Below are 115,343 nucleotides of genomic sequence, written 5' to 3' on the forward strand. Positions count from 1 at the left end.
GGTCAGGACATCATCCCTAGATGATTCAGGAATAAAGAATATTTATTACTCAGCAGCATTAAACCGACTGACCTGAAGCGGGAAACTTGATTGATCGAAAACAACTCGATAGTTTATTTAAGCAGGTAAGTACAATTTTTCAGGCCTGATAACGTAATCCCCGCTAAACCTTTATTTTGATTGAATCCGTTAATCTTCCTGAGTCATCGCATTAACTGGATTCTGATCAATTTTGTGTTACCAGGGCTTGTTGATCTTTCATCATTTTTTTGGAGAACATAATGTTTGACTGGAATTTATTGAGTGATGGGAAGGCATGGATATTTCAACCAGCCGTATTGAATTTCTTCCTGGTGCTCGGAATTGCAGTTGTAAGCTACATGTTACTTCGCATGGTGATGCGTTTTTTTATTACCCGCAGCGTCGATCTGCTCTCACGATCCAAAGGACGTTGGGGACGATATGGCGCTGAGGTCTTCAGGCATACAAGTCGATTATTAATAGCCGCCATGGCCGTCCAAATTGGTCTGGCACTAGTTGATCTTGGTCCTGAATGGGATAATCGGGTCAGTCATATATGGTTTCTGGTGCTGGCCTTGCAACTGGGACTGTGGATTGATGCTGCCATCGTCATGTGGAAAACAGAAACCATCGAAACGCGGGTAGACCGTGAAAACCAATTAACCGTCACCATTGTTTCCTTACTGGTTCGTACCAGCATCTGGGCTGTCGTATTGCTATCTGTATTGGCAAATCTGGGCGTCAACATTACCGCTCTGGTTGCCAGCCTGGGTATTGGTGGCATTGCCATCGCTCTGGCACTTCAGACATTGCTGGGAGATTTGTTTGCCTCTGCATCCATCGGTTTTGACAAACCTTTTAGAACCGGAGACTTTATTGTTTTTAATGATGTTGCCGGTACCATTGAATATATTGGGCTGAAAACCACGCGTATTCGAAGCCTGAGTGGCGAACAGATCATTTGCGGTAATACCAACCTGTTGCAGCAAATCATTCACAATTACAAACGAATGAATGAACGTCGAGTGGTTTTCTTTCTGGCAATTTCATTTCGCACGCCAGTCGCCAAAGCCAGACAGATACCCGGCTTAATAAAGGAAATCATCGAATCCATCGACAAAACCCGATTTGATCGCGCGCATTTATTCAAATTTGATGATTATTCGATGAGATTTGAGGTGGTCTATTACGTGCTAAGCTCAGACTACAATATTTATATGGATATCCAGCAAAACGTTAATTTTACGTTGCTGGAGGAGCTGGACAAAAGAGAAATCAGATTTGCTATGCCTGTGCGTTCCATTGAGTTTCTTGATGATATACCGATTCCTGACAAACCTCATGCTTCGAGCAGTCACCTCAGCGACAAGACTATTCACAAAGCAGAATAAGTTTGTTTAGGGCTTGTTATTGATTTGGAATGGTGAAAATGCCGTCAGGGTACTGGTTGCACATAAACTCAACAAAGGCACGAACCTTCGGGCTTTGTAAACGACGTGACGTATGCAGAATCCAAAGCTCGGTTTCCCCGTCGGCCATTCCCCATGACACAAGTTCACCTTTTTCAAGCTGACTGCCAATAATGGAGTGCGGGAGCATTGCCGCTCCTGCCCCTGCAGCAATGGCATCGCGGACCATTAACAGCGAAGAAAGACGAAGAACAGGTTGCGGTTCAAAGATGTGCTGACCATCGTTGACAGTCCAAAAGTCTCCGTCACGATAGGTTTGCATAACCACTGCCGGAACCTTAATCGGCTTACCGCGTTGGCCCTTCGGCATTTGAAATGAAGGTGCGGCAGCAAGCACTCTTTTGTCTCTAGCAAAGCATCTGCCAACCAACAAACTGTCATTATCTGGATTAATACGGATGGCAACATCGAAATGTTCTTCAACGAGATTGACCAGACGATCTTCCGACACCACTTCAATCTGTACATCAGGATAATTTTCCAGGAACTGAGCAGTAAGCCGTCCCAAAGCGAGCTGAGAAAACAGGAGCGGTGCTGCGATACGCAGGCGACCACGCGGTGAATCAAGGCCATCCTTTGCCGACGCTACTGCATCGGTGATCTCATGCATTGGTCCCTGCGTTCTGGCCAGTAGCAGTTGTCCTGCTTCAGTCAATTCCATGCTACGCGAACCTCGCTCGATGAGCCGAATACCCAAAGCTTCTTCGAGATCGGCTATACGACGCGATAGGGTTGCCTTAGACCTGCCACTGGCACGGCTGGCTTTTCCAAAACCACCATGAGCTGCTACCAGTTGGAAGTCGTTAAGTGCATTCAAATCCATCACGTCTCACTTTTGATACAAACTGTCTTTATTTTAGTGCCTTTGTTTTAAATATGGAATCACTTATTGTTTGGTTGTACGCAATTCAAACCCAACCAAGGAGACATTATCATGACCATTCTCGTTATAGGTGCAACCGGCACTGTCGGAAGCCAAGTTATCGAACAACTCACAAAGCGCGGTGCCGATGTTAGGGCACTTGTTCGTGATACCACTAAAGCCAACTTCCCTGCTGGTGTCGACATTGTCCAAGGCGATCTGCTCGACGTTGATTCGCTGAGAAGTGCCTTCGCCGGCGTCTCGACATTATTTCTGCTCAACGCAGTGGTAGCCGACGAATATACCCAAGCTCTGATAGCGCTCAATATTGCTCAGGAGGTCGGCATTGAGCGGATTGTTTACCTTTCTGTCATTCACGCCGACCGTTATCTGAACGTGCCGCACTTCGCCGGAAAATATGGTGTTGAGCGTATGATCGAGCAGATGGGCCTTAACGCCACCATTCTGCGTCCTGCCTATTACATCAGTAACGACATCACGATTAAGGATGTAGTGACGGGATACGGTATTTATCCAATGCCCATTGGCGACAAGGGGCTGGCCATGGTGGATACGCAAGATATTGCCGAGGTCGCTGCCCTCGAACTTATCCGTCGTGAGGAGTCTTCAGTACCGCAGCCGCTTAATCGAATCAATCTCGTCGGCCCTGACACGCTGACCGGACAGGATGTCGCCGAAATCTGGACGCAGGTACTGGGTACTCCGATCACCTATCCGGGCGATGACACTGCAGGATTCGAGCAGAATCTCCGGCAGTTCATGCCGAATTGGATGGCTTATGATATGCGTCTAATGAGCGAACGTTTCCTCACCGAGGGCATGATCCCCGATGTTGGCGATGTAGAACGTCTGACTTCGCTACTTGGACGTCCGTTGCGGAGCTATCGTGACTTCGCTGACAAACTTGTTTCGGCATAGATCTTTCAGGAAACTCTCGTCGATCAGGTAGTGTGTGAGTAATTTTTAACGACACAAAATAGAAAGCCCAGTCATCTAATGATGACTGGGCTTTTGTCCGAACGGAGGATGGGGATCTACCAGGCCGCAATTAAGCTGATAACACCCAATGACTATTGCTATAACTACATAAAATGAAAGATCGGTGCCAGAGCTACACCAAGTTTAATTTTGGGGAAAATTAGAGAAGAAAGTGGTGGCTACACCTAGATTCGAACTAGGGACCCCATCATTATGAGTGATGTGCTCTAACCAACTGAGCTATGTAGCCACGAAGCCGAGCATTTTACGTTGCTGGGCAATAAATATCAACATTAAGAGACTGTTAATCTCTTACAACCTGAAAGGCTGGGGAGATGGTTATAACCAATCGCTGAACTGAATACCAAACCCTATGCTGTTGGTGCGGTGGTCATAATCAATTAGACTTTCACCATAGCCATTAAACCACTGCACATAACCTCTAAAGTTTTTATACAGCGGAAAGCTCCAGCCCAGTTGCGTTGCGCCTTTATTATCGCTACGCAGATTATTACGGATCATTAGATCAAAACTGTGATCACCGTATTTATAAACCGAAGTGAAATCAAAATTCCCCATATATTTTTCAATATCCGGGTTATCGTCCGAGCTATCTCTTTCAGGAACCCGATACCATGGGCGAACAGCAAAATAAAAGTCGCCTTTTTCTACGACGAACTCCGCAAATATGCGATTCCAGCTACGGGATAATTCACCACTCTGGCCATTTGATTGGTGATTAAAGCCGACATTAATCAGTGAGTTTTTAAACCCGAATAACTCGGTATCGTTTGCAAATGAAAGCCAGGCCTCTGGTTCGTGGTTGGAATCACGAAACACTTGTGAGTTATCGTTATTAAACATTTGCCAGAAAGATCGGTTGGTATAAGCAATAAAGGCATCCGCCCGATTATTAAACAAACCTCTGACCACGGGAAGTTTTAAGCTGATTTGAAATTTACTTTCCCACGGTTGAAAATCATAGTCATTGCCAGGATCAGAAGCTTCAAAAGGAGCTTCATTGTAAGAAGCTACATTGTTACTGAAAATGAAGTAATTGGGTCGATGCGGCAAGAATGCAAATGGATTATTTGACTGACTTTTTTCTAAAACCAAACGACGTGTTAAGGCAGAACCATCCGCCGTTTTAATACTGGTGGCATCATCGCCATCAAGGGAGATAGTCTGCTCCTCAGCACGCTTCACCGCAGGCAAAGTGACCGGATCAAAAGATTCCTGTTTTTGTGAGCTGATGTCAGCGCTGCATATTGCGCGAATATCCCCGACCGTAACCGTATCATCGGAAGTAGCCATCTTGGACAAAATGCACGCATTCATAGCCGGATCGGCCTGTGCCACGCCCATCAGTATCGGTGTTAATAACACGCCAACAAACCATCTTTTCATGATTATTCCTTTACTTCAGAGCGCCTTCCGAGATCCACTGATCAAAGGCAAATTTTCAATTAGACGTTAAATCTAAAATGCATTACGTCGCCATCTTTAATGACATATTCTTTGCCTTCCAGACGCCATTTTCCGGCATCTTTAGCACCCTGTTCACCATTAAACTTCACAAAATCATCATAGGCGATAACTTCTGCGCGAATAAAGCCTTTTTGGAAATCAGTATGAATAACACCGGCACCTTCAGGTGCGGTCGCGCCGACTTCAACAGTCCAGGCACGTACTTCTTTAACACCAGCGGTAAAGTAGGTATGTAATCCAAGCAATTGATAACCGCTACGAATGACTCGATTCAGACCCGGTTCTTCCTGACCAAGTTCCTCAAGAAATTCTGCTTTATCCTCATCTGCCAGATCGGCAATCTCAGATTCAATAGCGGCACATATTGCTACAACAATAGCATTTTCTTTATCAGCCAAGGCCATTACTGCATCCAAAGCAGGATTGTTTTCAAAACCATCTTCAGCAACATTGGCAATATACATTGTTGGTTTGATGGTTAATAAATGCAAACCCGTTAATAATGCCAACTGTTCATCATCAAGATTCATTGCCCGAACAGGTGCCCCCTGGTCCAGGTGTTCGCGGATCTGTGTCAATAAATCCAGGCGTGCTTTGGCGACTTTATCACCGCCTTTGGCGTCCTTGGTAGTTTTGGTGATCGCTTTTTCTACTGATTCCAGATCAGCCAGAGCCAGTTCGGTATTGATCACTTCAATATCATCAACCGGCGAGACTTTACCGGCCACATGCACCACATTTTCATCTTCAAAACAGCGAACAACATGGGCGATAGCATCAGTTTCACGGATATTGGCCAGGAATTTATTACCTAAGCCTTCACCCTTGGAAGCCCCGGCAACCAGACCGGCAATATCAACAAATTCCATGGTAGTGGGCAAAACCCGTTGCGGATTAACGATTGCAGCCAGTTTATCCATACGCGGATCCGGCACCGGTACGATGCCAACATTAGGTTCAATCGTGCAGAACGGATAGTTTTGTGCTTCGATGCCCGCCTGCGTCAACGCATTAAATAACGTGGACTTGCCTACGTTAGGTAAACCGACAATACCGCATTTAAATCCCATGAGAAATCCTTAGGGGTTATTTATAACAATGACAAAATTCTTACCTCGCACCTTACACAGGTGTTTTCTAAAGTTCACAACAAGAAAGTTAAAAAACGATTCTTACTGTGAGTGCAGCCAGTTCATGGCTTTTTCGAGGTTTCCTGAAAGTACATCAGGTAAAACACGCAGGCTGTTATCGATACCTGCCATCATATTTTCCCGATCTGTTGCAGAGGGTTTACTCAGCACATAATCGGCAACTTGCTTACTATTGCCCGGATGATCAATACCAATCCGGCAACGTAAAAAATCTTTGCTGCCCAGTTGACTGATGATGTCACGCAGACCATTGTGCCCACCATGACCGCCACCGCGTTTCAGGCGCACCGTACCGGCGGGTAAATCCAATTCATCGTGGATAACGAGAATATTTTCTGCAGGGATTTTATAAAAATTGGCCAGCGCCGCAACAGATTGACCGCTGCGATTCATAAAGGTAAGTGGTTTGATCAACCAGACTTTGTGTTCAGGATTTGTGTATTGAATCAGTTGACCATGAAATCGGGATTCTGTTTTAAAACTCAGCCCAAAATCACTAGCCAACTGATCCAACCACCAGAACCCGACGTTGTGTCGGGTCTGTTCATACTGAGAACCGGGATTGCCCAGACCGGCGATAATCCAGTTTGTCATAACGGTTCCCGTCGACTGAATTAATCTTCAGTCGCTTCTTCCTCATCATCAGCTTCTGTATCTTCTTCAAGATCCACTTTAGCAACACGTGGCTCATGAATACTGACAACGGCTTGATCGTAAGAAGAACGTTCACCTTCTTCCAACTGCTCATCCTGAGTATGCGTCAAGGCAGTCAGAGTGACACCTTTAGGCAGCTTCAATTCGCTCAGGTGAATTGCTTCATCCATAGCCAGTTTTGCAACATCTATTTCGATGTATTCTGGCAGATCTTTAGGCAAACAAGAGATTTCAACCTCTGTCATCAGATGCGAAACCAAACCACCGGCTTTAACACCAACCGCTTTTTCCTCATTGATAAAGTGCAATGGAATAGTCATTGTCATTGCATGTTTGGCATCAACGCGCAGGAAGTCTGCATGGATGATTTTGTTGTCGTTCGCAGGATGACGTTGCAGATCTTTCAATACGACCTGATTTTTCTTGCCATCAATAACCAATGTCAGAATGTGAGCGTAAAACGCTTCTTCTGCCAAATGGCGAATGAATTGGTTATGGTTTACTGAAATTGAAACAGGTTCTTTTTCAGCACCGTAGACTACTGCTGGTACTTTGCCCGCATGACGTAGGCGGCGGCTCGCACCTTTCCCCTGGTCAGTACGCGCTTCAGCTTGTACTTCAAATAAATTTTCCATCTTCTTCTCCAAGACTAAAAAACGGACACGAGGCCCGTTCATATGCCGTTTTCCGGCTTTTCGCCTCCCCCGCGACCAGGTTCAGCACATACAACCAAAATAAATTTTTTGGTTAATCCATATATAAAGAGCTAACTGACTCTTCATTACTAATTCGGTACATCGCTTCCGCGAGCATTTCAGCAATGCTCAAGACGCGAATTTTGTCACATGCGGCCGCATCAGGCTGCAATGGGATGGTATCTGTCACCACTAATTCGTTCAGCAACGAATTATTGATATTTTTAATGGCTGCTCCCGATAAAACCGGGTGAGTACAGTAAGCAACCACATTGGTGGCACCATGTTCTTTCAAAGCGGCTGCTGCGGCACACAACGTACCAGCAGTATCGACCATATCATCGACCATCACACAGGTACGGCCATCAATATCACCGATGATATTCATTACTTTGGCCACATTGGCACGAGGGCGGCGCTTATCAATAATCGCCAGTTCAACATCCAAATGTTTGGCTAATGCACGGGCACGAACCACACCCCCAACATCCGGCGAGACCACAACCAAGTCCTGGTATTTGTGTTTCCAGATGTCACCCAGTAACACGGGTGAGGCGTAGACATTATCAACAGGGCAATCAAAAAAGCCCTGGATCTGATCGGCATGTAAATCAACGGTTAAAACACGGTCTGCGCCAACACCTGTCAACATATTGGCAACTACCTTAGCGGTAATGGCAACACGAGCTGAACGAGGACGGCGATCCTGACGGGAATAACCAAAATAAGGGACAACCAGGGTAATGCGTTTGGCTGATGCACGACGGATAGCGTCGGTCATCACCATTAATTCCATCAGGTTATCGTTGGTAGGCATACAGGTTGGTTGGACGATAAACACGTCCTTGCCTCGGACATTGTCGAGAATTTCAACCATGATCTCGCCATCACTGAATTTCTCAACTGTGGCTTTACCCAAGCTGATATTCAGAAAATTGGCGATATTTTCTGACAGTTTACGATTAGCGTTTCCAGTGAAGACCATCATATTGTCGTCTGCAGAACGCTGTTGTAACTGGAGGAGTCGGTTTTGAGTCACTATAGAGATGCCGAGTTCATTCAATAAACAAAAAGAGTGGCTGGGGTACCAGGATTCGAACCTGGGAATGACGGGATCAAAACCCGTTGCCTTACCGCTTGGCGATACCCCAACTGTTTTTACTCAACTCTATCAAATTGCAGTTACATTAAGACTTCAATCGAAGTCTTGAGCACAAAAACTCAACGGTGATTTGTTGCAGCCTTTGGCAGTAAAAGCATGCCAATGTTCCGGCACATGTTCTAAAACATTTTCAGCCGCAGTGGCTGAGTCAAAGCGGGCAAATACACAAGACCCTGTTCCGGTCATACGTGGATTGGTGGCATATTGTGCCAACCATGCCAGTGCTTGTGCAACTGGTGGATGCATTTTTTTCACCACCGATTCGCAAATGTTACTGCCTTCCCCCGCAAGGAAGCCCGCTATTGTGATGGGTTCACAATCGCGTGTCAATTCAGTTGCGGAAAATATTTCAGCGGTGGAGACGGCGCATTGGGGAAAGATAACTAAATACCAAGGTTCTGGTGGATCAATTTTAGTAAAAATTTCTCCTACACCCTCGGCCCACGCCGCGTGACCTCGCACAAAAACCGGCACATCTGCGCCTAATTGCAACCCCAGACCCGCTAATTGATCTTCTGATAAATCACATTGCCAAAGCTTATTCAGCGCAACGAGGGTGGTGGCGGCATCGGAACTGCCTCCTCCCAGACCACCTCCCATCGGCAGATTTTTTTCCAGTTGGATAACAGCACCTGAATGACAATTGCAGGTTGATTGTAAAAGCCGGGCGGCTTTTACAATCAGATTATCCTGATCTGCAACGTCTGGCAGATCGCCTTGTAAGGTGATTTGCGAATCTTCGGTGACGGTAAATTTTAATCTGTCGCCATAGTCAAGAAACTGAAATGCCGTCTGTAACTCATGATATCCATCTGGCCGTCTGCCGGTGATATGTAAAAACAGATTCAGTTTTGCCGGTGCAGGCCACCATTCATTCATTTACCAGCTTTCCATCCATTCATTACCAGACGAATACTTAACTGCGGATGTTCGATAAAGATCTTCGCCGGCACATCATTGCCTTCCAACGGCGCATAATCAACAAACTCCACTTGCCACCCTGCCTGGGAAAGCGTAATTAAGCGGCCTTTTTCATCCAGGGTTTTCTCATCAATCTTGATAGGGGCATGCGGCAAGCCTCTGACCCAGTCACGCAAGGCACTGACCGGTAATAACCAGCCCAGCACTTCTGCAAGAAGCTCTTCCGGTGTAGCAGCAGAATAGGTTTCACCATCAGAAAAAGTCATGGTGACCAGTTTGTCATTACCGGCTAACTCCACTCCCCCTTGAGAAAAGGGACCAAACAAGCGGATATTGAATTCTTCCTTCTGCTGTTGCCAGGTCACGCCGACATTCCAGCCTTCTTTGTCCTGACGAATAACCGTGCGACCTCGAAATGACCAGTTATCCATTTGTTTTAACGCCGTCTGACGGGTTTCCCACAACTGTTCAGCTGGTTCTAATGGTTTTGTCTGCCAGAATGGGGTACAGGCCGTCATCAACAGCAAACTGGTTACTACAAGAAGCTGTTTCATTTGGTCAACCGCTGCAGGGTCTCCTGAAGGACTTTGTTATTCGGATCCAGTTTCTTCCCCTGCTCCCAATACTTTCTGGCTTCATTTTTTTTATTCTGCATCCACAGCACTTCACCCAGATGGGCAACAAACTCCACATCGGCCTGAATCTCCACTGCCTCACGCAGGTAATATTCAGCTTTTTCCAAATCACCCATCCGGTAATACACCCATCCCAGGCTATCGAGGTAATAAGGATCATTAGGCCGCAGTTCCAAAGCTTTATTGATTAACTGCAAAGCTTCTTCATGTCGATCAGTACGATCGGTCAGGGTATAACCCAAGGCATTCATCGCCTGAGCATTTTCCGGGTCAATTTTCAGAATAGTGCGCAGATCTTGTTCCAGCATCTCCAGCTTGCCAATCGATTCGGCCACCATGGCGCGACTGTATAACAGATCCTGATTGCCCGGATGATTGGTCAGGGCTTCCGTTAACAACTCAACAGACTCTTCCGGCATGTCGTGATCCCGCAAAAAAGCGGCTTCAAACAAATAAAAATCAATGGCCTGCTGAGGACGTTCCTGACGCAGCAATTGCAGATGCTGTCGTGCTTTATCAATATCACCTTGATCGGCCAATAAATTGATATAACGGGTTTGCGCCATTTCAAAACGCTGGCTGTCTGTTGGCACTGAGGCGAACCAGACCAAAGCAGAATCCACATTGCCATTCATTTCTTCGGCAAGCCCCATAAAATAGCTGGCCTGACCACCGGCATCACCCATTTGTAATAACTGACTGAAATACGACTTGGCGGTTTCTCCATCATCGCGTTCCAAAGCCAGTAATCCCAGCGCAAAAATCACATCCGGGTTTTCCGGACTCTCCAAATGCAATTCTTCAAAAATGCGCTTTGCCTTTTCCGATTCGCCACTTTCCCCTAACAGTTTTCCATAGGTGAAGCGTAAGGACTCACTTGCCCCATCGCGCTGAGCTGCTTTGGCAATTAACTTTAACGCTTCTTCTTTTTTATCAAAGGTTTGCAGTAAATCCGCTTTAAGGCTCAGATAAGCTTCGTTGTTTGGGTCTTCTTCCAACAATTCATCGACGGCGATTTCAGCTACATCAAAGCGCTGGAAATAAGCCGCTAATCGGGCATAGGTAAAGCGAGCAGCCGGATCATCATTTTTATACAGGTCCAATTCCAGAATCGTCTGCAAACCTCTTTCCGGATCTCCCTTCTCGCTTAAATTGGCGGCTAGGCTTTCCAGATATTTTTCTTTGTTCTCCGGCTCCAAAGCGAGCGCTTTGTTTATGTTCACAACGACTTCGGCATAATTATCTTCCATTAATAAAAATGGAACCCGCATCACATAGACCTCGGCCTCTTCCGGGGAGACTTCCTGCCATCGGGTCAATGCCCGGTCAATACGTTTGGGATCTCGTGAAAATGTCGAAATTCGTGCGGAACGTCCCGCCAGTTCGGGAGAATCGGTTAATTCTGCTGCCTGGTTATATAAATCGACCGCAATATCAAGTTGACCGCGCTGACCCGCAATTTCGGCGGTAAGCACGTAATAAATCAGTTCTGGAGTCAAAGGCAAATCCAATTCCGTCTGCGCAGTTTCCACTGTCTCTGCTTCGTTTACTTCCACTGGCTGCAGGGGAGTTTTTTCGTCTGATTGCTTAGCTGTAGCGGCGCATCCAAACAGTAAAATAGGTATCATCACCCAGGCCGCCGATGAGGCGAACTGTTTTGAATGACCGCGTAACTGTTGCAATAAATCCATAATTCAACGACCTGACTGATTGAGTTTGATAGAATGGCGAATTAGTCTTGTCCAGACCGAGATATAAGACAACTTAGCTCACGGCTGCAAAGTTTAACAGCATACAACACGACTCCTTAATTATGCATCTTGTCACTTACGGCATTAATCACACAACCGCACCGGTTGATGTGCGCGAGAAGCTTAGCTTTGATGCTGATAAATTACCTTTGGCTTTAGCGTCACTGATGCTGAATGAAAGCGTGATTGAAGCAGTCATTGTCTCAACCTGCAACCGTACCGAAATATACTGTCATCTAGACGAAGATTATGACAATAGTGTCCTGTTATGGTTGCATAACTTTCAACAACAGGATGCCAATGCCCTCAAGTCCTATCTCTATTGTTACGAAGGTGCTGATGCGGTAAGACATTTATTTCGGGTCGCCTGTGGTCTGGATTCGTTAGTTTTAGGCGAACCGCAGATTCTCGGTCAGTTAAAAACCGCCTACACCCAGGCCCTTAACGCAAAGGCGCTGGGGAAATCGCTGGGACGTTTGTTTCAACATGCTTTTGGCGTAGCCAAGCAGGTGCGTACCGATACCGCCATTGGCAACAGTCCGGTTTCAGTCGCCTTTGCTGCTGTCAGTCTGGCAAAACAAATCTTCAGTAATCTGGCCGAATCAACCGCCCTGCTAATCGGTGCCGGCGAAACCATCGAACTGGTCGCCCGTCATCTGTTTGATAATGGTATCAAGCGTCTGATTATTGCCAATCGCACCGTTGAGAAAGCCCATCTTCTGGCAACCTCGGTAAATGGATACGCGATTAGTCTGAGTGAAATTCCGGCCCACCTCGCCGAAGCAGATATTGTGATCAGCTCCACCGCCAGCCAGCTGCCCATACTTGGCAAAGGTACGGTCGAAAGTGCATTAAAGCTGCGCAAACGTAAACCGATTTTTATGGTGGATATTGCGGTTCCACGGGATATCGAAGCAGAAGTTGGACAGCTTGAAGACATTTATTTATATAGCGTTGATGATCTGCATGACATTATTGAAGAAAATCTGCAGTCACGGCGTGATGCTGCCAAGCAGGCAGAGGAAATCATAGACACGCAGGCCGATCACTTTGCCGGCTGGATGCGCAGTCAGGATACCGTACCGGTAATTCGGTCGATTCGTGAGCGCGGACAGATGCTCAGCACCCAGGCCGTTGATAAAGCCCTGCGTCAGCTGGAACAGGGTGCGAGTGCTGAAATGGTGATGACTGAACTGGCCCGAACCCTGACCAACAAACTGTTACATGAACCCAGTAGACAACTGCGGCAATCAGCATTTGAATCAGATGAAAATAATCCGATGATTGATGCTGCCCGCCGTTTATTTAACATTAAGGATTGATCTGTGAAAGATTCCATCAGGCATAAACTTGAAGCATTAGTTGATCGTCATGAAGAGATCAGTGGCCTGCTATCTGATCCGGAAACCATGGCCAATCAGAACAAATTTCGCACTTTATCGCAGGAATATGCACAGCTGGAGCCAGTTGTTAAACACTTTGGCTTATATCTGCAAACCTTGAGTGATTTGAAAGACGCTCAAGCAATGATGCAAGAAAGTGATCCGGAAATGCGTGAAATGGCCAAGGAAGAATTGGCCATTGCCGAAGAAAAGCAGGAACAGCTTGCCATTGATTTGCAGAAATTGTTGTTACCTAAAGATCCAAATGATCAACGTAATATCTTTCTGGAAGTCCGCGCCGGTACCGGTGGTGATGAAGCCGCCATTTTCTCCGGTGATTTATTTCGAATGTACACGCGTTATGCTGAGTCACGTCGCTGGCAGGTTGAAGTGCTCAATGCTCAGGAAGGCGAGCATGGTGGTTATAAAGAAATCATCGCCCGTATTGTTGGTGATGGTGCCTACTCACGGTTGAAATTTGAATCCGGCGCCCATCGGGTGCAACGGGTTCCGGAAACAGAATCGCAAGGACGGATTCATACCTCAGCCTGTACGGTAGCGATTTTGCCGGAAGCCGATGAAATCGATCAGATTGAAATCAACCCGGCTGATATCAAAATGGATACCTTCCGTTCATCCGGTGCCGGTGGCCAGCACGTTAATACTACTGATTCCGCCGTACGTATCACACACATTCCAACCGGGATTATCGTTGAGTGTCAGGAAGAACGTTCACAGCACAAAAACCGCGCCAAAGCGATGTCCGTTTTGCAATCACGCATCATGGCGGCGAAAGAGGAAAAACAAGCCTCTGAACAGGCCGAAACCCGCAGATTGTTAGTCGGTAGCGGAGATCGCAGCGAACGTATCCGTACCTATAACTATCCACAAGGCCGCATTACCGACCATCGAATCAATTTAACCTTATATAAATTGGATGAAGTCATGTCAGGTCAGCTGGATCAGGTCATTGATCCGTTAATCAGCGAATACCAAGCCGATCAGCTGGCGTTATTGTCGAAGGATTCCTAGGATCAAAAGACCTAGGCTTTCGCTAGCCAATCCTGAGGTTGAAGGTAGTAATCATATAACTTGGCTTCCGCCGAGCCCGGCTCGGGTTGCCAGTTATAGCGCCATTTGACCAATGGCGGTAACGACATCAGGATCGACTCGGTACGTCCACCCGACTGCAAACCAAACAAGGTGCCGCGGTCATAAACCAGATTAAATTCCACATAACGACCACGACGATACAGCTGAAAATCACGCTGTTCTTCGGTATAGCGCAACTCTTTGCGACGCTCGACAATTGGTAGATACGCTGTGGTGTAACTGTTGCCAACGCTTCGCAACAAACCAAAGCAATGTTCAAAATCCGGCTGATTCAAATCATCGAAAAACAGCCCGCCAACCCCCCGCGGTTCGTTGCGATGCTTGAGAAAGAAATACTCATCACACCACTTTTTGTAATCATCGTATACCGTGTCACCAAAAGGGTCGCAGGCATTTTTAGCTGTTTGATGCCAATGAATAACATCGTCATCAAAGGTGTAATAGGGCGTCAGATCATAACCACCACCAAACCACCAGATAGGTTCTTCACCGGCTTTTTCAGCAATAAAGAAACGTACATTGGCATGGGAGGTTGGTACATACGGGTTATGTGGATGAATCACCAGCGATACGCCCATCGCCTGAAAACTGCGCCCGGCAAGTTCAGGCCGACTGGCCGTTGCTGATGGCGGTAAGTTATCACCGCTGACTTCGGAGAAATTGACCCCTGCCTGTTCAAACACCGCCCCGTTATTTAAAACCCGGGTTCGTCCCCCACCACCGGCTGGGCGCTGCCAGTCATCTTCAGCAAATTTCTGTTTGCCATCTGAATTTTCAACCTCTTTACAGATAGCATCTTGTAGAGTGAGTAAATACTCACGTACGGCATTAATATCCGGCCCACTCATCGCAGTACCTCACCAGTGAATGCATCACGAATAGTGGATGGCTTGTTAGCTCCGCCCAATGCCCCGGGCAGCACATAATCCAGTTCAGGTAACTGCCAATGCACTTGATGAACATTTTTGGCAGGTCGCAACCCGGTAATATTGGCACTGCTGGAAACCAGCGGTCCGCCAAATCTGCGGCATAGTTCTGCCGCTAAGGGATGTGCTGTTACTCTGACCGCCAGTGTGTCTCGCCCACCGGTTAATAAGGGAGAAACCGAAGAACGAACCGGCAATAACCAGGTGTTTGGGCCGGGCCAGCTTTGAGTCACTTTGGCGAGAATGTCAGCAGATAACGGCTGGATAAAATCCTGCAATTGGTTGAAGTCTGATGCAATCAGAATCAGGCCTTTTTCCAAGGGGCGACGCTTCATCATCAATAATCTGATAATGGCGGTTTCGCTCGAGGGATCACAGCCAACGCCAAACACTGCTTCGGTAGGATAGGCAATTACCCCATCCTCCTGCAAAGCAAGGCAGGCCTGTCTTAATTGCCAGTTAGAAAAATTCATATTCGGTGCAGATCGCTACTTTTAAAAGATAAATTAACCACGTTGCCGTTTTTTCTGCATCATTTCTTCAACAAACGGCATCAAAATAATTTCAATGGCCAGACCCATTTTGGTTCCGGGCACGACCATATTATTGGGTCGTGACATAAATGAATCTTTCAGCATTGAAAGGTAATACGGAAAATCTGCCATCTTAGGATCTTTAAAACGGATAACACACAGACTTTCATCCGGGGTGGGAATTTCCCGCATAACAAACGGGTTGGAGGTATCAATTAATGGCACCCGCTGAAAATTGATATGGGTGCGGGAAAACTGAGGCGTAATGTGGTGAATGTAATCCGGCATACGCTTCAAAATAATATCGACAACAGCATCCTGAGAATATCCACGGTTGGAACAATCACGTTTGATCTTCTGGATCCACTCGATATTGATAACCGGCACCACACCAATTAACAGATCGGTATATTGGGCGATATTCACTTCATCGGTAACCATACCGCCGTGCAGCCCTTCGTAAAACAGAAGGTCACTGTCATTATCCAGCTCTTCCCACTCGGTAAATGTTCCGGGGGGTTGATTGAATTTAACAGCTTCGGTTTCGTCGTGAATGTAATAGCGTTTTTCGCCACGGCCGGTTTCTGAGTAGGTCTGAAACAATCTTTCCAGCCGATCGAGACAATTGGCTTCAGGACCGAAATGCGTCATCGCCCGACCTTCGGCTTCCGCCTGAGCCACAGCGGCAAGCATCTCTTCACGATTATATCGGTGAAAGCTGTCACCCTCGATAACAGCAGGCTTAACATTGGTACGACGAAAAATATCTTCAAATGCATGTTTTACATTCGAAGTGCCTGCGCCGGAAGAACCTGTAACTGCAATAATCGGATGGGATACAGACATTCCGCCTTCTCCTTAAAGTCGCAATTTATCAGCCTTTCTGTTGCTCACGGGCAACTGCACGATAGGCAATATCCGTTCGATAATAGGCATCCTGCCATTGAATCTTTGCGACTCCAGCATAAGCCTGTTGTTGAGCAGCAGCAACACCTTCACCCAGAGCGGTCACACATAAAACACGGCCACCAGCTGTGACAACTTTATCTTGATCAAATGCTGTACCGGCGTGGAATACACGGGTATCAGCTGAATCCACGACATCCAATCCGCTAATCACATCGCCTTTTTTATAGCTGTCCGGATAACCACCAGCAGCCATGACGACACCCACGGCAGCACGGGGATCCCACTCAGCGGTGACTTGATCCAGTCTTTTATCCAATGCTGCTTCACATAACTCGACTAAATCGGAAAGCAAACGCATTAAGATGGGTTGGGTTTCCGGGTCACCAAAACGGCAGTTATATTCCACCACTCGTGGCGCACCCGTTTCATCAATCATTAATCCGGCATATAAAAAGCCGGTGTATGGGCGACCATCAGCTGCCATACCTTTAACAGTAGGCTCGATAACTTCACGCATCACTCGATCAAAAACGCTATCGGTCACTACCGGAGCAGGCGAATAGGCGCCCATACCACCGGTATTGGGTCCTTTATCACCATTATCGCGAGCTTTGTGATCCTGTGAAGTTGCCAGCGGCAGGATATGTTCACCATCGACCATCACAATAAAGCTGGCTTCTTCGCCGGTCATAAATTCTTCGATAACCACACGATGACCGGCTTCCCCAAAGGCATTCCCGGACAACATGTCTTCAACTGCAGCAATCGCTTCTTCAACCGTCTGCGCGACGATAACGCCTTTACCGGCAGCCAGACCATCAGCTTTCACAACGATAGGCGCGCCACGCTCTAGAATGTATTCAATGGCATTGGAGATATTGGTAAAGACTTGATAGGCAGCAGTAGGAATTTGATGACGGGCCAGAAAATCTTTGGTGAACGATTTGGAAGCTTCCAGCTGAGCGGCGTCCTTGCTCGGACCGAAACAGCGTAACCCGGCTTTTTCAAAGGCATCGACGACACCCATAACTAATGGAATTTCAGGGCCAACAACGGTTAAACCGATATCATTTTGCTGTGCAAAGGCCACCAGCGCATCAATATCATCAACCGCGATGTCGACATTGCGAACACCTGCCTCATTTGCGGTTCCCGGATTGCCTGGAGCAACAAAAACTTCACTGCAACGCGGTGATTGTTTCAGTTTCCAAGCCAGCGCATGCTCACGACCGCCACTACCAATGACCAGAACTTTCATTATCTTGTTGCCACACCTGCTGAAATAAAGCGGCAATGATACCGTAGATGACTGTATAACCAAACATTAATACATGGTAATGACATACCCAAGTCAGCCTATATAAGGCATAGATTGTAACTGTGGCGGCTTTTCATTATTGTGATGTTCAGCCTTTGCCAAGTGAGAAAAATACAAGTGGAAGATTTAAAAACATCGGAAGCCTGGCGCGTCTTCCGCATTCAATCTGAACTGATTGACGGTATTGAAACCCTTAATGGGCTTGGTCCCGCCGTATCCATCTTCGGTAGTGCATGTTTAACAGAAGACTCGCCGTATTATCAGGCGGCCAAACAGGTTGCACTGTCACTTTCCCAGGCAAAGTTTTCGGTTATTACCGGTGGAGGTCCCGGCATTATGCATGCTGCCAATGCCGGTGCGTTCAAACAGGGGGCACATTCGGTCGGCCTCAATATTGAATTGCCGATGGAACAAAAACCCAATCCGAATCAGGATATCAGCCTGAGTTTTCGTTACTTTTTTGTGCGCAAACTTATGTTTGTTAAATCCTCAATGGGCTATGTCGTATTTCCCGGTGGTTTTGGTACTTTGGATGAATTCTTTGAAGCATTAACCCTTATCCAAAGCCGCAAGATCCGTCACTTTCCGGTTATTTTGTATGGCTCAGAATACTGGAAAGGACTGATTGACTGGCTTCGGGCTGAAGTGCTGCGGATGGACTGCATCAAGGAAGACGATCTGAATATTTTCCATCTGGTTGATAAGCCCGAAGAGGTCTTGCCGATTATTCAGAAACATTTTGCTGATTTAGGGGCTCATCCGGAAGACGATCAACGCTTCCCAGTCTGATCTGGATCAAGAAAGCGTGCATTAGCCATCCACGGTAAAAATTGGCTGTTTATAATCATCGCCCAACTGTTTTACAGGGCTTTGCTATGCAAAATCAGCTGATCGTGAACCGCCAACTTATCCAGAAATACGATACGGCCGGACCGAGATACACCTCGTATCCCACCGCATTGGAGTTTGATGAAACCTTTAAAACAAAGGAATTCATCGAACACGCCGAGTTATCCAACCAGCGCGGCGGGCCACTGTCTCTGTATTTCCATTTACCGTTTTGCGATACCGTGTGTTTTTATTGCGCCTGCAACAAAATCATCACCAAAAATCGCGATCATGCTGCGCCATATCTTGAAAACCTCTACAAAGAACTGGCCCTTAAGGCCGCATTAATTGATACCAGCCGTCCGGTGACGCAACTGCACTGGGGCGGTGGCACACCGACATTTATCAGCGAACAGCAAATGCAGGATCTGATGACTGAAACCCGTCGGCATTTTCATATTGCTGACGATGCCGATATCTCGATTGAAATTGATCCCCGTGAAGCTAATGCCGATACCATCGCGTTGTTAAAGAAAATAGGCTTTAACCGTATCAGTCTGGGCGTGCAGGATTTTGATGCGGCCGTGCAAAAAGCGGTTAATCGCATTCAATCCGAGGCCGAAACCATGGCGGTCATAGATGCAGCCCGCCAGCATCAGTTCCGTTCGATCAGCATCGATTTGATTTACGGTCTGCCGCTGCAAACGTTATCCGGCTTCAATACTACGCTCGATAAAATCATCGCTGCCGATCCTGATCGTATCTCATTATTTAATTACGCCCACATGCCAAAGTTGTTTAAAACTCATCGTCAGATTAAAAGTGAAGACTTACCTACTGCAGAGCAGAAATTGAGCATTTTGCAACTGTCGATCAATAAATTAACGCAGGCCGGTTATCAATATATTGGTATGGATCACTTTGCCAAACCGGATGATGAGCTCAGTCTGGCCCAGCAACAAAATCGGTTACATCGTAATTTTCAGGGGTATGCCACTCACGCCGAATGTGATCTGATCGGCTTTGGTATCACTTCGATTGGCAATATCGGTGACGCTTATGCACAGAACGTAAAAACCCTGCTCGAATACGACACTCTGCTCAAGCAAAATCAGTTACCGTTAATGCGTGGCATCAGCCTGTCAGAGGACGACAAACTGCGACGTCAAATCATTACCCGTTTAATCTGTGATTTTGAACTGAGCATTATAGAAATCGAACAGGAATACGGCATTCAATTTAAAGAATATTTTGCTGATGCCTACCCTCAGCTCGAACAATTTGCCGAAGATGGCCTGTTGCAGTATAACTGGAAAAACATTGTGGTCTTACCTGCTGGTCGCTTGTTAATCCGTAATATCTGCATGGCGTTTGATAAATACAGTCAACAAGCAAAACAGCGATTTTCCAAAGTTATATAGGGCTGATGCTGGAAAAAATCCGACAGTACTTCATATTTGGTCGATTAGGCGTAAAGCTCTATGTGCTTGCCGTTATCACCGGATTATTGGCCAGCCTTGCCATCATCCTGCTCAGACTCACCATTGAACATGGTCAAATGCTGCTATTGCCCTCCGGTGAAGTCGAAGGCTTTGCCAGCCTGCCCTGGTGGGGTCTTTTGGGCCTGCCTATTGTCGGCGGCCTGCTTATCGGCCTGCTGTTTCGTGGTTTAAATCAGGAACAACGCACCACCGGCATCCTCCATGTTATCGAACGACTCTCTGCCTATGAAGGCCGACTGCCCTGGCAAAATGCTGTTCGCCAATTTATCGGTACCAGTATTGCCATCATTACCGGTCATTCCGTTGGTCGTGAAGGTCCCGGCGTGCATCTGGGTGCTGCCAGCGGCAGCTTACTGGCAAATGGTCTGGAGTTACCCAACAACAGTGTTCGGATTTTGGTGGCATCGGGCACTGCAGCGGCCATAGCCGCCTCATTTAACACACCGATTGCCGGAGTGATTTTCGCCATGGAAGTCATCATGATGGAATATTACATCGCCAGTTTTATTCCGGTGATTCTTGCTTCCGTCACCGGCGCAGTGGTCTGCCGGCTGACCTTTGGTGACGATACGGTTTTTATCAACCTCAGCGCCGAGATGCAGTCACTATGGGAACTGCCCTACATCATATTCCTGGGTCTCGTTATCGGTGGTTTAGCCACCATTGCGTTAAAAACACTGACGCTGTTTACTAATCTATACACCAATCACCCGTCATGGTTACGGCCGGTTTATGCCGGAATTTTAATGGGCTTGTGCGGCATGATGGTGCCGGAAGTGATGGGTATGGGCTATGGCATTATCGGCAGTATTTCCGCCAATGATATTGCCATCGGCACGCTGGTCATCATCATGGTGATGAAACTGCTGTTATCTTCTGCCACCGTCGGTTTAGGCATCCCGGCCGGAGTCATTGGGCCGACCATGGTCGTCGGCGCCTGTGCCGGCGCAATATTAGGTTACTTTGGCCAGATCCTATTGCCTGAATATGCTTCATCAATGACCTTTTATGCCGTGTTAGGCATGTGTGCGATGATGTCTGCCACCCTGAAAGCCCCGCTTGCCGCATTAATGGCCATGCTGGAACTCACCGGCAACCCGGAAATCATTCTGCCGGGCATGCTCGCCATCGTCTTTTCCAGTCTGATTACGCACGATTATTTCAAGCAGGAGCCACTATTCGTCAATATGATGCGAGTAAAAGGTCTGGATTTTCGTAATGACCCTATCTCGCAAACGCTTCGTAAAATCAGTGTCGGCGCCGCGATGCAACGCAATATCGCTGTATTGAATCAGACAATCAATCGCGATTTGGCCCTGCATACACTTGAAAACAACCCGGAATGGATTTTAATCACCAAAGAACGCAATCCGATTGCCTTGATGCCCGCCAGCGACCTGGCCAGAGCGGTGAGCGTAAAAGAAGACGAAGATGAGTCAGAAATCGATTTGATGCAAATCCCGGCAACCAGACGCAATGTGCATAAAATCTCATTGCATACCAGCCTGCATGAAGCCTATCAGGCGCTTGATAAATATGAAGTAGAGGCGCTGTACGTCAGTCGACAGAGCACCCCAATGATCGACCGTATTTATGGGATTTTGACCCGGGAAATGATCGAAAGCCATTACCAATTACCCCCTTCCACCAGAAAATAAGCGAATTGGGTGTGAACAATTGTGAAATCTTGTTTATAATGTGCGGCTTGCTGCCCGGGTGGTGAAATTGGTAGACACAAGGGACTTAAAATCCCTCGACTTTGCGGTCGTGCCGGTTCGATTCCGGCCCCGGGCACCATTAAAAACAAGCACTTAGAGATAAGTGCTTTTTTTATGCCCGAAAGCCTGTGACGAATTTGTGCCATAACCCTAGGCAACCTCCGTTAATACGTTACTGGCATAAGCTGCTAGATGCTGTGGTGAAAGGTGCGCATATTTCTCCACCATTGCTAGCGTCTTCCAGCCCCCAAGCTCTTTAAGCACATACAAAGGCGTGCCGTTCTGAACATGCCAACTCGCCCATGTGTGCCTTAAGTCGTGCCATCGAAAGTCTGCAATACCCGCATTTTCTAAAGCTTTGCGCCAATCCTTGTTATTTGGATCTCCCAACCATCTTCCTGTTTTTGATACAAAGACCAGGGTTTCATGCTTACCCTTCATTGATTCTAAAACATTCAATGCATCATTGTTCAACGGCACGCCAATCGGCTTTTTACTTTTAGACTGGTCTGGATGAATCCAAGCAAGTTTAAGATCCAGGTTAACTTGGCTCCACTCCAAATTTTTAACATTCCCTTGCCTTAGCCCTGTTGCTACTGAGAACTTTACCAAAGGCTTTAAGTAATCTGGCAATGCTAATTCAAGCCGATTATATTCAGCCATAGTTAACCAACGAATCCGCTTTGCATTTTCCTTATACCTTTCGATATGAGGTACTCGAACAATCCATTCCCATTTGTGTGCTTGGTGTAGTACCACACTAATCACTGCTAGAAAACGGTTTGCTGTCGCCCCAGAGGTGTTCTCTTCCTTGATAAACCCAATCTCCTCAATAAGCCCCTGAGTAATACTATCTAAAGCCCGACCAGACAAATATGGATGCAACCATCTCAACATACTGAGATTTTTCTTGTAACTTACCGTATTTTCGGTGGTTTTAACCCACTTTAATGCGGCTTCATCCCAGGTTCGTCCTGATTGAATTCCTAAACGGTCACGTTCCCACGCGTCCTTTTTTAACTTATCGTGATATTCCTGCGCTTCACGTTTTACTGTAGTTTTAGCAGAGCACCTAACTCGGTTTCCGCTTGGCGTGGTGAAGTCAATCCACCACGTTTTACCTCGTTTATTGAGTGACATAAATTGTCTCCTGAGTTTGATTCACTCAACAACGTTCGCCGTGATTGAGAATACTGTGACCGTAACCAGTCGGCAAGATCGGCTTTAATAAAAACCCACTTTTTCCCTGGTTTTGCTGCTGGAATTTTTCCACTTTGAGCAAGCCTTCTCAGCGTTTCATGATTAAGATGAAGAAATTTGGCCGCTTCATGAATACTCATTGTTTCAACCACGGAGACCTCCCCAAGACCCACAGGGGATCTCCGTAATGATGCTTACACGGCATATTATGTTAGTTGGCGGCGGCCATATCAGTGAGGGGATGTCGTAATGTGCTGGAACTAGAATTCCAGGGTTTGCTTTCCGTTGAGCTTTAGCAATTTTTTCTAAACTCTGCTCCAGCCCAAAGCGATTAAGAAACAACATATATCTGTATGGTTCAAAAAATACATACATATAGAATGGCTCCTGTTTAAGAAGCCTCTATGATGCCAGCTAGAAAAAACAGCAATGTTATCCATATCACACTTTTAACATGTTGATATTTATTATGTTTTTATAATTTTATTTTGCATGCACTGTCAACAGAAAAAGTTTGTCTGAACAAGGTTTGTACGTTTTTAATACTGTATTACGAACATTCATTACAGATGTCCTTGAAACCGAAAATTCCGGCAATCGTGACGCATTTCGGATATTGCCGTAGAGGGATAAACTATTTACCGATTGATGCCCCATGGCCGCAGCAGTTTCTTGTCGACTCCATCCCGATGCTTTAAGGTTAGATCCAAATTGATGGCGATAGCTTTTAAGTGTGATCCGGTTTTTACGTCGAGGAAAAAGAGCTTTCGTTACTCTTGCCAGTTGATCTTGCAACAGTTTCATCGCTTTTGTACTGTCAGAACCGGATAGGAGCTTATGTTGTTTCCAAGCTTCATGTGCCGCCGTTAAGGTATTGAATTGTCCGGTATCAAAATAAAATGTCCGATCTAATCCTCGTAAACCATCTTCGGTTTTTTTGGCTGAGATAACATCTAAGCTATTGTTATCAGCATTGAATGTCATTTTGTCGATTTCACATGGTCTTACACCCGTTTCTCTGACGACTTCCAATACCGCTAATAGCGCCCAGTTTGGTTTGTTTCTTTTTAAGATGTAATGCACTATTTTGGAGTGCTCCGTCTCTAGTACTCTCTTGCAGTCACCACGTTTCTTTTTTTGAAGGTGCCTATTTTCAGGCAGGCTGACTGGATTTTTCATTTCATGAATTACCCTTGCATGATCGTACTGCCCGACATTTTCAAACATGAATGCAATCGCATTCCTTTGGATTCTCCATGCATCCTTTACCAAGTGAAAACTTAAGTTCGATAACGCATTCTGTGTCGAGACTAAATCTGCTTTGCCAGTTGGATGGTGAAGACGATAAAACCGCATCGCTATGAGCGCTTTATTTCTTTCAGATTGGGAAATATTTTTTGTTGGCATAGGCATACCCGGTATATTTATTGGATGCCTATTACCATATTAGATTGCTGAATTTTGACTGTGAGATAGATAACACTTTCGTTAATACTTTCACACCCTCTCTGGCTAGATATTAAAAAACATTTGCCTGCCAGCCCCTCACATACTTCCGCGTTATTTATTGAGCGTAAATATGTTTATTTCCCAATAAAAAAAGACAGGACTTGTGTAGAGGCATAAATGTAATTCACGGCTCACCCAAAATTTCTGCAAATGTAACCTTAAACATACTCAAAGAGTGCAATCCTATTCTATGTTAAACATGACATTTGGATAGTGATGGTATTTTGCTGGCCATAACGGCAATGGATTAAAATGATTCGTGATGTTTTTATTGCTCTTTAAGTTAACTTGATCACTTAGCCTTAATTGTGGGAAATCAGATTTACTCATCGTATCAATAGACGGTGTGGGTGAAGGTTTATCCTCGATAGCAAAGGCCATGTATGGTGCAGAAAGATCCGTATTGATAGTTGATGCATAAGCAAGATCATGGGAATCGGCAACGTTATTAGAGTAGAGCCAAAGGACTCTGCAGAACATAGCGTAATCACCACTAGCCGCTATATTGTTTAACTGTGCATTGAGACTAGCCAGCATAGGCAGATCGGAGCTATAGCGATCCTGAAAATGCTTTTTGAGATAAGAGCAGTTAACGAGATCAGCATTACCCTGACGGCAAGTATCCCAGAGTGCCAGAGGCGGGTAATTTCTCTTGGTGGAAATCACCGCAAATCGTCTTTTGCTAGTGAATTCAGACCAAGCCTGGATTTGTTCGGTATGCGTCACCGGCCGAGAGGCAGTTGGCTGTTTGATCACAATAACTTTGTCAGCCTTTACTTCCTCATATTCATCCAGCATCTGCATCGACCTGATTTCATCAGGAGTATCGATGGTTTGAATAGATGACATCTCTGATAAAAAGCTTTTCAGTATGTAGCTGATAACACCTTTCAGATCATAAACAGGCGTCATATGTATGCCTTGTTTGCAAGAAATTTTCTGGCGATCAACAAATGCCCATTCAATTATCTCCAGTACTAAATCAATATCCTTGGTAAAAATCAGAAAATGCAGATGTGGTGTGCCATCTGCCTGGGCTTCCAAAACCCTAATAGCATCAACATCAATATCGTGATAACGCAGTTTATCTGTTTGTTTACGCACTGCCTCAGCAATCAGTTTAGTTAGTTTATCCGGTGTTAAGCCATTAAATAATCTATTCGCTTTTTTAAATTCAGGTTTGAGTGTGACTGTCACGAAATAGGCTGCACGACCAGCCTCAATATTGAGTTCAGCTATTCCTGTCACTCTCGTTAAATAGGATGAATGCCTTGCGTGCTGTCGTCTGTCCTGTAGCTGAGATCTTGTCCGCATTCCCCATGGTGTCATATACATAGCTTGTGGAGCCAAATGGCGTCGATACATCACATATTTATGTGAAGCCATGCTTTTATCATTACCAACAAGGGATGAAAAAATGAAAGATGCTCTTCTAACTTGTTTACGAAGTTTTCTGTTCCAATAGGCCGTAGTTTCAGCCGATCTCAATAAGGGTCGTTGACCTTCCATGAGATTAAATGCCCTGTGTAATTCTGACCAGAAATCATCATCATAAGATAAACCACAACGTTCTATTTCCCTTAAAAACTTTGAGATCATCTGGGCCTTTTTATAGATGATCTTCCTATCAGAAAATGGCTTGATAAACGCTGGGAATAGCTCTTGTTTACGTTCTGCCAACCAGTGCTTAACCGCACCCGAAATAGCATACTCCTTTATAAGTTCATCAAACTGAATATCATAAATAGGCCTCAGCTCATCAATATGTCGTCGTTGAAGTTTCTCCAGTACTGACATATCAACTTGGATTTCATCATCTTTTACTCTAATTGCGTTATACAAAACATGACACCTTACTTTTAACTGTGTCGCCAGCATACAGACGCAATACATCGACAAACTTGATATAGGTCACAAACAAAACAGCTGATCAGATACGAAATGATGTTTAGATAAAACAGACAATTCAGTACTTGCTCCCCCAATAAAAGGGATTTATGGCAAGATTAGCGGCTTAGATACTTCTGTTCGAAAGAAAACCCAAGGATGCCCTCAGCCAATGGCCGAAAAGAAAACCACAACAAAAAACGTTAAAACCTTTGAACAAACGCTTTGGGATACTGCCGATAAACTGCGCGGCACGGTTGAGTCATCTGAATACAAACATGTCGTGTTGAGCCTGATATTTTTGAAATTTGTCAGTGACAAGTTTGAGGCAAGGCGACAGACACTGATTGATGACGGTCAGCAGGATTATCTCGACATGGTGGAGTTCTACACCATGAAAAACGTCTTTTACCTCCCCGAACATGCTCGCTGGAGCACGCTTCAAAAGCAGGCCAAGCAAGACGACATCGCTGTAAAGATCGACACTGCCCTGCATGCCGTTGAAAAAAGTAACCCATCGTTAAAAGGCGCCCTGCCTGATAACTACTTTTCACGGATGGCGTTGGATCCCAGTAAGTTGGCAGCCCTTATCGATTCGATAAACAATATCGATACCATCAGTGATAACGAAGCTGATCTGGTTGGCCGGGTATATGAATATTTTCTGGGAAAATTCGCTGCAACCGAGGGTAAAGGCGGCGGTGAGTTTTATACCCCAAAATGTGTGGTTAATCTGCTGGCAGAAATGATTGAGCCATATCAAGGCAAAATCTATGACCCCTGCTGTGGCTCCGGCGGCATGTTTGTGCAATCCATAAAATTTATCGACAGCCATCAAGGCAATCAAAAAGACGTTTCCATTTACGGTCAAGAATACACTGCCACGACTTATAAACTGGCAAAAATGAACCTGGCGATCCGCGGCATCTCCAGCAATCTGGGTGATGTACCGGCCGATACCTTTTTCAAAGATCAGCACCCAGATCTAAAAGCTGACTTTATATTGGCTAACCCGCCCTTTAACCTTAAAGCTTGGCGCGGCAATGATGAATTGATTAACGATCCACGCTGGGCAGGTTACGAAGTACCTCCCGTTGGTAATGCCAACTATGCCTGGATATTGCATATGATCTCCAAACTGTCAGAAAACGGCATCGCCGGTTTTGTGCTTGCCAACGGATCTATGTCTACTAATACCAGTGGTGAAGGTCAGATCCGACAAAAACTGGTTGAGAATGATCTGGTGGATTGCATGATCGCCCTACCCGGCCAATTGTTTTACACCACACAGATCCCAGTTTGCTTATGGTTTATCACCAAAAATAAACGCGCCCAGCAATTTTCGGATGACCGCAAACATTTTAGGGATCGCCGTGGTGAAACCCTGTTTATCGATGCCCGTAATATGGGTTCGATGATCAGCCGCGTACATAAAGAACTCACCACAGATGATATTGCCGAAATCACCCGCACCTATCATGCCTGGCGCGGTGAAGCGAAAGATGGCGACTACCGAGACGTACCTGGTTTTTGTAAATCCGCCACGCTTAATGACATTAAAACCAATGACTATGTGCTGACGCCCGGCCGCTATGTAGGTGGGGCAGATATTGAAGATGATGGTATTGCTTTTGAAACTAAGATGGCCGAACTCAGCCAGACCTTATTTAAGCAGATGGCAGAGGCTGAAAAGCTTGATTCAATGATTAAGAAAAACTTGCAGGGACTGGGTTATGGGGACTAAATGGTTAACGGCACCATTAAGTAATTTTTATTCTGTCCCTTCAAGAAATGGACTCACTAAACCAAAAAGCATCCGTGGTGAAGGATATAAATTCATAAACATGGGTGAAATTTTCGCACATGGCCGCATGCTCAACATCAAATGCGACAGAGTGCCCGCAAATGAAAAAGAATTAGAGAGCTCATTACTAAAATCCGGTGATTTATTATTTGCTCGTCAGTCATTAGTATTATCGGGTGCTGGAAAATGTTCCATATTTCTAGGCGATGATGAACCTACTTTATTTGAATCACATCTAATCCGTGTCAGACCAAACCAAGAAATAATTTCACCAGAATATCTTTATTATTATTTCAACAGTCCTATTGGTAGAGCTGAAATCTGGAGCATAACAGAGCAAGGTGCAGGCCAAGCAGGTATTCGTGGCTCTGATTTGGCAACCGTTAATGTTCACTACCCAAGCCTTCTCGAACAAAAGAAAATTGCTTCAATATTTTCATCACTTGACGATAAAATTGAGCTGAATCGTCGAATGAACTCTACACTGGAAGCGATGGCACAGGCTTTATTTAAAAGCTGGTTTGTTGATTTTGATCCAGTGATTGATAACGCGTTAGCTGCTGGCAATCCGGTCCCCGAACCACTGCTAGCCGGTGCTGAAAGCCGAAAAGCACTCGGCGATCAACGCAAATCACTTCCTGAAGATCTGCAACAACAGTTTCCTAATAGCTTTGTCCTAACCGATGAAATGGGTTGGGTTCCAGATGGTTGGAATGTTGGGCCTATTCAAAAAATTGCTGACTTAAATCCTGAGTCTTGGAGTAGTAAAAATTTTCCCCAATCAATCAAATATGTTGACTTGGCCAACACTAAAAATGGAAAAGTTGATTCGGTAACTATCTACTCTGATCAAGACGCTCCTAGCAGGGCAAAACGTATTCTTCGTAAATTTGACACGATTATTGGTACTGTACGTCCGGGCAATCGATCATTTGCATATGTAAATCAAGACGGCCTTACTGGGTTTGCTGTTATGCGACCCAAGGTAATGAGCAATCGGACTTTCGTTTACCTTTTTCTTACGCAGGATGACGTCATTGATACATTGGCGCATTTAGCTGATGGTGGTGCATATCCAGCAGTAAGACCGGAAGTCGTTGCAAACCAGATATGTACTTATCCAGCTATAAATTTACTTGAGGCATTCGATAAGTTAGTTTCACCCTTTTTCCAAAGTATCGCCGAGCAACAGTTTCAGTGCGATTCACTGTCAAATATACGCAACACGCTTATCCCCAAACTTCTTTCCGGTGAATTACGTGTGCCCGAAGTTGCATCAATTATTGACAAGCAGTTGGCTGAAGCATAATCGTTTTTTATTTACTGGCCGACCAAGCTGCTGAAGCTCTAAATCATAGAAAATCTGAATAATCTTTTAGTATCGAAACCGTCTGTGGCAGTTGCTGCTTTTGAAGTGTGTTGAGAAAGTCTTCAAGTTCGATCGGTGGATTTTTTAATGCCATACGCTGATTTTTGATCGCGCTACAACATACCGGTGGGGCCAGATCAATTTGATAGTAGATAAAGTCATCCGGGTGCAACACATCAATACCATAGGGCTTTAACGCTGATTCCGGAAAATCTTTGGCATTAAACGTGATAATTGCATCGGCATTACAGCGAATCGCTGCCGCCAAAACATGACGATCATCAGGATCCGGGAGCGCTAATGTGTCAATTAGGTTTTCATAGCCGGTCACTTTGGCATCCCGTACATGGGCATCCATCAAGTCTCTAACTTGCTCCAGTTTTTCTCGTGTAAATTTACCCTGTCTCAGTAATGCGTTGATCCATTCTTCATGGATCTGGTCGGTCCAGTAGGCTTTGAACAGATCTGTCAGTGCTAGCCGCATCAGTAAATCCCGCAATGGCGCAGGATAAAGCACACAGGCATCAAGCACGACGGTAAATTTGCTCACGTGGTTTAATAGCCCATGTTGTCTTCTTGAGAAAGTGCTGCCAGCGCATCCAAAGCTTGTGTTCTTTGCTTATCGATATTTGCCTTATATTCCATCAGATCTGTGAGCCGAACGCGACGGTGTGAACCGACCAGTCGAAAAGGCAGTTCGCCTTTTTCTAATAACTGCACCAGATAAGGCCGGCTGACATTCAGTAAATTAGCTGCTTCTTGGGTGCTGATTTCCTGATGATGAGGGATCAAACTAATGGCATTGCCTTTGGACATTTCAGACAGCACTTCAAGCATTATCTGTAACACATGACCAGGCAAGACCAACTCGTCAGCTTCACCATTACTGCCACGCAATGACATTTGCACGCGGTCGGCATCGGCATACTTAGAAAGCGTTCTGCTGGACGTCTTGGCAGCCTCAACTTCGGCGGCATTCGGTAGATGAATTATTTTTTCAGCACTCATGGTGTTTCTCGGTAGTTAGTTGTCTTTCTATCTAGTAGCTGCATAACTGCTATAAGGGCATCATATTCGAAATAAACGAAATACTCAAAATAATCGAAACACACCTTTGAGTCTGCGATGCTCGGGCAAGTTTCGTGCTTTTGAACAAAACAGGTAATATGCCTTTGAAATAACAGTGCCGGTAACAGGGACATGGAATGAGTAGGTTCACAGAAGAAAAACTTGAGCAGGCAATTATTACTTTGTTGGCGGAGCAAGGTTATCCACATTTTCAGGGTAATACGTTTATTCGTCAGCCTGGTGAAGTACTGATTAAAGCTGACCTTATTCATTACCTGAACCATCGTTATGCTTCAGATGGCATTACTGAAGCTGAGATAGACTCAATCGTTCGTCGTCTTGAGTTACTCTCTTCTGCTGATCTATATGAATCAAACAAAACCATTCATAAAATGGTGGCTGATGGTTTCTTACTGAAACGCGAAGATCGCAGCCAGAAAGATCTGTATATCCAATTGATAGATTACCAAGGTCTGTCGGAGATGCGTCTACCAAAGGAAGGTGAAGTCGATACGATAATTGCGGATGATAAGGGTAGCTATGGAAATCAGAACATTTTCAAACTGGTCAATCAGCTGGAAATTTTCGGCACTGAAAAACGTATCCCCGATGGCATTTTGTATATCAATGGTCTGCCTTTAGTTGTGTTTGAGTTTAAAAGTGCGATTCGTGAAGAAGCCACGTTGCATGATGCGTATGTTCAGCTCACGACTCGTTATACGCGTGACATACCGGAATTGATGAAATATAACGCTCTCTGCGTTATTAGTGATGGTGTGAACAGTAAGATGGGTTCTTTGTTTGCACCTTATGAGTTTTTCTATACCTGGCGCAAAGTTACTGGGAACGAAGAAATCGGTCAGGATGGCATCAACAGCTTGCACACGATGATCGAGGGACTGTTTAATCAGGATCGACTCCGACAAGTCATCCGTCATTTTATTTACTTCCCGGATACATCCAAGCATGAAATGAAAGTGGTTTGCCGCTATCCACAGTTTTACGCCACCAATAAGCTGTATCAAAATATTCTCGAACACCGAAAACCGCATGGTGATGGTAAAGGTGGTACCTACTTCGGGGCGACCGGCTGCGGTAAGAGCTTTACCATGCTTTTTCTAACTCGCCAGCTGATGAAAAGCCTGGCGTTTGAAAGCCCAACCATTGTTTTAATTACCGACCGGACGGATCTTGATGATCAGCTCTCAATTCAATTTACGGATGCGAAAAACTATATTGGCGATCAAACCGTCGTTAGTGTCGAGAGCCGATCCCAATTAAGAGAGTTACTTCAAGGGCGCAGCAGTGGCGGTGTGTTTTTAACGACCATCCATAAATTCACCGAAGACACACAGCTTTTAACGGATCGCAGCAATGTGATTTGTATTTCCGATGAGGCGCATCGAAGCCAGATAAATCTGGATCAAAAAATTCGTGTCACCGATAAAGGCGTTAAACGCACCTTTGGCTTTGCGAAGTACCTGCATGACTCGCTGCCCAATGCCACATATGTTGGCTTTACCGGTACGCCTATTGACGCCACGCTGGATGTGTTTGGCGAAGTAATTGATAGCTACACCATGACGGAATCGGTGAAGGATGAAATCACCGTGCGGATTGTTTACGAAGGTCGTGCAGCTAAAGTCATTCTCGATAATAAAAAACTGGAAGAAATCGAAGCCTACTATGCTGTGTGTGCCGAAGATGGTGCCAGCGATTACCAAATCGAAGAAAGCAAAAAAGCCAGTGCCAATATGACAGCGATATTGGGGGATCCAGATCGCTTAAGGGCTTTGGCCATTGATTTTGTGCACCACTATGAACGGCGATTAGAAGAAGGTGCGACTTTAAAAGGCAAAGCCATGTTTGTCTGTAGCAAACGGGATATAGCTTATGCATTTTTTCAGGAAGTGATCAAACTTCGGCCCCAATGGAATGAAGTACTTGCCAGTGAAGAAGGCGTTGAGCTCACCGAGCAAGAACAGAAAACCATCAAGCCGATAGAGCGCATAAAAATGATCATGACCCGTAGCAAGGATGATCCAAAAGCACTTTATGATTTGCTTGGTAATAAAGACGATCGGAAAGAACTGGATCGTCAATTCAAGAATGCCAAATCCAATTTTAAAATCGCTATCGTCGTGGATATGTGGTTAACCGGTTTTGATGTACCTTTTTTGGACACGATGTATATCGATAAGCCGATTCAGCGACATAACTTGATCCAGACTATTTCAAGAGTTAACCGCAAGTTTGAGGGTAAAGAGAAAGGTCTGGTCGTTGATTACATTGGCATTAAAAAACAGATGAACCTGGCTTTGGCTCATTACAACAAAGCTGATCAGCAAAATATTGAAGAAATAAACCAGTCTATTGTCGTGGTTAAAGATCATCTGGATTTGATCGGCAAAATGTTTCATTCCTTTGATAAATCACCCTACTTTGAGGGGAGTCCGGTTGAACAGTTGGGTTGCCTTAACCTGGCGGCTGAATTTGTTCAAATCACCGATAAATTTGAAAAACGGTTTATGCATTTGGTGAAGCGTCTTAAAGCTGCCTACGACATTTGCAGTGGTTCAGAAGGAGTCAGCCAGGCCGAACGGGATCAGATTCATTTATATATCGCAGTAAGATCCATCGTCTTTAAGCTCACCAGAGGGGATGCCCCCGATATTGCCCAGATGAATGCCAAGGTTCGCCAAATGATCACCGAAGCGTTGCAGAGTGATGGTGTCGAAGAAATTTTTAAAATGGGCGAGGATGGTGAAGGAAGCACTGATATTTTCGATGATGACTATCTCGCCAAAATCGAAAAGATAAAATTACCCAATACGAAAATAAAGCTACTCCAAAAACTGCTTGCTAAAGCCATCGAAGATTTCAAAAAGATTAATAAGACTAAGGGCGTAGATTTCTCCAAAAAACTGCAAGCCCTTGTTGAACACTACAATGAGCGTAAAGAAGATGATGTACTGGTTAGTAATGTACTCGAGGACTTTTCAGATGAAATTATTGATCTCATCCATGCTCTGAAAAAAGAGCGTGATTCATTTACCGATCTTGGGATCGATCTCGAAGAAAAAGCCTTTTATGACATCCTTAAAAGTTTGGCACTAAAATATGATTTCAACTATCCCGAAGACAAACTCATCACCTTAGCCAAAGCTGTTAAAGATGTTGTAAAGGATAAGGTTCGCTATACCGATTGGAATCAACGAGAGGACATCAAGGCAGAGCTGAAAGTGGGTTTGATATTGGTGCTGGCACAACACGGGTATCCACCAGTGGATCGGGATGAAGTATACAAAGAGATTTTCGAGCAGGCTGAAAATTTTAAAAAGTTTTTAAAGTGATACGCTCATTCTAAATTTAACTTTACATCCCAACTGCTCATATTGGAACAATTAGTAAAGGTTTGGGGATTTAACTGCCTAAATATGGGTAGTTGTGCTTTAATAAAAATTATCGTCATAACGCACTATCGTATATCGAACATGATCAAAAATAATGTCTATCGAGTAAACAATATGACGCCAAATGAAAATCCCACTGAATTAAAACAAAAGGCTTTTCACGTTGCTAATCAGCAATCACATATAGCTTTTGGGATGTCCTGGGCTCTTTAACTGTCCATTAAAGATTCAATCCATACTGGCTATGAAGACACTCTGAGAAGCACTTTGACTAGACCCATTACTTATATATGGTGTGTCTGTATTCAATGCATTGATTATCCTTGTGGGTATAATGAAACTCTGTCGTATATTTAAAGTAACTACTCTATGCCGATTGAACCTGACCAATTAAGGAAATTACGCAAAAGCCTTGGGCTTACTCAAGAAGATGCTGGTAAAACAGTATTGGTAAACCGAAGGACTTGGCAGAACTGGGAAATTGATAAAGGCAAAGAAAACCATCGGGCTATGACGGAAGGGTTGCTAGAGCTATTTTGTATTAAACATAAAATCAAATACAGATTACTTGACAACAAAGTACACATAGAGTACATTTAGCAACCATAAGACGAAAGCATTCGTCTTTATTTTTGCCTAGAGAGGTACTCAATGAGTATATTAATGACTTCACCGGTTAATTCAACAGACCATTCACGTGATGAATCAATTCAGAAGATGCTGGATTTGGCATGGGCTGCAGGATTCATTGATGGTGAAGGCTGGATAGGAATTGCTCGTCAGACTCGTAAAGGCTACGACACGATTACACATCGGGTGAAAGTTGCAATCACACAAAACAATCTGGAAGTACTTGAGCATTTTAAGAGAGTAATCGATGAGTCTGGGGCAATCACAAAAGGGGTTAGAACCGAAAAAATGAATCGACAAAGTTATGCGTTGGTATTCGATAGTCACCATGCGCTTAATGTCATTCGTAAAGTCCGTCCATTTTTGAAGCGAAAAAGTCATGAAGCAGATGCGGTATTTGCCATGTGGGAGGAAGGTCTCATGGGCAAGCGTCCAGGGGCTAAAGGATGGCCACCGGAAATTTACAAAATTCGCGAAAAATGGGCACAGAAGATCTCACGGCTGAAATGAGTTTTTCACATACCCCAGCCGGGTGGTTGGAGTATGCAAAAATTTTTACCGAGAATAATTATGGATAAGTCCACGTTACAAAAATTAATTGATAAAGCAGAAGCCAATAAGACTCAACCTCCCAAGTTTTTTGATGAAGAATCTTATGATGAGATGTTGGAACAAGAGGCCTTGTCAGCAAAAAACCATAAGGTTATTTATGACAAATCCCTAGTCAATCGTGTGTACGACAATGAAACCAGCGGCAAACGAAAAATGATTCTGCGGGCTCTACTAAAAGAGCCTAACCATAAGCCTTTAGCTACTCCCGAACCTGAGGTAATTCATAAGCTTGATGACCTTGCCAAACAGTTTGGTAATTTCAGTGACGTTATCAATATTTGTAAAAATGCATGTTTACTGGGAAGCTTAGTGACGCCCAACCTGTTTTCAATGCCTCCCCTGTTATTATCTGGCCCCCCCGGTGTAGGCAAAACACGATTTATTTCCGAGCTGGCATCAGTATTAGGTACAGACTTTTATTCGCTTGATTACTCTACAGTGTCATCAGGCTTTGTCGTTGCAGGCGGTGCCAGTTCATGGAGTGACAGCAAACCGGGTTTTATCAGCAACAGCATCCGATCTAGCCGTTTTGCCAATCCCATTATTATGTTGGATGAACTGGATAAAGCATCGGTTGATACGAGACACGATCCGATGGGGCCAATGTACAGTCTTTTAGAAAAGCACACCGCTAAAAGATTTATTGATGAGTACCTGGAAATTCCTTTTGATGTCAGCTCAATCATTTGGATAGCGTCTGCGAATTATCCCGAGAGAATCCCCGAACCGATTAGATCTCGGATGTTAGAGATAAAGATCTCTCTGCCAACCAATGAGCAATCAATAGCCATTATCCACTCCATTTACACTGAGCTGTTACTGGAACCCTGGGGAGAGCACTTTGCTGTTGAGCTCGATTTAAAAGTTATTAATAAGCTTGTAACTGTATCTCCTCGTATAGCAAGGATCCAGCTTGAAAATGCTATGGCGAATGCAGTACAGCGTTCAAAAGCTAAAGTTAAACCTATCGTGATTCTACCAAAAGATGTCTCACCCTCATTAACCAAGCCAAAAGTAAGGGGCATCGGGTTTTTGGCCGAAATCTGAGAGGAGATAATAAAAAACACCTGCTAGAGCAGACAACTATTACTCACAAGGAGAAAGTAATGCTGATTGGTTTGCCCCGTTCAGATATTCAATTGATTAACTGGAATATCATCTGTTTAAACTTGCCATCTGGAGAGTCAGGAGAATTTTTCATTGGCTATAGCTTGAATGATCGACTGGCTCGTTTCAGCACACTCATTGTAGAGTTGGACGAGGAGAAAAGATTTGGTAAAACCAAATCCGGTTCTATGTACTCTATGCTGGGTGAACCGGGACATCCTTGTGAAGATGGACTGCACGTTTTATATCAAATATTCGGTAAAGCCCGCATTCAAAAAGAACTTTTCTCTGATGAATCTAGAGGTATTGTCAGCTTTAAATATTCTATTTTCGAGTGAGCTAGATGACAACTGAACGATAGTTAATGTGAAGATATTTTATATGGTGACATATAGTTAACCACTACACAGTTTTACCGAGTAACCAAACTATTAAAATCGTAAACAGTGATTACATAGACTAGCTCTAATCATTAGTGTTTGTGCAATCCCCCCAATAAATAACTGAGTTCAAAATTAGAATTTTCTCTTAAACTAAAGTGCAGGAGATTCTGCTTAGGGCTATTTCATGCCGGATTTTCCAGATTCAAAAGGAGTTAATTACAAATTGCAGATGCTTGGTTTCCTAAGCTCAAATGGCACATCTAACGAGTTACTTCAGAATGTTAATAATCAAAACTTTGCTACTTCTTCGCTACTTGGTTTTTTTACCCCCATCAGAAGTGCCATTGCCAGCAGCAATATGGTTATTTGGATCTGGAATAGTAGGATTTATAGCGATGCGCCGGCGGACAAAACAAAAGGCATAATAATAATTCAACTTTAAACAACAGGGATGCTTACAGCATCCCATGTTGGTTACAGAAATCAGATCAAATAAAAGTCTGTTCAAAAGCCTCTATTGGTTCAGGCCTACCAAATAAATATCCTTGGAATGACTTACACCCCTTGTCTTTAAGTATTTTGAGCTGTTCTTCAGTTTCCACACCCTCTGCAATCACGTCCAAATCCATCATGTAAGCTAAATTGATAATGGTTTCGGCAATAGCCAAATCATTAGGATCAACCAGAATGTCCCTTACAAAGCTTTGGTCAATTTTGAGTTGATTTAAAGGCAGGCTTTTCAAGTATGTTAGAGACGAATAGCCTGTACCAAAATCATCAAGAGCTATAGAGATCCCCTTTTTACGCAATACCGTTAATTTGGTTATTACCATTTCAATATCAAAAGCCATAACGCTTTCAGTTACCTCAAGTTTCAATTTGGATGGGTTTGCCCCCGTAACTTGAAGTGTATTCAGTACACTATCTACCCAGTCATCTTGACTAAGCTCAACCACACTGATGTTTACCGCCAAAATCACATCAACGAGAACTGGGTTTTCTGCCCAACGAACTAAACTTTGACATGCTTGCTTTAAAACCCAGCGACCGATTGGAATGATTAATCCACTTTCCTCGGCAATTGGAATAAATTGCATTGGAGAAATCATGCCTTGTTCTGGATGCTTCCAACGTAATAACGCCTCAGCTCCGATACGTTTACCATTTTTATCAACTTGAGGCTGATAAAAAAGTTCAAAATCCTCATTTAACAAAGTTGTTCGAAGATCTTGTTCAAGCCTCATACGGATGTTAACTTTTTCTTGCATTTCGACAGAGAAAAACTTTATGGCATTTTTACCTGCAAGTTTAGCCTGGTACATTGCTAAATCTGCTTGCTTAAGTAGCTCGGAAGCTGTAATTGACTGTTCATCGGCAATCGCAATTCCAATCGAACATGATCCAGCATAGACAGTTCCATTAAGTTCATAAGGTTTATTAAGCTGCGCCTTAACCCCTTCAGCTACACTTTCAGCTTGAGAAAGAGCTATATCAAGTTGAGAGTCTAAATCCTCTAATATAAGTATAAATTCATCACCACCCAAACGGGCTACAGTGTCGCTTTCCCTAACTAATGTACTTAAGCGTATAGAAATTTGTTTGAGTAATAAATCGCCCACATCATGACCGAGGCTGTCGTTGATTTGTTTGAAGTTATCAAAATCGATGAAGATTATCGCCATGTGTGTTTCATGCCGAACACTTTTCAATAATGCTTGCTGTAGACGGTCAAACATTAACCGTCGGTTTGGAAGCCCTGAAAGTCCATCAAAATAAGCTAATTTGTGAATAGCCTCTTCAGCATTTTTACGTTCAGTTACATCCCTGAACATACCCACGAAAATTGTCTCACGGTTGTATTTGCTCTCAACAATTCCAATTTCCATCGGAAAAGCTTCACCATTTTTACGATTAGCCTCAGTGTATTGAAGCCGCCCATCGTGTGGGATCTCATCAAAATCGGGGAGTAATATTTTAATATTTTGATTGATCATTTCTTTATGAGAATAGCCAAAGATCAATTCTGAAGATGGGTTGAATAATTGAATTTTCCTATTAAAATCAACGATTACGACACCATCAATCATGTTCTCAAAAATCATTTGCATGTAATCGTACTGCTCTTTTAAATTGGCTTCCGCAATCATTTGAGCATTAATATCTAGGTGGGTGCCTAGTGTAAACTCTGCTTTACCATCTTCAGTTCTGGTGGTGATACTCCCCCTTGTTCTAATCCAAACCCACTCCCCTTTCTTGTGTTTCATTCTGATTGGGGATTCGTAATAGTTGATTAATCCTTTATCGTAGTCCTCAAACATTTTGAGGCATTTTTTTAAGTCATCAGGGTGAGTGAGGTTTTGCCAAGTATCCATGTTAACGGGCATTAATTCCTGGAGTGTATAACCAAGTAGTTTTGCCCAATTTTCATTGATTTCAAGCGTGCGCGTCTGTAAATTTAGGATCCAGATTCCGATTGAGTTGGCATCGATTACAGCGTTCAATAATGTTTGATTCCGCTGTATTTGTTGAATATTTTCGATTTCCTGATTTATATCCGATTGAATAGCAATATAACCTTTGAGCTCACCTGAGTTATCAAACCATGGATTACATACGATACGAACCCAATAAGGATTTCCATTTTTGTTGTAGTTAATAATGTCGACAGAATAACTTTCCTGATTCTTATATGCTTCCCGCATAGTTCTAATGGTTTCGGAATTGGTCTCTGATCCTTGAAGAACGGCTCCCGGCGACTTCCCTATAATTTCATCTAAAGAATATCCTGAAATTTTTTCAAAAGCGTCATTGACCCACAACACTTTTTTATCAATATCTGTAATGATTACAGCATTTGTTGTTTGCTGTGCGACCATAGATAGCCGTTCTAACTCAGCCATGCGTGCATGATCTTCAGTCGTGTTCCTTACGACTACCAAAGCTTCTGTCGCACTAATCCGCTTAGCTCTTGCCTCGAAATATTTTTGTACCTCAGCTATCTGCAAGATGTAATGAAATGCTACCAATTCATTTGTTTCAAATGCTTGGTTTATGGAGTTTTCAAATAACAAAGCAATATCATGAGGTAATATTTCACTTACCTTTCGTCCAATAAATTCAGCTTGAGAAAGATATAAATCTTGATGATTGTTGGAGGCTACATATCTAAAGTCATTTGTGATGATAAAAACAATATCTGGAAAAACGGCTAGCATACGCTGAGTTCGAACAGCAAACTCTTCTCGCTCTAGCTCTATTTGTCTGTGAGATAAATTATTTATTTCTCGCTCAATTACATCAGCAAAATCACGAAGTGCAGCAAGTTGTTTTGAATCCAAAGTGCGGGGTTTATCATCAATTAAACATAATGTACCAACTTTGTAGTCATCCTTAGTGGATAATGGTGCTCCAGCATAGAAAATTACATGCGGCTCACCAGTCACAAGTGGATTATTCTGAAAACGATGATCTTTACGGCTATCTGGGATCATCATAATTTCATTTTGCAAAATAGCATGCCCACAAAATGAAATATCCCTAGAAGTCTCACATGCATCCAAACCAACTTTTGACTTAAACCATTGCCTATCAATATCGACCAATGAAACCAAACATATTTTTACATTAAAATAACTTGCAGCTATACGAGTCAGTTGGTCAAACCGTTCTTCAGCCGCTGAATCCAAAAGCCCCAAGTCAATAAGCGCCTGTAGTCTATTTTTTTCATTATCAGGAACAGGTGGTTTAATCATTTTTATTCCCCAGTACCATTCGGAACTCTAATTATTATGAATCTAAGTTTTTTTATATCTATTGTGAGATAGAGCTCTCTTGTAACAATTTACATCATTTGGATCACTTTAATTCTTCGAATAAGGCTCAAAATGAAAAATATAAGTAAATAGTAGGAGTAGGAGTAGGAGTAGGAGTAGGAGTAGGAGTAGGAGTAGGAGTAGGAGTAGGATCATTTTTAGGGATTTTTTTGCGGTAATGGTAACCATTAAATTTTTGAGATTTTTTTTCAACTGAAAATTTATTCTCTATATAATCTATAGCTCTAGTGTTCTTAATAAACTCCCTTAAAATGTAATTTCTCATCGATGCAAAAGGCAATTTACACACTAATGATTGTAACTTTGTCTTATTGATTAACTTGATGTGATGACCACCCATAGCATCTATGCTTAGACCGATGCGGTCAACATGACTGATTATGTTTGTAGTTGGAATATAAAATATCAGTTTCACCCAAATCTAACGGCTTTAACGCAGTCGAGTATTTACATCCATTTGAAACAAACACCTAGCAGATATATCTAATAACCGATTTTACTTAACGTGTGCTCTAAGCCTTGAATAAAACTTATCTCAGTATCAACAGAAATGCGTTCAAAATTGCAGCCATATACGCATTCGTCTCTATACTCTGGATTCTGTTATCTGACAGACTTCTTAACAGTTTACCGTTTGACAAACAAACTCTTCATTGGCTAAGCATCATTAAAGGCTGGGGCTTTGTTATTTTAACGGCACTTCTTCTGTACGCACTCACCAGAAAGTTTTTTATCGATTCTAGTAATGCGATGAAAAAACAAATCGCCATTGAAGAAAGGTGGCGCTTTGCACTTGATAGAGCCGGTGATGGGTTATGGGATTGGCGACTCAATGAAAAGATCTACGATTATGCAGGTAATTGGTCGAACCTATTAGAACAATGTGGTGGCATCAATAACAAAGTTGAAACCTGGCTGAATATTGTCCATACCGATGATGTAACAGAACTTCAAAAAGCTATCAATGATCACATTGACGGATTAACAGATAAATTTGAATGTGAACATCGTGTTAAGTGCCCTGGACACAAAACTCAATGGCTTTTGGCTAAAGGACTAGCTACTGAGAGGGATTCTAAAGGTGTTGCTACTCGGTTTAGCGGTGTTGTAATAGATATTACCAAGCAAAAAGAAACTGAGCACGAACTGAGGATTGCAGCAACCGCTTTTGACTCAAATGAAGCGAAAATGATAACCGGCACTGATAAAAAAATAGTCAGAGTTAATCGCGCTTTCTCTTCTATCACGGGTTATTCTCAAAACGAGGTGATTGGTCAGGATCCATCTATTCTGAAATCAGGCCGTCAATCTGCCGACTTTTACCGAGAAATGTGGCGCAATATCCACGAAAAAGGCTACTGGCAAGGCGAAATATGGAATAAAAGAAAGAATGGTCAAGAGTTTCCAGAATGGCTGCGTATCAACTTAGTTAAAGATGAGAGAGGAAATGTCACAAATTACATTGCGTCATTCAATGATGTCAGTGATTTAAAACAAGCGCGTCGGCAAATCGATCATTTATCTCATTATGACTCATTGACTCACCTTCCTAACAAGTCATCAATGATGTCTATGCTTAAGGAGTTAATCGACTCTGCAAATCATTCGAGTAAATACGCAGCACTTATGTTTGTGGATTTAAAGAACTTTAAAACGCTTAACTCAGCAATGGGCCACAATATTGGTGATGTCATTCTCGAAGAATTTAGCTCTAGACTAGCGATGACATCTCAGCATATTTCTGTTGCCAGATATGGTGGTGACGTTTTTGCCATTCTAGCTAATAACATCGGCAGCGATACCGATGATGCGGCATACAACGCTCACCATCTGGCTGAATTGCTGGTAACAAGATCTGCTGAACCTATTTTAGTAAATGATTTTCAGTATAGGCCCGAGATTCGTGTTGGCATTACCGTTTTTCAGCCATGTGTAACAACATCGAATGAGATCTTGAAACAAGTTGAAATGGCTATTTACGAATCTAAAACTCTTGATACAGCTCAGATCGCTTTTTTCAATGAGAATATGCAATCAAGGGTAGAAAATCGATTCAAACTTGAAGCCAGGTTAAGAGAAGCTATTCCAGATCAACTTTTCCTGACTTATCAAATGCAAATTAATGAGAAAAATACACCAACTGGAGCAGAGGTACTAATCAGATGGCAAGATCCAGATGAAGGCATTATCTCCCCTGCCGATTTTATTCCCATTGCCGAAAAAACCGGACTGATTAACCAAATAGGAGACTGGGTAATAAAGATAGCCTGCCAAAGGTTAGCCATATGGTCATCTAAGCCAGAATTTGAGAATCTGACACTATCGGTGAATGTCAGCCTCAAACAATTTATGCAGCCTGATTTTATTGAAAAAATCCAATGCGAAATTACAGAATCGAGCATACAACCTAACCGTCTGAAGTTGGAATTGACTGAATCTATATTTGTGGAAGACTACAATATCATCATCGACAAAATGGCAAAGATTAAGGCACTAGGCATCATGATTTCTCTCGATGATTTTGGCACGGGGTTTTCATCATTGTCCTATCTAAAGAGACTGCCAATCGATGAATTAAAAATTGATCAGTCTTTTGTAAGCGATTTGATAACTAGTACCGAGAGTGAAGCAATAGTTGAAAGTATTATTCGTCTTGGCCAGAGTCTTAACATGAGCGTTATAGCTGAGGGAGTTGAAACCGAGGCACAAAAAGAAAAACTCATGAAAATGAACTGCAAGAAATTTCAAGGCTACCTCTTCACTAAACCCTTGCAAGCTGAGGATATTGAATCATTAATTACAAAGTGGAAATAATGAGGTGGTCTAGTTGAGCAATCTAACCGCCGATAAGCAAGGTATGTTTTTTGAAGCTGCAGTTGAACAGGCTTTCAATGCTGTTTTAATTACACAAGCTCAAAACGAACATAGAGATCATCCTATCATCTACGCAAACCGGGCATTTTGTAAGTTAACGGGCTATTCCCTAGAAGATTTGATAGGTAAAGATCCACGAATATTGCAAGGCCCCGAAACCAGTAAAGTCGTTATTGATGATTTGAGAGCCTGTCTGAAAACAGGTAGAAGTTTTCAGGGATCCACTATTAACTACCGAAAGGATGGTGAGCCTTATCATGTTGAATGGACGATTAGTCCAATATTAGGCAGTAGCGGAAAGGTCGAATACTACCTTTCCATACAACAAGATATTTCTAATCAGAAACTAGCTGATAAATATAATGAGTTACTGACCTCAGCATTCAACGTTACAGACGATGCTGTATTTATTACAAATAACAAAGCCAAGATTGAGTTTGTTAATGAGGCTTTTTTGCGTCTTACAGGTTATTCAAAACATGAGATGATCGGACAAAGACCATCTATACTTAAATCTGGTGAACATACCGAAGACTTCTACAAAAAGCTTTGGCAAACAATATTGTCGGGTAAAACCTTTCGAGCTACTTTCATCAACAAAAATAAAAGTGGTGAGCTTTATCACCAGGAGCAAACGATCACTCCAATTCTGGACAATAATGGTGATGTGAATAATTTTGTAAGCATCAGCAAAGATATGACCCAATGGATCGAGGAAGAAATGGCTTTTCGTGAGGAAACACGAAAAGACTCTCTTACCGGGGCACTCACTCGTAGACAAGGCGAAAGAGAGCTTGAACATCTTTTTGCTTCAAATGGCGATAATGGCCCGATTTCGTTAGCAATTATCGATATTGATTATTTCAAGAGAGTCAACGATACATGGGGCCACGACACTGGTGATGAAGTAATTCAACTAGTCGCTACAGCCATGATAAATTCCGTGCGCTCAACTGACTTTGTAGTGAGATGGGGTGGAGAGGAATTCGTAATTGTCATGACCCAATGCAGCCCAGCAAGCGCAAGCATAATGATAGAGCGATGCTGCAACGCTATTTCAAAAATTTCTCATCCTAAAGTTGGTGTAATTACTGTTTCTGTTGGCTTAGCACAGAAGGCTTCTGAAGAAATGCCTCATGAGCTTATTAAAAGAGCAGATATTGCTCTTTATCAAGCTAAAGCCGAGGGACGCAATAGAATTGTAAAGAGTTATTAGCTCATTAATTCTTAACAATTATGCTCAAAGGCATAGATATTGCTGATAATTTTATAACAAACAAAAAAGAATTCTGTTCATGAAGAAAAACTTGCCTGTTCATAATGAAGAAGTCATCTTTGATGAGGAATTGATTTCCACTACAGATCTTAAAGGCATTATAACCAGCTATAATAACGCTTTCCAAAACGTTAGTGGCTTTGAACCTGAAGAACTACTACATAAAAATCATAATGTTATTCGTCATCCAGATATGCCTTCGGCAGCATTTGCAGACATGTGGAGTAATCTCAAGTCTGGAAAACACTGGATGGGGATGGTCAAAAATCGTACTAAAAAAGGAGCTTATTATTGGGTTGATGCCTATGTGACTCCTATATTTGAAAACGATACTCTCATCGGCTATGAGTCTGTTAGAGCAAAACCCGACACCAAAACGATTCAAAGAGCTCAACAAGTTTACGATGCATTAAAGGCTGGTAAAAAGCCAAAACTTGGCAACTGGTTTCAGCGTTTGACGTTAAAAGGCCGAGTCACTTTTACTGCTTTATCCGCATTAATTATCACTGCAACAATAAGCTTTTTTGGTATGGCGTTGATTCCACCCGCTATCGCACTGGTGGCCGGTTTTCTTGCAGGTGCTTTATGTTTTTTTGCTTTGACACCATTTATTTTTATGCGTTTGGATGCCGCACTGGCCGAAGCAAAATCACAAATCGACGATCCATTAATGGCAATGATATACACCGGCAATGACGATGAAATTGGTCAATTGAGCCTTCATTCAAAGATACTTAACGCAAAATTACGAACTGTTTTATGCATGATGAGTGATACATCTCAAAAAGTTGAGAGTGAAGCATCACAAACCTTTGATGCTCAATCAGAGATCACTAAGTCAATGCTCTCCCAAGCAGATCAAACGGATCAGGTTGCAACTGCAATGACCGAGATGTCAGCCAGCATCTATGAAGTAGCGCAAAGTGCTAGCAATGCAGCAACAAAAGCCTCTGAAGTAGATGAGTTAGCAAAAAACACCTCAGCACTGTCATTTGCAGCCAAAGATGGCTTAAATGCTATGGATAATGCATTTGACGAAATCGTTGAAATGATCAATCAGTTAGACATTAGCACAAAGGCCATTACGCCGGTTATTGGTGTAATTTCTAATGTCGCTGAGCAGACGAATTTACTTGCGCTCAATGCGGCAATTGAAGCAGCAAGAGCGGGTGAGTATGGTCGCGGCTTTGCTGTTGTTGCCGCTGAAGTCAGAAGTCTTGCCAGTAGAACACAAGAATCTACAAATGAAATTGCCAGCCTAATAGAAAAGCTTAATAATGCAATGGTCAGCACCATTTCCAGCACTGACAGGCTTAAAGTAACAGCTAGTGAAAGCAGTCTAAGTGTTGAAAAATCTATTGACTCCGTGACAGAGATTACTGGGAAAATTCAAGAGTTGAACGATTTGGCAACCATGATTGCAACAGCAGTTGTAGAACAAAGTGCGGTCAGTGAAAACATGAATGAAAATATTGTCAAAATCAATTCTGATGCAGAAGCCGTGGCGAATAGCTCTGCAACATCCAGTAAAAACGCCGAAAATCTCGCTCAGGAATCTTATAATTTAAGCAATATGATCCGCCGATTTCGCTCATAGATAATTTCATCATCTCATTGTACGGGTAGCCCTGCCCTTCAGGGCGGGGTAGTTGGCTTAGTGTCAACAGCTATCGCGTAGGGTATTAAGTTTTTATCTCATACTACCCAAAAGAAATATTAATCATCACGTTCTAAAGATGTTTGCTGTTTCTCTGATAACAGATCCGATTTGTTTGATTTCTGAATTACGTTAAGCATTTTCTTGGCTGCAATTTCAATATCGTTATTTGAGTCCTGAATATGGTGAAGTCTCTGACTTATTTCAGCATAAACAGTGCTTTGTTCGTGCATCATTTGAGCAATTAGTTGATTCAATGCATTTATCTTGTCTGAGTACTTGGCAGAACCCTTTATCAATTAATTCGTCTGCTGTACTAAATCTATCGTCTTCTCTCCACCTTTGTTGCTTTCGAGAAGTTTTCCCATATAAACGCTTTGGTTTAAATCTATCTGTTATATTCACCTGCACGTTCCGGTTGATAAAGAATATTTTCAACCCTGACCTTGATGTTCTTTCCACTTGGATTAGGCCAATAGATCTCATCACCCTGTTTCATCCCCAAAAGAGCTGTTCCAATTGGTGAGAATATTGATAAGGTAGAACCATCGTCCCTGATGTCTTTGGGATACACCAGAGTGACATAAAAAGGAGTCTCAGAAGAGGATATAGATAGCTGGACCGTTGAGTTCATAGAAACTACGTTTTCAGGAAGATGCCTCGAATCTACAACCGTTGCCCTTTCTAACTCTTCTTCCAAGTTGAGCTTACGCAGAGAGTCAGGAGCTGATCTAGAGCTGAGCAGGACTTCTAGCCTCTCTAGGTCTAATGATGTAATGATAATATCAGGCTGAATTGTCATGCTAATAACCTCAACATACAAAAAAAACCAGAACGCAGTTCCACTGCATCCTGGCTAAAATAAATAAGGGATAAATAGGCCTGAACAGACCGTGATTTAATATAACTTATTGTCAGTTAATAAGTAAGTGGGAATATTTCAAATCATTCATATATTGCTAATTTTTACTATCCGGTTTCTAAGGACACTGACTGAATCGCCACCAATGATCTAGATACACAATAGCCGCTTCGAAAATCGATTTCAAAGTCTACCGGTTACTACTCATTATTAATAACCATACCGGCGTTTGGTGTTTTAAAACATCTGGATGTAATCAAACACACCCTGCCTGGTTTCAGCTCGGTCTGAATAGACTTTACGCTAATATCCGTTCTTAATTGAATAACTGGAAAAAGCTCTCTGTAATGGCATTATCATGACAATATCAACGCGAGCTGATGCTGTATTCCAAACCTAGAACTTTAAGAAATGCACTCCAGTCGTGATTGGTGTAATTAATTCATTTATCTGAAGGCATCATCACTGCTGATGATGGATTGAGACATCAAACCGTTATTAAAAACGCTTACAATAACAGTTCTTTGGTGCCCCCCCCCCCGATTGGATCGACCAACGACTTTTCGTAAAACAAATCCACCATGAGAATAGTTAATATGAGCCGTTAGTTACATATTGTTTTTCCAGCGTTTAAATTTCCGACCATTTTGGGCCAAAATGACAATTATTTTTATAATTTAGTCTGGTATTAAAATTGGCTTTCCTCAATTTCCTGGACTTTAGTGCTAGTTATATTGGCCACTAAAATACCTAATTCATACAATAACCAAATCGGTATTGCCAACATAAATTGAGAAAGAATATCTGGAGGAGTTAGAACGGCGCCAAGCACAAAGGCACCTACGATGACATAAGCTCTTGCACCTCGAAGCGCCTTAATACCAACAAATCCGGATCTCACTAATAAAACCACAACGATAGGCGTTTCGAACGCCAACCCAAATGCGATGAACAAACTAATAGCAAAGTCTAAATATCTGCTTATGTCTGTCATTATTGCCACACCTTCAGGCGCTGTACTTGCAAGAAATCCGAAGACCACTGGAAAAACCAAAAAATACGCAAAAGCCATTCCACACAACAGGAGTAACACGCTGGAGAAAACGAGAGGCCCTATTAAATTTCGTTCCTTGGTATACAAGCCTGGAGCGATAAAAGCCCAAAGTTGATAAAGCGAATGGGGCGATGACAACAAAAATGCAACCAGCAGAACCATTTTCATCGGCACTAGAAATGGCGTTGCGACTTCGGTTGCAATCATCTGACCTCCTTCAGGGAGGCTATTAAGTAAGGGGGTCGCAAGTAAATAATAAATATCATTTGCAAATGGAAATAATACTAAGCTTGTTAAAACAATACCAATAACTATTCGTAATAGACGATCACGTAACTCAACTAAATGCGAAAAAATTGTTTCTTTGGAATTCAACTAGATATACCGCTATTAAAAGGCTTTGGATCATTCTCAACGATATTATCTATCGGCGAATTTACTTGGTCGAAGCTCTTTTTTTGATCTATAGGGAGCTCATTGGTGGACTGATTTTGCTTAATAACTAATTCCACAGGCTGCATACCTTGACGTAGCTCTTCACTCAACCCTAAATCATGATCTCTTAATTCACTTTCTAATCGCTTCAGATCCGCTGTGTGCAGCTCTTTATCAATTTCAGACTTAATATTCATGGTGAATCGTTGCATACGCCCAAAAAGAATTCCTGCAGTCCGTGCGACCGCAGGCAGCTTATCTGGCCCGATGACAATAAGTGCTACAACACCAATAATAAGCAGTTCTGGGAAGGCAATATTAAACATAAGTTATCCAATACAACTCTGATTACTGAGTTTCATTTTGGTGAACTTTGGTTTCCACTGTGTGATTTGTATCATTGCTTTTCAATGTAACTGATGGGATTTCCTCATTTATCGCCTCCTTGAACCCCTTAACCGCACCGCCAAGATCACCTCCAAAATTACGGAGTTTTTTGGTGCCAAAAACTAAAGCGACAATCGCTAAAACAATAATCCAATGCCAAATACTAAAAGCCCCCATTTCCCTCTCCCGTTAATTATGTATTGGTAAAAACCATATCTACCAAGTTGGTATTTAAAAATTTACGCAACTAACTTCTAATTGAATCGTTTATTTATCTAACTCTTTTGAAAGTAAAAGTGTCTCACTAGGACTCTCCCCAAATAACTCTCTGTAATAACGCGAAAAAAGACTCATATGCCAGAACCCCCATTTCGCTGCTATATTTGCAATGGTTGTTTCATAGGGAGATGATTGCAGTTCAGAGCGAACACGATGAAGACGAAGATTCCGCATGTATTCTACAGGCGTGATCCCCAGAACTCGTGAAAATGCATGATTTAGAGTACGTCGACTAATACGTAGCTCGATACATATCTCACCTATGGTTAGACAATCACCATCAATCGATAAAGTTAAGTCACGTACACGACTGACAATATATCGATGAATACGTTGATCATAGTGTCTTTCTCTACAGTCGCCTGCATTCAGGAGCGCCTGTAGACATGTATCCAATAAATTATCTTCAAAATGGCGCAGTATGTGTTGGATATTTGGATTGCCACTACTTTTTGAAATATAATTAGTACTACTGTTCAAAGCTGAAAGTAATCTTTGTGCAACATCCGTAGGGATTATTTCAACAGGATTAACATTATTCATAAGCTTACGAAGATCAATGTCTTCAACTTGCCCGGCATACTCTTCCAAGTGGTCAGCAGAAATCACCGCTGCAGTGATTTCTGAAAAATGGGAAGTCTTGAATAGAAGCTCTCCGTTCTTGTCCAACGTTATCAATGAGTCAGATTTAACTTGTGCACCGCCCCAAGAAGCTTCACCTTCAATAATAGTAGGTATACCTATTACATATGTATCTTCTGGAGCGCTTGCTATCTGATCAACAGAACGGTTCATGCTCTCGCGAAAAATCTGCATATTACGCCCAGTGACACTCATAATAGATCCTGTAAAAGAACCTCTGTCTAACTGGGTGTAATCCTGTGACCAAAAAGGCAAAGCATCCGCTTGCTCCAAAACATCTCGTGAGGTCCGCTCAACAAAATGCATTTTTCTGTTGCCAACAGGACTCCTATTTTTTAAAAGCGCTTCTCTAAAATTCATCTTGTTCTTTCCTCTCTTGTTTTTTCGTGGACTTCAAGGTCCGGCACTTAAAAATATGCCTTATCGAAAAAAACCTCTCTCCATATTGTTTTTATATCATTAGGCTTCTGTGGGAGTTTTAGGCTATAGACACAACTTTAGGCAAATAGTAAGAGATACAGATAGCAATAAACGGCAACACCCTCAAACAAGATTTGATGAAGTTCTCATTTGGAAAGAGATCAATCTGAATAGAACATGTTTAGCTATACTTCAAATGTGCTTTCATATGTCTTAATGACTATTCTCTGAATCATACGGTTGGTATGACAGATAGATTGAGATTTAAGACAAATAAGCTGAGATTTTCTTTTTTTGCCCAACAGATTTACAACAGAGGTTCCGATAAATTAATTGTCTTTTATCATCATAAGATAAATATTTTGACCAGTTGACTTGCTCTTATCGTTCGGCCAATCATTTTAAAATGACCATGCCAGATCCGAAACGAGCACTTGTTGGTAGCTCACTTGATAACTCCAGTGAAAGAATAATTTCACTAAGCTTGCCAACCTCAGAAAAAAGAAAAAAAACGAGATTATTGGACAGTCAAATGAGATGTTGTGAGAATTAATCTTAATACTGTTTCAATTAGAACAGGTCTTTTGATAACATCAAACAAATTGAACTAACTCTTAAGGAACGAACCATGGATGGATGGGAACAAGCACTAGCCGGTCGCGATGATCTCGCTAAATATGAGGAAAATGATTTACTTCTGTTTGCCCTTGAAATTAATCAAAATATAGATGACATAGAACTAATAGCAAACGATGCATTGACCGATGGTCCAGATGACAAGAAATGTGACTTAATTTATGTCAATCGTGAATCTGGTAAAGTCATAATCGCTCAAGCATATAAAAAGACCGGTTCTACTGATTCCTCTCCACCATCGAATAAAGCGAGTGATCTAAACACTGCATCTACTTGGATACTCCAATCATCAACCTCCTCCATTCCAGATAGAATTAAAGCAGCAGCAGAACAAGTTCACTTGGCATTAAATGATGAACAAATAACTTCTGTAGAATTCTGGTACGTACACAACTGTCAGGAGTCTCAAAATGTAGATATTGAACTTCAACGTGTAGCTAGTACAGCCGATAGTCTTATCAAACGTTATTTCCCAAATGCTGAAGTTGATTCAGTTCTCTCAGCTCAAGTTGGTCGAAACACCTTAGATGCTTGGTATAAATCTACTCAAGTACCAATTTTAGTTACTGAAAGCTTTGATTTTGAGAGTCGTGGTGGCTTTTATTCTGAAGGAGATAAATGGTCGGCTTATTCCACTTCTGTGTCTGCTGACTGGCTTCATAAGATGTTTCAAGAACATGGTAAAAACCTATTTTCTGCTAATGTCAGAGATTATTTGGGTAGCCGTCGTTCAGATAAAAACATCAATAACAACATTAAAACAACGGCCTCTAATGAACCTGATATGTTCTGGGTTTATAACAATGGTATTACTGCATTAGTTAATGACTTTAACTTCACCTCTGAAGATGATTTTGGTCTCTTTACAATCTCAGGCATTGCCATTGTTAATGGTGCTCAAACTACAGGAGCTCTTGGTAGTTTAGATAATGTCGACCTTAAAAATGCCCATGTTCCTGCCAGATTTGTAAAGTGTTCCGACCAAGCTACTATCAGAAATATCATCAGATTCAATAACAGTCAAAATAAAATCGAAGCTGCTGATTTCAGAAGCAATGATCCAATCCAATCCCGACTTCGTTCTGAATTTACATCAATTCCAGATGTTGAGTACTTCGGTGGTCGTCGAGGCGGCGATGATGATGCCATGAGAAGATCAAGAAATACCATTTCTTCATACTCTGTTGGCCAAGCCTTGATGGCCTTTCATGGCGACCCGGCTACTGCATACAACCTGCGAAGCCAGATCTGGCAAAACGATACCCTCTACTCACAAATCTTTAACGATCATCTAACAGCCACGCATGCTATATGTGCATTTTCCCTGATGAAAGCTGTAGATGCTGTTAAATCTAATCTCAAATCACTTCCACAAGACACAAGAACTGCAGCACAATCTCGATACGCCGAAATGTTACGGCAACGTGGTGCCACTTTTCTACTTACTTCTGCAGTTTCTGCTGGTTTAGAGTCTATTCTCGATCGTCAAATTAACTCAGTCTTTTCGATTCGATTTAGAGACAATATTTCAGCACGCGATGCAATTGAAATTTGGAAACCAGTCGTCGATGTTTTATTGCCATGTATCCCACAACTGTCAGCTGCATTTACAGGTGGCAACATTACAAACAAAGATAACGTTAAATCAGCAATAAATGCTTTTGTTGATATGGTCGAAGCTACTAAAAATGCAAACATAGAGCTATTCAATACATTGTCTGAAAAAATTCAAAGCGACAATTCATAGGTCAATAAGTATTTGTTGAGAATCACTATATCTAACCCTTTGTTGGATTAAATGCGATAAAGAGATTCTTGGATTATGAGTAGACAGCTGCTGCATTATTCAATCTCTTTGTTTTAATATTATTCTCAGGTGTTTTTAGCTTAAAAATTTCAATCTCTTGGAATTGCACACTCTAGTGATGTTTACGGCATCAGTGTAAACAGTATCCATTTTAATTTGGGAGTTAATTATCTATTACTTGCCAGGTGTATTAATGTCTATGTGGTTGATATATTAACCTTATAACAGCCATTTATTAGTTAACTCTAACCCATGTAGTTTTTATTGAATTGCACACTTCATTTAAAACTCAGTTAATTGCCTAACTCATATAACTCATGAGGGAGCTCACTCCCATCAAATATTATTTTATTTCAGGAGTTTTTTCCTGAAGAAGCCACAAAACGATACAAGATCACCGCCACCCAATCAGTTCTACTAGACATTAAACTACTGTTTAACCATTAAATATGTATTTATTTTTAATGGTTAAGTGATTTTTAGAACGTCATAAAACCCTCCTTTGCAAACATCAAAACCTCTTTCAACAACCTGACTAGCAAAAATCGGCAAGACTCACCCAAATCGGGAAAAACCTCTCGGGATCATGCCGATTTTTACTACAGCCTAAAATTTTAACTCGCTATAGTTAGGCCGTTGCAATTTTACAACATCGGTGAGCCAGTCTTGGCCATAGGAGGAGAAATGAGAATGAATCTTGGTGCTGAAACTTATCATCAGCAACCACAAATGAATACATCCGTTCCAGATGCAATAGATTTTTCTAAGTCGAGTTCAACAAAAGCCCGATTTGCCACGATGGTTATTGCAGTCATGATGGGAATAGGAGCAGGCGGCCTATTAACTTCACAAGGTGCTAGTACAGGGGCATTGCAATGGATGTTCATTGTACTAGCTCTAATCGGTGGCTTTCTTTCCACATGGTCACCTTGCGGATACTCAAGCTTAAGTCTGCTTCGACCAGCCGGAAAGTATTCATTAAATTCGGTTATTCGCTGGACCCCGACTTTTATCACCCATGCACTGGGTTATGCTTTAGGAGCCTTGATGTTAGGCGGCATGTTGGGACTGATCAGCTGGACATTTTTTAGCGACTTACCGTTCACTTACATGGCCAGTGGTATAGCAATACTCGCTTTAGGTTACGGTGCACATCAGCTTGGTTTTATGAAAATGCCATACCCACAACGCCGGGCGCAAGTTCCTCACGATGCAAGATTTCGTTTTCGTTCATCCACTATCGGCCTATTGTATGGCTATGCACTGGGTATGAACTATCTAACCTATGTTCAAACCCCAATTCTTTACATCGTTACTGCCGCTGCATTGCTTAGCGGCAGCATTACAACGGCAATTGCCGTTATTGCCATATTCAACATCGGACGCTGTTTACCAGTTGCCGTTAACTTCCTGCCGATTAGTAACCAATCAGTACAAGCTTGGCTGGCTCGTTGGCAGGAACGTGCTGTTGAAATAGATGGGTTCCTTCTACTTTCAATTGGGTCAGCAGCCTTAATGCTTCTTATTCTTTGAAGCAGGATGAATCTTTTTTGAAAAATTAGTAACAAAAACATTAACAAAAATTAATGGTTGGAGGAGAGATATGACCATAAAAAATAGTGTAATTAGAGCTGGACAACCAAAACAATCCAAGCGTTTCGCTGTCAGTTTGGCTTTTGCTACGATACTGGCCGGTGGCACTCAAGCTGTTATAGCAGGGGGAGCTGTACCTCAACAATTGGGGTCAGAGGCGACCTTGGAGCTAATGGATACGCCAACCATTCTTGATGCACCACCAAGTGATCCCAAACGAGTCTATTTGCTCGACGCGGGCGCTTTTCATATGACGTCAACTTATTACACAATTGATGGCAATAACAACAAACTGCTCGGCATGACTGATGCAGGTAAGTTACCTCATATGATGTTAGGAGATAACGGTAACTTTATGGCTATTGCTAGCACCATGTATTCACGTGTTGCTCGGGGTACGCGAGATGACTATATCGAAATCATTGATTCCAAGACACACAGACCAATAGCTGATATTGATATTCCAGAGGGTCGTTTCCTGACAGGCGTAATGCAACGCATGGCCAGTTTGAGTGCTGATGATAAACATATCTTGTTCCAGCAGTTTTCACCTTCACCAGCAGTAGGTCTTGTCGATTTGGAAAAAGAGTCTTTCGTTAAGATGATGCCAATTCCAGACTGTTACCACTTGTTCCCTGTACCAGATCAAAAGTTCTTTATGCATTGTCGAGATGGCTCTCTTCTCGAAGTAAGCTATGACAGTGAAGGAAAAACACAACAGAAAAATACTAAGGTTTTTCACGGTGAAGAGGATTACCTCTTTAATAACCCTGCCTACTCAAACAAAACCGGACACCTTGTGTGGCCCAGTACAAGCGGTCGTATTTTCCAAGCCAAGCTAACTGCTTCGGGTGCTGAGTTTATGGAACCATTTGAGGCATTCACTAAAGAACAGAAAGCAGACATGTGGGCTCCAGGCGGCTGGCAACCAGTCAGTTATCACAATGATCGTAACGAAATATATCTGTTAGCTGATCAACGTGACAAATGGACACATAAGCTTACAAGTCGTTATGTATTCGTCATTGACGGTACCACCGGCAAACAATTACGTCGCATCGATATGGGTCATGAAATAAATGGTATAGGGGTTAGTCAAGATGCAGAACCTTATCTTTTTGCTTCTTCTCCAGGAGAACAAACTCTATACACCTTCGATGCAATCTCTGGGGAGGAACTAGGCAAAATTGATGAGCTTGGAAGAGCACCTGTATTAATTTACTTACCGGAATAAAGTGAGGAAATTATGAACTTGGTAATTAATGACGCTTCTGTCGCCGTTCTAGCCTCAATTTTTCTTGGGCTAGTATTGGCAGCCGCAGCAATTCCCAAGTTACGACACCCTGACGAATTTCAGGGTGTCGTAACAAACTACCGGTTGTTGCCATCGTTTCTGGTAACGCCTTTTGCCAGATTGCTTCCTCTAGTTGAACTGGTATGTGCAATAGCACTTCAAATAACGCAAGTTCGAGAAATGGCAGCATGGGTGGCATCCGGACTTTTTATCATGTTTGCAGTGGCTATCGCTATTAATGTTGGTCGTGGAAGAACGCATATTGATTGCGGTTGTGTCCGACGCCCAACCAGTGTGAGTCGTATAGGGATGTTTCATGTACTAAGAGCACTTAGTCTGGCTGGTGTCAGCCTTTATGCTGCTTTAGTCCCTGTAAATTTGGCCAGTCTTTCAATTGTTTCCTGGGTGATGGGATTGGCTGCAGCAGTGATGCTTACCCTTCTTTACTTGGCAGCAGATTTGATTGTCGGTCTTCCCGCCACTCGCACTAACAAACTCTAGACTTAAATTAAAGGAAATACTCTAATGAATGTTGAATTACTTATTGCTTCAAATGTTCTGCTTTGGGGAGCATTTTTAGCATTAGCTGCACTTATGCTTGGTGTCATTCGTCAGATAGGGCTGCTACATGAAAGATCAGCCCCATTAGGAGCAATGATGATCGATCATGGTCCTGATATTGGTGAACGCTCTCCAGTGTTTAATGTAACAACTATTGATGAGAAGCCACTTCTTGTTGGTCGGGCTATAACTCCAGGGCGACCGAGCTTATTAATGTTTACAGGCCCATCTTGTCCAGTCTGTGCGAAATTATTGCCAATTATTCGCTCAGTAGCTGCGGCTGAAGGTACAGATGTAATTTTGATAAGTGATGGTACTCAGGCCGAGCACCGAGAGTTTTTGAAGAATCATCCACTTCAGGGTGAGCGATATGTTGTTTCTGCAGAAATTGGCATGCGCTATCAAGTTTCAAAAGTACCTTACGGTGTTTTGTTGGACCAAGATGGTGTCATTCAATCTAAAGGTCTATGTAATACCCGTGAACATGTGGAAAGTCTGTTTGAAGCTATTCGCTTGGGTCACTCTTCATTACAGAGCTTCATGCAAGATGGAACAACAGCGCCTGCAGCAAGCTTAAGCAAAGAAACGCACGTACATTAATCTGTGGATAAACAGTTATAAAGAACTAACGGAGAGAATAGAAATGAAAAAAAATAAAGGTTTTGACTCAACTATGGAAAAGCTGGCCAGAGGCACTGCCAGTAAAACAGGTCGTCGTGGCTTTATTGGCAAACTTGGTGGGTTTATTGTGGGTGCAGGATTACTGCCCCTACTGCCAGTAGATCGCCGTGGACGGATGAAAGAAGCCAACGCAACCACTACTGGCACAATGGATAGGAGTGGTTTTCAACCACAGGATCAAGATACTCAAGCCTGTGATTATTGGCGTCATTGTTCTATCGACGGCAACCTTTGTGATTGCTGCGGTGGTACGTTAACTTCATGTCCACCAGGAACCGAGCTTTCACCTAGCTCTTGGGTAGCAAGTTGTTATAACCCCGGAGACCAGCAGACCTATCTGATTGCCTACCGCGACTGCTGTGGCAAGCAGACTTGTGGACGTTGTAATTGTCTTAACACTGAAGGCGAACTTCCGGTTTATCGCCCTGAGTTCTCAAACGACATCGTATGGTGTTTTGGTGCAAATAATGACGCTATGACCTATCACTGCACAATCTCACCAGTTGTCGGTAAGGCAAGCTAAGTTAGATAGGTATAACCTAGCATGAGAATCAGCAGCCTGTTTGTATTTTTATCAGTTGTCCTGACATTTCAGGCTGCTGACTCTTTTGCCTCTGAACTGGAAGCCTTCAAGCGTCCAGAGGGAATTCCGGCGCCATCTACCAACCCACTTACGGTGGAAAAGGCGGCGCTCGGAAAAACCCTGTTTTTTGACCCTCGCCTTTCTAGAAACCAGGAAATGTCATGTGCCACATGTCATGCTCCAGATAAACGTTGGAGTGATGGACGCAAGATCCCACTTGGCTCTGAAAGTCTTTTGAATCCGCGACGAACTCCCACTGTTTTAAACAGCGCATGGCTTACCTCACTAATGTGGGATGGACGTGCTGACACACTGGAGTCGCAAGCCGTTTTACCAATAACAACTCAGCATGAAATGAATTACGACATGTCAGAGCTGACCACTCGCCTGCAGGATGTCGAAGGATATTACCCATTATTTAAAGCCGCTTTTGGTGATGAAGTTATCAATCAGCAACGTATTAGTGAAGCGTTGGCTAGCTTCCAACGGACCCTAGTTTCTGCGCCATCCGCGTTTGATAGATGGGTAGAGGGTGACGAATATGCAGTTAATGAAAGTGTTAAACGAGGTTTCGCTCTATTTAACGAAAAAGCACAATGTGTAGCGTGTCACGCATCGTGGCGATTTACCGATGACAGTTTTCATGACATTGGTCTTAACAGTAACGATCTCGGTAAAGGTGCATTGGTCCCGCCTCAAATCATCATTATGCAACATGCATTCAAAACCCCTTCACTTCGTGATTTACCTGAAAATGGTCCATTCATGCATGATGCATCAATGAACACACTGGAAGAAGTAATAAAGCATTACGAAAAAGGCGGAATCCAACGAGAAAGCCTATCTCCAGAAATGAAGCCTTTTAAGCTGACTGAAACCGAGCGCGATGATCTTATCGCTTTCATCAACTCACTTACGGGCCCGGTACTCGGCATTAAATTTCCTGATATTCCTGAATGAATATCTCGACAACTTTAATTCAGCACATGAAAACAAAATGAAATTTTTCGCAATAGAACGTATCAACAAAATATTTTTCCATATGGTCAACAGATTAATCTTGATCATTCTTATTACAGCCAGTTTTATAACATGTGCTTACTCGATGCAGCTTCATACTGAAATCCAAAAAGAAGCCGATACCAAAGTTCATAAAATCTATTTACTACATCACGATTTTGAATTCGATGTCTACAAAGTATCTCCCGGCGACATCATAGAAATCATTAATCAATCAGATATTTCTCATAGTGTTTACATCGAAACACCTGATGAAACTATCATCAACATAGATGAAAAGCTTTATGTGCAAACACCTGGAGTTTCAGTAAGGTGGAAAGTGCCAGAATCCGGTGAGTTTACTCTGCGCTGCTGGATCCATCCAGTCATTCACGCCAAGTTGCTTATTTCGGAATCGATAGATTAAAAGGCGTGCATAAGCAATAGAGGTGGGAGATGAGAAATAAAACCGAACTTAATCCCGACAAAACTGAACCCGAGAGAAGAACAGCATTTAAACAGATATTCCGCCGTTTTGGCGTTGCTGTTGTCGGCACGTTGGCAGGACATGCCATGTTACGTTCCCGGCCAGCTATATCTGCTGAAATTATACGTCCACCTGGCGCATTACCTGAACCAGCTTTTGACTCAACCTGTATTCGCTGTGGTTTATGCGTGGAAGATTGTCCCTACGATATTCTTAAGTTAGCAAGTTGGACAGATGATGCTCCCGTTGGAACACCTTTTTTTGTGGCCAGAGAAGATCCCTGCAGAATGTGTGCAGACATTCCATGTGCTCGAGCATGCCCGACAGGCGCTCTTGACCCTTTATTAACAGATATTCGTAAAGCGGATATGGGCGTAGCAGTGCTTGTAGGGCATGAAACCTGCCTTAACTACAAAGGGATGTCTTGTAGTATCTGCTGGCGAGTATGCCCAATTCGTGATGAAGCAATAACGCTTGAAACTATTAAAAATGCCAAGGGGACGCTACAAATCCCGACAGTTCACTCAGATAGGTGCACAGGATGTGGTACCTGTGAAAAACACTGTGTGCTATCCGAAACAGCGATACGTGTTTTACCACGCAAGCTTGGTCTGGGACAACCGGGTAGAAACTCAGCTGGTCGCGACAAAGTATGATTAACTTTATCAAAATAATTTGTACTGGAATCTATAGTAAACGCTGGTTGCTTGCACGCCGGACCGTTCAACTTTTCATTCTGTTGGCTTTTTTGTACCAACTTCCATTAATTGGTGACATCGCCACAGGCAACTTATCTTCAAGTGAATGGTTTGGCACAATTCCTCTGACTGATCCCTTTATATTGCTGCAATCATTTTTAGCAGGTTCATCACTTGCCTACCCAGCATTGATAGGTGGATTAATCGTAGCAGCTTTTTATGCCATTTTTGGTGGTCGGATTTACTGTAGCTGGGTATGCCCCATAAACATGTTAACTGACGTTGCCTATTGGTTTCGTCAACGCTTTGGCATAAAAAGTAATTTATCGATTTCGAAAGGGCTCAGAAAAGCCATATTGTTGTTAGCTTTATTGCTTTCTTTTTCTGCGGGCACGCTCGCATGGGAAATAGTCAACCCAATTACTCTTTTTCAAAGAGAGTTGATGTGGGCATCAATATCAGGGTCATTATTTTTATTAGGTTTGTTTTTCTTCGATTTACTGGTTAGCCGTCGAGGATGGTGTGGGCATATTTGCCCTGTTGGAGCTTTTTATGGATTCCTCGGTCATTTCGGGCGTTTGCGTATTACTGCGGACAAACTTGAGTCCTGTGCCGGTTCGGCTTGCTCAGCATGTATAAAAGTATGTCCTGAACCACATGTGTTAGTACCGGTGGTGTCTCAAAAGGGCAACAAGGTCATCTCTGGTGATTGCACACGCTGTGGAGCCTGTCTTGATAAATGCTCAACAGGAGCGCTTTCTATGAAGATGGATTTAGGTCACAGAAGATCATTTAAAAACATCCCCATTGTGACAAAAAAATAATAACTCTTTAAAAAAAGAGGTTGACGGTGAATCGCCAACCTTTCCAAGACGAATTAATCTACCAAATTAACACTTCCACGCATCATTGCTGAATGTCCAGGGAATGAGCAGAAAAAAGTATAAGAACTATCAGCGTTTAGTGAGCCAGTTTCAAATGTAACAGAAGCATTTTCACCCCCACCAAGTATCGGAGTAGAGGCAATAACCCGAGCGTCATTTTCAGGTAGATAATCGTTCGCAAGACCCGCGGTGATCCCGGCGTTAACGATTTCAGGGACATCGGATGTTTGAGCCAATACCCAGTTATGCCCCATACCACCTTTTGGTAAACGACCAGTATGCTCAAAATTTACAGTGAACTCTCCACAGCTCAAAGGAATATTCATCGTTCGGGTACTAAAAGCCATACCATCCCCTGCACTGATAGACACTTCACAGTTATCTGCTGCAGCTACCGTCGGAAGTAAAGCAATTGCTAAAGGCAACAGTAAGTAAAATCGCATATAAATCTCCAAATTATTTAAATGTAGAGTATGTGATTTTAGTCTTGTCACTTATTAAGCATTAGCAATAATCGGCATGGCTTTGCCACTATCGCGTGTTAATTAATTTTGATTGTAACCTACTGGTCTTTTTTACGTGTATTACCACTAATTAACTGGCAACTTTAAGTAAATGATAAGAGTGCAAACACTTGGAATGAGAGCAGGACGCATATAATGTAAACGGCAATATGTATGCGGGTAGTCAGCTCTAGGTTCTTGATAGATTGTGAAGTAGATAACAGGTCAATATTACGCAACTAAAAAATCAGCAAAAAATCAAAAATCTCGTCAAATATGGGATATGTGATCAATTTTAGGGGGAGTTTTTTTAAAGAAATGGCAAATTGCTAATTTTTGCCTTCTTTCTGCCTAAGAATCCATATAGCTAATATATTTGTTTAAAGCTAAAACAATAATCAATCTCGTTTGTGTAAATTTTGTGACAAACTTGTGCCGTAGCAGTTGTCATAGTGATAGCGTAAGGCAGTTTTTAAACGTGGCGAACGTTATTAAGCTATTGATTTATAATGTAGATAATACTACCTATTACGACTTAAAATCCCTCGACTTTGCGGTCGTGCCGGTTCGATTCCGGCCCCGGGCACCATCAGAAATATCTAAGCCTCAATACTGAAAAGTGTTGGGGCTTTTTTGTTTTCAATACTTAGTGGTGCTTAAAGCCGTAAAGTCTTCGTCTGATAGTTCAAAATCACCAGCTTTTACGTTCTCTTCCAAATGATTCACCTTGCTGGTGCCTGGAATGGGAATAATTACTGGGCTGCGTTTTAACAGCCAAGCCAGCACAATTTGATTCGGAGTGGCATCGTATTTCGCGGCAATGGTTTTGAGTATTGACGCGGACTCTGCCAGTGCATTTTTTGCCAAGGGGTACCAGGGGATGAAGCCAATACCCTGTTCGGTACAGTAATCAACGACCTCTTCGTATTGCCGCATCTTCAGGTTATATTGATTCTGTACCGTACTGACCTTGAAATACTTCTGAGCTGCAATAATGTCGTCGACATCCACTTCACTTAAACCGACATGCTTAATCAGCCCCTCATTCTGAAATTCCTGCACAGCTGCGAATTGTTCGTCCCGAGGAACTTTGGGATCAATTCGATGTAACTGCCACAAACCGATCTGTTCTACATTGAGCCTTCGCATACTCATTAATACGCATTGCCTCAAATATTCTGGCCTTCCAAGTGGCGCCCAGATATTCTCACCATGCCGGGTTAAACCAGCTTTCGTTGCAACCAAAATGCCATCATATGGATACAATGCTTCACGAATTAAATCTTCACTGACATTAGGGCCATAACTATCTGCTGTATCAATAAAGTTGATGCCTAATTCTGGTGCCCTTTTTAACACTCGAAGGCATTGCTGACGATCTTCTGGTTCACCCCATATGCCAGGCCCGGTAACTCGCATAGTTCCCAAACCTATACGGTTAATTGAATACTGCCCGAGTTGGAATGAGGCTTGCTGTACAAGTGAATTGGTTTTAACCATGAGCGACTCCGACTAATTGCTTTTCTTGATGTTAACATGTCTGATTAGCCATCTATTTTTACGATGGATTTAGCCTTGCTCATAATGCACAGTTCGTATCTGCATCAGATTTACTCTCGTTAAGCTTGTTAAAGCATAGATTACATCAACTTGATAGCCTCAATTCAGTTGAGATCACAGGGGTATATAAGGCTGTTATGGATATTTGAACTAACTTACTCGACCTCTTGTGCCGGTTCGATTCCGGCCCCGGGCACCATCAGAAATATCTAAGCCTCAATACTGAAAAGTGTTGGGGCTTTTTTGTGGCTTATTTTGTTATGATTAAGACTTAATCTGACAGCAGTTAGCTTTTTATAAGCATAAAAACAACATCAAAACTGGCTCTCCTCCCTAATTAACACAAAGCTGATATTTGGATTTAGTGGGATATCGAACCTACTGCAGGTTTTTCACTGTTACACTATTGTTGAAATTTTTTGCCTTTAATTAAGGAACACAAGATGCTCAAAGCAATTACGACGTTTACACAGGCGAGAAACATTGCAATGGCACTGACCATGTCATTCTTGACCGCTACGCTGATCACTGGTTGTGGTAACGATGACAGCTCTGACACCACACCAAGCCCTGAAACTGAAATGAGCTCCGAAAATCAGAGCAACATGGACGCGACTGAAAACATCACACCAAGCGCACCAGAAACTGAAGTGGTCATTGAAGATGAACCTGTCGCTGAGAGTGATCAGACATCTGCGACGGATCAAACTGAAGCAACAGAGACAAATATTGAAGCTGAAGAGACTGATTCTGCATCAACCGCTGATAAAGCAACCACTACTCCAGCCGATGAGCCAGCTAGCGAAGGTCCCGAAACCCATACTGTTATGGCGCAAGGGCTTAAATACATTCCGCTGGTCATCACCATCAAGAATGGAGACACTGTTTCCTGGCGCAACATGCCCACTCACAACACAAAGTCACTCGATGGCTTGATTCCAGAAGATGCTGAGCACTGGGAATCACCCATAAATGAAAACTATGATCGGACATTTACTCAAGATGGTATCTATGTCTACAAATGTGTCCCTCACTTCGGAGCTGCCATGGGGGGCGTCGTTATTGTGGGCGAGCCAGTCAATCTGGAACAGATTAAAAACGCCGATGCCAACGGCGCTGCTGGCCGTTTGGTCAGAAAGGCTATTTCTAAAGCAGAAAGTATGTAGTTTTTTTGCCTGAGAAGTTGATACCAAAAAGCGGATTCAAAACGGAATCAGCATATGAGTGTTGGGGTGGAGAAACTAACGTAATGGCCTGTTCGATTACGGCCCCGGCACCATCAGAAATAGTAAAGCCCCTATACTGAAAAGTGTTGGGGCTTTTTTTGAGTGCAAGCCCACCACGATGACACGGACCAGTTAAAAACTGTCTAAAAAAGTATATATATTGATGGGGTTACTTTGCTTAAAGGTTTTAATTCTTCATTACCTGATTAGTACCGCGTTGAATGTATTCAGGAACGGCTACATAAATTTTAAGGTGCACTTTTTTGGTTCAGCCTGCCAACAAACCGTGCATCTTTAACGATATAACGCTCAGAAATTGCATCATTTTCTGTCCTATCACTTGATACGAAACACGCTGACCGCTTTCTCATTAAGGGCACAACTTCTGCATAAGTTATTACTAACTTAGTCATTAAGGTTGCGTAATGAAGTTCCAGGATTGGCTTGATGCCTTGCCCCAATGGTCAATGATGACGATCATTGTCTTGGGCGCTTTTATTACACTTACTCTTGTTAAGCGATTTATTCTGGCACGTATTTTAAAAGCCGCGGAGACCAGTCAAATCTCCCTAATCGGCATAATCATTAAATCGGTCAACTTCCCCCTCACACTTGTGTTACTGGCGTTCCTTTCCAAACTCTTTGAACAGTTGTTGGTACATTATTCAGTCAACATAAATTCCAGTATTTTTAATATTGTTGCCAAGCTTCTGCTCATCTTAGCGTTAGTGGTATTTGTTGATAGATTGGTGAACGGTTTAGTTGGCCGCTATGCCGATAGAAACGTTAGTTTCAGAACCAGCAAAGGCATCATGCAAGGTATCACGCATATCGTGATCCTCGGCCTTGGCTTGCTGATGATTCTCAGCACCATCGGTATTTCCTTGACTCCCATTATCGCCTCACTGGGTATCACCTCTTTGGCGCTGGCATTGGCGCTGCAACCGACACTGGAGAACTTCTTTTCCGGCATTCAGCTGGTCATCGATAAGCCTATCCGGATGGGGGACTTTATTGAGCTGGATTCAGGTGAACAAGGCTTTGTTGAGAAAATAGGCTGGCGATCAACCTGGATCCGAATGCTTCCCAACAATATCGTGATAATGCCCAATAGTGTTTTATCAAAGTCGAAGCTGATCAATTATTATTATCCGGAAAAACAGCTTTCCGTACCGGTTGAGGTCGGGGTGCACTACAACTCTGATCTGGAACACGTTGAGCGCGTAACGCTCGAAGTCGCCCGTGAAATTCTTAAATCACATAAATGGGGAGTGGAGGAATATGAGACATTTGTTGTTTTTCACACTTTTGACAATTCCAGTATTAATTTCACCGTTATGTTAAGAGCCCAGGAATATTTCAATCGCTTTTGGGTGAAATCAGCGTTTATCAAAGCCCTTCACAAACGCTATAGAGAAGAAGGCATCACCATTCCATATCCCATCAGAGCGATAAACTATGATCAGGAAAGCTCGGAGCAACGACCATCATGAGGAATTTACCCCCCTCGGCTTTGCGCCTGTGCAGTTTTGATTCCAGCCCTGGTCACTATCAATTTATAAGTGCTTTTTTTAAATTTGAGATTCGAGATTCCGAAACTTTTTAAAGTTTGGATGGAGTAACGCATCACCTAGCCACAAAAAAGCCCCCTTTCGGGGGCTTCTTGTTTTGCGTTGTTTCAAATCTTAACGGTTGCAGATATACATCGTTACTTCAAAACCGAAACGCATGTCTGAATATTCTGGTTTAGTCCACATGATAATCACCTCCAAGTTATTTCGTTAACTTACAATTCAAATGTTACGCTGACAGTTAAAAATGCCATAAGGTGATTTACTCATCCGGACTCAGGATTTTACTTTATGCATTTTCACAATAAACAACTGGAGTGAATATAATAATTTTGCGGTTTAGAGGCAAATCGAACGGACGGGGTTTGCCACTGTCATAATCTGGAACATGAATTTTTTATCAGGAGAGTACAAAATATGTTTAAAGCAACTTCGGCGTTTACACAGACAAGAAATATCGCCATTGCACTGACTATGTCGTTTGCGGCAGCCACGCTGTTTACAGCCTGTGGTAGCGATGACAGTTCTGACACGACACAAAACCAAGAAACGGGAATGAGCTCTGAAAATCAGAGCAATATGGACACGACTGAAAATATCACCCCGGTCCCATCAGAAACTGAAGTGGTCATCGAAGATGAACCTGCCGCTGAGCTTGATCAAACTGATAACTCCATGGCAACTGAAGAAACAGAAGTCAGTGGAACATCAGATGACGCAGCCGCTCAAGCCGATGAGCCAAAAAGTGAAGGAGCAGAAACGCATTTCGTAACTGCAGAGGGCCTGAAGTTTAATCCGCTGGTCGTCAAAATTAATTCCGGTGACTCTGTGTCTTGGCGCAACATGAGCACACATAACTCTGAATCAATAGATGGCTTGATTCCCGAAGGTGCTGAGAAATGGAACTCGCCAATGAGTGAAAATTATAAGCACACCTTCACAGAGGAAGGCATTTACGTCTATAAATGCACACCGCATATTGGCTCAGGTATGGGTGGAGTCATCATCGTAGGTGACCCAGTGAATCTCGAACAGATTAAAAATGCCGATGTCAGTGGCGGTGCTGGACGTCTGGTCAGAAAAGCAATATCTGAAGCAGAAAGTATGTAATTTCGGGCTCAGATAACTTCGCACCATAGCAAAAAGGCACTTATTTTAAGTGCCTTTTTTATTTCTGATGACCCGTCCTGAAATTAAGTCTACTGATCGGAAACGTATTTGGACAAGCTAAATCCAAGGCATAGGCATACCCAGAAAGATTGAGTGTTGGTCCTGGAATTGTCTGTTGTTGACCAAGTCAAAAAACTCTAGCTAGTCATAGACTTACTATATTTTGGATAAAGTTGAACTTTTTCAATAGCTCGTGCTCTGACGTTATTTACCTATATGGAATCGTTAAAATGCCCCTTAAAACCCGAAGACGTAGCGTATTAGAGCACGCCATAATTCATAGTCAGGATGAATTGGATAGACTGATCAAAGAATTAGATGCACAAGAGCAGCATGAGTTAGAAATGAGCCGTCGATTTGGAAGAAAACCAAGAAGAATGTCTGGAAAGTCAGCTCCTTTACTACTTGCAAAAGCTTTTCAGAATATTCAAAAGAAAAATTGAAACATAAAGTTAGCTTTAAACTTTATAGCAACATTCCCAACTGACTATGTACAGAAGCAATGATTGTCGTAAATTAATACAAAAAATACTTAACATCCAGTAAGTTTTTAGGGGTGGTAGTTGATACTGGTCCCGGTAATAAATAAAACAGGCACACATTCATGAGTGCTTTTTTTATGTCTGAAATTTGATATTTAAGAATAGGATTTCGTGATTTAATCCCGAACACTCGTCCACAAAAAAGCCCCTTTCGGGGGCTTCTTGTTTTGCGTTGTTTCAAATCTTAACGATTACAAATGTACATCGTTACTTCAAAACCGAAACGCATGTCTGAATATTCTGGTTTAGTCCACATGATAATCACCTCGTTGGTTGTTTTGTTTGTTTTACAGTTCATATATTACGCTGTCACAAAAAATAGCCATAAGGTGAATTGCTTGTTGGGACTCAGGATTTTGCTGGTCAGATCTCGATAGCCACCTTCAATACCCCATCGCGTTGATGAGAAAACAAATCATAGGCTTCGGTGATGTTTTCCAGTTTGAACCGGTGGGTCACCATGGGGCTTAAATCCAGTCTGCCGTGCGAAATAACATCCATCAAACGACGCATACGTTCCTTACCGCCGGGGCATAGTGAGGTAACGATTTTGTGGTCGCCCAATCCTGCGGCAAACGCATCGAGAGGAATGGTCAGATCGGATGAATACACGCCAAGACTTGATAATGTTCCGCCGGGTTTCAGGACACGCAACGCGGCTTCAAAAGTGCTTTGTTGTCCAAGGGCTTCAATGGCGACATCGACACCACGTCCACCGGTCAGTTTCAGTATTTCGGCAACCACATCATCTTTTCGATAATCCAGTGTCACATCTGCGCCCATTTGTTTGGAGATCGCCAGACGTTCATCCACCCCATCTACCGCAATGATAAAACTGGCACCCTTTAATCGCGCCCCGGCTGTGGCACACAAGCCAATCGGACCTTGAGCAAATACCGCCACAATGTCCCCAATTTTAATATTGCCTGATTCAGCACCGGCAAAACCGGTGGACATAATATCGGGACACATCAGGACCTGTTCGTCGGTTAAATTTTCTGGCACAGGGGATAAATTCGCCTGCGCATCCGGCACCAGAAGATATTCGGCCTGTGCCCCATCAATGGTGTTGCCAAACCGCCAGCCACCCATAGGTTTATATCCATGAGAGTGTGCTCCACCATCTTGTGCCGAACAGCCATCCTGACAGGCATAGGAGGTATAACTGGGACAGATTGCACCGGCTATCACCCGTTGCCCTTCATGGTAGCCCTGAACATTTTTGCCCAGCTTTTCAATCACCCCGACGGGTTCATGGCCAATCGTCAGGCCTTTTTCAACGGGATATTCACCTTTAAGAATATGCACATCCGTGCCACAGATGGTGGTTGTGGAAATTTTGATTAATGCATCATTATCGCCAATGTCGGGAATGGGTTTATCATCAATCTCGATGCGGCCTGGCTCAATAAAAATAGCTGCTTTCATCATAGTTGCCATAACGCGACTCCTCATAATTGTCTGAGATGTTCCCATAGCTGTAAAAGCGGGAGCGATAAAACCAGATTAGGTCTTTTGGGATTTTATGTCATTGACCCAGATCATTTAAGGCACAACTTGTTTTGCCGTAACTTAAGCACTGCAATAAATTTATGTGGCTAGATAAAAAAAGTCAGGCATAAGCCTGACAAAAACAACGAGAGAGACAACGTCAACTACCAGAAGGATCTTCTGTTGAGATTAGTTATCCGCCTAATTCGTTTCAGAAACCGTGAATCACATCTAATATTTAAAAAAACGATATCAGCCAGACGAAAAACCAAGGGTTTGATTGTAACGAATCACTGACTTATCAATGAAAGCAAAAAATAACTAACAGCTACTACAAAATGTAGCGCCAAATTGCCTTTTTCTCGCCATAATATTGCGCAATATTTATGCCCCATTTTGGTGCTGCCCGCACCTTCTTCGCTCGCAGTAAGACTCAATCCTGACCCTCTCTGCATCCTTAAAAAATCAGTGCCTCAGGCCTATTCTTGTTTTGCTGAATATTACGTTTTCTATGATAATTGGACTGCTTATTGCTTATGACTGTGATTGGATAAAAAGAACTTAATGGTCGTGTTCTGTTTCGCCGTTCTACTCATGATCAATTTTTACAGGGTTAAGCTTCTTACTACCATGTCGAATAACTACAACACGAATTAAACAAACATCGCAAAAAGGATAATTAAATGAGTGGAAACGAAACGCGCCTGACAGCCATTTCACAAATCACCAACCGCGAAAAAATCGCAGTCAAAACACCTGAATCCTTAGATAAGATTTGGGCAACGGATGTATTCAACCTGGAAACCATGGAACAGGCTTTGAATAAATCGGCATTCAAAGCGGTTAAACAAACAGTACAAACCGGCGCACCACTTGCACCGGCGGTGGCGGATGTTGTGGCAGCAGCGATGAAGAGCTGGGCGTTATCCAAAGGCGTTAAGTTCTTTTCACATCTTTTCTATCCAATGACTAATATTACCGCTGAAAAACATGACGGTTTTATTGTGACCAACTCTGAAGGTAATGCGATTACCGAATTCTCGGGCAGCTTGTTGATTAAAGGTGAGCCGGACGGTTCATCATTCCCTAACGGCAGCTTGCGTATGACCAATGCTGCACGTGGTTATACCGCCTGGGATCCAACCAGCCCTGCGTTCATCATGCATACCGAAAATGGTTCAACGCTGATGATTCCAAGCGTGTTTATGTCATGGACCGGTGAAGCGCTGGATAAAAAAATCCCGTTACTGCGCTCCAATGCAGCCATGGATAAAGCCGCTCGCAAAGTACTGTCATTAATGGGGGAAGAAGAAATTGCCCCACTGAGCTCAAGCTGTGGCGCTGAACAGGAATACTTCCTGATTGACATCAACTTTGCCAATGCCCGTCCAGACTTATTGTTAGCCGGTCGTACTCTATTTGGTGCCTCGCCTGCCAAAGGTCAGCAATTTGATGATCATTACTTCGGTGCGATTCCTGAGCGTGTGCAAATCTTTATGCAGGATTTTGAAGACCAGTTGTATCGTCTGGGCATTCCTGCCAAAACTCATCACAACGAAGTGGCTCCTGGCCAGTTCGAAATCGCACCGTATTATGAATCTGCCAACATCGCTGCCGACCATCAGCAGTTGATGATGACACTGATGAAAAGCACGGCAAAAAAACATGGTTTTATGTGCCTGTTACATGAAAAACCGTTCGCGGGTGTGAATGGTTCAGGCAAACACGTCAACTGGTCTGTCGGTAATGCCACACAAGGCAACTTGCTTGATCCAGGCAGTACTCCACACGATAACCTCAACTTCCTGTTGTTCTGTGGTGCGGTTATTCGTGGCGTCAATAAATACGGCCCGCTAATGCGTGCAGTTATCGCCTCAGCTTCCAATGACCACCGTTTGGGTGCCAATGAAGCCCCTCCGGCAATCCTGTCTGTGTATCTGGGTGACCAGTTGGAAAAAGTCTTCCAGGATATTAAAGACGGCAATATCGCCTCATCAAAACAAGGCGGCGAAATGGATCTGGGTCTGTCTCAAATCCTTAAATTCGAACGTGATCCGGGTGACCGTAACCGTACTTCTCCGTTTGCCTTCACCGGTAACCGTTTTGAATTCCGTGCTGTCGGTTCATCACAATCGGTATCCGGCCCATTAGTGGCGATGAACACTATTCTGGCTGATTCATTAGATTGGATTGCTGAAAAACTGGAAAGCGAACTGGCGAAAACGGAATCACGAACCACTGCCGTTTTAGCTGTATTGAAAACATTGATGGAAGAGAATGGCAATGTAGTGTTCGGTGGCGATGGCTATTCTGCTGAATGGCATAGAATGGCGGTTGAGGAACGTGGTTTGAAAAACCTGCCGACCTCAGCTGATGCGCTTCCATACCTGCGTGATGAGTCAATCCGCGAGCTGTTCAAGCGGACCAATGTGTTTTCACCGGTCGAGCTGGAAAGCCGCTTTGAAGTCTATGCCGAGCAGTACATTTTATCGATTGAAGTCGAAGCCAAACTGGTTATCGAAATGGCCAAAACCATGATTTACCCGGCAGCTACACAATATCTGGGCGAATTATCGATGACCTGTTCAGGTATGTCTGATCTGGGCATTGAAATGGACAACTCGATTGCCAGCTCAATCGCCAACGAAACCAATGCCATGATCGCTGCGGTAGCTGAACTGTCCAAAGCCATAACCAAACATGACTTTGACTCAATCGAAGCACATATGAACTACTGCGCGAATGATATCCATACCCTGATGGATAAAGTCCGTGCCCATGTTGATGCATTGGAAACGGAAGTAGCCGATGATTTATGGCCACTGCCGAAATACCGTGAGATGTTGTTTATCAAATAAACCGCAATCTAGGTTATAAGTAATAAAAAAGGGCCAGAGAATTTTCTCTGGCCCTTTTGTTTGTCATGATCCCTCGTTTAAATCGTTTTCCTTTCCACTGCAATCAATGTTAGCTGAAATGGCACAATTTCTGCTCCTTGAGAAGTCACAACGCTCGATATGGCGCGGGCTGGCGCTATTGTGTCAATAACTGCCAGGCTCTCGCACCGATAGAGTGCTGACTTTATCTTCGGAGACTGATAATGCCTGATATGAGTGCGCTGGATGCTTTGTGGATTTTAATTGCAGCGATGCTGGTTCTGATTATGCAGGGTGGATTCCTGTGTCTGGAATCTGGGCTTACCCGAAGTAAAAATGCGATTAACGTAGCGCTTAAAAACGCCTTTGATTTGATCGTTACCGCCATGCTCTTCTGGCTGTTTGGTTTTGGCATCATGTTTGGTGCCCATGAAGGCATGAAACTCGATACTCACTGGTTTCTTGCTGATTTTTCCAGAGATGAATTCTGGCACGCCAGTTTTTTCTTTTTCCAATTAACCTTTTGTGCCACAGCCGCCACGATTGTCTCTGGTGCTATCGCTGAACGCAGTCGCTTTGTGGTTTACATCATCATCACCGCATTAATCAGTCTACTGCTCTACCCGGTGTTTGGTCACTGGGTCTGGAGCAGCGCCGTTAATGAATCTCCTGGTTGGTTGGAAGCCATGGGGTTCACCGATTTTGCCGGCAGCACCGTAGTACACAGTGTGGGTGGCTGGGTAGCACTGGCCGCCGTGATTGTTATCGGCCCACGTACCGGACGTTTCATTCGAGGCAAAGTACAAAACATCCCAGGAAGCAACCTGCCGTTGGCGATTCTTGGCATGCTGTTCTTCATGATCGGTTGGATTGGCTTTAACGGTGGCAGTACACTGGCTTTTACCACGACTATTGCCGGCATCATCGTCAACACCATCATTGCAGCCGCTGCTGGAGGAATCACGGCGATCCTGCTTTCAAAAACACAACAGGATAATAGCCAGACCACCTCGCTCACCATTAATGGCACCCTGGCCGGACTAGTCGCTATTACCGCAGGTTGTCATGTAGTTTCAACACCACAAGCGGCGGTGATTGGAAGCCTTGGCGCGCTGGTGATGTTTCTGGCTGAAAAACAGATGCACCGACTGCAGCTTGATGATGCCATTTCGGCGGTGCCAGTACACTTAGTCGCCGGAATCTGGGGCACACTGGCCGTTGCACTTTTCGGTGATTTGCAACTGCTTGATACCGGCTTAAGCCGCTTTGACCAACTGCAGGTGCAATTACTTGGCATATTTGCCTGTGCCCTGTTTATTTTTCCGCTGACAATCACCTTCCTCTATCTGTTGAATCGTTTCATACCATTGCGCGTCAGCATCGAAGCCGAGCAGCAGGGGCTGAATGTGTCAGAACATGGCGCGAAAACCGAACTGACTGATTTGCTTTCAGCCATGCAAACGCAAGAACGTAGAGGTGATCTGAAGCAGCGGGTACCGGTTGAGCCTTTTACCGAAGTTGGCCAGATTGCATCCCAGTACAACCGGGTGATTGCTAACCTGAACCGTATGGTGACACGCACCCGCTTGATTGTGCGTGATATGCGTGACGGGGTGATTACCTTCTCCAGCCAGGGGATTGTGACCAGCGCCAATCCAGGCGTGGAAATTATGTTCGGCCTTCCTGCTCACCAGTTGGTGGGGCAGCCAACTGATGTTTTACTCCATGAACAAAACCAACAAACTTTTTCGGGCACAACCCCGGAGCATTTATTCGTCACCCTGGCCAGCAGTCAACAACCGGGGCCTTATGAAATCATTGCCCGACACAGTAAGGGCAGCCCTTTTACACTGGAAGTCACCACCACCGCCAGCCCAACCGAGGAGGGCGTGCAATACAGCGCCATGCTGAGGGATATCAGCGAAAGAAAAAAGATGGAGGCTCGTCTGCATCGGCACTCTGAGCTGGCACAAGTCACACTGGAAGCCATCACGGAAGCAGTTGTTACCTGTGATGCAGCGTATAACATCGTCTATCTTAATCCGATGGCCAGTGAACTACTGGGACAGACATCTGAAGAGGCATTCGGTAAACCGATTGACGAGATTATTCTGATTGAAGACAGTGAAGCCACTCAAATTAACATCACGACATTGTGTCAGGACTACTCCGTTAAATCGCCTAACACCCGCCAAAAACGTCTGTTTCTACTGAAAAACAAGCAAGGTGATGAGTTTGAAATCCAACTTAACTGTGCGCCCTTACTTGATACCAACCGTCAAAATATAGGTTGGGTGGTAGCACTTCAGGACATTACTCAAAACAGTCGTTTGCAAAAGATGCTGAGCTTTCAGGCGGTGCACGATACTCTGACTGGCCTCATCAATCGACGTGAATTTGAAAAGCGTTTGGAATCGCTGATCAATGAAGCCCATCAGGATAAAGCGGAGCACCTGCTCTGCTATCTGGATTTAGATCAGTTCAAATTGGTGAATGACACCTGTGGACATAGAGCCGGTGATGTTCTGTTGAAGCAACTCTCAAGTCTGCTTAAACCCATACTGCGTCAGAGCGATACCTTTGCACGGCTGGGGGGTGATGAATTCGGGGTGCTGCTCAGTCATTGTCCAATTGAAAAAGGTCAGGACATTGCAGAGACTCTGCGAAAAACCGTCACTACTTTTCGTTTTTCCTGGGAAGGTCAGGTGTTTTCCGTTGGGGTCAGTATCGGTTTGGTCAGTATTACCGAGGCCAGTGGCAGCCTGGATGAAGTATTGAGTCATGCCGATGCCGCTTGTTATGCAGCCAAAGATCGCGGGCGTAACCGGGTGCACCTGTTTCAACCGGATGATATACAAGCTCAAGAGCATCAAGGGCAAATTCAGTGGGCCAGTCGGTTACAGGAAGCGCTCGATCAAGATCTTTTCCGGCTCTATTATCAAACGATAGTTCCGCTGGAAAACAGCGAAAACACCATGCCGCATTATGAAATCTTGGCCCGTATGATTAGCCCACAAGGCGAAATCATTCCGCCAGGTGCCTTTATTCCAGCCGCCGAACGTTTTGGATTAATGCCCAAAATCGACCAATGGGTGATTCGCAACACACTGGCCTGGATGGGCGATCAACTCCGCCAGAACAACCAGCCGGTTTTTTGCTCGATTAACCTTTCCGGTGCCTCCATCGGTCGTGAAGACTGCTTGCAGTTAATTCAGGAACAACTGGCGAAACGCAAAGTACCGGCCAATAATATTTGCTTTGAAATCACCGAAACCGCTGCCATCGCTGATCCAGCCAATGCCGCTCGCTTCATTACCGAACTGAAACGCCTAGGCTGTCAGTTTGCTTTGGATGATTTTGGAAGTGGCCTCTCTTCATTCGGCTATCTCAAACAATTACCAGTCGACTACTTGAAAATTGACGGTATTTTCATTCAAGAGCTAGCCAATAACCGGATTGACCAGGCCATGGTGGCTTCGATTAACAACATCGGCCATATCATGGGGTTAAAGACCATTGCCGAGTTTGTTGAAGACGCCGCAACACTGAATATCCTGCGTCAAATTGGAGTGGATTATGTTCAGGGCTTTTATCTGTCACGACCAGAGCCATTGGAATCACTCATGAGCGTCCGGGTAATGCCGCGTTAGATGATGGATATTTGGGATCCGCGTCCGGATTAAAGGGTTAGCCAAATAATTTAGTTTTATACTTTATCAAGCTGATTGAAAGAAATAACTCTATTCCTCGCCGATATTTTCGTTCCAGATGTCGTATCAAAGGTATCAGAAACGATTGTATTTAGAGAACTTTCAATCGACCTTATCTCCAAGGTTTCAATCTCAAATATCTTCTAATCGATTAGCTGACTGTGACATCACCATAATTTCATGCTCTTCAAAAGATCTGAGATCTTCCATCAACTCTTTTGCCGAGGATATATCCGCACAATCATGCAGGTAACGATAAAGGTCAATGATTTGCTGATGTTGATGAATGATTACTTGCATAATGTCGGTGGTTGATAGTTCAGAAAATGGTGCATCACAATGATGATGTTGCACGATGGGATTTTTATCAAAGTACTCATAGCACCAGGTATTTAACGCATGTTCATTCCCTGTGACTTCGAATTGGTGCACAGCATGTCCGAGCTTTTCTTCATGCTCTGACAAATAGTTAAGAAGCATTTGTGCTCGCGTATTTTCAGTTTTATCGGCACCACGTTTCAAACATTCTGTGAGGTGTTGATGAAACTCGCTTGTCCAATGAAGAACATCTCTTAACGTTTCAACTTTCATAATAATTTCCAGTATTTTTGTTTGCCGCTGTTATTGGAATAGTTTGAGGGATCAATTGAAGATCAAAGACACAGCCCCTAATCTTCACCGATATCTTCATTCCAGATTTCTGGGTTTTGGGCAATGAAATCGCCGAGCATTTGGATGCATTCCTGCGAGTTAAGATCGATGACCTCTACGCCAGTTTCGCGAAGCCAATCTAGCCCGCCGTCGAAATTTACGGATTCGCCAACAACCACTGTGCCGAAGTTGAATTGCCGTGCCAGCCCGCTGCAATACCAACAGGGTGCAAGTGTTGTGACCATGATTTTGTCGCGATAGGACTTTTGTCTTCCGGCCTTACGAAAGGCATCGGTCTCGGCATGAACAGAAGGATCATTTTCCTGAATTCGGCGATTGTGGCCTGCACCGAGTAGCTTGCCATTTTTATTGAAAACTGCAGCACCGATAGGAATACCACCCTCGGCTAATCCTTGACGCGCTTCATTGATCGCCACTTCCAGCATTGCCTTATAGTCAATGGTTGTCATGCCTGTGTTCCTTCTTCAGGTTGTGTAGATCAAAAGGTTGTAGATCTAAGGAGTCGGCCACCTTGATTTGCAAGTTAGCCATTGAATAATCGAAAAACAACATTATTCATGAAGTTTGCTCCTTTCTCAGTATGAAGCCAAACCAACCCACCTAAATTCAACAGCACAGTTATCCAATAAACATTTATAAACGCTTTCTTACTCGATTTATGGCGTATTTTCTTTTGAGCAATATAGGCTCCTGGCCAACCACCGATTAGAGAAAGTAGGTGCAAGGTGCTTTCTTGCGTTCTCCATCGCCCATTTTGAGCTGCAGATTTATCAATTGCATAAGCGATAAACGCGATTAGGCTCATGATTAGATATACACCGACAATAACTAAAGGCAACTTTCCACTAAAGACTGAGACCAACAGTCCAATGAAAAAGACAATCGTAAAGATACCACCGAAGCCTCTTTGGCTTTTTACTTTATCTCGTTTTTTGGGCTTGGAAATGTCACGAGCAAATTGAATATTTTCAGCCTTATAACGATTATTATTATCGCGAGCTATTTCATAGATAATGACTTCACCATTCGCGGGTCTTCGGGATGGTGGGTTAAAGGCCTTGATATGGACAAAAGCACGTTCTCCACCACCATTTGGCTCGACAAAACCAAAGCCTCGATCATCATTCCAATTTGAAATTTTCCCTTGCAGCTTCATGCTTTCCCTCGCGTTTTATATCTACCAGTTTGTATGGTGCCTCTGGCATAACGTCGATATTGCTAGCTCAAAAATTATTTAGAGTGTTACCAGTTCAAATTTCAGCTTTAACCACCCATCTTCCAATCTGGTGGCCACCGTCTCACTGCGTTTTAATTGATCATTGCTCACATCAGCGTGTTGTTGAATGTAATCGATAATGGTTTGTTGACGTTGTTCAGCTAATTGTTGCAACTGCGTGGCGGATATCGACTCGGCTTCAATTAATCGCTGTTTCAGATCAGCATTGTAAGCCAGCACATCGAGTTCAGCTGTTTCCTGAGTTTCGGTCTTTACAGTGAATTCCTGTTGCAGTGTCCTCAATATTGGACTTAACCCCGCCTCACGATAAAGTGTTTCCAAAACTGTTTGTCGACGTTCTGCCAATTGTGTTTCTGGATCAGTTTGATCTAGACGCGATTCAATACGTTGCTCAACGGCAGCTTGTTTTAGCTGTTGACGATCGGCTTCCATCGCAAAGGTTGGGGGGATGTTTATCGCCAGTTGCGGACGTTCGGCTAATGCTCCTGCGAGCTTCTGTAATTTTTCCTGTTCCGGTGGAGCCAGGTCACTCTCACCAGGCCGGAAACGAATATTGTCTATCGGTTCCTCGTTATCACTGCCGAATAAACCTCCAAGAAATTTGAAAGGCGCTGTCACAATATTGGTGATCGCCTGGTTAATTGCTTGAGTAATTACCGCGCTCATATCAAATTCGGGATCATTGACACTTCCGCTTACTGGAATCGTCAGATCAATCACCCCTTCCTTATTTTTGAGTAACGATACTGCCAAATCAAGTGGCAAATCTAGCGCATCGGGCGCCTCAACCCGCTCCCCAAGCTTGATATCATGCAACACAATATTATTCGTTGCAGAAAGTTCACCCTCAACAACCTTATACGTCAGCTCTACGTCGCCACGTCCTTCGTCGATACGTCTACCTGCAAATTTGATTGTATAGGGGCTCATAGCAGGCAAATCTATATTACTGAACGACAGTTTTACCGTGGCAAATTCGCGAAGGGCTAACGGTTTTATTTCACCATCAATTTCCACCAGACCAAATTCATCAACCTTACCTTCCAATGTCAGCTCTACGGGTTGTTCAGAAAGCGTAGAAAAACCGCTTATTTCGCCATTGAGTGCCTGCATATGTGTATCAAAAACTATCGGCAAACTGGCATCGGTAAAACGCGAACTCGCGTTATTAATAATCGCTTGACCAATTGCCAACTCATAGCCATTGAAGAGACTGTCTTGATCTTTATTCTCTGTCTCAGCTTTGTCGTTTGGTTGCTCCTTGAGTAGTCCTCTTACATTGGTTTCGCCATCTTCGTTAATAAATATGCGGGCATATAGTTCATCAACGATCACTTCTGAGATAGCCAGGCGTTGTTTCGCTAATGAAAAATCAATTGTATTAATGTCTAGCTGGTCAAAGCTGAACAGTTTTTCATTGTTTTTCTGATTATCGAGCTGCACATCTTCAACCGTTAGATTAGCCTGGAGGCTAAACGGCTTTTGTTGATTAGAGGTAATCTGGGCGGTGGAGCTGACTTCACCTTTTACAATACCAACATGTGCATACTTGCTGAGATAAGGTTGCACCGGCTTTAAGGCTAAATTATCTATAGTAGCCTCTGCCTGAACGGCCAGTTCTGGAAACAATTGAATTTCACCCTCAATCCCAATATCACCTCCTGTTTGCAAACTGATATCGGTAGTAAAAGGAATCTGATTACCCTCTGCCAGAGTGAAATTCTGCATGCTGCCAGACAGCATCATTGTAAGAGTAAAGGGCGTTTTCAGTTGCTCATCCATTAACGTCAGCTTGGTATTATTGATGGCCAGATTGGCGATATCGAGCTGAAGTGGTGATGCTTGCGTATCGGGTTCATCAGTGGCTGGATCAGGCATTTTTTCCAATACTTGTAACCAGTCGATTTCACCCTGCTCGTTTAGGGTTGCAGCCAGATTGAAATCATCCAGTGAAACCGATTTTATAGTGAGCTGATTTTCTGGATAAACATAAAGCCCATTACTAATGGTCAGCTTACCGCCTTTTACTAACGCTTCACTCTCACCGGGCTGGTGAATATCTAACTCGGCTATTTCGATATCTATCTCACTGAGATCTATTTTTTTAGTATCACCGGCCAAATTGATGTCGTAAGACGTTTGCAGTTCAACTCGGCCGCTATTCAGTTCAACAGGCAGCTGACCGTTAAAATAACGATATGGCGTCTGCAAACTGAAATTGTTCAGTGTTACCTGGCCTGATAACTGTAACGGTGACATGCTTAACTTTCCGTCTGCGGACAATTTTGCGTCCTTTTCCAGTCCGATATCTAAATCTATATTGGCGGTTTGACTGGCCTCAGTGGAAAAATCTTGTAGCTGAATATTGACCGGACGTAATACCGTTTCAAAAGGCTCCTGCGGATTTTCATCACGATAATGAATCTCACCTTCGGTAAAACTTAACGCTCCAATTTCCAAGGTAAACGGTGACGTGTTTTGTTTATCGGTTTGTTCATCAGTATCTTCCACCACTGCCTCAGAATCTTTTCCGGGCAGGGCAGCTATTAACTGCAGCCAGTTGAGATCACCCTGCTGGTTTCGGGTCAAAGCCAGTTTAAAGTCAGTCAGCGAAACGTTATCCAATATGAGCTGATTTTCTGGAAAAGCATAACTGGCGTTTTTTATCTCCAGTTTCCCGTCTTGCAATAACGCTTTGGTCATGCCCGGCTGAAGAATACTAAAACCGGTCAAGCCTATATCAATCGCACTGAGATCAATATCTGCCGCTTCATCGGCAAAATCGATATCGTAGGATAATTGTAAATCCAGCCGCCCCTGGTTCAATTCAAATGGCAACTGTGCCTTAAAATAACGATAGGGCGACTGTAAACTGAAATTATCCAGCGTTATCTGACCCGATAACTGTAACGGAGACATGCTTAGCTTTCCGTCTGCGGACAATTTTGCGTCATTTTCCAGCCCGACCGCCAAATCTAAACTGGCGTTTTGACTGGCCTCCGTGGAAAAATCTTGCAGATGAATATTGATCGGACGCAATACCGTTTCAAAAGGCTCCTTGGGTACTTCATCCCGATAATGAATCTCGCCATTGGTATAGTTAACCTCAGCTATTTCCAAGCTAAATAAAGATTCGTCCTGTTCGCTGGATTGATTGGCTTCGTCTTCAGCCGCTTCCTCTTTAGCTGAAACTGCCCAGTTGTCTGCCAGTCTTGTCAGCGTATTAGCCGTTGTCGAATAACGACGGAAATGCAGTGTTGTATCGGCCAGATTGATTTCTTCCAGTCGTAAAGTCAGTCTCGCCAGTTGCAAAGGTTGCAGATTGAGGTAAAGCTTTTCTGATGCTGCCAGCGGCTCATCCTGCTCCGTGGTTAATTGCAGATTGTCGACTGTCGCTTCAAATGTATAGGGATTGAAATATATGTTTTCGACACTGGCCTCAACGCCCAGTCTCTGTTGCATTGTCTTCACCAACTGGCGCTCTGCCAGCCACGGAACCAGTAAAAATCCTATCAAGGTATATAACAGCAGAATACTGACAACCCAGATCAGCAAACTTCGATATTTCAGAAAGGTGTTTTTGACAGATTTCATGACTGATGGCTTATCTCAAAGGCAGAGATAAGTCAGTGTACCTAAATATTGCGACTGAGCGTAATCAATAGGCTAAATTTGATTGTTGTATTCAAGCTGCCATTCAGAATAAGCGTTATTACATCATCTTTGGTGTTTCAACCAGTTCTGCCTTAGGCATGCTGAAATAGGCACCTTGGGAAAAATCAATATCGAGTGCCTGGACTTGTTTCTGTACGGCTTCGCAGTGAACAAATTCCGCAACGGTTTTAATGCCGAGACTACGGGCAAATTGCACTACACCACGGGTAACAATAATGGCTGATTGATCATCATTGAGATTTCTTATCAGGCTACCATCGATTTTGATGAGATCCACATTGAGACGCAGCAAATGTTCAAAGTTCGAGTAGCCTGTGCCGAAATCATCAATGGCAATTTTACAGCCAAAGCCTTTGGCTTTATCGATAAACCGACGGACTTCGTTGTAATTATCAATACCATCGGATTCAAGGATTTCGAAAATTAACCTTTTTCCAACCTGATAGGTTTTGAGCTGGTCAAAAATAAACTGGGTTAATTCGGTATCCAGTAAATCACGATAGGAAAGATTAATAGAAAATTCGTAATCCAGTTCGGCAAATTTCTGGAACGATTTTTCCACCATCACCCGTGTCAGCATGCTATCCAGACGTAAATTACTGGCCACCGGCAAAAATACACCGGGACTGATAACCTGCCCATCTGGATCAATCATTCTGATCAGGCATTCATATTTGGTTATCTCACCACTTTGATTATCCATTATGGGTTGGAACCACGGAACAATCCGGTTTTGCTGTAATGCTTGTTTTAGTTGTCTGGCCCAGAACAGGTTTTGTTCATAAATACGCTCTACATCTTGCTTACTGTCATAGATCGCATAATGCCGTGACTTATCACGAGCAATTTTTAATGCGGCTGTGGCGTAACTGATCAATATATCCGGTGAGCTGTCTTTGTCAGGGTCGGCATCATGCTGACCTGCTGCACCAAGGGTTGCCGTTATGCTGATATCCTGATCCTGCCATTGCAGTTGCTGCTCTTGCAGAAAGTCACTTAACTGCCTCAGGAATCCAGTCAGAAACTCCTTGGACCAATCAAAACCCAACAGCACAAATTCATCACCTGATAAGCGATACAGTTTGGCGCTGTCAGCGTGATTATAATCCTGACAAAATGCCCCAATGTTAGTGGTTAGGCTTTGCAAAACCGCATCACCACAATCATTTCCAAAGATACTGTTTAATTCTCGAAACCGATCGATATTCACCAGAATTAAGGTGCAGTTTTGATGTTGCTGCAAATCCAGTAATAACCTTGCCCGGTTAGGTAAACCCGTCAGCTGATCGGTATAGGAGGCCTGCAACTCCTGCATCAGCAAAGCAATACGATAGACCAGATAAGCCGATAGCAGCAAAATGACAATACTGGTTGCAATCAGGATCCGTTGATTAATCACCCGCATCGGGGCAATAACCGCATCAATTTCATTCTTGGGCACGCCCACTGCAAATAGCATCTGAGCCGGTGTGGTCGCGGCATAAAGCACATATTCGATATCTTCAACAGCAAACTGATGCGTTTGCAGCAGGGCTTTTTGCTGTTGGGATTTAAGCTGAGAAATAGCGTTGTTGGATGCCAGTTTAATAAAATCCTGGCTCATTACCGAGTCAATGATCTTCTGGGCATAACGTTCATTATTTAATCTGCTCAAGCTGGATAATTTGCGTTTATTTTTATCGATTAACAGGGCAAAGGTATTTGGCGTGATGCTGACCTGACTGACGAGATCAATTATCTGTTTCGCTTCCCAGTCTGTTGAGGCATAACCAACCACTTGCTGCTGGCTGTTCAAAATGGGTTTTATCAGCGTTAACACGGCACTGTCCGTGATTTCATTGTAATAAGCTGGTGTCCAATGGATTTCATTGCCTTCAATTTTCGTTTTGTCTTTAACAGCAATACCTGCCAAATCGAACCATTGTTGTTGCTCAATGCTTAAGAGTCGGGAACTTGATTCAGTTAATACTTGGATGCTGTTCGTTTTATCCCGAAATACATAGCGTGATATCGGCTGTCCTTTCAGGCTGACGTATTCTGGATCAAACCAGATCCCGACCGCTAATGTGCCTTCAAAGTCTTTCAACTTGTCCTGTAACATCATGCCTAACTCGGCATTTAACACCTGAGAGTTACTTTCTGAAGCAAATAAATCTGCAAAAAGGCTGCCGATACGCGCTAAGCCATTGGTGTCACGTTCCAATGCACTTTGGGTTTGGACAATTTTGTTCAGATTACTGAAAAAAGTCTCTTCAATCTGCTTCTGGCGAACTTCGCCAATGGTATCTTCCGAATAATTCAGATTCAGTGACGATAAAATCCACATCCCGGCAATAAACAGGATGACCAGCATAAACAACATCCACAGGATGAGTTTTTTGGAAGAATCGACCAGTAATGAACGAAGCATCAGATGATGACCATTTTATACATCCTTAAAAGCCCTTAATTCTGACCGTCAAGAACGCGTTGAATTTGCTGTCGAGCCAGATTAATAGCCTCAGGATTCACTTGAGGGCGAAGATTTTCCGCCAGCTTTTCTGCCTCGGCTGAACCTTGTTGTTGGGCTACTTCATACCAGATGACCGCTTTGGCTTTTTTCTCAGTAAGGTCACTTTGTTGTAACTGTCGCCCCATCAGTAAGGAAGACTCAGCATATCCAGCACGAGCAGCTTGAATCAGCCATTTTTCTGCTTGTGTGATGCTCGCTGGATTTTTATTTTGTTGAATTAACAACGCTCCCAGCGAGTGCTTGGCCGGAACATAGTTATTTAAGGCCGCACGTTGAAACCATTTGAGCGCCAGATCTTTATTCTGTTGGGTGCCTTTACCCATTTCATAAAATAAACCCAGCATATGTTGTGCTTCGGCATAACCATCCTGCCCAGATTTCTCAAACCATTCAAAAGCGGTTTGATAATCCTGTTGCACACCAAGTCCCAAAGCGTAGATCTCACCAATAAGATAACGTGCGCGTGGTGAATCCTGCTCAACTTTCTCCGCCCATTGCAGAGATTGTGAATATTCCGTCAGAGCTTTATGAATAACCGCCATATTTAACTGGGAGCGCACATCGCCCTTGTTTGCCGGTGGCAGACAGGCCTGTTTGGCTTCACGAAAATTGCTGATGGTTGTTAACAAATAACAGTCGTTTAACTGTTCTTTATTCACATTTGAAACAATGGCTTTATCCACCACCACTTTTTCATCAGAGACGGGAGGTTCGGCTTGAGAAGATGCTGTGGGTGCTTGTTTGTTGGCTTCGGCCAGTCTCACAGCAAACTGTTCCACATCTTTCGGGCAGGAGTAGCTGTATCCCGCCTTATATAGATTCAATGACTCTTGGGTAAGTGGTCGAGTGAGATATTTATCGGCAATTTCCTGGCAGCGAACTTTACGTTCTGCACTGACCTTTCGTAGTGGTTCGGCACGACGTTCATCATCAATATGCTGATTGATATAATCGGTAAGCGGATCGATATAGGGCTGGGCAAATAAGACTTCAATTTCATCATCGTAATTTGCCGCTGCCCCATCACTGGTTTGTGCTAGCCACTCTCTGGATTGCGCAAAAATATCCTTTGGCTGATAACCAGCGCAGCCAAAGAGCATACTGCTAAAAAGCAGAGTTAATGCCAGTCGTTGCAATTTTAACCTTCAACATCAAATTAGAATGTATTAATGTAGGTTAATCTAATTTTGGGTAAATTTCCTTTATTTATGTAGGACATTAATTGTCTGATCGCTTATCAGCTGTCTTTATATCTAATCTCAAGTCTGTTCTATTGCAAATCATGACGCGTTTTGCAGAAAAACCTCATCCCCTAGCTGAATTACTGCACTTTGTTTGATGGCTCCATAAACACCCAGATTTTGATCGGCTTGTTTCACAATGCTGCGTAATATGCTGCTGTCCGATTCCAGTTTTTGTTGAGATCGGGTCACTGCCCCACAACGTGGTGTGCTGCTATTGCATGCAATGGTGGCACGACCAATTCGTAGTTTATTATCAATCCATGCCTGTTCAACCAGTCCTTCCATACCGGGCAGCGTTTCAATCACCAGATTGGGACGAAAGCGTTGCACATCCCAATCGGCTTCCGGATTAAGTTGTTGCATATGGGCTAGCGTCGCAGTGGTGAGCAGGTGAAAAGATGTCACCAGAAAAAACGTACCTGGGAGAGACACAAAATCCTTTGCTGCTAATGGCAAATCATCCAGGATCTCTGGCAAGGGTTCACCGGCTTCTCGATTAAACGTGGCTTTTAATTCTTCCAGCCAGGTATGGTCATCTTTTTTATGCCGCCGATAAAAATCCAGCTCGGCTAGGGGCCTCAGCGATTCAAGGGTCGAATTATGGCCGGTTAATTCAGATAACAAACTATGGATCTGGGGATCGTCACTGCCTACAACACGACCATCCGGAAAATGAATATCGACCTGATCATGTGCCCCGGTCATCTGGGTACTGCGACAACGAGCAACACAACGTAATAACTGGGGCCTGAATTTACAGCTTTGAATTTCCTGACGTGCCACATCACGCAACGCCCAGATACGATCGCCTTGCAAGCCCATATCGCCAAGATGGCAATAGTTCAGGCTTTCTCCCGCCATACCTTTCACCGGATAACGCCAGATTTGTTTTACAGTTCCTACTTTGATCATGAATGCTCCTGAAAGATTCGATACGTTCAGTTTTTCATGCTCACGTCGTTGTAATGCACGCTATTATTTTATGGCAGAGCCATCCGGAAATAGAGACGTTTTGAAACAGTTATTCTGTGCCGAAGCTATTACTGCCCGTCAGTGAACGCAGTTTATTTACGGCCAACGAAGCCGCTGCTGTACGGGTTTCCACTCCCAGTTTGGTAAACACATGTTCCATATGTTTATTGACGGTACGTGGACTGGTACCGAGAATCTCACCAATACTTTTGTCGGTTTTGCCAAGGATCACCCAGTGCAATACTTCCGACTCCCGATTGGTTAAATTGAATACCGCTCTCAAGGCTTCAATCTGTGCGGTTTCAGACTCTTCTCGTAACAGGATCAGCCATTGCTCTTCACTTTGCAGATCAGCAGGGTTAAAAATAAGTCGCCCGGTGGGTTTATGCACAATGTAAGGACGTAACCGTCTTTCTCCCCCCTGATGTAACTGCAACACCCAATCCTGCAAGGCTTCGGGGGTATCCTGAATCAAAAGATCGTCTTCATGACTCATATATTTTTCAATCAACTGACGCGCCAGAGGTGTCTGCCAGACAATTTTGCCGGTGCTCGGTAATACCGCAATAGCAGCCTGACCGAATGCATCCAGAGCGCCCTGTGTCTGATTGATCAAACGGGAGTTTTTCAAATGGGTATTAATCCGGGCAATAACTTCGACAGGGCTCAACGGTTTGGTCACATAATCGATGCCTCCTGCTGAGAACCCGGCGACCACATGCTCGGATTCGGTCAGACCAGTCATAAAAATCACCGGAATATGGCGGGTATTCAGATCATGCTTAAGGTGCCTGCAAACTTCAAAACCATCCATACCTGGCATTAACGCATCCAGCAGAACAATATCCGGTGTTGCGTCCAGACTGATTTTTAATGCGGATTCACCATTATCAGCCACCAGAACGGTATAACCGGATTCCACCAAAGCATCATGTAAAAGCGCCAGCGTATCGGGGGTGTCGTCGACCACCAGCACTACTGCATTAAGCGGGCTTTCAGACATTAGCTAATTTCTCTTCTATAAAGGTTTTCATGGTGCCTAATTGAAATTTTTCAGACATTTGGCGTATTTCACTAACAAACTGTTCGCAGGCCAGTCCTTGTTCATCAATCTCGGTAATCAGTTTACGGACGCCGACCAGATAGCCCATGTTGATCATCTCCAGCAAGTTATTTAAGACCTCAACCGGGGGCAGTGAATATTCCACCACGGAAGTTTCTGATACCAGTTCTTCCTTGCTCTCGATCCATTGCAGATTCAATCGTTCGCCAATCCAGTTGATCAGTTCAAATAGATTGACCGGTTTCAGGATAAAGTCTTTATCAGTAATACCCGATGAATTTTCCAGGTTTTTATCAAAGGCATTGGCTGAAATAATGCCGATTTTGACATCAGACTTATGTACATTACGGATCAGATGACAGGTTTCCCAACCGTCCATTTCCGGCATAGCTAAATCCATAAAAATGATTTCGGGCTGAAAGTCCGGATAAATCCGTAAACATTCGGCTCCCGATGCGGCTTCTCTGACGTCAAACCCCAGCGGCTCAAGAATATTTAACAGCAGTTCCCGATCCACCGGTTCGTTATCGACCACCAGTAATTTACGCCGCGGTCCCCGGTAACCCACTGGCATTCGGGTGGAGATAAGCGGCAAATCTTCTTCGACCCGCACTGAGGGTAAAAACAGTCGGACAAAAAATGTGGTGCCTTTGCCTACGTGGCTTTCAACATGCAAAACACCGCCCATCAACTCAGTGAGCAACTTGCTGATCGTCAGTCCCAATCCGGTACCACCGATTCCCTGCGCCGCACTGCCCCGAATAAACGGCTCAAAAATATGATCCAGTTCGGATTGCTTGATGCCCGGGCCGGTATCTTCAACTTCTATCGATAGAAATTCGCGGGCATGGTTAAAGCGCAGATAAATAGCCCCCTCACTGGTGTATTTCACTGCATTACCAATGATATTAATCAATATCTGGCTTAAACGTTTGTGATCAGCACGCACAATACGAGGTAAATCCGAGCTGATCTCATATTCAAATTTCAGCCCTTTATTAATCGCCTGCAATTCAAACATACTGATAATTTGCTGGATATATTCAGGAAAACGCAGTGATTTGATATCAAATTGCAGCTTTCCACCTTCTATACGGGCAATATCCAAAGTACCTTCAATCAACGACAGCAGATGCTCACCGCTACGCAGAATGACTTTAATGGCATTTTTATTTTCTGTCGTTACATCAGCATTGTTATCCATCAATTGGGCATAGCCCAGAATGCTGTTTAATGGGGTACGTAACTCATGACTGATACCAGTGATATAGCGACTTTTAGCCTGATTTGCCTGTTCTGCAATAACACGAGCCTGCTGCAGTTCAGCATCGGTTTGTTCATGTAAAATGATTTCACGCTGTAGCAAGTTGGTTTGATGGTTGGATTCCTGCTGTGCCACATTGCGGCTTTGCGAGGTATGAATCAGCCACCAGACAATAATGCCACTGACCAGAACCAGGGCGGCAAAAGCCTTGAGAAAACCCACTTGTATTTCAGGCAAAATCTGCGCTGCGTTGTCCGTGGTGGTCAGCGATATATGCAGATAGATCAATCCAAAAATGGATGCCAGTAGTAACACCGTCATCCCCATCAGCAGGATGTAATGTCCTACACCATTCTGGATATAGCCCCACAAGGATTTAGGCAACAGTTTTGTCATGGCCGCCTGCCACTGCGAATCCAGTTTGGCATGTGGCTTACAAGCATCATTGCAGCGAGCATCCAGACAACAGCACAATGAGCAGATAGCACCCTGATAGGCTGGACAATAGGCTATGTCATCAATTTCATATTCCCGCTCACAAATACTGCAGATTTCTTTGGTTTTGCCGGGATGAAACTTATACGGCTGGCGCGCCAGGTAATATTTTCCCTTGGTCCACCAGGCAAATAATGGAGAACAAATTAACGCCGTAAACATGGCGATAAAAGATGAAAATGACTGCGCTTCCAAACCAAACACGCCGACAAAAGCCAACACTGAAAACAAAGAGGCGATGGCCATTGCCCCCACCCCAACCGGATTAATGTCATATAGATAGGCCCGGCGGAATTCGACGCCTTTGGGACTTAAACCCAGGGGTTTATTAATCACCAGATCGGCTACTACAGCCGTGATCCAGGAAATAGCAATATTCGAATATAGTCCCAAAATCTGTTCCAGTGCCTGAAACACATCTAGCAGCATCAGCATGGTGGCTATCAACACATTGAATAATAACCACACCACACGGCCAGGATGGCTGTGGGTCAGGCGGGCAAAGAAATTGGACCAGGCCAGTGAACCAGCGTAAGCATTGGTGATATTGATCTTGATTTGTGACAGCACCACAAAAAATACTGTGACCGCCAGCAATACATCCGCGTTGGAGAAAACATAGCTAAATGCCACATGGTACATATAGGTGGGGTTAACGGCTTCTTCAACCGACTTTGCCCCATTTAACACCAGATAAGCCAATAACACCCCGGCAAACATTTTGATCATGCCGATAAAAATCCAGCCCGGACCGGCGAATATGACTCCTAAATGCCAACGAAAACGGTTTTTTTGGGTTTTTTCCGGCATAAATCGCAGAAAGTCGACCTGCTCACCCACCTGAGGGATCAATGCCATACCAATGGCAATGGCAGTACCAAACATGTAAATATTAAACGTACTGTCATAACCGGAGCTGCCGGCAAAACTCATCAAGCCCCGAATGGCATCGGGTTCTTTGGCGAAAATAAAGATAAATGGCAGCACCATGAGGAACAGCCAGATCGGTTGAGTGATCATCTGAATCCGGCTGATTAAAGTCACCCCGTGGGTCACTAATGGAATCACCACCACCGCCGATATCAAATACCAGACATAGATTGGCAGGTCGAAATACATGCTCAGGGCGTACGCCATGATCACGGCTTCAAGCGCAAAAAGAATAAAGGTGAAGGTCGCGTAGACAAATGAAGAAATAGTAGAACCGATATAGCCAAATCCCGCACCGCGGGTCAGCAAATCCATATCCAGGCCGTATTTGGCGGCATAATAACTGATGGGCAAACTGGTCATAAAGATAATCAGACTAATGGTCAGAATGGCCCAAAAGGCATTCACAAAACCAAAATTGACAGCTAATGCACCGCCGATAACCTCCAGAACCAGAAAGGAAATAGCACCCAGTGCCGTATTGGAGACACGAAAAATTGACCACTTTCTGAAAGAGTGGGGTGTGAAACGCAGCGCATAGTCTTCCAGCGTTTCATTAGCGACCCAGGTATTGTAATCACGACGAATTTTGACAATACGCTGTGGTGCATTATGTTCTGATGAATCCATCAAAGCTTCACTTCCTGATACATTTAGCCCAACCGATTGATGGATATCCATGCTCCAGATTAAATGCGCTGGGTGTAACTTACCCAATAACATCATAATGTACGAGCAGCGGTTTTTTATCTACGTAGTATTACGTATTGTTTTTTTCAACGCTAATAAAGCTAGGACCGATCTATCCTTTCAGTCACTTACCTGAAAGACAGACCGGTCCACTTGTCCCTGCTGTTCGTAACTGTTTACATTATTAACAAATATGCTCCGCTCAACGTTAACAATGTCGCAAAGGCACGTTGTACGAACAGTCCCAGTTGATCTTTAAAACTGGCAAGGTAAACACCCGTGGCGAGCAGAATCATGGTCGCCATCACCATACCCGCTACAGCTGCCAGGCCATTGCCTGCAGCAACCAATTCCTGACCATGAACAAAGCCATGCAATAACGCAAAGACCGTGGTTAATGTCAGTTGCCAGAATCGATTAATTGAAGTGTTGAGTAAAATCACCAAGCCCATTGCCAACAAACTGACTGCAATCGCTACTTCAACAACTGCCAGCCCGGATATCACTGCACCCAGTACCACACCACACAGCATAAACATGACAAACTGCATCGGTACCTGCCATCGTGCAGAAGACTGAGACTTTCCGGCCCAATAACCTACCGCCAGCATCACCAGCAAATGATCAATACCCGTAAACGGATGGCTGAATCCACTGGCAAAGTTAGCCATCTCATGTCCGGGATGAGCAAAAGCAATGGCTGGAAAAGCGACTATACCCAGTATCGTTAAAAGCATTTTTTTCATTTCTTTTCCCTCTTGGTTAAACGGTTAATTCAACATCAGTCCCTGTTTTTCAATAAACGCCACAATCTGATCCAGACCGTCTTCCTGCTTAAGGTTACTGAATACAAAAGGCCGTTCACCACGCATACGTTTGGAATCACGATCCATTACTTCCAAAGAAGCCCCGACCAATGGGGCCAGATCGGTTTTATTGATCACCAGCAAATCTGATTTGGTAATGCCCGGACCACCTTTACGCGGGATCTTTTCACCAGCGGACACATCAATCACATAAATAGTCAGATCCGACAGTTCCGGACTGAACGTCGCAGCCAGATTATCGCCACCACTTTCAACAAACACGATATCCAACGGATCGAAACGTTTACTGAGTTGAGCCACGGCTTCCAGATTCATCGAAGCATCTTCGCGGATGGCAGTATGCGGACATCCACCCGTTTCGACCCCAATAATCCGATCCGCTGACAACGCTTCATTACGGGTTAAAAACTCGGCATCTTCCTTGGTATAAATATCATTGGTCACCACAGCAATATTGTATTTGTCGCGTAGTCGCTTGCATAAGGCCAACGTTAAGGCTGTTTTACCGGAACCAACCGGACCACCGATGCCAACTCGTAAAGGTTCTTTCATTTTGTTTTTCTCTTATTCATGAACGAAATAAACGGGAATACTGGGTTTCATGTCGACAGCCAGCAATGCTCAGTGCTGGGCAGAAATTCTGTATATCGTCATCGGGTAATTGCATGGCTTGATCGACTAAAGCAGGCAAGGTCATCGCTAACTCTGACAAAATGCGTTGTCCTGCCACCTGTCCCAAAGGCACGGTTTTCATCACCGCACTGACCTGATTTTCCAGAAAAGACCAGGCATAGGCATGCAACATATCGCTAAGCGAAATCTCCCAGCACAGGGCGCTGACTGAATAAATAGTCGGAAAAGCCGGTTGTTGCAGGGTGCCGCTTAATAAGACGATTTGTGGGGGCCAGGTAGCTAAATCACGTTGCAACCGTAGTAACGAATAGGCCATCTGCCGCGTTTCAGCCAATGCTTCACTGCTATCGCGACCGGCCTGATAATACTCGTCCCAGTATTGTATCTGTGGACCATCCATCTGCTGCCAGGCCTTATATAACCTCAACAAAACCGGTAATTCATAGTTTACAAAATAGATCGACAGCACATCGCCTATCCACTGCTTCGATGATTCAATATCGATCACCTCACCGGATTCAATTGCCCATTCCAGTCCCTGTGAATAACTGTAGGCACCCACTGGCAACATTGGGCTGGCGAGTTGTAACAGACGGGAAAGCGACGCTGAACTCATCTTAGTGACTATGTCCATGTGCGTGAACATGATCATGTGAATGTTCATCATGATGATGGTGATGTCCGCCACCGCCAGCATAGGCTCCAGATTCTGGTTCAAAAGGTGCTTGTAATTCTTCAACCTGCACACCTAACCCCAACAACATATCTTTGAGAACTGAATCCGTTTCCAGCTTCAGCCATCCATCACCAATTTCCAGCGGAACATGACGGTTCCCCAAATGATAAGCGGCTCGGGTTAAAGCCTTTGAGGTGGTAGCAGTTACTTTCATCACGGCCTGATCGGCAGCAATTACTTCAATAATTTCACCGCTATCCGCCTGCAGAAAATCGCCTCCACGTAAAATCGTGCCACGCTGCATATATAACGCGGCTTCCGTGCCTGATTGCAAGGTCACACGAATACGGCTTTTCTGGCGTAAATCGAAACTCAGACTGACCACATCGGCAATGACCGTATCGCTATGAATATGATCCAGTTTGGTGGAAATCGATAACATTTTTGAACCTTGCCTATAAATTGCTAAAACAGGAAATAACGCTGCGTCATAGGCAGTTCAGTCGCCGGTTCGCAGATTAATAATTCACCATCTGCCAACACCTGATAGGTTTCCGGATCCACCTCAATTTTGGGCGTAGCATTGTTGAGCACCATATCTTTTTTACCGATATTACGGCAGTTTTTCACTGCCACCAGCGGTTTCTGTAATCCCAGTGCTGCGACCGCAGGATTGGCCAAGGCCGCTTCTGAAACAAAGGTTAAAGAGGTTTTTAAGGCTTTGCCAAAACTGCCAAACATCGGCCGATAATGCACCGGCTGTGGTGTGGGAATTGATGCATTGGGGTCGCCCATTGCTGCTGCGGCAATCATGCCGCCTTTTAATATCAGCGACGGTTTCACACCAAAAAATGCAGGGCGCCATAACACCAAATCAGCAAATTTACCGGCTTCAATGGAACCGACTTTATGGGAAAACCCATGAGTAATCGCCGGATTGATGGTGTATTTGGCAATGTAACGTTTCACCCGGAAGTTATCTGCATCACCATCACCACGCTCGGCATCTTCTTTCAAAGGACCTCGCTGTACTTTCATTTTATGCGCAGTCTGCCAGGTGCGAATCACCACCTCACCAACCCGCCCCATCGCCTGCGAATCAGAAGACATAATGGCAAACGCACCGGTATCGTGAAGAATATCTTCTGCAGCAATGGTTTCCCGGCGGATACGCGATTCAGCAAACGCCACATCTTCAGCAATCGAAGGATCCAGATGATGGCACACCATCAACATATCCAGATGTTCATCAATGGTATTGATGGTAAATGGTCGTGTGGGATTGGTGGACGACGGAATAACATTCTCGGCTGAGATAGCTTTGATAATATCCGGCGCATGCCCTCCGCCAGCACCTTCAGTATGAAAGGTATGAATGGTGCGATCTTTAAAGGCCGCTATCGTGGTTTCAACAAAACCTGATTCATTCAGCGTATCGGTGTGGATGGCTACCTGAACATCCATCTCTTCGGCCACCGATAAACAATTATCGATAGCAGCAGGGGTGGTACCCCAGTCTTCGTGCAATTTCAGGCCGATAACGCCAGCTTCGATCTGTTCTCTGGCTGGCTCAGGCTGCGACACATTGCCTTTGCCGAAAAAACCCAGATTCATTGGAAAGGCCTCGGCAGCTTCCAGCATGCGGTGAATATGCCATGGTCCCGGCGTACAGGTGGTGGCATTGGTCCCGGTAGCCGGTCCAGTGCCACCACCCAGCATGGTGGTGATCCCAGACATAAGGGCTTCTTCAATCTGCTGCGGACAGATCCAGTGAATATGACTGTCGATACCCCCTGCGGTAAGGATCATGCCTTCGCCGGCGATGACCTCGGTACCGGCACCCAATGGTATGGTTACATCAGGTTGAATGTCCGGGTTTCCGGCTTTGCCAATGGCCCAGATATGCCCATCTTTAAGCCCCACATCTGCTTTAATAATGCCGGTAACAGCATCGACTATCAGGGCATTGGTAATCACGGTATCAGCAACTTCAACTGAGACTTTCTGTGATTGCCCCATGCCATCGCGGATGACCTTGCCACCGCCGAACTTAACCTCTTCACCATAGGTGGTGAGATCCTGTTCGACTTCAATCCATAATTCTGTATCGGCCAGCCGGATTTTGTCGCCCACTGTCGGACCAAACATTTCGGCATAGGCTTGCCGATCAATTTTCAGACTCATGATAAAGCTCCCATAACTCTGCCGGCAAAACCGTAAACCTGACGCAAACCGGACAACGCAACCAATTCGACCGTGCGGGTCTGGCCGGGCTCAAAGCGGACAGCTGTACCCGGAGCAATATTCAAGCGAAATCCATAAGCCTTTTCGCGTTCAAACAGCAAAGCATCATTGACTTCAAAAAAATGATAATGCGATCCAATCTGCACCGGCCGGTCGCCGCTATTGGAAACATCAATGGTGATCACCTCACGACCTACATTCATCTGTAAATCGCCCGCTTTTACTCGCATTTCTCCGGGAATCATAGTCAGTGTCCTCAGATAATTGGGTTATGCACGGTGACCAGTTTGGTGCCGTCAGGAAAGGTGGCTTCGACCTGAATTTCCGGCAGCATTTCAGCAATACCCTCCATCACATCATCCAATGTCAGTAAAGTCGCACCATAGTCCATTAGTTCCGCAACCGTTCGGCCATCTCGTGCCCCCTCCATAATCGCCGCCGAGATATAGGCAACAGCTTCAGGGTAATTCAGTTTCAGGCCTCGGTCTTTTCGTCGCTCGGCCACCAGTGCCGCAGTAAAAATAAGTAATTTATCTTTTTCTCTAGGAGTCAGTTCCATTGCTTTTTCAACCTTGTTTATCTTTGTCTAGGTAGCCCAAATGCGAGGCCGGATAGCTGATCGCTTGCCATACCACGGACGCAGGCAGTGCCATAATTTTTCAAAATATATTTTGGCTTCCTGGGCACAGGGACCAATATAACGTGCGGTGAATATATCCGGCAGTGCTGAAACGCCATAATCCGCTGAAGAATCAATCTGAATGTCCTGACAGCTTTGCAGGATCTCTGCCGGCGTAGTGCCAGCGGCCACCACAAAACTGCCAAAAACCACTTGATTACGTAATCCGGCCATTGAACGCAGTACTCTGCTATCGGGATCCAGTAATGCAGATTCATTCCAGATTAACCTGCCTTCACGTTTAATCAATAACTTTTGACGAAAACGCCCGCTACCCCAACGTTCACCACTGGCCTGCCTGCCCAGGCAAACGACTTCCCAGCCAGCAAATACTGCTGTTTCACTAAGAGTAACCTGAGTATTAAGCGCGACATCAGCGCCATCAAATACGATATTTTCCTGTGGCAGCCATTCTAATTGGCCATTATCATCAATCGTCATCTCAATCTTCTGACTGGCTTGGCGACCGGCTGATTTATACCATTTGGTGGCACCCGGGGTGGTCAACAGTGCAGATGATTCAGTTTGCATTTGCACCGTCAATTGCAAATTATCGCCACCTGCCACACCCCCGGGAGGGTGGATAATAACGCCATGGGCAGGATTAGCGCCTTCAGGATAGAGAATTTTCTGAATCACCAACGGCCCATGATGCTGACGGCGGGCAAGGATGGTTTTGTTGGAGCGGCTATCGAACAGCAGTTTGAGACTGGCATCCCAGCCAGTCATCAACTGATTAATTACCGGTTTATCAATTTGTTGTGTTAATTCTGAGCGAACATTCATGCCAACACACTCCTTCATGTTGGACATTGATAAGCATATTTGTCTGCCTGGATCTGCTGGTCTTTCATAGCTGCCTTTGTTGTAAACCTGAAATATCAACAGAACCTAATAATATTTGTCTTAAACCGTCAAATATTTCTTTATCGTGTCGGCATCAACGTCGGCTCGCATATCTTCATGAATGAACTTACCTTTTTCAATCACAATAATACGGTCTGCCACTTCCATCGTAAAACTCAACACCTGTTCAGAAACGATAATGGTGATTTCACGCATTTTACGAATTTCATTTAAGACCTTGGCAATATCTTTGATGATTGAAGGCTGAATACCTTCCGTCGGTTCATCCAATAGTAATACTTTTGGATTGGTCACCAAAGCACGGGCAATCGCCAACTGTTGTTGCTGACCACCTGAAAGGTTACCGCCCTTGCGGTGACGCATATCATGTAATACGGGAAACAAGGCGAATATCTCATCAGGAATATGTTTCATTTTCGACACCTGCAGACCGGTTTCGATATTTTCCTGCACCGTTAATGTTGGAAAAATCATTCTTCCCTGTGGCACATAAGCAATCCCATTGGCAACACGGTTGTGACTTTCCATACTGCCAACGTCAGTCCCTTCGATACTGACTTTACCTGATTGACTGGGCAGGATCCCCATGAGGGATTTGAATAACGTGGTTTTACCCATGCCATTGCGTCCCATAATGGCCAGCGTTTCATTTTTAGCGACGTTAAAGCTGATGTCATGAATAACCTGGCTCTGGCCGTAACTTACTTGTAAATTTTCTACTTCAAACATGGTTAATCTCCCAGCTTAAAATCAATGCCCAAGATAGACTTCAATGACTTTTTCATCCGCCTGAACATTGTCCATCGTCCCCTCAGCAAGGATTTTGCCTTGGTGCAGAACGGTGACTTTACGGGCGATTTTTTTCACAAACTCCATATCATGCTCAATCACTATCACGGATCGATTCTGGCAAATCCGGTTGAGCAATTCGGCGGTTTCATCGCGTTCTTTGGCGCTCATCCCGGCGACTGGCTCATCCAGCATCAATAATTCCGGATCCTGCATCAGTAACATGCCAATCTCCAGCCATTGTTTCTGACCATGACTGAGAATCGCCGCTTCAGTCTCAAGAAAGTTTTCCAGCTGGATTTCTTTGGCCACCTCATTAACGCGTTTAATCACTTGTTCAGTGGTCTTGAAAAACAGGCTGCCAAATACCCCACGTCCTTCTGGATAAGAAACTTCCAGATTTTGGTACACCGTCAGGTTCTCGTAGATAGATGGCGTTTGAAATTTACGACCAATACCCGCCCGAACGATTTCATGTTCGGCCATCTTGGTCATTTCTTTGTTTTTAAAATTGATCGAACCGGAACTGGATTTGGTTTTGCCGCATATCAAATCCAGCAAGGTGGTTTTACCCGCTCCGTTTGGGCCGATAACCACTCGCAATTCGTTTTTATCGATATACATTGTTAACGTATCGACTGCTTTGAAGCCATCAAATGAAACCGTGAGATCTTCAATTGCCAGCAAAAAATCTGTTGTAGTCGTCATTATTTAGCTCCCTCGGTGGTGGCTTCAGATTCAATCTTCGTGGCAGATTTCTTTTCTGATTGCACTGGTTTATCAAATAATGGCTTTAGAAACTTCACTTTAGGGGCATATTTGTTGTAAATACCCGCCAAACCATTCGGGAAGAACATCACCACTGCGATAAACAACCCGCCCATCAGGAATAACCATAATTCAGGGAAAGTTTCAGAAAACGCCGTTTTACCGTAATTCACTAGCAATGTACCGTAGACCACCCCCACCAAGGACATTCGGCCACCGACAGCAGCGAAAATAACCATTTCAATCGAAGGCACGATGCCGACAAAAGACGGAGACATAAAGCCTACCTGTAAGGTAAACATCGCTCCACCGATGGCCGCAATGACGGCTGAAACACAAAATACAAAGATTTTGAAGTTTGAGACGTCATACCCTGAAAAACGCACTCGATCTTCCTTGTCTTTCATCGCCAGAAGCAGTTGTCCTAGTTTGCTGGTGAGAATGAATTTACTCACCATAATGACGCCTAACAGCAAAATGGCATTGATAAAATAAAGGATATATTTAGAAGAATCGGCACGTATATCCCATCCATTTAGGGTTCTCAAATCGGTAATACCATTAATACCACCGGTAAACCCTTGTTGCCCCACAATTAACACCGTTAGAATCACAGCGATAACCTGCGTGATGATGGCAAAGTAAACCCCACCAACTCGACGTTTGAACATCGAATAACCGATGATAAAGGCAAAGATCGACGGCACCAGAAGGATAGCTATTAAGGTAAACGTGAAACTTTCAAATGGAATCCAGAACCACGGTAACTCGGTCAACTGATTCCAGTCCATAAAGTCTGGAATGCCTGGTGTAGTCTGAATACTAGTACTTTCTGGGTCAGAGGCTTCGAGTTTCAAGAACATGGCCATCGCATAACCACCCAGTCCAAAAAATATTCCCTGTCCCAAACTGAGAATACCGCCATACCCCCACAACAACACCAGACTGACCGCTGCAAACGCGTAGGTCAGATATTTTCCGACCAGATTTAACCGGAACAAGTCTAGTGCCAGAGGCAACACCACTAAAATCAGCAGTGCCAGAACACCAATGGCAATCGCCCCACTCTTACCACCTAAAAATCGCTCATAGACAAAATTCATCATTTATCTCCTGCTGGTTATTTACGAACTTTGATTGAGAACAAACCTTCAGGACGCATCATCAAAATGATGACCAAAGCCAGCAAGGTAAATACTTTCGCCATAGATCCGCTGATAAAGAACTCCAGAATGGATTGCGCCTGCGCAATGGTGAACGCTGAGGCAATGGTGCCGAACAGACTGGCTGCCCCACCAAACACAACAACCATAAAGGTATCAACGATATATAAAGAACCTGATGTCGGTCCTGTGGACGCAATGGTAGTAAATGCTGCACCGGCGATACCGGCAATACCGCAACCCAGCGCGAAGGTCAATCGATCAACCTGTTTGGTATTAATACCGACGGCACCACTCATAACCCGATTTTGTGTAGTAGCCCGAACATTCAACCCCCAGCTGGAGCGATACATCAGCAAAAACACACCGAGAGTGACCAATGCAGTCAGACCTAATACAAACATGCCGTTAATTGGAATAAATATCGTTTCTGTTGGCATCCAGGACCCCATCAACCAATCCGGTAAGGCTGGACTGACTTCTCGTGCTCCAAAAATTGAACGAAACGACTGTTGCATAATCAGGCTCAGTCCCCAAGTTGCCAGTAAGGTGTCCAGAGGGCGTTTATAAAGATGCCTGATAAGCACAAATTCTGTGATGTAGCCAAATAGCCCGGCTACCAGGAATGAAACTAATATTGCTAATAAAAAGTAGTAATCCATGAATGCTGGAAAATAGGTTTCCGTCACTACGGAGAGAAGGTAAGTTGTGTAGGCTCCCATCGCCATAAATTCGCCATGGGCCATATTGATTACGCCCATTTGTCCAAAAATAATTGCCAATCCAAGCGCCATCAGCAGTAACACACTGAACAGGCTGAACCCGGCAAAGCCCTGCATGGCTAGAATTGAAGTCAATTCCTGTATTGAATACTCACCCATAACGGATACTCCGTAACATTTACTCGTTAATCAAAGGTTGGACAACCTTTCGCTCTTCTGTCACTTGGCAGGCTGGTCAACGACCAGCCTGCTTTTGCGAACGTTCTATTTCGATTTATTGGTAACCTTCTGGGAATGGGTTTGGCTCAATCAGATCAGAGGTATAAACCACTTCTGCCTGACCGTCTTTGTTCCATTTACCGATACGGGTTTTGCTCCATAAATGATGATTAGGATGCAGTTTGACGTAACCTTCAGGCGCTGTAGTCAGCTCGATATCACCTTCTTCAGATGCGGCGACAACTTTATCCACATCAAAACTTCCAGCTTTCTCGACTGCTGCTTTCCATAACCATGGGCCAAGGTAAGCGGCCTGAGTCACATCACCGATAACGCTGTCTTCGCCGTGCATTTCTTTAAATGCTTTTACAAATGCAACGTTGTTCGGATTGTCCTGACTTTGGAAATACTTCATAACAGAGTAGAAGCCTTCCAGATTTTCACCACCGATACCCAACACTTCATCTTCGGTCACCGACAGGGTCAACAGCGTTTGTTTATCTGCTGTAATACCGGCAGCATTCAGCTGTTTGAACCAGGCCACGTTACTACCACCCACAACAGCAGCGAAGATAACGTCAGGCTTTTTCAAACGGATTTTATTGATAACTGAACCAAACTGAGTATCACCTAAAGGTTTGTACTCTTCACCGACCACTTTACCGCCAAGTACTTTTTCGATGTGGATACGAGCGATCTTCATTGAAGTACGTGGCCAGATGTAGTCCGAACCAATCAGATAGAACGTTTTGGCACCTTTTTCTTCAGCAACCCAGTCCAGACCAGCAAGGATCTGTTGGGTAGCTTCCTGACCGGTGTAGATAACGTTTTTGGATTGTTCCAGTCCTTCATAGAAAGTCGGGTAATACAACAAACCGTTTTCTTTCTCAAAAACTGGCAAAGCCGCTTTACGTGATGCCGATGTCCAGCAACCGAAAACTGCCGCTACATTATCATTCACCAGTAACTTTCTGGATTTCTCAGCAAATGTTGGCCAGTCACTGGCACCATCTTCCTGAATGATCTCAATCTGGCGGCCGAGGATACCGCCACTTTCATTGATCTGTTTGATAGCCAGCTTTTCCGCTTCCTGGGCACCGGTTTCACTGATCGCCATGGTGCCGGTTAATGAATGCAAGATCCCTACTGTTACAGTGTCATCTGTCACTGCAAGTCCGGTTGTGTTGACTTCAGCAGTCGGATAATCCGCTGCCATTGCACTACTGGTAATAAATCCAGCAGCCACCATTGCACTTAACAGTGCTCCGGTTTTACCTAAAAATTTTCGTCGACTGAAGTAACTCATCGTGTATCTCCTGTTAGCAAATTTAGAGTGAACAGCGTTGTTCCGAACGGTTTTTCTTGGCGCTCAATGTCCGAGCATCCAGGGTCTTGCGGTTTTCTTTGTCTGCATCATCAGGCCGTTGGGATTGCTTTTGGCCTGTGCTGCCGTTTTGGCTTTATCGGTGGAATCGGTTTTACACGTGTGCGTTCCTGAGCAACCACAGCTGGAACGTCGCACTTGTTTAGGTTCATGGGCAGACTTTTCATTGCGTTCTTTGGCCACCCGAGTGTTTCGGTCCATCAAGGCGAGATAGGGGGCGGAAATAATCCGCACCGCCATCTCGCCACACTCCACACATTCCACCGAGTTACCGGCTTCGCTCATTTTGCGAAGCGCGGTGAAATCGCCACAATGCTCACATCGGTAGTCATATATCGGCATAACGTGATATCCCGTCTTAAGAAGTCGAACTTAAATCAAAACCCTGAGTGACAAATTGCGATGGGCCATCTGCCGTAGGGTTAATATTGAAATCAAAGATTTCTGTTGGGATCCACAATGTGGCACATGCATTCGGAATATCCACCACACCACTAATATGACCTTGAACTGGGGCGGTACCTAGAATGGATAGTGCTTGCTCACCGGTGTAACCGAATTTCTTCAGATATTCGATGGCATTCAGACAGGCTTGACGATAGGCAACATGAACATCCAGATAATGTTGTTTACCTTGTTCATCGACTGAAATCCCTTCAAACATCAGGAAATCGCTGTAAGTCGGTGTTAAAGGACTGTTTTTGAACAGTGGATTTTTAATACCGTATTTCTTCACGCCATCTTTAATCAGGCTGACTTTGATATCGATATAGCCGGCCATTTCGATAGCACCACAGAACGTGATTTCGCCATCACCCTGAGAGAAGTGAAGGTCACCCATCGATAAACCGCCATCTTTCACATACACCGGAAAGTAGATTTTTGAACCTTTGGTCAAATCCTTGATATCGCAGTTACCGCCATGCTCACGCGGTGGTACGGTACGAGCACCTTCTTTTGCCGCTTTAGACGCTTCATCACCCTTCAAACGGCCCATCACAGCAGCCTGTTCATTAGGTGGTAATGCCAGAGGAGGCACACGATCTGGTTCGGTTGAAATCAATTCAGCTTCACGTTTGTTCCATTCCGCCAACATTTCTTTCGATGGCAAACAACCAATCAAACCAGGATGCATAATGCCGGCGAATTTAACGTTCGGCACATGACGTGAAGTGGTGTAAATACCGTGGAAATCCCAAATGGATTTACGCGCTTCAGGGAAGTGGTCCGTTAAAAATCCACCGCCATTTTCTTTGGAGAAGAAGGCATTAAACCCCCATTGTGAATCTTCAAAAGTGCCGACATCTAAAATGTCTACCACCATCAAGTCACCGGGCTCTGCACCCTCAACACCAATTGGGCCACTGAGATAGTGGACTTGTAACAAGTCCACATCACGAATGTCATTGGCACTGTCGTTGTTACCGATCTGGCCACCGGTCCAATCCATACATTCCACCCGGAATTCATCACCCGGTTTCACCATGGCAATCATCGGAATATCGGGATGCCAGCGATTATGGATTTGACCGTCCTGTTCCCAGGGTTTTTTATCTAAATCAAGTTTTACTAAGGTTTTCATCGGTATCTCCTACGTTGAAGAAACGTTTTGATAGGTAATATTTGGATTAAAATTGCAGCTGCATTGAAACGACGAATTGATCTTGATCCGCTAAACCTTCTCTTTCCAGGTCGCGATAAACGGCGGTAACGGATGCGTTGTAGCCATCAATGAAGTAGTTCACCCCAAAATCTGTACGCTCGGTTTCGCCAGCATCAGAATCAAAACTTTGGTAGCGAACGAATGGCATAAATTGGCCCCAACCAACTCTTTGGTTGAAGATATAGCCGGTACTGACGTAATAGGCTTCACCTTGCTCTGAAAGGAAGACATCATCCGTGTCATAGTCGAAGTAGGCGGCCTCAAGAGATACCGCACCCGCGGCAAGTTTCTTCTCTACCAGAAGATCCACTGTCCATTGAGAGTAATCACCAACTTCAGTTGCTGAAGCTGAACCATCGCCTTTATGACGGCCTGCCAAACCTATAGTGAAAATATCTTTGGTACCGAGATAGTTACCTGTACCGTAATAACCTGGCTCTTTATCCCAGAAGCTGTATTGCAAACGCCCGGCATACATCAGGTCATCGTCTTGATCGGCATTATCGGTAACGTCTCCCACACCACTAAATTCAAAAATCTTGTCGGCTTCAAAAGCACCGAATGAATAAGCCAATCGTTGGTCAAATGCCGTGGCAACTAAAGCCACACCATCATCACGACCGATAGTGCCGCCATTCCAGCCATATCGAGCTGTAATGTTTGCCCAATAACCATCACCTGATGTGTAGTAAGGCCCAGCCATATTGGCGCGGCTGCTTGGTGACAGGAAACGACCTGCCCAAATCGCCATATCTGGGGTAAATTGGAAAATACCGGCAGCGTCAATAATCTGGAAAGAATCATTACCACCTGATTTTTCAGAGTTGAACATACCTTTGATGTATTTATTTAATGAACCTGAAACATACAAACGGGCACTGTCCAGTTCAAAATCATTAGAATTGCCGCCATCATTTGCCGCATCTTCAAGATTGCTATAGCTGCCACGCATACCAAATCCAACACTGACATATTGATCTTCACCAAAGGTAATCGTGCCAGCAGCATGACTAGTTGCCACAGGGGCAAGAGTAGCGGTTGTGGCCAAGGCGACCAGGTATGCGACTTTGTTCATTTTTTTCATTTTTCTTCTCCCGAAAAACTCACCAGAATTAAAGCGTTGTTGTTGAATTCGCCTCGGTGCTCATCAACCATTAAGTTCGAGAGCCATACTAGTCAGCTGGGTCTAGTGCTTAAATACGTCAAATTGCGTACATGGGTTACGTAGGGTTTCAGTTACTCTGAGAACACACTTTCAAATAACAGGTTGTTAAGGAGGAAAAATGAAACGCCAAAGCATTCACGTAATCGGTTCGCTGATTTTGTTCAGCAGCTTGTTAGTTGTTTCAGGTTGTGGAGGAGAATTCAGTTATAAACGAGGCGCTACTGCGACAGATTTTCAAAGTGAAAAAGAGCGCTGTGAATCAGAGTCAGCTTCTGAAAAAGAAATTGATCAGTGTCTGCAGCAGCAAGGCTGGTTAGTCGTTAGTGCAGATAAGCCCTTGATTCCACTGAGTCGTGGTGAAAGCAAAACCATTGCGATAGCGGATGATGCCATGGCAGAAATTGACGATAAACCCGTTGATCCCATGGAAAAATTACAGGTTAATTCATGGTGGCGAGCGGGTGCTGGACCGGAAAAACTAATGAATGACAGTGAAGCCTGCACAGCGGAATTAGGTAAAGAACACTCCCCTGAAGCGAATATGAGTCTGGTTACCCGCGGCTTATTGGGCTGTATGCAGAAAAAAGGCTGGGCTGCCTTGTTACAACAGTAACTGTTGAAAATCACATCTGAATGGCCTGGAGCGGGCTGCATTAGGGATTCGCCGGGATTTAGGGCATAACTATTGCAGTCACAGCTTCATGATTATCTGAAGAAGGGGAAATGAGCATGATGCAGCTGTGGCGTGATTATGATCCCGGTGAGTTCTACGATGAGCTGATGCATGATCAGCATCAGCCAAGACACTTCAGTTATAAACTGCTGGATTATCTGAAATCCATGCGAAAAGAGGCATTCGAGCAGCGTATCGTTGATTCTGAACTCGAAATTCTGGAGCGTGGTATTACCTTCACGGTCTATAGCGATGCCGGCAATATTGATCGTGCCTGGCCCTTCGATATCATTCCCCGCATCATTCCCAAAGGCGAATGGGATTGCACCGAAAAGGGGCTGGTGCAACGAATTCGTGCCTTAAATATGTTCATCAATGATATTTACAACGATGGCAACATTATTCGTGATGGGCTGATTCCAGAAGAAGTTGTGCTGCAATCCAAAGGTTACCGACCTCAATGTAAAGGCATGCAACCTGCACACGGGATCTGGGCGCATATTTGTGGTTCGGATTTAGTGCGTGATGACAACGGCACGATGTATGTATTGGAAGACAATTTACGGGTGCCATCCGGTGTTGCCTATATGCTGGAAAACCGCAAGACCACCAAGCGTGTATTACCGGAATTATTCAAATTACTGCATATCAGCCCGGTCAATGATTACCCTTCACACCTTTCTGCAATGCTGGCTTCGCTGGCACCCGATGACATAACACATCCAAAGATGGTTTTACTGACCCCGGGAATCTATAACTCAGCTTATTTTGAGCATGCTGCATTAGCTCAGCAAGCGGGTTTGATCTTGTTGGAAGGCGCCGATCTGACCGTTGGCAATGATGGTTATGTCTATATGAAAACCATTCATGGTCTGGAACGAGTCGATGTCATTTATCGACGCATAGATGATGATTTTATTGACCCTCTGGTGTTCCGTGAGGATTCTACACTTGGTATTCCCGGCATTATGCAATCCTGGCGCGAAGGAAAAGTCGCCATTGCCAATGCCCCCGGCTGCGGTGTTGCCGACGATAAAGTTATTTATGCCTATGTGCCGGCAATGATTCGCTATTACCTCAACGAAGAACCTTTGTTACCCAATGTACCAACCTGGATGTGTCGAGATCCGCACCAACTTCAGCACGTTCTCGACAACTTAGCGGATCTTGTCGTCAAACCTGCTAATGAGTCCGGTGGTTATGGCATGCTGGTTGGGCCGCATTCCAGTGAAGAACAAATAGAAGCTTTTCGCCAATTATTAATCGACGATCCTAATAACTACATCGCCCAACCGACCCTAAAGTTATCGGTATCCCCCACCAGTTGCGGCGATCATATTGCGCCTCGTCATGTGGATTTACGGCCATTTATCCTGTCTGGTAAAAATAACTACGTCACACCTGGCGGGTTAACCCGGGTAGCACTCGTCAAAGGATCGCTAGTTGTTAATTCTTCACAGGGTGGTGGCAGCAAAGATACCTGGATAGTGGATGACTCACATTTTGGAGGGCTTAACTGATGTTGTCGCGGGTAGCTGAACGGGTTTATTGGTTGGCCAGATATCTGGAGCGGGTCGAAAATACCGCTCGTTTAATCAATGTCCATACCGGGCTGCTGATGGATTTACCCAGAGACGTCGAAATAGACTGGTTTACCTTAGTCACCATTTTTGATGCTGAAATGTTTTATCACGCAAACTTTGAACAGATTAATGAAAATAATGTGATGCAATTTTTGCTGGCAGAACCCAATAACCCGATATCGCTACTTAATTCATTATCCGCCGTTCGGGAAAATGCCCGTACCTCGCTGGATATCCTCCCGGAAGAAACCTGGGAGCAGGTAAATGAGCTGTATCTGCTGGTTAAAAATGAAATGGCGGCCATCAGTAACCGGCGTCGACGTCAGCAATTGCTATTGACCATCATGGAACGCTGCCAGACTGTGTGGGGCATATTGGTCAATCATATGAGCCGGAATCATGCCTATCATTTTATGCAAACGGCCAAGCATCTGGAACGCGCCGATATGACCAGTCGAATCCTGGAAATGACGTCATTACTGATGGCTGAAAACCGCAGTGAATCGATGCGTGCAGCAGAAGGCATTTTATGGACACATTTATTACGCGCATTAAGTGCTCAGCAGATGTACACTCAGACTTACAGTTCATCCGTTAACGCCGATGGCGTATTAACTTTTCTGATTCGAGATGAGGCTTTTCCACGTTCTTTATTCTTTTCGCTTAAAGCAATTGGACGTTATTTGTGGCCTCTTCCTCAGTCAGCAACCACATTGGAACACCATCAAAAAATCATGTCTGAAATGTTTAATGAAAATCTGAAAGAACTTCCAGCCGAGATGATCTATACCCGTATGGATGAATTACAGGCAAAACTTGCTGAATTGAGTTCTCAGATAAGTCAAAAATGGTTTCACCCTGATAGATCGGTCGCATGAAACGTTTTTATTGTCATTGCGGGCAAGAAGTTTTTTTTGATAATACATATTGCAACAGCTGCAACAGGATCTTAGGATTTGATACCGAACAGCAACAGATTGTCAGTATCGAGCCTTACAAAGGCCAGTTTCGTTCGGTGGAAAGTCCCGAAAAACGTTATAAACGCTGTGTCCATCATCAGCATTTGATGCAGTGCAACTGGCTGCTGCCGGCCGATGATAATTTTACGCAATGCATATCCTGCCGGTTAACCCGTGTCATACCTAATCAGAACTACCCGTATAACGTTAAACGCTGGTCAGTGCTGGAAGCGGCCAAAAGAAGGATGCTGTATGGCTTGCTTCGGTTAGGTTTACCGATAGATCAATGGCCAGCTACTGATACACAGCAACTGCAGTTTCATTTTCTGGAAGATCAGATAAGTAATCCGATTGATGGTCATGAGCAGGTTTTCAGTGGTCATGCGGCAGGTATCATTACGTTAAATGCTTCAGAAGCTGATAACAGCTATCGCGAAGCAACCCGAGAGGCCATGAATGAGCCTTATCGTACGTTACTAGGCCATTTCCGTCATGAAATCGGGCATTTCTACTGGGAAAAACTGATTAAAAACCAGCCAATTTATGATGCGTTTAAAGCATTATTCGGTGATGACACTATTGATTATCCGCAGGCTTTGGCAGCTTATTACGAGGCTGGCCCTCCCGAAGATTTTCAGCAGGAGTTTATTTCAGCCTACGCCAGCGCCCATGCCTTGGAAGACTGGGCTGAAACCTGGGCACATTATCTGTTGATGCATGAAACACTGGAAACGGCAGTGGAGTTTGAGGTTATTCGCCCCCCCGAAACGGATCGGGAATTTCATGTCTGGTTATCAGAATGGATGCAGTTAGTACTGGTGTTGAACGCGTTGAACAGAAGTATCGGTAATGCTGATGCCTATCCATTTGTGGTGTCAACCGCGGTGCAGAAAAAGCTGCAGTTTATCCATGATCTAATGCATGATATTTAACGTTAACGACGTTTTTTACTGTTCACTAAACCTGGGCATCTCGGTAAAGGCCTGACGAAGCTTATCCCCCCACGCCTTTCTCAATTCAATAAGATATGGGTGCTCTACTCCAAACCGGTAGTGATTGCTAACATTGTAACTGTCTTTTTTGTACATCAGTACTTCAATGGGTGGTCCGACACTGACATTACTCTGCATGGTAGAGTCCATTGAGATCAGTGAACAAGTGGCTGCATCCAGTAAAGAAGTATCCGGCCGGATAAAACGATCCAGCACCGGTTTGCCATATTTGCTCTCGCCAATCTGCAGATAAGGGGTCTCTTTGGAACTGGTAATGTGATTACCCTGCGGGTAAATCATAAACGCCTGCGGAGGACCACCCTGAATCTGACCGGCCAGCAATAACGTGGCTTCCGGGGCAAAGCCTGAAGCTTCATTTTCAGAATAACGGCGGATTCGACTACTGAGGATTTCACCGATGTAATCAGCCGTATCAGAAAGATAACTTAAGGTATTTAAATTACGTGCCTGACTTTCACGAATATCGCGATGAATCTGTTCAACCACAAATTGTGTAGTCGCCAGATTACCTGCACTCATTAATACCAGACAACGATCAGCATGGGTCTCAAACCGGGTCATCTTGCTGTAGGTGCTCACCTGATCGATTCCGGCATTGGTTCGGGAATCGGATGTCAGCACTAATCCTGCATCTAAGGTAATGGCTACACAATAGGTCATACATGCCTCTGAAGTAATCTGTACAAAGATAGTCGACATTTGGCTGCAGGGCAATGCCCAAAAGGGGTTATTTAGTGTTCTTGATAGGGCTCAGAAAGCAATGTTGGCAACAAGTGGTAAATGATCTGATGCCTGTCTTGCTAAAACAGATTTATGAACTGATAGTTTAATGTTGCTGCGTTGCGGAGCAATCCAGATTCTATCCAAAGCGAAAATTGGCCAGCGTGCCGGGAAAGTAGCCAAGTGTGGTGGCGCGCTGAAGTGTCTGTGTAACCAACGCAATGGACGCCCCCATAACAACCACTCATTCACATCCCCCAGTAAACAGCTTATATCGGCTTCCTGTTGTGATTTAACATCGAGTAACTGCTTAACCTGCCAACGCCGCTCTGCCGGTTTCAATCCTAAATGGGTCGCAATCACTTGCAGTTCATAGCCGGCAACATCAAAAGTAGCTTCGATGGCTCCTCGTGGCTCGAAACCGGCAACACTTAAGTCAATATGTTTGAAGGACTTTAATGGTAACTTTGTTAACAGGGCATTTCCGTAGTGACGAGTTTCCCGAAACAATGTGGGTCCAGCAATGGCTTCATGGCCCGTCTGATAGGCCAGATACTCGAGTAGGTCCAACTCATCAATCGAATGGTGTTCGACTTCCTGTAAAGCAATAATATCGGCATCGATTTCTTTTAAAACGGCAGCGATACGCGCAGGATCAAATTTTCCATCCGCCCCTATGCAGGCATGAATATTATAAGTAGCGATCTTGAGGGTATTTGGTCGTTTTATTTGGGTCACGTATCTGTCGAAATTCTGTTAAGCCATTTTTTGACACCGTACATCAAGCTACCAATCCCTAAAATCACCAATACAAAAATTATAATCTCGAAAGGTTCAGGGTGTTGGACGACTTGTATAAGTGAATTTGCAAAAACGGTTATGGCTAAAATACCCGGCAACATTCCCAGCAGAGTTCCCCAGATAAAATCTCTCAATTTGATATGGGATGCACCTGCTACCAAGTTTATCAGGGTAAAGGGAGCGACAGGAATAATCCGAACGGTAATAATGGCCATTACACCATGATTGGCCAAGCGTTTTGACAGTCGGTTTAATTTTGACCCAGCCATTTTGGACACACTTTTTCGCCCCAGCCACTCACCAACGATATATCCCAATATCGCACTCAGCATTGACCCCAGAATAGCGTATATACTGCCCGGCCATGCACCAAAACTGATCGCAACGGCCACGACTAATAAGGTCAGCGGTATTGCAAATAAACCGGCAATAGCAAAACCTGTAATCACAATAAAAGGAGTAAAGGGACTGTCGTTGAGGGTCTCGATCATAAGTTGAAGATTTTCAGCCATTAACCAGTCATTGAGTGGCGTCCACTTCCATAAAGCCGTCATTGCAATGACGGCTAATAAGACTAATGCCGTGATAATGATCTGTTTTTTAGGGGACTTCGGCTCATCAATAGGCACCAGCTTCCGGCTCATTTCAACGGAGTCTACCGGACGCTCAGGATCGATATAATCAGCTGTCGGGGTTAATTCATCGATACTCTCATCAACTTCACAATTTAATCTTCTCAAGGTACGTGGAAACTGTTCCCGGGAATTAATCAGCGTAAGCAGCGAATCATGTTCTGCCAGCAATTCTTCCAATACATCAACCGCAATATCAAGATGTTCACTGAGCAGTCTATGACGTAAGGCCTTTATCGCATCAGACTGTTCTGCATTGTCTGCTTCAATTGCCAAATCACATTCACTATCAAGCCCCATCGAGCGATTACTTAAATTAGCTGACCCCACTCGCAAAAAAACATCATCAACAATCATCATCTTGCTGTGCAGACTGATATAACTATTACCTAATGCTTCATGATGCGGGTAACAAATCAACAGACGGTCATGTTTATCGGCTTCACAGAGCTTTCGGCAAATCCTGGAACGCAATACATCCATCGTGTGTTGTTCGAGCCAGCCACCGGTCATGCTGGGACAGATAATCACAACTTCCGGGCCACTCTCTTCCTTCAGTCGCTGGGCTAAAACCTCTGCCACTTTCCAGGATGTAAAATACTGATTTTCTATGTATATAAGGGTTTGGGCCGCCGCAATAGCATCAAGGTAGAGTAATTCCACTTCGGTAATTTCCCTGTTTCCCTTAAATTCCGGCAGGGTTCGGGCAATGGCAATGTTGACCTGTCGAAAATCAACCTTGATATCTTCAGGCCAAATATCATCCTGGTTTGCGGATGGGGGAGCCAGCTGCTCACCCGTTGCTTTTTGCCATCGTTCCCGCGACAGTTCCGCCAGACTCTTTGCCGCTTCCCCATCGACAATCATCTGCATATCATGGAATGGAGGGTAGAGCTCATTATCAGGGTCAATACGACGTTTATCATCAGGTGCATGTTCACTACTATCCCAGCGATGTTTACCTGGATCGATACCGCCGCAGAAAGCGATTTTATCGTCAATTACAACGACTTTTTGATGCTGTGAACCACCAAATGGGCACTCGCCATCAAGCTGATAATGTAAACGGGATTGCTTTTTCCAGCCGGGACGAAACAGGGGTAACCATTCGCGCTCAAGCGTATAGAGCATTGCCCAGTCCCAGTTGAGGATATAAATATTTAGCTCAGGCTTTTGCTCAAGAACGGCATTTATCAAATCTCCTAATTCAACAGGTAAATCCGTAGGGGTCTCACCTCTCACCAGTCTCAGTCGGCTATCAATATCCCAGGCAAGAATATAAACAGCAGATTGAGCTTGTGAAATGGCAGCATGTAAGGCGCTAAAGTAATCTTCACCATCCACCAGCACGGAGGCTCTATCAGCCTGAACATACCGCCAACAGTTTTCTTCGTGGCGGATAATTTTTTTATCATGCATATTCAGAATGAGCTCCCTGCAATAATCGATTATCAATCAAGCGTAGCATAGCAATGCTGGATTCAAATTTACTCAGGTTAACCACCAAGTGGTTATAAATACGATCTTATTCATCAATAATCTGCTAAAGATCAGAAATACTGCATGAGAAAAGTGATTAGCATGAATATTGGCAAGAAGCGGCCCACCAGATATATTCGCCACTCCCACCAATGTGAATTGGTCCCCAGAACCGAATGAATTTTAGTTGGGGGGATAAACCAGCAAAACAAGGCGGCGCCAATGATGCCAGACAGGATAATAATATTACCGCCGGCAATCCTGTCGACCATGTCGAGCACGGGCTCACCCGCTATCTGTAAATTCATTGGAGTAAAACTCAGAGCCGAGGCCGAGCCGATAATCAACATCACTAATGCTACCAGCATAACCGCTTTAACATTCGTGATGCCGAACTCTTCGGCAAAAGCGGAGACAACGACCTTTAATCCTGCCAGCGTTGAGGTAAATGCTGCAGCAAAAAACAAGACAAAAAAAACAATGCCAAAGAACCATCCCGCTGACATTTCTGCAAACACTTTAGGCATGGTGGCAAAAGCCAACTGGGTACCTTCTTCTGGAGACAATCCCTGACTGAACACAAATGGAAAGATCATCCAGGCAGCAAGCAAGGCAATTGATGTCTGAAAGACCGCAACGATAATACACGCTCTTGGAAGGTTAGTTTTTCGCGGAATATAGCTGCCGTAGGTGATTAAATAGCCTTGGCCAATTGCCAGCGTATAAAAAGCCTGGCCAAAAGCAAAAACCCATAGTTCGCCGCTGGTTATTTTATTCCAGTCAAACTGGAAGAAAAAATTAATGGTTTGTTCCCAGCCGGAAGTTTTACTGGCCATTACCACTAAAAAAATCATTACCGCAAGTAGCACCGGCATCAGAAATTTTGACAATCGCTCAATTGATTTTAGACCGTTAATCAGGACGATCGAGGCCAATCCAATAATGACCAGAAAATACCAAAAACTGTTATAGCCCTCGGTAAACTGATCAAATACCCTTAACTCTCCTCGGCTGGCATCAATAGCATAGCCCAGAGTCCAACCGGTAATGACGAGATAATAACTGGTAATAGCAATAGTAATGGTCACAACCAGCCAGCCGTAATAGCTTCCCAGACGATTCACCTGTCTGAAGGTTGCAACGGTATTGCCATGGGTAAGACGTCCGGCTGCCACTTCGAGCATCATGATTGGTAACACGACGATAAATAACGCCAGCAAATAAGCGATGACAAATACGCCACCACCATTTTCGCCCACGATATAAGGAAACCGCCATAGATTACCAAGCCCAACAGCTGCTGCTGCCATCGATGCTATAAAGGCCGGTTCAGAGCTCCATTGTTTTCTCGATTGAATGATAAAACTTTGGTCTGGCATAAAAATCTTCCGTTTCAAACATCCGAGTTGAACGGTTTAAAGTTAGTTGAACAAAAAAGAATTACTGCGGAATGACGCGATAGTAACCGCTTTTCCCACGTATTAATAATGCCGGGGTTCTGGCGGGTAACATTTCTTCAGCACTTTCGACTGCCTGAACAATAGCAACTTTGTTGCCCGCGGGTTTATCCAGAATGTATTCAACACCCAGCTGGGACTTAATCTTTTCATCAAAGAACTGGCCAGCCAATGCCCCGCCCACCAGCGCCACAATAGTAATGGCTACGCCTGCAGGATTATCCGCCTGGGTAATTCCGTAAGCAGAAGCTCCGGCAACTGTTGCACCAACCGCAGCGCCCCAACCTGGACGTTTATCACCGAGCCCTTCAATCCTGACCATACGAGATGAAATGATCCAGACATCTTCAACCGCCATGATCTCACCAATTTCATCTCGATAGTAATTACTCTGTGTACGTGATGCACAGGCAGTGATAACCGGTAATACCATTAATGTAATCAAGAGCCATCTGGTTAAATCTCGAGACATATTTCATCCTGATTATTGTTCAAACGCATTTGAATAGATTGTTACCCATAAAGAATAAGATAGTCATCATGATTGTACTTATTTTTACGAAGAGCATTATTCGCCATATTATTTAATGCATATCATGCCTTTTTTGCATAAGTCACGTCTTTATCATGGGTAAAGTTTTCTTCGTGATGTCGCAAAATTAGCTCTGGGAGAAATTTCGGCTATTGCTATGTATTGGCAATCAAATATTCAATAATGGCATGGTTGGTGGGGAAAGTAGCTTTGCTCAGTTATGTTGAAGTATGAATGGGGGTATTAACCAGGATATTAGCTGTTTGCCTACCAAAGGCTATTTGGTTAAACGTTATTGTCGTGAAACTCTCTCCACTCAGGCTGCAATTGATACGCCTGACACCAGTTCATAATATGTTGAGCCGGCATAGGTCGGGCAATCTGGTAACCCTGTGCATGATCACAGCCCATCGATAACAGCATCAAACCATGCTCGACAGTTTCGACGCCTTCGGCAATCACTTGTCTGTTAAAGGCTTTGGCCAGGCTAATCACACCATCTACGATATTATAATCGCTGGCATCCTCTAACATATCCCGCACAAAGCTCTGGTCAATTTTTACTGAGTTAGCCGCCAAATGCCGCAGATGGGTTAGCGAGGAATAGCCGGTGCCAAAATCATCAAGTGCAATCAGAACCCCTACCCGCTCACGGCAATCATCAATAATACGACTGAGTGTGGTCACATCACCCAATGCACTGCTCTCAAGAATTTCTAACTGTAATGACGCTGGCCGTATATCGTGGTAGCGATTTAAAATCTGCTGTAAAGACTGAATAAAGTTTTTGGCATGTAAATGATTTGCTGCAATATTGACACTCACTACGATATCCAAACCACCCTGCTGCCAGTACTGTAATTGCTGCAAAGCTGAATCAATAACCCACAGTCCCAGCTCAAACTCGAGCTCAGAGCCTTCCATATCCGTTAAAAAATCGCCAGGAAACAACAATCCACGCTGCGGGTGCTGCCAGCGAATCAAAGCCTCTACTGCAATTATTTCTCCAGTTCGCATATTTATTTCTGGTTGATAATGCAGAACAAATTCATCGTTTAACAACGCCTCACGTAACCGCTGTACAACATGATGCTTTTGAATAACCTGCTGGTTTAGTTCCGGGTTGAATAATCTGGACTTATTGCGCCCAGTCATCTTTGCTTGATACATCGCCTGGTCGGCATGACGCAGCAAGGTATCCAAATCCACATTATCCATTGGATACAGGGCGACGCCACTGGAGGCACTGATGGTAATGCGCCTGTTATCTATCCAATAAGGCTCTGCAAGAGTCTGATGCAATCTGATGAGTAGCTGCTCACATTGCTCAT

Annotated in this window: 101 protein-coding genes, 3 tRNA genes and 1 pseudogene (1 of these 105 only partly in view); 39 read left to right on the forward strand and 66 right to left on the reverse strand. The window is 44.0% G+C overall.

The annotated features are described in order from the left end of the window. Positions 1-281 precede the first annotated feature (281 nt). The gene (locus B3S93_RS05550) at positions 282-1,412 is read left to right on the forward strand and encodes a mechanosensitive ion channel family protein (protein WP_292403782.1); all 1,131 of its coding nucleotides are present in this window, start codon (positions 282-284) and stop codon (positions 1,410-1,412) included. Between the two features lie 16 nt (positions 1,413-1,428). On the opposite strand, the gene B3S93_RS05555 is transcribed toward B3S93_RS05550, so the two are convergent. Further along, positions 1,429-2,313, reverse strand: a complete 885-nt coding sequence (locus tag B3S93_RS05555) for a LysR family transcriptional regulator (protein ID WP_292403779.1) — start codon at positions 2,311-2,313, stop codon at positions 1,429-1,431. Positions 2,314-2,424: 111 nt separating this feature from the next. Here B3S93_RS05555 and B3S93_RS05560 point away from each other — a divergent pair, with 111 nt between their 5' ends. Next, a complete protein-coding gene (locus B3S93_RS05560) occupies positions 2,425-3,291 on the forward strand; it encodes an SDR family oxidoreductase (protein WP_292403776.1) in 867 nt (288 codons plus the stop codon). 233 nt (positions 3,292-3,524) lie between these two features. On the opposite strand, the gene B3S93_RS05565 is transcribed toward B3S93_RS05560, so the two are convergent. The 10 genes from B3S93_RS05565 to B3S93_RS05610 form a co-directional block, all read right to left on the reverse strand. After that, positions 3,525-3,601: transfer RNA gene (locus tag B3S93_RS05565), tRNA-Met, on the reverse strand. An 89-nt stretch (positions 3,602-3,690) separates the two neighbouring features. Continuing rightward, complete coding sequence (locus B3S93_RS05570) at positions 3,691-4,758, reverse strand: phospholipase A (protein ID WP_292354470.1); 1,068 nt, start codon at positions 4,756-4,758, stop codon at positions 3,691-3,693. A gap of 59 nt (positions 4,759-4,817) precedes the next feature. Further along, the gene (ychF, locus tag B3S93_RS05575; protein ID WP_292403773.1) at positions 4,818-5,909 is read right to left on the reverse strand and encodes a redox-regulated ATPase YchF; all 1,092 of its coding nucleotides are present in this window, start codon (positions 5,907-5,909) and stop codon (positions 4,818-4,820) included. A gap of 102 nt (positions 5,910-6,011) precedes the next feature. Next, positions 6,012-6,584 carry an aminoacyl-tRNA hydrolase gene (gene pth, locus B3S93_RS05580; RefSeq protein WP_292354466.1) on the reverse strand — a complete coding sequence of 191 codons (573 nt, stop codon included), beginning with the start codon at positions 6,582-6,584 and terminating at the stop codon, positions 6,012-6,014. 20 nt (positions 6,585-6,604) lie between these two features. Next, positions 6,605-7,279 (reverse strand): 50S ribosomal protein L25/general stress protein Ctc, encoded by a 675-nt coding sequence (locus B3S93_RS05585; protein ID WP_292354464.1) that lies wholly within the window; start codon positions 7,277-7,279, stop codon positions 6,605-6,607. A gap of 112 nt (positions 7,280-7,391) precedes the next feature. Continuing rightward, positions 7,392-8,327 carry a ribose-phosphate diphosphokinase gene (locus B3S93_RS05590; RefSeq protein ID WP_292354683.1) on the reverse strand — a complete coding sequence of 312 codons (936 nt, stop codon included), beginning with the start codon at positions 8,325-8,327 and terminating at the stop codon, positions 7,392-7,394. 88 nt (positions 8,328-8,415) lie between these two features. After that, a tRNA-Gln gene (locus B3S93_RS05595) sits at positions 8,416-8,490 on the reverse strand. A 44-nt stretch (positions 8,491-8,534) separates the two neighbouring features. Next, positions 8,535-9,380 carry a 4-(cytidine 5'-diphospho)-2-C-methyl-D-erythritol kinase gene (ispE, locus tag B3S93_RS05600; RefSeq protein WP_292354462.1) on the reverse strand — a complete coding sequence of 282 codons (846 nt, stop codon included), beginning with the start codon at positions 9,378-9,380 and terminating at the stop codon, positions 8,535-8,537. Continuing rightward, positions 9,377-9,976, reverse strand: a complete 600-nt coding sequence (gene lolB / locus B3S93_RS05605; RefSeq protein ID WP_292354461.1) for a lipoprotein insertase outer membrane protein LolB — start codon at positions 9,974-9,976, stop codon at positions 9,377-9,379. The genes ispE and lolB overlap by 4 nt, the downstream gene beginning before the upstream one ends. Continuing rightward, a complete protein-coding gene (locus B3S93_RS05610; protein WP_292354459.1) occupies positions 9,973-11,748 on the reverse strand; it encodes a tetratricopeptide repeat protein in 1,776 nt (591 codons plus the stop codon). Before B3S93_RS05610 ends, lolB begins: the two co-directional genes overlap by 4 nt. A gap of 122 nt (positions 11,749-11,870) precedes the next feature. On the opposite strand from B3S93_RS05610, the gene hemA reads away from it, so the two are divergent. Further along, entirely contained in the window at positions 11,871-13,130 is a 1,260-nt protein-coding gene (hemA, locus tag B3S93_RS05615; protein WP_292403769.1) for a glutamyl-tRNA reductase, read from the forward strand. 3 nt (positions 13,131-13,133) lie between these two features. Further along, positions 13,134-14,222: a peptide chain release factor 1 gene (prfA, locus tag B3S93_RS05620; RefSeq protein WP_014705722.1), complete on the forward strand. Its 1,089-nt coding sequence runs from the start codon at positions 13,134-13,136 to the stop codon at positions 14,220-14,222. A gap of 11 nt (positions 14,223-14,233) precedes the next feature. Here prfA and hemF read toward each other — a convergent pair whose 3' ends face one another. The 4 genes from hemF to purD are packed head-to-tail and all read right to left on the reverse strand — an operon-like array spanning position 14,234 to position 17,929. Beyond that, positions 14,234-15,151 carry an oxygen-dependent coproporphyrinogen oxidase gene (gene hemF / locus B3S93_RS05625; protein ID WP_292403766.1) on the reverse strand — a complete coding sequence of 306 codons (918 nt, stop codon included), beginning with the start codon at positions 15,149-15,151 and terminating at the stop codon, positions 14,234-14,236. Further along, a complete protein-coding gene (locus B3S93_RS05630; protein WP_292403762.1) occupies positions 15,148-15,702 on the reverse strand; it encodes a Sua5/YciO/YrdC/YwlC family protein in 555 nt (184 codons plus the stop codon). The genes hemF and B3S93_RS05630 overlap by 4 nt, the downstream gene beginning before the upstream one ends. A 33-nt stretch (positions 15,703-15,735) precedes the next feature. Beyond that, complete coding sequence (locus tag B3S93_RS05635; RefSeq protein WP_292354448.1) at positions 15,736-16,608, reverse strand: phosphoribulokinase; 873 nt, start codon at positions 16,606-16,608, stop codon at positions 15,736-15,738. 28 nt (positions 16,609-16,636) lie between these two features. Beyond that, positions 16,637-17,929, reverse strand: a complete 1,293-nt coding sequence (purD, locus tag B3S93_RS05640; RefSeq protein WP_292403760.1) for a phosphoribosylamine--glycine ligase — start codon at positions 17,927-17,929, stop codon at positions 16,637-16,639. 177 nt (positions 17,930-18,106) lie between these two features. Here purD and B3S93_RS05645 point away from each other — a divergent pair, with 177 nt between their 5' ends. The 4 genes from B3S93_RS05645 (at position 18,107) to B3S93_RS05660 (ending at position 22,116) form a co-directional block, all read left to right on the forward strand. Further along, positions 18,107-18,778, forward strand: a complete 672-nt coding sequence (locus B3S93_RS05645; RefSeq protein ID WP_292403757.1) for a TIGR00730 family Rossman fold protein — start codon at positions 18,107-18,109, stop codon at positions 18,776-18,778. Between the two features lie 86 nt (positions 18,779-18,864). After that, complete coding sequence (gene hemN / locus B3S93_RS05650; protein ID WP_292403755.1) at positions 18,865-20,238, forward strand: oxygen-independent coproporphyrinogen III oxidase; 1,374 nt, start codon at positions 18,865-18,867, stop codon at positions 20,236-20,238. 5 nt (positions 20,239-20,243) lie between these two features. Continuing rightward, positions 20,244-21,977, forward strand: coding sequence for a chloride channel protein (locus B3S93_RS05655; RefSeq protein ID WP_292403754.1), 1,734 nt, complete (start codon positions 20,244-20,246; stop codon positions 21,975-21,977). Positions 21,978-22,029: 52 nt separating this feature from the next. After that, positions 22,030-22,116 (forward strand) — tRNA-Leu (locus tag B3S93_RS05660). 71 nt (positions 22,117-22,187) lie between these two features. On the opposite strand, the gene B3S93_RS05665 is transcribed toward B3S93_RS05660, so the two are convergent. The 4 genes from B3S93_RS05665 to B3S93_RS05675 form a co-directional block, all read right to left on the reverse strand. Then, on the reverse strand, positions 22,188-23,177 hold the full coding sequence (locus B3S93_RS05665; RefSeq protein WP_292403751.1) for a tyrosine-type recombinase/integrase: 990 nt from the start codon (positions 23,175-23,177) through the stop codon (positions 22,188-22,190). Then, on the reverse strand, positions 23,087-23,377 hold the full coding sequence (locus B3S93_RS15615; RefSeq protein WP_366928639.1) for a helix-turn-helix domain-containing protein: 291 nt from the start codon (positions 23,375-23,377) through the stop codon (positions 23,087-23,089). Before B3S93_RS15615 ends, B3S93_RS05665 begins: the two co-directional genes overlap by 91 nt. A 343-nt stretch (positions 23,378-23,720) precedes the next feature. Beyond that, positions 23,721-24,644, reverse strand: coding sequence for a site-specific integrase (locus B3S93_RS05670; protein ID WP_292403748.1), 924 nt, complete (start codon positions 24,642-24,644; stop codon positions 23,721-23,723). A gap of 285 nt (positions 24,645-24,929) precedes the next feature. Beyond that, positions 24,930-26,588, reverse strand: a complete 1,659-nt coding sequence (locus B3S93_RS05675; RefSeq protein ID WP_292403745.1) for a replication endonuclease — start codon at positions 26,586-26,588, stop codon at positions 24,930-24,932. A gap of 217 nt (positions 26,589-26,805) precedes the next feature. Here B3S93_RS05675 and B3S93_RS05680 point away from each other — a divergent pair, with 217 nt between their 5' ends. Further along, on the forward strand, positions 26,806-28,377 hold the full coding sequence (locus B3S93_RS05680) for a type I restriction-modification system subunit M (RefSeq protein ID WP_292403743.1): 1,572 nt from the start codon (positions 26,806-26,808) through the stop codon (positions 28,375-28,377). Continuing rightward, a complete protein-coding gene (locus B3S93_RS05685; RefSeq protein ID WP_292403740.1) occupies positions 28,367-29,746 on the forward strand; it encodes a restriction endonuclease subunit S in 1,380 nt (459 codons plus the stop codon). Before B3S93_RS05680 ends, B3S93_RS05685 begins: the two co-directional genes overlap by 11 nt. 43 nt (positions 29,747-29,789) lie before the next feature. Here the strand turns inward: B3S93_RS05685 and B3S93_RS05690 are convergent, their stop codons facing one another. Further along, positions 29,790-30,356: a PIN domain-containing protein gene (locus B3S93_RS05690; RefSeq protein WP_292403738.1), complete on the reverse strand. Its 567-nt coding sequence runs from the start codon at positions 30,354-30,356 to the stop codon at positions 29,790-29,792. 5 nt (positions 30,357-30,361) lie between these two features. Continuing rightward, a complete protein-coding gene (locus tag B3S93_RS05695; RefSeq protein WP_292403735.1) occupies positions 30,362-30,814 on the reverse strand; it encodes a helix-turn-helix domain-containing protein in 453 nt (150 codons plus the stop codon). 197 nt (positions 30,815-31,011) lie between these two features. On the opposite strand from B3S93_RS05695, the gene B3S93_RS05700 reads away from it, so the two are divergent. The 6 genes from B3S93_RS05700 to B3S93_RS15650 all read left to right on the forward strand — a co-directional run bounded on the left by B3S93_RS05700 (position 31,012) and on the right by B3S93_RS15650 (position 37,461). After that, complete coding sequence (locus B3S93_RS05700) at positions 31,012-34,227, forward strand: type I restriction endonuclease subunit R (RefSeq protein WP_292403733.1); 3,216 nt, start codon at positions 31,012-31,014, stop codon at positions 34,225-34,227. A gap of 429 nt (positions 34,228-34,656) precedes the next feature. Then, complete coding sequence (locus tag B3S93_RS05705; RefSeq protein WP_292403731.1) at positions 34,657-34,887, forward strand: helix-turn-helix domain-containing protein; 231 nt, start codon at positions 34,657-34,659, stop codon at positions 34,885-34,887. 51 nt (positions 34,888-34,938) lie between these two features. Continuing rightward, a complete protein-coding gene (locus tag B3S93_RS05710; RefSeq protein ID WP_292403729.1) occupies positions 34,939-35,427 on the forward strand; it encodes an LAGLIDADG family homing endonuclease in 489 nt (162 codons plus the stop codon). 33 nt (positions 35,428-35,460) lie between these two features. Next, positions 35,461-36,576, forward strand: a complete 1,116-nt coding sequence (locus B3S93_RS05715; protein ID WP_292403725.1) for an AAA family ATPase — start codon at positions 35,461-35,463, stop codon at positions 36,574-36,576. A 59-nt stretch (positions 36,577-36,635) separates the two neighbouring features. Beyond that, positions 36,636-36,974: a hypothetical protein gene (locus B3S93_RS05720; protein ID WP_292403722.1), complete on the forward strand. Its 339-nt coding sequence runs from the start codon at positions 36,636-36,638 to the stop codon at positions 36,972-36,974. Positions 36,975-37,203: 229 nt separating this feature from the next. Continuing rightward, the gene (locus B3S93_RS15650) at positions 37,204-37,461 is read left to right on the forward strand and encodes a hypothetical protein (RefSeq protein ID WP_422655710.1); all 258 of its coding nucleotides are present in this window, start codon (positions 37,204-37,206) and stop codon (positions 37,459-37,461) included. A 46-nt stretch (positions 37,462-37,507) separates the two neighbouring features. Here the strand turns inward: B3S93_RS15650 and B3S93_RS05730 are convergent, their stop codons facing one another. Together B3S93_RS05730 and B3S93_RS05735 are read right to left on the reverse strand one after the other, a co-directional pair. Then, the gene (locus B3S93_RS05730; RefSeq protein WP_292403720.1) at positions 37,508-40,771 is read right to left on the reverse strand and encodes an EAL domain-containing protein; all 3,264 of its coding nucleotides are present in this window, start codon (positions 40,769-40,771) and stop codon (positions 37,508-37,510) included. A gap of 127 nt (positions 40,772-40,898) precedes the next feature. Then, the gene (locus tag B3S93_RS05735) at positions 40,899-41,192 is read right to left on the reverse strand and encodes a hypothetical protein (RefSeq protein WP_292403717.1); all 294 of its coding nucleotides are present in this window, start codon (positions 41,190-41,192) and stop codon (positions 40,899-40,901) included. A 410-nt stretch (positions 41,193-41,602) separates the two neighbouring features. Here B3S93_RS05735 and B3S93_RS05740 point away from each other — a divergent pair, with 410 nt between their 5' ends. The 3 genes from B3S93_RS05740 to B3S93_RS05750 all read left to right on the forward strand — a co-directional run bounded on the left by B3S93_RS05740 (position 41,603) and on the right by B3S93_RS05750 (position 46,599). Further along, on the forward strand, positions 41,603-43,666 hold the full coding sequence (locus B3S93_RS05740; protein WP_292403715.1) for a bifunctional diguanylate cyclase/phosphodiesterase: 2,064 nt from the start codon (positions 41,603-41,605) through the stop codon (positions 43,664-43,666). Between the two features lie 13 nt (positions 43,667-43,679). After that, positions 43,680-44,942 carry a sensor domain-containing diguanylate cyclase gene (locus tag B3S93_RS05745; protein ID WP_292403712.1) on the forward strand — a complete coding sequence of 421 codons (1,263 nt, stop codon included), beginning with the start codon at positions 43,680-43,682 and terminating at the stop codon, positions 44,940-44,942. A 79-nt stretch (positions 44,943-45,021) separates the two neighbouring features. Further along, positions 45,022-46,599 carry a methyl-accepting chemotaxis protein gene (locus B3S93_RS05750; RefSeq protein ID WP_292403710.1) on the forward strand — a complete coding sequence of 526 codons (1,578 nt, stop codon included), beginning with the start codon at positions 45,022-45,024 and terminating at the stop codon, positions 46,597-46,599. A 119-nt stretch (positions 46,600-46,718) separates the two neighbouring features. Here the strand turns inward: B3S93_RS05750 and B3S93_RS05755 are convergent, their stop codons facing one another. The 7 genes and pseudogenes from B3S93_RS05755 to B3S93_RS05780 form a co-directional block, all read right to left on the reverse strand. Further along, positions 46,719-46,916, reverse strand: a complete 198-nt coding sequence (locus B3S93_RS05755) for a hypothetical protein (protein WP_292403707.1) — start codon at positions 46,914-46,916, stop codon at positions 46,719-46,721. A 131-nt stretch (positions 46,917-47,047) separates the two neighbouring features. Then, entirely contained in the window at positions 47,048-47,461 is a 414-nt protein-coding gene (gene rnk / locus B3S93_RS05760) for a nucleoside diphosphate kinase regulator (protein ID WP_292403703.1), read from the reverse strand. Positions 47,462-47,761: 300 nt separating this feature from the next. After that, positions 47,762-48,002: pseudogene (locus tag B3S93_RS15620) on the reverse strand (IS3 family transposase); the annotation flags it as partial. Positions 48,003-48,209: 207 nt separating this feature from the next. Further along, the gene (tatC, locus tag B3S93_RS05765; RefSeq protein WP_292403701.1) at positions 48,210-48,950 is read right to left on the reverse strand and encodes a twin-arginine translocase subunit TatC; all 741 of its coding nucleotides are present in this window, start codon (positions 48,948-48,950) and stop codon (positions 48,210-48,212) included. Continuing rightward, positions 48,947-49,336, reverse strand: coding sequence for a Sec-independent protein translocase protein TatB (gene tatB / locus B3S93_RS05770; protein ID WP_292403699.1), 390 nt, complete (start codon positions 49,334-49,336; stop codon positions 48,947-48,949). Before tatB ends, tatC begins: the two co-directional genes overlap by 4 nt. 22 nt (positions 49,337-49,358) lie before the next feature. Beyond that, the gene (gene tatA / locus B3S93_RS05775; RefSeq protein ID WP_292403695.1) at positions 49,359-49,574 is read right to left on the reverse strand and encodes a Sec-independent protein translocase subunit TatA; all 216 of its coding nucleotides are present in this window, start codon (positions 49,572-49,574) and stop codon (positions 49,359-49,361) included. A 90-nt stretch (positions 49,575-49,664) separates the two neighbouring features. Beyond that, positions 49,665-50,678 carry a helix-turn-helix domain-containing protein gene (locus B3S93_RS05780; protein ID WP_292403693.1) on the reverse strand — a complete coding sequence of 338 codons (1,014 nt, stop codon included), beginning with the start codon at positions 50,676-50,678 and terminating at the stop codon, positions 49,665-49,667. Between the two features lie 688 nt (positions 50,679-51,366). On the opposite strand from B3S93_RS05780, the gene B3S93_RS05785 reads away from it, so the two are divergent. The 10 genes from B3S93_RS05785 to napH all read left to right on the forward strand — a co-directional run bounded on the left by B3S93_RS05785 (position 51,367) and on the right by napH (position 60,901). Further along, positions 51,367-53,121: an AIPR family protein gene (locus tag B3S93_RS05785; protein ID WP_292403689.1), complete on the forward strand. Its 1,755-nt coding sequence runs from the start codon at positions 51,367-51,369 to the stop codon at positions 53,119-53,121. Positions 53,122-53,865: 744 nt separating this feature from the next. Then, entirely contained in the window at positions 53,866-54,714 is an 849-nt protein-coding gene (locus tag B3S93_RS05790) for a methylamine utilization protein MauF (RefSeq protein ID WP_292403686.1), read from the forward strand. Positions 54,715-54,784: 70 nt separating this feature from the next. After that, positions 54,785-56,008 (forward strand): methylamine dehydrogenase (amicyanin) large subunit, encoded by a 1,224-nt coding sequence (gene mauB / locus B3S93_RS05795; RefSeq protein WP_292403681.1) that lies wholly within the window; start codon positions 54,785-54,787, stop codon positions 56,006-56,008. Between the two features lie 12 nt (positions 56,009-56,020). Then, entirely contained in the window at positions 56,021-56,569 is a 549-nt protein-coding gene (locus B3S93_RS05800; protein WP_292403678.1) for a MauE/DoxX family redox-associated membrane protein, read from the forward strand. Positions 56,570-56,593: 24 nt separating this feature from the next. Further along, positions 56,594-57,229 (forward strand): methylamine dehydrogenase accessory protein MauD, encoded by a 636-nt coding sequence (gene mauD, locus B3S93_RS05805; RefSeq protein ID WP_292403675.1) that lies wholly within the window; start codon positions 56,594-56,596, stop codon positions 57,227-57,229. 43 nt (positions 57,230-57,272) lie between these two features. Next, positions 57,273-57,833, forward strand: coding sequence for a methylamine dehydrogenase (amicyanin) small subunit (gene mauA / locus B3S93_RS05810; protein WP_292403672.1), 561 nt, complete (start codon positions 57,273-57,275; stop codon positions 57,831-57,833). Positions 57,834-57,854: 21 nt separating this feature from the next. Continuing rightward, entirely contained in the window at positions 57,855-58,853 is a 999-nt protein-coding gene (gene mauG, locus B3S93_RS05815) for a tryptophan tryptophylquinone biosynthesis enzyme MauG (RefSeq protein WP_292403669.1), read from the forward strand. Positions 58,854-58,998: 145 nt separating this feature from the next. After that, positions 58,999-59,319: a hypothetical protein gene (locus tag B3S93_RS05820; RefSeq protein ID WP_292403666.1), complete on the forward strand. Its 321-nt coding sequence runs from the start codon at positions 58,999-59,001 to the stop codon at positions 59,317-59,319. A gap of 29 nt (positions 59,320-59,348) precedes the next feature. Beyond that, the gene (gene napG, locus B3S93_RS05825; RefSeq protein ID WP_292403664.1) at positions 59,349-60,035 is read left to right on the forward strand and encodes a ferredoxin-type protein NapG; all 687 of its coding nucleotides are present in this window, start codon (positions 59,349-59,351) and stop codon (positions 60,033-60,035) included. Beyond that, the gene (napH, locus tag B3S93_RS05830) at positions 60,032-60,901 is read left to right on the forward strand and encodes a quinol dehydrogenase ferredoxin subunit NapH (RefSeq protein ID WP_292403661.1); all 870 of its coding nucleotides are present in this window, start codon (positions 60,032-60,034) and stop codon (positions 60,899-60,901) included. The genes napG and napH overlap by 4 nt, the downstream gene beginning before the upstream one ends. A 53-nt stretch (positions 60,902-60,954) precedes the next feature. Here napH and azu read toward each other — a convergent pair whose 3' ends face one another. Together azu and B3S93_RS05840 are read right to left on the reverse strand one after the other, a co-directional pair. Further along, a complete protein-coding gene (gene azu, locus B3S93_RS05835; RefSeq protein WP_292403657.1) occupies positions 60,955-61,404 on the reverse strand; it encodes an azurin in 450 nt (149 codons plus the stop codon). A gap of 699 nt (positions 61,405-62,103) precedes the next feature. Continuing rightward, the gene (locus tag B3S93_RS05840; RefSeq protein WP_292403654.1) at positions 62,104-62,964 is read right to left on the reverse strand and encodes an aldo/keto reductase; all 861 of its coding nucleotides are present in this window, start codon (positions 62,962-62,964) and stop codon (positions 62,104-62,106) included. 503 nt (positions 62,965-63,467) lie between these two features. Here B3S93_RS05840 and B3S93_RS05845 point away from each other — a divergent pair. Together B3S93_RS05845 and B3S93_RS05850 are read left to right on the forward strand one after the other, a co-directional pair. Beyond that, entirely contained in the window at positions 63,468-64,190 is a 723-nt protein-coding gene (locus B3S93_RS05845) for a plastocyanin/azurin family copper-binding protein (RefSeq protein WP_292403651.1), read from the forward strand. A gap of 485 nt (positions 64,191-64,675) precedes the next feature. Next, a complete protein-coding gene (locus B3S93_RS05850; RefSeq protein ID WP_292403648.1) occupies positions 64,676-65,743 on the forward strand; it encodes a mechanosensitive ion channel family protein in 1,068 nt (355 codons plus the stop codon). 192 nt (positions 65,744-65,935) lie between these two features. Here the strand turns inward: B3S93_RS05850 and pqqA (B3S93_RS05855) are convergent, their stop codons facing one another. Beyond that, positions 65,936-66,007 (reverse strand): pyrroloquinoline quinone precursor peptide PqqA, encoded by a 72-nt coding sequence (gene pqqA, locus B3S93_RS05855; RefSeq protein WP_081443609.1) that lies wholly within the window; start codon positions 66,005-66,007, stop codon positions 65,936-65,938. A 231-nt stretch (positions 66,008-66,238) separates the two neighbouring features. Between pqqA (B3S93_RS05855) and B3S93_RS05860 the strand changes: the two genes are divergently transcribed. Together B3S93_RS05860 and B3S93_RS05865 are read left to right on the forward strand one after the other, a co-directional pair. Continuing rightward, positions 66,239-66,931 carry a plastocyanin/azurin family copper-binding protein gene (locus B3S93_RS05860; protein ID WP_292403645.1) on the forward strand — a complete coding sequence of 231 codons (693 nt, stop codon included), beginning with the start codon at positions 66,239-66,241 and terminating at the stop codon, positions 66,929-66,931. Between the two features lie 290 nt (positions 66,932-67,221). Next, a complete protein-coding gene (locus B3S93_RS05865) occupies positions 67,222-67,434 on the forward strand; it encodes a hypothetical protein (protein WP_292354431.1) in 213 nt (70 codons plus the stop codon). Positions 67,435-67,717: 283 nt separating this feature from the next. On the opposite strand, the gene pqqA (B3S93_RS05870) is transcribed toward B3S93_RS05865, so the two are convergent. Together pqqA (B3S93_RS05870) and B3S93_RS05875 are read right to left on the reverse strand one after the other, a co-directional pair. Next, the gene (gene pqqA, locus B3S93_RS05870) at positions 67,718-67,789 is read right to left on the reverse strand and encodes a pyrroloquinoline quinone precursor peptide PqqA (RefSeq protein ID WP_081443609.1); all 72 of its coding nucleotides are present in this window, start codon (positions 67,787-67,789) and stop codon (positions 67,718-67,720) included. A 107-nt stretch (positions 67,790-67,896) separates the two neighbouring features. Further along, on the reverse strand, positions 67,897-68,973 hold the full coding sequence (locus B3S93_RS05875) for an NAD(P)-dependent alcohol dehydrogenase (RefSeq protein ID WP_292354429.1): 1,077 nt from the start codon (positions 68,971-68,973) through the stop codon (positions 67,897-67,899). 734 nt (positions 68,974-69,707) lie between these two features. Here B3S93_RS05875 and B3S93_RS05880 point away from each other — a divergent pair. Both B3S93_RS05880 and amt read left to right on the forward strand, forming a co-directional pair. Continuing rightward, entirely contained in the window at positions 69,708-71,882 is a 2,175-nt protein-coding gene (locus B3S93_RS05880) for a glutamine synthetase III (RefSeq protein ID WP_292403643.1), read from the forward strand. Between the two features lie 242 nt (positions 71,883-72,124). Beyond that, positions 72,125-75,550, forward strand: coding sequence for an ammonium transporter (gene amt, locus B3S93_RS05885; protein ID WP_292403640.1), 3,426 nt, complete (start codon positions 72,125-72,127; stop codon positions 75,548-75,550). Between the two features lie 192 nt (positions 75,551-75,742). Here amt and B3S93_RS05890 read toward each other — a convergent pair whose 3' ends face one another. The 25 genes from B3S93_RS05890 to B3S93_RS06010 all read right to left on the reverse strand — a co-directional run bounded on the left by B3S93_RS05890 (position 75,743) and on the right by B3S93_RS06010 (position 104,082). Further along, positions 75,743-76,201 carry an ATPase gene (locus B3S93_RS05890; protein ID WP_292403638.1) on the reverse strand — a complete coding sequence of 153 codons (459 nt, stop codon included), beginning with the start codon at positions 76,199-76,201 and terminating at the stop codon, positions 75,743-75,745. Positions 76,202-76,278: 77 nt separating this feature from the next. Further along, positions 76,279-76,731: a nucleoside deaminase gene (locus B3S93_RS05895; RefSeq protein ID WP_292354423.1), complete on the reverse strand. Its 453-nt coding sequence runs from the start codon at positions 76,729-76,731 to the stop codon at positions 76,279-76,281. A 74-nt stretch (positions 76,732-76,805) separates the two neighbouring features. After that, complete coding sequence (locus tag B3S93_RS05900; protein ID WP_292403635.1) at positions 76,806-77,438, reverse strand: cold shock and DUF1294 domain-containing protein; 633 nt, start codon at positions 77,436-77,438, stop codon at positions 76,806-76,808. A 78-nt stretch (positions 77,439-77,516) separates the two neighbouring features. Beyond that, positions 77,517-81,113 (reverse strand): DUF748 domain-containing protein, encoded by a 3,597-nt coding sequence (locus B3S93_RS05905; RefSeq protein ID WP_292403632.1) that lies wholly within the window; start codon positions 81,111-81,113, stop codon positions 77,517-77,519. Positions 81,114-81,231: 118 nt separating this feature from the next. After that, positions 81,232-83,604 carry an EAL domain-containing protein gene (locus B3S93_RS05910; protein WP_292403629.1) on the reverse strand — a complete coding sequence of 791 codons (2,373 nt, stop codon included), beginning with the start codon at positions 83,602-83,604 and terminating at the stop codon, positions 81,232-81,234. 35 nt (positions 83,605-83,639) lie between these two features. After that, positions 83,640-84,842, reverse strand: coding sequence for a tetratricopeptide repeat protein (locus B3S93_RS05915; protein WP_292403626.1), 1,203 nt, complete (start codon positions 84,840-84,842; stop codon positions 83,640-83,642). A gap of 144 nt (positions 84,843-84,986) precedes the next feature. Next, positions 84,987-85,862, reverse strand: a complete 876-nt coding sequence (locus B3S93_RS05920) for an MOSC domain-containing protein (RefSeq protein WP_292403624.1) — start codon at positions 85,860-85,862, stop codon at positions 84,987-84,989. Between the two features lie 109 nt (positions 85,863-85,971). Next, positions 85,972-86,925, reverse strand: coding sequence for a response regulator transcription factor (locus B3S93_RS05925; RefSeq protein ID WP_292354412.1), 954 nt, complete (start codon positions 86,923-86,925; stop codon positions 85,972-85,974). Further along, positions 86,918-90,304, reverse strand: a complete 3,387-nt coding sequence (locus B3S93_RS05930) for a hybrid sensor histidine kinase/response regulator (RefSeq protein ID WP_292403621.1) — start codon at positions 90,302-90,304, stop codon at positions 86,918-86,920. The genes B3S93_RS05925 and B3S93_RS05930 overlap by 8 nt, the downstream gene beginning before the upstream one ends. A 236-nt stretch (positions 90,305-90,540) precedes the next feature. After that, positions 90,541-91,110 carry a HupE/UreJ family protein gene (locus tag B3S93_RS05935; protein ID WP_292403618.1) on the reverse strand — a complete coding sequence of 190 codons (570 nt, stop codon included), beginning with the start codon at positions 91,108-91,110 and terminating at the stop codon, positions 90,541-90,543. A gap of 24 nt (positions 91,111-91,134) precedes the next feature. Continuing rightward, entirely contained in the window at positions 91,135-91,743 is a 609-nt protein-coding gene (gene ureG, locus B3S93_RS05940; RefSeq protein ID WP_292403615.1) for an urease accessory protein UreG, read from the reverse strand. 16 nt (positions 91,744-91,759) lie between these two features. Continuing rightward, positions 91,760-92,440, reverse strand: coding sequence for an urease accessory protein UreF (locus B3S93_RS05945; RefSeq protein ID WP_292354405.1), 681 nt, complete (start codon positions 92,438-92,440; stop codon positions 91,760-91,762). Position 92,441: 1 nt separating this feature from the next. Continuing rightward, positions 92,442-92,942 (reverse strand): urease accessory protein UreE, encoded by a 501-nt coding sequence (gene ureE / locus B3S93_RS05950; RefSeq protein WP_292403612.1) that lies wholly within the window; start codon positions 92,940-92,942, stop codon positions 92,442-92,444. Between the two features lie 23 nt (positions 92,943-92,965). Continuing rightward, positions 92,966-94,684, reverse strand: a complete 1,719-nt coding sequence (gene ureC, locus B3S93_RS05955) for an urease subunit alpha (RefSeq protein ID WP_292403609.1) — start codon at positions 94,682-94,684, stop codon at positions 92,966-92,968. Then, the gene (locus B3S93_RS05960) at positions 94,681-94,989 is read right to left on the reverse strand and encodes an urease subunit beta (protein WP_292354399.1); all 309 of its coding nucleotides are present in this window, start codon (positions 94,987-94,989) and stop codon (positions 94,681-94,683) included. The genes ureC and B3S93_RS05960 overlap by 4 nt, the downstream gene beginning before the upstream one ends. An 11-nt stretch (positions 94,990-95,000) precedes the next feature. Continuing rightward, positions 95,001-95,303: an urease subunit gamma gene (gene ureA, locus B3S93_RS05965; RefSeq protein ID WP_292354397.1), complete on the reverse strand. Its 303-nt coding sequence runs from the start codon at positions 95,301-95,303 to the stop codon at positions 95,001-95,003. 27 nt (positions 95,304-95,330) lie between these two features. Then, entirely contained in the window at positions 95,331-96,209 is an 879-nt protein-coding gene (locus B3S93_RS05970; RefSeq protein ID WP_292403606.1) for an urease accessory protein UreD, read from the reverse strand. Between the two features lie 120 nt (positions 96,210-96,329). Next, entirely contained in the window at positions 96,330-97,019 is a 690-nt protein-coding gene (gene urtE / locus B3S93_RS05975) for an urea ABC transporter ATP-binding subunit UrtE (RefSeq protein ID WP_292354393.1), read from the reverse strand. 21 nt (positions 97,020-97,040) lie between these two features. Continuing rightward, the gene (gene urtD / locus B3S93_RS05980; RefSeq protein ID WP_292354391.1) at positions 97,041-97,787 is read right to left on the reverse strand and encodes an urea ABC transporter ATP-binding protein UrtD; all 747 of its coding nucleotides are present in this window, start codon (positions 97,785-97,787) and stop codon (positions 97,041-97,043) included. Further along, positions 97,787-98,953 carry an urea ABC transporter permease subunit UrtC gene (gene urtC, locus B3S93_RS05985; RefSeq protein WP_292403603.1) on the reverse strand — a complete coding sequence of 389 codons (1,167 nt, stop codon included), beginning with the start codon at positions 98,951-98,953 and terminating at the stop codon, positions 97,787-97,789. Before urtC ends, urtD begins: the two co-directional genes overlap by 1 nt. A gap of 14 nt (positions 98,954-98,967) precedes the next feature. Then, a complete protein-coding gene (urtB, locus tag B3S93_RS05990) occupies positions 98,968-99,891 on the reverse strand; it encodes an urea ABC transporter permease subunit UrtB (RefSeq protein WP_292354387.1) in 924 nt (307 codons plus the stop codon). Between the two features lie 115 nt (positions 99,892-100,006). Continuing rightward, the gene (urtA, locus tag B3S93_RS05995) at positions 100,007-101,257 is read right to left on the reverse strand and encodes an urea ABC transporter substrate-binding protein (RefSeq protein WP_292354385.1); all 1,251 of its coding nucleotides are present in this window, start codon (positions 101,255-101,257) and stop codon (positions 100,007-100,009) included. A 63-nt stretch (positions 101,258-101,320) separates the two neighbouring features. After that, complete coding sequence (locus B3S93_RS06000) at positions 101,321-101,677, reverse strand: FmdB family zinc ribbon protein (protein WP_292354383.1); 357 nt, start codon at positions 101,675-101,677, stop codon at positions 101,321-101,323. A 16-nt stretch (positions 101,678-101,693) separates the two neighbouring features. Beyond that, positions 101,694-102,917 (reverse strand): formamidase, encoded by a 1,224-nt coding sequence (gene fmdA, locus B3S93_RS06005; protein WP_292354381.1) that lies wholly within the window; start codon positions 102,915-102,917, stop codon positions 101,694-101,696. A 46-nt stretch (positions 102,918-102,963) separates the two neighbouring features. Then, positions 102,964-104,082 carry a porin gene (locus B3S93_RS06010; RefSeq protein ID WP_292354379.1) on the reverse strand — a complete coding sequence of 373 codons (1,119 nt, stop codon included), beginning with the start codon at positions 104,080-104,082 and terminating at the stop codon, positions 102,964-102,966. 199 nt (positions 104,083-104,281) lie between these two features. Between B3S93_RS06010 and B3S93_RS06015 the strand changes: the two genes are divergently transcribed. The 4 genes from B3S93_RS06015 to B3S93_RS06030 all read left to right on the forward strand — a co-directional run bounded on the left by B3S93_RS06015 (position 104,282) and on the right by B3S93_RS06030 (position 108,310). Beyond that, positions 104,282-104,776, forward strand: a complete 495-nt coding sequence (locus B3S93_RS06015; RefSeq protein ID WP_292354377.1) for a hypothetical protein — start codon at positions 104,282-104,284, stop codon at positions 104,774-104,776. A 116-nt stretch (positions 104,777-104,892) separates the two neighbouring features. Next, positions 104,893-106,356, forward strand: coding sequence for a circularly permuted type 2 ATP-grasp protein (locus B3S93_RS06020; RefSeq protein ID WP_292354375.1), 1,464 nt, complete (start codon positions 104,893-104,895; stop codon positions 106,354-106,356). After that, a complete protein-coding gene (locus tag B3S93_RS06025; RefSeq protein ID WP_292354373.1) occupies positions 106,356-107,297 on the forward strand; it encodes an alpha-E domain-containing protein in 942 nt (313 codons plus the stop codon). Before B3S93_RS06020 ends, B3S93_RS06025 begins: the two co-directional genes overlap by 1 nt. Further along, positions 107,294-108,310 carry a zinc-binding metallopeptidase family protein gene (locus B3S93_RS06030; protein ID WP_292354371.1) on the forward strand — a complete coding sequence of 339 codons (1,017 nt, stop codon included), beginning with the start codon at positions 107,294-107,296 and terminating at the stop codon, positions 108,308-108,310. The genes B3S93_RS06025 and B3S93_RS06030 overlap by 4 nt, the downstream gene beginning before the upstream one ends. 15 nt (positions 108,311-108,325) lie before the next feature. Here the strand turns inward: B3S93_RS06030 and B3S93_RS06035 are convergent, their stop codons facing one another. The 6 genes from B3S93_RS06035 to B3S93_RS06060 form a co-directional block, all read right to left on the reverse strand. Then, positions 108,326-109,090, reverse strand: a complete 765-nt coding sequence (locus B3S93_RS06035; RefSeq protein WP_292354369.1) for a proteasome-type protease — start codon at positions 109,088-109,090, stop codon at positions 108,326-108,328. Between the two features lie 51 nt (positions 109,091-109,141). After that, entirely contained in the window at positions 109,142-109,849 is a 708-nt protein-coding gene (locus tag B3S93_RS06040) for an endonuclease/exonuclease/phosphatase family protein (protein ID WP_292403600.1), read from the reverse strand. Further along, positions 109,846-111,963 carry a VTT domain-containing protein gene (locus B3S93_RS06045; protein ID WP_292403597.1) on the reverse strand — a complete coding sequence of 706 codons (2,118 nt, stop codon included), beginning with the start codon at positions 111,961-111,963 and terminating at the stop codon, positions 109,846-109,848. Before B3S93_RS06045 ends, B3S93_RS06040 begins: the two co-directional genes overlap by 4 nt. A gap of 131 nt (positions 111,964-112,094) precedes the next feature. Next, a complete protein-coding gene (locus B3S93_RS06050; RefSeq protein WP_292354363.1) occupies positions 112,095-113,402 on the reverse strand; it encodes a sodium-dependent transporter in 1,308 nt (435 codons plus the stop codon). 61 nt (positions 113,403-113,463) lie between these two features. After that, positions 113,464-113,952, reverse strand: coding sequence for a hypothetical protein (locus B3S93_RS06055; RefSeq protein ID WP_292354361.1), 489 nt, complete (start codon positions 113,950-113,952; stop codon positions 113,464-113,466). 345 nt (positions 113,953-114,297) lie between these two features. After that, positions 114,298-115,343, reverse strand: the 3' portion of a protein-coding gene (locus B3S93_RS06060; protein WP_292403594.1) for a bifunctional diguanylate cyclase/phosphodiesterase. Its footprint extends 1,909 nt past the window's final position; only the last 1,046 of its 2,955 coding nucleotides appear in the window; the start codon falls outside the window, past its right edge — the gene reads right to left on this strand; it ends in the stop codon at positions 114,298-114,300.

It is taken from the genome of Methylophaga sp. UBA3613, assembly GCF_002375415.1.
Classification (GTDB): Bacteria; Pseudomonadota; Gammaproteobacteria; order Nitrosococcales; family Methylophagaceae; genus Methylophaga.

Bases quoted from the DNA above. Each gene is read 5' to 3' on its own strand.
- B3S93_RS05845 (WP_292403651.1), top strand. From the start codon at position 63,468: ATGCTCAAAGCAATTACGACGTTTACACAGGCGAGAAACATTGCAATG.
- B3S93_RS05740 (WP_292403715.1), top strand. From the start codon at position 41,603: ATGAAAAAACAAATCGCCATTGAAGAAAGGTGGCGCTTTGCACTTGAT.
- B3S93_RS05905 (WP_292403632.1), bottom strand. From the start codon at position 81,113: ATGAAATCTGTCAAAAACACCTTTCTGAAATATCGAAGTTTGCTGATC.
- B3S93_RS05930 (WP_292403621.1), bottom strand. From the start codon at position 90,304: ATGGATTCATCAGAACATAATGCACCACAGCGTATTGTCAAAATTCGT.
- B3S93_RS05945 (WP_292354405.1), bottom strand. From the start codon at position 92,440: ATGAGTTCAGCGTCGCTTTCCCGTCTGTTACAACTCGCCAGCCCAATG.
- B3S93_RS05695 (WP_292403735.1), bottom strand. From the start codon at position 30,814: ATGAGTGCTGAAAAAATAATTCATCTACCGAATGCCGCCGAAGTTGAG.
- B3S93_RS05590 (WP_292354683.1), bottom strand. From the start codon at position 8,327: ATGATGGTCTTCACTGGAAACGCTAATCGTAAACTGTCAGAAAATATC.
- B3S93_RS05895 (WP_292354423.1), bottom strand. From the start codon at position 76,731: ATGACAACCATTGACTATAAGGCAATGCTGGAAGTGGCGATCAATGAA.
- B3S93_RS05730 (WP_292403720.1), bottom strand. From the start codon at position 40,771: ATGATTAAACCACCTGTTCCTGATAATGAAAAAAATAGACTACAGGCG.
- B3S93_RS06015 (WP_292354377.1), top strand. From the start codon at position 104,282: ATGAAACGCCAAAGCATTCACGTAATCGGTTCGCTGATTTTGTTCAGC.
- purD (WP_292403760.1), bottom strand. From the start codon at position 17,929: ATGAAAGTTCTGGTCATTGGTAGTGGCGGTCGTGAGCATGCGCTGGCT.
- B3S93_RS05700 (WP_292403733.1), top strand. From the start codon at position 31,012: ATGAGTAGGTTCACAGAAGAAAAACTTGAGCAGGCAATTATTACTTTG.
- B3S93_RS06050 (WP_292354363.1), bottom strand. From the start codon at position 113,402: ATGCCAGACCAAAGTTTTATCATTCAATCGAGAAAACAATGGAGCTCT.
- B3S93_RS05790 (WP_292403686.1), top strand. From the start codon at position 53,866: ATGAGAATGAATCTTGGTGCTGAAACTTATCATCAGCAACCACAAATG.
- B3S93_RS06025 (WP_292354373.1), top strand. From the start codon at position 106,356: ATGTTGTCGCGGGTAGCTGAACGGGTTTATTGGTTGGCCAGATATCTG.
- mauB (WP_292403681.1), top strand. From the start codon at position 54,785: ATGACCATAAAAAATAGTGTAATTAGAGCTGGACAACCAAAACAATCC.
- B3S93_RS05960 (WP_292354399.1), bottom strand. From the start codon at position 94,989: ATGATTCCCGGAGAAATGCGAGTAAAAGCGGGCGATTTACAGATGAAT.
- B3S93_RS05970 (WP_292403606.1), bottom strand. From the start codon at position 96,209: ATGAATGTTCGCTCAGAATTAACACAACAAATTGATAAACCGGTAATT.
- hemA (WP_292403769.1), top strand. From the start codon at position 11,871: ATGCATCTTGTCACTTACGGCATTAATCACACAACCGCACCGGTTGAT.
- hemF (WP_292403766.1), bottom strand. From the start codon at position 15,151: ATGAGTGGGCCGGATATTAATGCCGTACGTGAGTATTTACTCACTCTA.
- lolB (WP_292354461.1), bottom strand. From the start codon at position 9,976: ATGAAACAGCTTCTTGTAGTAACCAGTTTGCTGTTGATGACGGCCTGT.
- B3S93_RS05655 (WP_292403754.1), top strand. From the start codon at position 20,244: ATGCTGGAAAAAATCCGACAGTACTTCATATTTGGTCGATTAGGCGTA.
- amt (WP_292403640.1), top strand. From the start codon at position 72,125: ATGCCTGATATGAGTGCGCTGGATGCTTTGTGGATTTTAATTGCAGCG.
- B3S93_RS05630 (WP_292403762.1), bottom strand. From the start codon at position 15,702: ATGAATTTTTCTAACTGGCAATTAAGACAGGCCTGCCTTGCTTTGCAG.
- B3S93_RS05850 (WP_292403648.1), top strand. From the start codon at position 64,676: ATGAAGTTCCAGGATTGGCTTGATGCCTTGCCCCAATGGTCAATGATG.
- ureG (WP_292403615.1), bottom strand. From the start codon at position 91,743: ATGAAAGAACCTTTACGAGTTGGCATCGGTGGTCCGGTTGGTTCCGGT.
- B3S93_RS05865 (WP_292354431.1), top strand. From the start codon at position 67,222: ATGCCCCTTAAAACCCGAAGACGTAGCGTATTAGAGCACGCCATAATT.
- azu (WP_292403657.1), bottom strand. From the start codon at position 61,404: ATGCGATTTTACTTACTGTTGCCTTTAGCAATTGCTTTACTTCCGACG.
- B3S93_RS06020 (WP_292354375.1), top strand. From the start codon at position 104,893: ATGATGCAGCTGTGGCGTGATTATGATCCCGGTGAGTTCTACGATGAG.
- B3S93_RS05670 (WP_292403748.1), bottom strand. From the start codon at position 24,644: ATGCCAACAAAAAATATTTCCCAATCTGAAAGAAATAAAGCGCTCATA.
- B3S93_RS05890 (WP_292403638.1), bottom strand. From the start codon at position 76,201: ATGAAAGTTGAAACGTTAAGAGATGTTCTTCATTGGACAAGCGAGTTT.
- B3S93_RS06030 (WP_292354371.1), top strand. From the start codon at position 107,294: ATGAAACGTTTTTATTGTCATTGCGGGCAAGAAGTTTTTTTTGATAAT.
- ychF (WP_292403773.1), bottom strand. From the start codon at position 5,909: ATGGGATTTAAATGCGGTATTGTCGGTTTACCTAACGTAGGCAAGTCC.
- B3S93_RS05935 (WP_292403618.1), bottom strand. From the start codon at position 91,110: ATGAAAAAAATGCTTTTAACGATACTGGGTATAGTCGCTTTTCCAGCC.
- B3S93_RS05550 (WP_292403782.1), top strand. From the start codon at position 282: ATGTTTGACTGGAATTTATTGAGTGATGGGAAGGCATGGATATTTCAA.
- B3S93_RS06045 (WP_292403597.1), bottom strand. From the start codon at position 111,963: ATGCATGATAAAAAAATTATCCGCCACGAAGAAAACTGTTGGCGGTAT.
- B3S93_RS05705 (WP_292403731.1), top strand. From the start codon at position 34,657: ATGCCGATTGAACCTGACCAATTAAGGAAATTACGCAAAAGCCTTGGG.
- tatB (WP_292403699.1), bottom strand. From the start codon at position 49,336: ATGTTTAATATTGCCTTCCCAGAACTGCTTATTATTGGTGTTGTAGCA.
- B3S93_RS05560 (WP_292403776.1), top strand. From the start codon at position 2,425: ATGACCATTCTCGTTATAGGTGCAACCGGCACTGTCGGAAGCCAAGTT.
- B3S93_RS05920 (WP_292403624.1), bottom strand. From the start codon at position 85,862: ATGATCAAAGTAGGAACTGTAAAACAAATCTGGCGTTATCCGGTGAAA.
- urtC (WP_292403603.1), bottom strand. From the start codon at position 98,953: ATGATGAATTTTGTCTATGAGCGATTTTTAGGTGGTAAGAGTGGGGCG.
- mauA (WP_292403672.1), top strand. From the start codon at position 57,273: ATGAAAAAAAATAAAGGTTTTGACTCAACTATGGAAAAGCTGGCCAGA.
- B3S93_RS05585 (WP_292354464.1), bottom strand. From the start codon at position 7,279: ATGGAAAATTTATTTGAAGTACAAGCTGAAGCGCGTACTGACCAGGGG.
- B3S93_RS05840 (WP_292403654.1), bottom strand. From the start codon at position 62,964: ATGGTTAAAACCAATTCACTTGTACAGCAAGCCTCATTCCAACTCGGG.
- B3S93_RS05925 (WP_292354412.1), bottom strand. From the start codon at position 86,925: ATGTCTGAAAGCCCGCTTAATGCAGTAGTGCTGGTGGTCGACGACACC.
- ureA (WP_292354397.1), bottom strand. From the start codon at position 95,303: ATGGAACTGACTCCTAGAGAAAAAGATAAATTACTTATTTTTACTGCG.
- mauD (WP_292403675.1), top strand. From the start codon at position 56,594: ATGAATGTTGAATTACTTATTGCTTCAAATGTTCTGCTTTGGGGAGCA.
- urtA (WP_292354385.1), bottom strand. From the start codon at position 101,257: ATGAGTTACTTCAGTCGACGAAAATTTTTAGGTAAAACCGGAGCACTG.
- urtD (WP_292354391.1), bottom strand. From the start codon at position 97,787: ATGACGACTACAACAGATTTTTTGCTGGCAATTGAAGATCTCACGGTT.
- B3S93_RS05780 (WP_292403693.1), bottom strand. From the start codon at position 50,678: ATGAATTTTAGAGAAGCGCTTTTAAAAAATAGGAGTCCTGTTGGCAAC.
- pth (WP_292354466.1), bottom strand. From the start codon at position 6,584: ATGACAAACTGGATTATCGCCGGTCTGGGCAATCCCGGTTCTCAGTAT.
- B3S93_RS05900 (WP_292403635.1), bottom strand. From the start codon at position 77,438: ATGAAGCTGCAAGGGAAAATTTCAAATTGGAATGATGATCGAGGCTTT.
- B3S93_RS05570 (WP_292354470.1), bottom strand. From the start codon at position 4,758: ATGAAAAGATGGTTTGTTGGCGTGTTATTAACACCGATACTGATGGGC.
- B3S93_RS06010 (WP_292354379.1), bottom strand. From the start codon at position 104,082: ATGAAAAAAATGAACAAAGTCGCATACCTGGTCGCCTTGGCCACAACC.
- B3S93_RS06055 (WP_292354361.1), bottom strand. From the start codon at position 113,952: ATGTCTCGAGATTTAACCAGATGGCTCTTGATTACATTAATGGTATTA.
- B3S93_RS05800 (WP_292403678.1), top strand. From the start codon at position 56,021: ATGAACTTGGTAATTAATGACGCTTCTGTCGCCGTTCTAGCCTCAATT.
- B3S93_RS05720 (WP_292403722.1), top strand. From the start codon at position 36,636: ATGCTGATTGGTTTGCCCCGTTCAGATATTCAATTGATTAACTGGAAT.
- B3S93_RS06035 (WP_292354369.1), bottom strand. From the start codon at position 109,090: ATGTCGACTATCTTTGTACAGATTACTTCAGAGGCATGTATGACCTAT.
- B3S93_RS05610 (WP_292354459.1), bottom strand. From the start codon at position 11,748: ATGGATTTATTGCAACAGTTACGCGGTCATTCAAAACAGTTCGCCTCA.
- urtB (WP_292354387.1), bottom strand. From the start codon at position 99,891: ATGGGTGAGTATTCAATACAGGAATTGACTTCAATTCTAGCCATGCAG.
- B3S93_RS06000 (WP_292354383.1), bottom strand. From the start codon at position 101,677: ATGCCGATATATGACTACCGATGTGAGCATTGTGGCGATTTCACCGCG.
- B3S93_RS05860 (WP_292403645.1), top strand. From the start codon at position 66,239: ATGTTTAAAGCAACTTCGGCGTTTACACAGACAAGAAATATCGCCATT.
- B3S93_RS05910 (WP_292403629.1), bottom strand. From the start codon at position 83,604: ATGCTTCGTTCATTACTGGTCGATTCTTCCAAAAAACTCATCCTGTGG.
- B3S93_RS05665 (WP_292403751.1), bottom strand. From the start codon at position 23,177: ATGTCACTCAATAAACGAGGTAAAACGTGGTGGATTGACTTCACCACG.
- B3S93_RS15650 (WP_422655710.1), top strand. From the start codon at position 37,204: ATGCCGGATTTTCCAGATTCAAAAGGAGTTAATTACAAATTGCAGATG.
- fmdA (WP_292354381.1), bottom strand. From the start codon at position 102,917: ATGAAAACCTTAGTAAAACTTGATTTAGATAAAAAACCCTGGGAACAG.
- rnk (WP_292403703.1), bottom strand. From the start codon at position 47,461: ATGACAATTCAGCCTGATATTATCATTACATCATTAGACCTAGAGAGG.
- ureC (WP_292403609.1), bottom strand. From the start codon at position 94,684: ATGAGTCTGAAAATTGATCGGCAAGCCTATGCCGAAATGTTTGGTCCG.
- B3S93_RS05685 (WP_292403740.1), top strand. From the start codon at position 28,367: ATGGGGACTAAATGGTTAACGGCACCATTAAGTAATTTTTATTCTGTC.
- B3S93_RS05555 (WP_292403779.1), bottom strand. From the start codon at position 2,313: ATGGATTTGAATGCACTTAACGACTTCCAACTGGTAGCAGCTCATGGT.
- mauG (WP_292403669.1), top strand. From the start codon at position 57,855: ATGAGAATCAGCAGCCTGTTTGTATTTTTATCAGTTGTCCTGACATTT.
- B3S93_RS05750 (WP_292403710.1), top strand. From the start codon at position 45,022: ATGAAGAAAAACTTGCCTGTTCATAATGAAGAAGTCATCTTTGATGAG.
- B3S93_RS05880 (WP_292403643.1), top strand. From the start codon at position 69,708: ATGAGTGGAAACGAAACGCGCCTGACAGCCATTTCACAAATCACCAAC.
- tatA (WP_292403695.1), bottom strand. From the start codon at position 49,574: ATGGGGGCTTTTAGTATTTGGCATTGGATTATTGTTTTAGCGATTGTC.
- ureE (WP_292403612.1), bottom strand. From the start codon at position 92,942: ATGTTATCGATTTCCACCAAACTGGATCATATTCATAGCGATACGGTC.
- B3S93_RS05635 (WP_292354448.1), bottom strand. From the start codon at position 16,608: ATGTCTGTATCCCATCCGATTATTGCAGTTACAGGTTCTTCCGGCGCA.
- B3S93_RS05680 (WP_292403743.1), top strand. From the start codon at position 26,806: ATGGCCGAAAAGAAAACCACAACAAAAAACGTTAAAACCTTTGAACAA.
- ispE (WP_292354462.1), bottom strand. From the start codon at position 9,380: ATGAATGAATGGTGGCCTGCACCGGCAAAACTGAATCTGTTTTTACAT.
- B3S93_RS05715 (WP_292403725.1), top strand. From the start codon at position 35,461: ATGCAAAAATTTTTACCGAGAATAATTATGGATAAGTCCACGTTACAA.
- B3S93_RS05875 (WP_292354429.1), bottom strand. From the start codon at position 68,973: ATGGCAACTATGATGAAAGCAGCTATTTTTATTGAGCCAGGCCGCATC.
- B3S93_RS05710 (WP_292403729.1), top strand. From the start codon at position 34,939: ATGAGTATATTAATGACTTCACCGGTTAATTCAACAGACCATTCACGT.
- napG (WP_292403664.1), top strand. From the start codon at position 59,349: ATGAGAAATAAAACCGAACTTAATCCCGACAAAACTGAACCCGAGAGA.
- hemN (WP_292403755.1), top strand. From the start codon at position 18,865: ATGCAAAATCAGCTGATCGTGAACCGCCAACTTATCCAGAAATACGAT.
- napH (WP_292403661.1), top strand. From the start codon at position 60,032: ATGATTAACTTTATCAAAATAATTTGTACTGGAATCTATAGTAAACGC.
- B3S93_RS05735 (WP_292403717.1), bottom strand. From the start codon at position 41,192: ATGGGTGGTCATCACATCAAGTTAATCAATAAGACAAAGTTACAATCA.
- urtE (WP_292354393.1), bottom strand. From the start codon at position 97,019: ATGTTTGAAGTAGAAAATTTACAAGTAAGTTACGGCCAGAGCCAGGTT.
- B3S93_RS05785 (WP_292403689.1), top strand. From the start codon at position 51,367: ATGGATGGATGGGAACAAGCACTAGCCGGTCGCGATGATCTCGCTAAA.
- B3S93_RS05820 (WP_292403666.1), top strand. From the start codon at position 58,999: ATGCAGCTTCATACTGAAATCCAAAAAGAAGCCGATACCAAAGTTCAT.
- B3S93_RS15615 (WP_366928639.1), bottom strand. From the start codon at position 23,377: ATGAGTATTCATGAAGCGGCCAAATTTCTTCATCTTAATCATGAAACG.